The sequence below is a fragment of the Halalkalibacter alkaliphilus genome (genome assembly GCF_023555415.1).
Taxonomy (GTDB): domain Bacteria; phylum Bacillota; class Bacilli; order Bacillales; family Bacillaceae_D; genus Halalkalibacter; species Halalkalibacter alkaliphilus.
The window spans coordinates 57,672-169,275 of record NZ_JAKRYL010000010.1 but is presented as its reverse complement, the minus strand read 5'-3'; the positions used below and the strand labels follow the sequence as shown (position 1 = coordinate 169,275).

96 protein-coding genes are annotated in these 111,604 nt (G+C 37.1%); 15 read left to right on the top strand and 81 right to left on the bottom strand.

Annotated features, from left to right (window positions below):
- Positions 1-89 precede the first annotated feature (89 nt).
- Entirely contained in the window at positions 90-1,451 is a 1,362-nt protein-coding gene (locus MF646_RS11545) for an aldehyde dehydrogenase (RefSeq protein WP_250096648.1), read from the bottom strand.
- A 76-nt stretch (positions 1,452-1,527) separates the two neighbouring features.
- A complete protein-coding gene (rnhA, locus tag MF646_RS11540; RefSeq protein WP_250096647.1) occupies positions 1,528-2,148 on the bottom strand; it encodes a ribonuclease H in 621 nt (206 codons plus the stop codon).
- 88 nt (positions 2,149-2,236) lie between these two features.
- On the opposite strand from rnhA, the gene MF646_RS23285 reads away from it, so the two are divergent.
- Positions 2,237-2,371: a hypothetical protein gene (locus tag MF646_RS23285; RefSeq protein ID WP_275980291.1), complete on the top strand. Its 135-nt coding sequence runs from the start codon at positions 2,237-2,239 to the stop codon at positions 2,369-2,371.
- Between the two features lie 70 nt (positions 2,372-2,441).
- Positions 2,442-2,693 (top strand): hypothetical protein, encoded by a 252-nt coding sequence (locus MF646_RS11535; protein ID WP_250096646.1) that lies wholly within the window; start codon positions 2,442-2,444, stop codon positions 2,691-2,693.
- 61 nt (positions 2,694-2,754) lie between these two features.
- On the opposite strand, the gene MF646_RS11530 is transcribed toward MF646_RS11535, so the two are convergent.
- Positions 2,755-3,615, bottom strand: a complete 861-nt coding sequence (locus MF646_RS11530; protein ID WP_250096645.1) for a polysaccharide deacetylase family protein — start codon at positions 3,613-3,615, stop codon at positions 2,755-2,757.
- Positions 3,616-3,672: 57 nt separating this feature from the next.
- A complete protein-coding gene (locus tag MF646_RS11525; RefSeq protein WP_250096644.1) occupies positions 3,673-4,008 on the bottom strand; it encodes a hypothetical protein in 336 nt (111 codons plus the stop codon).
- A gap of 626 nt (positions 4,009-4,634) precedes the next feature.
- Here MF646_RS11525 and glcT point away from each other — a divergent pair.
- The 4 genes from glcT to mreBH all read left to right on the top strand — a co-directional run bounded on the left by glcT (position 4,635) and on the right by mreBH (position 9,210).
- Positions 4,635-5,468 (top strand): glucose PTS transporter transcription antiterminator GlcT, encoded by an 834-nt coding sequence (glcT, locus tag MF646_RS11520; protein WP_250096643.1) that lies wholly within the window; start codon positions 4,635-4,637, stop codon positions 5,466-5,468.
- A 177-nt stretch (positions 5,469-5,645) separates the two neighbouring features.
- Positions 5,646-7,676, top strand: coding sequence for a glucose-specific PTS transporter subunit IIBC (gene ptsG / locus MF646_RS11515; RefSeq protein ID WP_250096642.1), 2,031 nt, complete (start codon positions 5,646-5,648; stop codon positions 7,674-7,676).
- Positions 7,677-7,784: 108 nt separating this feature from the next.
- Entirely contained in the window at positions 7,785-7,919 is a 135-nt protein-coding gene (locus MF646_RS11510; protein ID WP_250096641.1) for a YflJ family protein, read from the top strand.
- A gap of 280 nt (positions 7,920-8,199) precedes the next feature.
- Positions 8,200-9,210, top strand: coding sequence for a rod-share determining protein MreBH (gene mreBH / locus MF646_RS11505; RefSeq protein WP_250096640.1), 1,011 nt, complete (start codon positions 8,200-8,202; stop codon positions 9,208-9,210).
- Positions 9,211-9,315: 105 nt separating this feature from the next.
- Here mreBH and MF646_RS11500 read toward each other — a convergent pair whose 3' ends face one another.
- The 32 genes from MF646_RS11500 to uraD form a co-directional block, all read right to left on the bottom strand.
- Positions 9,316-10,119 (bottom strand): carbon-nitrogen family hydrolase, encoded by an 804-nt coding sequence (locus MF646_RS11500; RefSeq protein WP_250096639.1) that lies wholly within the window; start codon positions 10,117-10,119, stop codon positions 9,316-9,318.
- A gap of 279 nt (positions 10,120-10,398) precedes the next feature.
- Positions 10,399-11,358 (bottom strand): calcium/sodium antiporter, encoded by a 960-nt coding sequence (locus MF646_RS11495; protein WP_250096638.1) that lies wholly within the window; start codon positions 11,356-11,358, stop codon positions 10,399-10,401.
- Between the two features lie 269 nt (positions 11,359-11,627).
- A complete protein-coding gene (locus MF646_RS11490) occupies positions 11,628-13,100 on the bottom strand; it encodes an amidase family protein (RefSeq protein WP_250096637.1) in 1,473 nt (490 codons plus the stop codon).
- A gap of 118 nt (positions 13,101-13,218) precedes the next feature.
- Positions 13,219-15,075: a PTS fructose transporter subunit IIABC gene (locus MF646_RS11485; RefSeq protein ID WP_250096636.1), complete on the bottom strand. Its 1,857-nt coding sequence runs from the start codon at positions 15,073-15,075 to the stop codon at positions 13,219-13,221.
- 14 nt (positions 15,076-15,089) lie between these two features.
- A complete protein-coding gene (gene pfkB / locus MF646_RS11480; RefSeq protein WP_250096635.1) occupies positions 15,090-16,004 on the bottom strand; it encodes a 1-phosphofructokinase in 915 nt (304 codons plus the stop codon).
- On the bottom strand, positions 16,001-16,756 hold the full coding sequence (locus tag MF646_RS11475) for a DeoR/GlpR family DNA-binding transcription regulator (RefSeq protein WP_250096634.1): 756 nt from the start codon (positions 16,754-16,756) through the stop codon (positions 16,001-16,003). The genes pfkB and MF646_RS11475 overlap by 4 nt, the downstream gene beginning before the upstream one ends.
- A gap of 220 nt (positions 16,757-16,976) precedes the next feature.
- A complete protein-coding gene (locus tag MF646_RS11470) occupies positions 16,977-18,887 on the bottom strand; it encodes an ABC-F family ATP-binding cassette domain-containing protein (RefSeq protein ID WP_250096633.1) in 1,911 nt (636 codons plus the stop codon).
- A gap of 280 nt (positions 18,888-19,167) precedes the next feature.
- A complete protein-coding gene (locus MF646_RS11465; RefSeq protein ID WP_250096654.1) occupies positions 19,168-20,226 on the bottom strand; it encodes a nitric oxide synthase oxygenase in 1,059 nt (352 codons plus the stop codon).
- A 166-nt stretch (positions 20,227-20,392) separates the two neighbouring features.
- Positions 20,393-20,869: a glutathione peroxidase gene (locus MF646_RS11460; RefSeq protein ID WP_250096632.1), complete on the bottom strand. Its 477-nt coding sequence runs from the start codon at positions 20,867-20,869 to the stop codon at positions 20,393-20,395.
- A 66-nt stretch (positions 20,870-20,935) separates the two neighbouring features.
- Positions 20,936-21,652, bottom strand: coding sequence for a trehalose operon repressor (gene treR / locus MF646_RS11455; protein WP_250096631.1), 717 nt, complete (start codon positions 21,650-21,652; stop codon positions 20,936-20,938).
- Between the two features lie 29 nt (positions 21,653-21,681).
- Complete coding sequence (treC, locus tag MF646_RS11450) at positions 21,682-23,358, bottom strand: alpha,alpha-phosphotrehalase (RefSeq protein WP_250096630.1); 1,677 nt, start codon at positions 23,356-23,358, stop codon at positions 21,682-21,684.
- Between the two features lie 6 nt (positions 23,359-23,364).
- Positions 23,365-23,547 (bottom strand): alpha-amylase family glycosyl hydrolase, encoded by a 183-nt coding sequence (locus tag MF646_RS11445; protein WP_250096629.1) that lies wholly within the window; start codon positions 23,545-23,547, stop codon positions 23,365-23,367.
- Positions 23,548-23,694: 147 nt separating this feature from the next.
- Complete coding sequence (treP, locus tag MF646_RS11440) at positions 23,695-25,110, bottom strand: PTS system trehalose-specific EIIBC component (RefSeq protein ID WP_250096628.1); 1,416 nt, start codon at positions 25,108-25,110, stop codon at positions 23,695-23,697.
- Positions 25,111-25,331: 221 nt separating this feature from the next.
- Entirely contained in the window at positions 25,332-26,645 is a 1,314-nt protein-coding gene (locus tag MF646_RS11435; RefSeq protein ID WP_250096627.1) for a polysaccharide biosynthesis protein, read from the bottom strand.
- Between the two features lie 165 nt (positions 26,646-26,810).
- Positions 26,811-28,112 (bottom strand): ATP-binding protein, encoded by a 1,302-nt coding sequence (locus MF646_RS11430; protein ID WP_250096626.1) that lies wholly within the window; start codon positions 28,110-28,112, stop codon positions 26,811-26,813.
- A 234-nt stretch (positions 28,113-28,346) separates the two neighbouring features.
- Positions 28,347-29,699, bottom strand: a complete 1,353-nt coding sequence (locus MF646_RS11425; protein ID WP_250096625.1) for an aspartate aminotransferase family protein — start codon at positions 29,697-29,699, stop codon at positions 28,347-28,349.
- Between the two features lie 250 nt (positions 29,700-29,949).
- Complete coding sequence (locus tag MF646_RS11420) at positions 29,950-30,957, bottom strand: Gfo/Idh/MocA family protein (RefSeq protein WP_250096624.1); 1,008 nt, start codon at positions 30,955-30,957, stop codon at positions 29,950-29,952.
- A 133-nt stretch (positions 30,958-31,090) separates the two neighbouring features.
- A complete protein-coding gene (locus tag MF646_RS11415; protein ID WP_250096623.1) occupies positions 31,091-31,624 on the bottom strand; it encodes a chromate transporter in 534 nt (177 codons plus the stop codon).
- Entirely contained in the window at positions 31,625-32,200 is a 576-nt protein-coding gene (locus MF646_RS11410) for a chromate transporter (protein WP_250096622.1), read from the bottom strand.
- A gap of 45 nt (positions 32,201-32,245) precedes the next feature.
- A complete protein-coding gene (ggt, locus tag MF646_RS11405; protein WP_250096621.1) occupies positions 32,246-33,895 on the bottom strand; it encodes a gamma-glutamyltransferase in 1,650 nt (549 codons plus the stop codon).
- A gap of 247 nt (positions 33,896-34,142) precedes the next feature.
- Positions 34,143-35,957, bottom strand: a complete 1,815-nt coding sequence (locus tag MF646_RS11400; protein WP_250096620.1) for an ABC transporter ATP-binding protein — start codon at positions 35,955-35,957, stop codon at positions 34,143-34,145.
- On the bottom strand, positions 35,950-37,674 hold the full coding sequence (locus tag MF646_RS11395) for an ABC transporter ATP-binding protein (protein WP_250096619.1): 1,725 nt from the start codon (positions 37,672-37,674) through the stop codon (positions 35,950-35,952). Before MF646_RS11395 ends, MF646_RS11400 begins: the two co-directional genes overlap by 8 nt.
- Positions 37,675-37,829: 155 nt before the next feature.
- Positions 37,830-39,005, bottom strand: coding sequence for an ATP-binding protein (locus MF646_RS11390; RefSeq protein WP_250096618.1), 1,176 nt, complete (start codon positions 39,003-39,005; stop codon positions 37,830-37,832).
- A 96-nt stretch (positions 39,006-39,101) separates the two neighbouring features.
- Positions 39,102-39,785, bottom strand: coding sequence for a Na-translocating system protein MpsC family protein (locus tag MF646_RS11385; protein ID WP_250096617.1), 684 nt, complete (start codon positions 39,783-39,785; stop codon positions 39,102-39,104).
- A 195-nt stretch (positions 39,786-39,980) separates the two neighbouring features.
- Positions 39,981-40,424 carry a hypothetical protein gene (locus tag MF646_RS11380; protein ID WP_250096616.1) on the bottom strand — a complete coding sequence of 148 codons (444 nt, stop codon included), beginning with the start codon at positions 40,422-40,424 and terminating at the stop codon, positions 39,981-39,983.
- 240 nt (positions 40,425-40,664) lie between these two features.
- Entirely contained in the window at positions 40,665-41,357 is a 693-nt protein-coding gene (locus MF646_RS11375) for a Na-translocating system protein MpsC family protein (RefSeq protein ID WP_250096615.1), read from the bottom strand.
- A gap of 320 nt (positions 41,358-41,677) precedes the next feature.
- A complete protein-coding gene (locus MF646_RS11370; RefSeq protein ID WP_250096614.1) occupies positions 41,678-42,538 on the bottom strand; it encodes a fumarylacetoacetate hydrolase family protein in 861 nt (286 codons plus the stop codon).
- A 27-nt stretch (positions 42,539-42,565) separates the two neighbouring features.
- Positions 42,566-43,741 carry an amidase gene (locus tag MF646_RS11365; RefSeq protein WP_250096613.1) on the bottom strand — a complete coding sequence of 392 codons (1,176 nt, stop codon included), beginning with the start codon at positions 43,739-43,741 and terminating at the stop codon, positions 42,566-42,568.
- Positions 43,742-43,757: 16 nt separating this feature from the next.
- Positions 43,758-45,002: a pyridoxal-phosphate-dependent aminotransferase family protein gene (locus MF646_RS11360; RefSeq protein WP_250096612.1), complete on the bottom strand. Its 1,245-nt coding sequence runs from the start codon at positions 45,000-45,002 to the stop codon at positions 43,758-43,760.
- Between the two features lie 27 nt (positions 45,003-45,029).
- A complete protein-coding gene (locus MF646_RS11355; protein ID WP_250096611.1) occupies positions 45,030-46,274 on the bottom strand; it encodes a Zn-dependent hydrolase in 1,245 nt (414 codons plus the stop codon).
- A 268-nt stretch (positions 46,275-46,542) separates the two neighbouring features.
- On the bottom strand, positions 46,543-47,559 hold the full coding sequence (locus MF646_RS11350) for an ABC transporter substrate-binding protein (protein ID WP_250096610.1): 1,017 nt from the start codon (positions 47,557-47,559) through the stop codon (positions 46,543-46,545).
- Between the two features lie 57 nt (positions 47,560-47,616).
- Positions 47,617-48,477 carry a 2-oxo-4-hydroxy-4-carboxy-5-ureidoimidazoline decarboxylase gene (uraD, locus tag MF646_RS23565; RefSeq protein WP_338035492.1) on the bottom strand — a complete coding sequence of 287 codons (861 nt, stop codon included), beginning with the start codon at positions 48,475-48,477 and terminating at the stop codon, positions 47,617-47,619.
- A gap of 499 nt (positions 48,478-48,976) precedes the next feature.
- On the opposite strand from uraD, the gene MF646_RS11335 reads away from it, so the two are divergent.
- The gene (locus MF646_RS11335; protein WP_250096609.1) at positions 48,977-50,650 is read left to right on the top strand and encodes a PucR family transcriptional regulator; all 1,674 of its coding nucleotides are present in this window, start codon (positions 48,977-48,979) and stop codon (positions 50,648-50,650) included.
- A 22-nt stretch (positions 50,651-50,672) separates the two neighbouring features.
- Here the strand turns inward: MF646_RS11335 and MF646_RS11330 are convergent, their stop codons facing one another.
- The 5 genes from MF646_RS11330 to MF646_RS11310 are packed head-to-tail and all read right to left on the bottom strand — an operon-like array spanning position 50,673 to position 56,119.
- Complete coding sequence (locus MF646_RS11330) at positions 50,673-51,296, bottom strand: nucleotidyltransferase family protein (RefSeq protein ID WP_250096608.1); 624 nt, start codon at positions 51,294-51,296, stop codon at positions 50,673-50,675.
- A gap of 35 nt (positions 51,297-51,331) precedes the next feature.
- Positions 51,332-52,414, bottom strand: coding sequence for an XdhC family protein (locus MF646_RS11325; RefSeq protein ID WP_250096607.1), 1,083 nt, complete (start codon positions 52,412-52,414; stop codon positions 51,332-51,334).
- Between the two features lie 21 nt (positions 52,415-52,435).
- The gene (locus tag MF646_RS11320; RefSeq protein WP_250096606.1) at positions 52,436-52,933 is read right to left on the bottom strand and encodes a (2Fe-2S)-binding protein; all 498 of its coding nucleotides are present in this window, start codon (positions 52,931-52,933) and stop codon (positions 52,436-52,438) included.
- A complete protein-coding gene (gene pucD / locus MF646_RS11315) occupies positions 52,930-55,227 on the bottom strand; it encodes a xanthine dehydrogenase subunit D (protein ID WP_250096605.1) in 2,298 nt (765 codons plus the stop codon). The genes MF646_RS11320 and pucD overlap by 4 nt, the downstream gene beginning before the upstream one ends.
- On the bottom strand, positions 55,211-56,119 hold the full coding sequence (locus MF646_RS11310) for an FAD binding domain-containing protein (RefSeq protein WP_250096604.1): 909 nt from the start codon (positions 56,117-56,119) through the stop codon (positions 55,211-55,213). Before MF646_RS11310 ends, pucD begins: the two co-directional genes overlap by 17 nt.
- A gap of 468 nt (positions 56,120-56,587) precedes the next feature.
- On the opposite strand from MF646_RS11310, the gene MF646_RS11305 reads away from it, so the two are divergent.
- Positions 56,588-57,901, top strand: coding sequence for a globin-coupled sensor protein (locus tag MF646_RS11305; protein ID WP_250096603.1), 1,314 nt, complete (start codon positions 56,588-56,590; stop codon positions 57,899-57,901).
- 57 nt (positions 57,902-57,958) lie between these two features.
- Here MF646_RS11305 and mutM read toward each other — a convergent pair whose 3' ends face one another.
- The 14 genes from mutM to MF646_RS11240 all read right to left on the bottom strand — a co-directional run bounded on the left by mutM (position 57,959) and on the right by MF646_RS11240 (position 72,197).
- On the bottom strand, positions 57,959-58,768 hold the full coding sequence (gene mutM, locus MF646_RS11300) for a bifunctional DNA-formamidopyrimidine glycosylase/DNA-(apurinic or apyrimidinic site) lyase (RefSeq protein WP_250096602.1): 810 nt from the start codon (positions 58,766-58,768) through the stop codon (positions 57,959-57,961).
- Positions 58,769-58,790: 22 nt separating this feature from the next.
- The gene (locus tag MF646_RS11295; RefSeq protein ID WP_250096601.1) at positions 58,791-59,780 is read right to left on the bottom strand and encodes a sodium-dependent bicarbonate transport family permease; all 990 of its coding nucleotides are present in this window, start codon (positions 59,778-59,780) and stop codon (positions 58,791-58,793) included.
- Positions 59,781-59,851: 71 nt separating this feature from the next.
- Positions 59,852-61,381 carry a spore germination protein gene (locus tag MF646_RS11290; protein WP_250096600.1) on the bottom strand — a complete coding sequence of 510 codons (1,530 nt, stop codon included), beginning with the start codon at positions 61,379-61,381 and terminating at the stop codon, positions 59,852-59,854.
- A gap of 9 nt (positions 61,382-61,390) precedes the next feature.
- Positions 61,391-62,602 carry a Ger(x)C family spore germination protein gene (locus MF646_RS11285; RefSeq protein ID WP_250096599.1) on the bottom strand — a complete coding sequence of 404 codons (1,212 nt, stop codon included), beginning with the start codon at positions 62,600-62,602 and terminating at the stop codon, positions 61,391-61,393.
- A complete protein-coding gene (locus MF646_RS11280) occupies positions 62,599-63,732 on the bottom strand; it encodes a GerAB/ArcD/ProY family transporter (protein ID WP_250096598.1) in 1,134 nt (377 codons plus the stop codon). Before MF646_RS11280 ends, MF646_RS11285 begins: the two co-directional genes overlap by 4 nt.
- Before the next feature lie 10 nt (positions 63,733-63,742).
- The gene (locus MF646_RS11275; protein WP_250096597.1) at positions 63,743-63,952 is read right to left on the bottom strand and encodes a hypothetical protein; all 210 of its coding nucleotides are present in this window, start codon (positions 63,950-63,952) and stop codon (positions 63,743-63,745) included.
- Positions 63,953-64,197: 245 nt separating this feature from the next.
- Positions 64,198-65,913, bottom strand: coding sequence for a thiol reductant ABC exporter subunit CydC (gene cydC, locus MF646_RS11270; RefSeq protein ID WP_250096596.1), 1,716 nt, complete (start codon positions 65,911-65,913; stop codon positions 64,198-64,200).
- Positions 65,910-67,628 (bottom strand): thiol reductant ABC exporter subunit CydD, encoded by a 1,719-nt coding sequence (cydD, locus tag MF646_RS11265; RefSeq protein ID WP_250096595.1) that lies wholly within the window; start codon positions 67,626-67,628, stop codon positions 65,910-65,912. Before cydD ends, cydC begins: the two co-directional genes overlap by 4 nt.
- A 3-nt stretch (positions 67,629-67,631) precedes the next feature.
- Positions 67,632-67,733 carry a cytochrome bd oxidase small subunit CydS family protein gene (cydS, locus tag MF646_RS23485; RefSeq protein ID WP_420842499.1) on the bottom strand — a complete coding sequence of 34 codons (102 nt, stop codon included), beginning with the start codon at positions 67,731-67,733 and terminating at the stop codon, positions 67,632-67,634.
- Between the two features lie 13 nt (positions 67,734-67,746).
- On the bottom strand, positions 67,747-68,760 hold the full coding sequence (locus MF646_RS11260; protein ID WP_250096594.1) for a cytochrome d ubiquinol oxidase subunit II: 1,014 nt from the start codon (positions 68,758-68,760) through the stop codon (positions 67,747-67,749).
- On the bottom strand, positions 68,757-70,097 hold the full coding sequence (locus MF646_RS11255) for a cytochrome ubiquinol oxidase subunit I (RefSeq protein WP_250096593.1): 1,341 nt from the start codon (positions 70,095-70,097) through the stop codon (positions 68,757-68,759). The genes MF646_RS11260 and MF646_RS11255 overlap by 4 nt, the downstream gene beginning before the upstream one ends.
- Before the next feature lie 180 nt (positions 70,098-70,277).
- On the bottom strand, positions 70,278-70,658 hold the full coding sequence (locus MF646_RS11250) for a hypothetical protein (protein WP_250096592.1): 381 nt from the start codon (positions 70,656-70,658) through the stop codon (positions 70,278-70,280).
- A 174-nt stretch (positions 70,659-70,832) separates the two neighbouring features.
- On the bottom strand, positions 70,833-71,567 hold the full coding sequence (truA, locus tag MF646_RS11245) for a tRNA pseudouridine(38-40) synthase TruA (protein WP_250096591.1): 735 nt from the start codon (positions 71,565-71,567) through the stop codon (positions 70,833-70,835).
- Positions 71,568-71,633: 66 nt separating this feature from the next.
- A complete protein-coding gene (locus MF646_RS11240) occupies positions 71,634-72,197 on the bottom strand; it encodes a glycerol-3-phosphate acyltransferase (RefSeq protein WP_250096590.1) in 564 nt (187 codons plus the stop codon).
- A gap of 472 nt (positions 72,198-72,669) precedes the next feature.
- On the opposite strand from MF646_RS11240, the gene MF646_RS11235 reads away from it, so the two are divergent.
- Positions 72,670-74,331, top strand: coding sequence for a glutamine--tRNA ligase/YqeY domain fusion protein (locus MF646_RS11235; RefSeq protein WP_250096589.1), 1,662 nt, complete (start codon positions 72,670-72,672; stop codon positions 74,329-74,331).
- A 97-nt stretch (positions 74,332-74,428) separates the two neighbouring features.
- Here MF646_RS11235 and arfA read toward each other — a convergent pair whose 3' ends face one another.
- The 10 genes from arfA to MF646_RS11185 all read right to left on the bottom strand — a co-directional run bounded on the left by arfA (position 74,429) and on the right by MF646_RS11185 (position 85,619).
- On the bottom strand, positions 74,429-75,925 hold the full coding sequence (gene arfA, locus MF646_RS11230; RefSeq protein ID WP_275980290.1) for an arabinosylfuranosidase ArfA: 1,497 nt from the start codon (positions 75,923-75,925) through the stop codon (positions 74,429-74,431).
- Positions 75,926-75,972: 47 nt separating this feature from the next.
- A complete protein-coding gene (locus MF646_RS11225) occupies positions 75,973-76,242 on the bottom strand; it encodes a hypothetical protein (protein ID WP_250096588.1) in 270 nt (89 codons plus the stop codon).
- 12 nt (positions 76,243-76,254) lie between these two features.
- On the bottom strand, positions 76,255-77,736 hold the full coding sequence (locus tag MF646_RS11220; protein ID WP_250096587.1) for an alpha-N-arabinofuranosidase: 1,482 nt from the start codon (positions 77,734-77,736) through the stop codon (positions 76,255-76,257).
- Between the two features lie 271 nt (positions 77,737-78,007).
- Positions 78,008-79,348, bottom strand: a complete 1,341-nt coding sequence (locus MF646_RS11215; RefSeq protein ID WP_250096586.1) for an ABC transporter substrate-binding protein — start codon at positions 79,346-79,348, stop codon at positions 78,008-78,010.
- Positions 79,349-79,482: 134 nt separating this feature from the next.
- On the bottom strand, positions 79,483-80,103 hold the full coding sequence (locus MF646_RS11210) for a YesL family protein (RefSeq protein ID WP_250096585.1): 621 nt from the start codon (positions 80,101-80,103) through the stop codon (positions 79,483-79,485).
- 25 nt (positions 80,104-80,128) lie between these two features.
- Complete coding sequence (locus tag MF646_RS11205) at positions 80,129-80,968, bottom strand: carbohydrate ABC transporter permease (RefSeq protein ID WP_250096584.1); 840 nt, start codon at positions 80,966-80,968, stop codon at positions 80,129-80,131.
- Positions 80,968-81,918 carry a carbohydrate ABC transporter permease gene (locus MF646_RS11200; RefSeq protein ID WP_250096583.1) on the bottom strand — a complete coding sequence of 317 codons (951 nt, stop codon included), beginning with the start codon at positions 81,916-81,918 and terminating at the stop codon, positions 80,968-80,970. The genes MF646_RS11205 and MF646_RS11200 overlap by 1 nt, the downstream gene beginning before the upstream one ends.
- Before the next feature lie 408 nt (positions 81,919-82,326).
- Complete coding sequence (locus MF646_RS11195; RefSeq protein ID WP_250096582.1) at positions 82,327-83,313, bottom strand: LacI family DNA-binding transcriptional regulator; 987 nt, start codon at positions 83,311-83,313, stop codon at positions 82,327-82,329.
- Between the two features lie 316 nt (positions 83,314-83,629).
- Entirely contained in the window at positions 83,630-83,854 is a 225-nt protein-coding gene (locus MF646_RS11190; protein WP_250096581.1) for a twin-arginine translocase TatA/TatE family subunit, read from the bottom strand.
- A gap of 19 nt (positions 83,855-83,873) precedes the next feature.
- Entirely contained in the window at positions 83,874-85,619 is a 1,746-nt protein-coding gene (locus MF646_RS11185) for a PhoX family protein (RefSeq protein ID WP_420842498.1), read from the bottom strand.
- 308 nt (positions 85,620-85,927) lie between these two features.
- Here MF646_RS11185 and MF646_RS11180 point away from each other — a divergent pair, with 308 nt between their 5' ends.
- Positions 85,928-86,086, top strand: a complete 159-nt coding sequence (locus tag MF646_RS11180; protein WP_250096580.1) for a twin-arginine translocase TatA/TatE family subunit — start codon at positions 85,928-85,930, stop codon at positions 86,084-86,086.
- Positions 86,087-86,836 carry a twin-arginine translocase subunit TatC gene (gene tatC, locus MF646_RS11175; RefSeq protein ID WP_250096579.1) on the top strand — a complete coding sequence of 250 codons (750 nt, stop codon included), beginning with the start codon at positions 86,087-86,089 and terminating at the stop codon, positions 86,834-86,836. It abuts the gene before it with no gap.
- A 376-nt stretch (positions 86,837-87,212) separates the two neighbouring features.
- Here the strand turns inward: tatC and MF646_RS11170 are convergent, their stop codons facing one another.
- The 5 genes from MF646_RS11170 to MF646_RS11150 form a co-directional block, all read right to left on the bottom strand.
- The gene (locus tag MF646_RS11170; RefSeq protein ID WP_250096578.1) at positions 87,213-87,923 is read right to left on the bottom strand and encodes a GDSL-type esterase/lipase family protein; all 711 of its coding nucleotides are present in this window, start codon (positions 87,921-87,923) and stop codon (positions 87,213-87,215) included.
- Positions 87,924-88,077: 154 nt separating this feature from the next.
- Positions 88,078-89,004: an alpha/beta hydrolase gene (locus tag MF646_RS11165; protein ID WP_250096577.1), complete on the bottom strand. Its 927-nt coding sequence runs from the start codon at positions 89,002-89,004 to the stop codon at positions 88,078-88,080.
- Positions 89,005-89,157: 153 nt separating this feature from the next.
- Positions 89,158-89,979, bottom strand: a complete 822-nt coding sequence (locus MF646_RS11160) for a carbohydrate ABC transporter permease (protein ID WP_250096576.1) — start codon at positions 89,977-89,979, stop codon at positions 89,158-89,160.
- Positions 89,979-90,920 carry a carbohydrate ABC transporter permease gene (locus tag MF646_RS11155; protein WP_250096575.1) on the bottom strand — a complete coding sequence of 314 codons (942 nt, stop codon included), beginning with the start codon at positions 90,918-90,920 and terminating at the stop codon, positions 89,979-89,981. Before MF646_RS11155 ends, MF646_RS11160 begins: the two co-directional genes overlap by 1 nt.
- Positions 90,921-91,001: 81 nt before the next feature.
- Positions 91,002-92,330: an extracellular solute-binding protein gene (locus MF646_RS11150; protein WP_250096574.1), complete on the bottom strand. Its 1,329-nt coding sequence runs from the start codon at positions 92,328-92,330 to the stop codon at positions 91,002-91,004.
- A 562-nt stretch (positions 92,331-92,892) separates the two neighbouring features.
- Between MF646_RS11150 and MF646_RS11145 the strand changes: the two genes are divergently transcribed.
- Positions 92,893-93,789, top strand: coding sequence for a 2-hydroxy-3-oxopropionate reductase (locus MF646_RS11145; RefSeq protein ID WP_250096573.1), 897 nt, complete (start codon positions 92,893-92,895; stop codon positions 93,787-93,789).
- A gap of 458 nt (positions 93,790-94,247) precedes the next feature.
- Here MF646_RS11145 and dhaL read toward each other — a convergent pair whose 3' ends face one another.
- The 3 genes from dhaL to MF646_RS11130 all read right to left on the bottom strand — a co-directional run bounded on the left by dhaL (position 94,248) and on the right by MF646_RS11130 (position 96,836).
- Positions 94,248-94,901 (bottom strand): dihydroxyacetone kinase subunit DhaL, encoded by a 654-nt coding sequence (dhaL, locus tag MF646_RS11140; RefSeq protein ID WP_250096572.1) that lies wholly within the window; start codon positions 94,899-94,901, stop codon positions 94,248-94,250.
- An 11-nt stretch (positions 94,902-94,912) separates the two neighbouring features.
- Positions 94,913-95,914 (bottom strand): dihydroxyacetone kinase subunit DhaK, encoded by a 1,002-nt coding sequence (locus tag MF646_RS11135; RefSeq protein ID WP_250096571.1) that lies wholly within the window; start codon positions 95,912-95,914, stop codon positions 94,913-94,915.
- Between the two features lie 94 nt (positions 95,915-96,008).
- Positions 96,009-96,836: a sugar phosphate isomerase/epimerase family protein gene (locus tag MF646_RS11130; protein WP_250096570.1), complete on the bottom strand. Its 828-nt coding sequence runs from the start codon at positions 96,834-96,836 to the stop codon at positions 96,009-96,011.
- Positions 96,837-97,111: 275 nt separating this feature from the next.
- Between MF646_RS11130 and MF646_RS11125 the strand changes: the two genes are divergently transcribed.
- Positions 97,112-97,891, top strand: coding sequence for a DeoR/GlpR family DNA-binding transcription regulator (locus tag MF646_RS11125; protein WP_250096569.1), 780 nt, complete (start codon positions 97,112-97,114; stop codon positions 97,889-97,891).
- A 239-nt stretch (positions 97,892-98,130) separates the two neighbouring features.
- Here MF646_RS11125 and rpiB read toward each other — a convergent pair whose 3' ends face one another.
- A complete protein-coding gene (gene rpiB, locus MF646_RS11120; protein ID WP_250096568.1) occupies positions 98,131-98,613 on the bottom strand; it encodes a ribose 5-phosphate isomerase B in 483 nt (160 codons plus the stop codon).
- A 545-nt stretch (positions 98,614-99,158) separates the two neighbouring features.
- Between rpiB and MF646_RS11115 the strand changes: the two genes are divergently transcribed.
- On the top strand, positions 99,159-100,733 hold the full coding sequence (locus tag MF646_RS11115) for a glycoside hydrolase family 43 protein (protein ID WP_250096567.1): 1,575 nt from the start codon (positions 99,159-99,161) through the stop codon (positions 100,731-100,733).
- Between the two features lie 109 nt (positions 100,734-100,842).
- Positions 100,843-102,375, top strand: coding sequence for an alpha-N-arabinofuranosidase (locus tag MF646_RS11110; RefSeq protein WP_250096566.1), 1,533 nt, complete (start codon positions 100,843-100,845; stop codon positions 102,373-102,375).
- Between the two features lie 244 nt (positions 102,376-102,619).
- Here MF646_RS11110 and MF646_RS11105 read toward each other — a convergent pair whose 3' ends face one another.
- From MF646_RS11105 to MF646_RS11075, 7 genes are all read right to left on the bottom strand, one after another.
- Positions 102,620-104,065, bottom strand: a complete 1,446-nt coding sequence (locus tag MF646_RS11105) for a PTS transporter subunit EIIC (RefSeq protein WP_250096565.1) — start codon at positions 104,063-104,065, stop codon at positions 102,620-102,622.
- Positions 104,058-105,755 carry a glycoside hydrolase family 13 protein gene (locus MF646_RS11100; protein ID WP_250096564.1) on the bottom strand — a complete coding sequence of 566 codons (1,698 nt, stop codon included), beginning with the start codon at positions 105,753-105,755 and terminating at the stop codon, positions 104,058-104,060. Before MF646_RS11100 ends, MF646_RS11105 begins: the two co-directional genes overlap by 8 nt.
- A gap of 433 nt (positions 105,756-106,188) precedes the next feature.
- Positions 106,189-107,181, bottom strand: coding sequence for a LacI family DNA-binding transcriptional regulator (locus tag MF646_RS11095; RefSeq protein ID WP_250096563.1), 993 nt, complete (start codon positions 107,179-107,181; stop codon positions 106,189-106,191).
- Between the two features lie 124 nt (positions 107,182-107,305).
- Positions 107,306-107,983, bottom strand: a complete 678-nt coding sequence (locus MF646_RS11090; RefSeq protein WP_250096562.1) for a YesL family protein — start codon at positions 107,981-107,983, stop codon at positions 107,306-107,308.
- A 25-nt stretch (positions 107,984-108,008) separates the two neighbouring features.
- Entirely contained in the window at positions 108,009-108,827 is an 819-nt protein-coding gene (locus MF646_RS11085) for a carbohydrate ABC transporter permease (protein ID WP_250096561.1), read from the bottom strand.
- On the bottom strand, positions 108,827-109,687 hold the full coding sequence (locus tag MF646_RS11080) for a carbohydrate ABC transporter permease (RefSeq protein ID WP_250096560.1): 861 nt from the start codon (positions 109,685-109,687) through the stop codon (positions 108,827-108,829). The genes MF646_RS11085 and MF646_RS11080 overlap by 1 nt, the downstream gene beginning before the upstream one ends.
- Positions 109,688-109,783: 96 nt before the next feature.
- Positions 109,784-111,088, bottom strand: coding sequence for an ABC transporter substrate-binding protein (locus MF646_RS11075; RefSeq protein ID WP_250096559.1), 1,305 nt, complete (start codon positions 111,086-111,088; stop codon positions 109,784-109,786).
- Positions 111,089-111,604: the final 516 nt, after the last annotated feature.

Sequence of the window (111,604 nt, the reverse complement as noted above, 5' to 3'; positions counted from 1 at the left end):
CCTATAAAACAGTAGTTCTATAGGGTTTGAATATTTTTATTTCTATTATATTCTTTTCTCATTTTGATTATCATCGTTGAAACGATGAATTAACGTAATAACTTTCTGAGTAACTTCATTGTTCTTTTATCTTGTTTATACCTAATTGGCAAGTCAAATCGACTCGATTGCTTCAAGACACTTTTCTTATTTGTAAAAGCAGAGAAACTTTCATAACCGTGGTATGCCCCCATTCCACTTTCTCCTTTTCCTCCAAAAGGTAAGTGCGGGGTAGCAAGGTGCATAATCGTATCATTTACACATCCGCCACCATATGAGAGCTGATGAATGAACTTATGCTGCACTCCTTGATCTTCTGCAAAAATGTAGAGAGCTAATGGTTCGGGCTTGTCACGAACGATAGCCATTGCTTCACTATCATCTTCATATGAAAAAATAGGTAAGATCGGTCCAAAAATCTCCTCCTGCATGATAGGGGCATCCCATTTTACATCGGTAAGCAGCGTTGGTGAAATCGTTAAACATTCCTCTTCACTGAATCCGCCTGCAACTATATCTCCGTCATCCAAAAAGGATAGCAATCGTTTAAAGTGACGTTCACTTACGATCCTTGGATATGTCCCCTCTTCATACTTAGTTATATATACATTCTCAATTTCATTTTTTAAATGAGAGAGAAACTCTTCTTGAATTTCTTTGTGTACAAGTGCATAGTCTGGAGCGACACATGTTTGACCCGCGTTAATAAATTTCCCCCAAGCAATTCGTTTTGCCGCTAATTTCAATTTCGCACTCTTATCAATAATAACTGGACTTTTCCCGCCTAATTCTAGGGTTACAGGTATTAGATTTCTTGAAGCTGCTTCCATTACCTTTTTCCCTACACCAACACTCCCTGTAAAAAATATATAGTTAAATCGCTTTGAAAGTAATGATTGACTGACACTAGCATCGCCTTCTACAACCGCAATATATTTCTCCGAAAAATGAGCTTTAACTAATTGTGAAATTAGTCTTGAAGTATATGGTGTTAACTCAGAAGGCTTGATTACAGAGCAATTCCCCCCTGCAATAGCACCTATCAGAGGAGCAAACGCTAACTGCAATGGGTAATTCCAAGGTGCGATAATGAGCGCTACTCCATGAGGCTCATGATACACATATCCCTTAGAACCAACGTGGGAAATAGCTGTCTTTACCCTTTTCGGCTTTGCCCACTTACGAAGGTGTCTCTGCACATATGTAATTTCTTGATAGAGTGGTCCAAGCTCTGTTAAGAAAGCCTCTTCTTTTGATTTATTTAAGTCCTTGTTCAAGGTATGAAGAAAATCCTCTTCGTACCGCCGGATCGCTTGCTTTAATATGTTTAATTGTTTCAGACGAAATGATACATCTCTTGTCTCGCCTTTATGAAAATACTCTAGTTGGTTTAACAATAATTTATCGTTCACAGACAAATTCTCCTAAATTATTCTAATAAAAAGCTCACTAAAAGTGGGATTAATAACAGCTACATTACACCCCTGCTTATTTCCGTCCATAATCAGCTTTAATTTCTCCCCATTTTTCCGTATGCCATTTTTTAATTTTGTTAGGATAGCTATTTGTTTGCAACCATCTTTCAGCACGGTCCATTAATGACCAAATATAGGCCGTCTTTTCATTCCGCTCTAATGTTGACTTAGCCTTTTTTTGCTTTACCCATTTAATGGCTGTCATTGAATCGGAATAAATCGTTTTAGAACTTCCTTGATCTTTTAGGTAAGCCAATCCGTGGACAATTGCTAAAAATTCTCCCATATTATTCGTGCCAATATGGATTTCATCATGAGAAAATAAGATTTCCCCCGTTTTCGTATCAACACCTTTGTATTCTACAATACCGGGATTGCCTCGACAGCCCACATCAACAGAAATGCTGTCCCATTCAACTTCCTCATTAATCTCCTTAGCCACTTTATCATTTGAACGGCTTTGGCTTTTTGGCCTCGATTCCCCGGATAGAGCAGCTTCGGCTTCTTCTTTAGTAGGAAACGATTTAAACCTTGCCCCTGTAAACCCTTTTACTTGGGCTTCACACTCAGCCCACGATGTAAAGATCCCTGTTTTTCTGCCTTTCCAAACAACATAAAACTTCTTTTTTGCCAATGTGACACCTACTCTTTGAATAGAATTTTGATCTAAAGAAATAGTAACAGTGAAACCAATTTTAGACAATGACAAGGAGGCTGTGCAAATGGATAAGCGAAACAGACAAAAGGGAAAGGCGTTAACAAACAATCAGACCCCTAAAGAAAACTTATTGAATGAAGATGTTGCAAGTGAAATGATTGATAATGGGACAAACCGTGCAAACAACAAAAAGAAATAAAATTCTTTTTTTATGAATAATTTCATTAAAATTCTCCAATAATGGTGCTAAAAAAGAGGTGTGACCTAGCGTGAATGTGACGATTAACCGCAAACGTTCAGTTAACGAGCCTGGGGACCTTATCAGTACAAAAAAAAATAAGCTATACGCCATTATTGAAGACCGTGGTGAGAAATATCCATTCCATCTCCTATGCCTTGAAACATTTAGGATTATAGAAAGTTATGACTCGCTTCCGACAAATCAAGAAATCGAAGAGGATATTGGAGACAAACTTGACGGGATTTATCAGCACACGGACTCACACATTACATTAAACTAAGAAGAGTTATCCCCCAAAATGAAGGTCACTTAAGACCGGGGATAACCCTTCTTTTTTAGCATTATTTCAACTTAGTATTAGCTAATGTAACAAACTCATATCCTTGTTCACGCAAGTCCATAACAGCCAATTGGACTCCCTTTGCAGTCCCACTTTCAGGTTGGTTCATATGAAGAAGTACAATCGATCCATTTGTAGCCTTCATCATCGCCTCGTGGACCTCACGAGCAGAGAAAGTCGCACCTGCATCACCTAAAATATCAAAATTAACAACTTGCAACCCTAAAGCATTTACAATTTCAACGGCTACTTCGTCATAAAATGCAGTACCCGAACGAAACAAAGTTGGAGCTTGTCCTGTTAATTGACGAATCGTTTCTTGGTTCCCTAATACCTCTTCTCTTACTTCCTCTGGGCTCTCAGTCCCCTTAATTCCCCAGGCTGAATTACCAGTTACTGAAAGAGGCACATGTGACGTTCCATGATTTTCAATTTGAAATAACGGATCGCGAGCTAGCTCTATAAACAATTCCTCGTGCTCTACTATCCAACGCTCATTAATAAATAATGTAGCAGGGATTTCTTCTTCCCTTAAAAAATCAATCAATGATGCATCATATCCATTCCCATAAGGGCCTCCACACGCATCAAACGTCAAAGCAATTACTTTCTCATCTGTATCTATACGGGTTTTCACACCTTTAACATTTTCTCCCCAGTGTAGCGGTTCACGCTCTTCGTATAGGCTCAAGTCGATCTTTGGCATACTATCCTCTATCGCTAACTCCTTTTCACCTTCTTTTTCCTCTATAATGCTTTTTTCTTTTTCTATTTTTTCACTCGATTCTTCGTTTGGACTCTGAATACCACACGCCTTTAAGCCTATAACAGCTAAAAGCAGGAAAACTTGAAACCACTTCATCACATACTTCCTTTCAAAAAAAATCCCCTAAGTATTTAACTCTTAGGGGGAAGATTACTATTCATTTTTCGTTGACTCTTTTTCCGGCTTTTCAGATTCTTCATACCAATCATCGAGAACTTTTGCATCTAGTACTCTGCCTTCAATAAAAGAAGATTGTTTATCTAAGAAAAGACTCTTCCATTCCATGTTCATATCTTCTGCAATTTTAACTACCGTTAGTAATTCCTGCCAAGCAACATAACGTTTGTACCAAAAAAACTGCGGTTGCTCCGTCATGTATGGATACAGATCATCAAATTCGGTATGCTTACAATCGACAGTACGTTCAAACTGTGTTTTAGCCTGTATAACTCGTTCTTCAAAATACGCATGAATTTCTTTCTCTTCCACCTGATATCCCTCCCGGTCTACTTTCTATCTAAATGACAGTCATAAACATAAAACAACAGCAACAGGTTATATAGTTTATAACCTATGCACTATCCCAAAAATAAAGAATAGAATTTCATAATTTATATTTTAATCATACCACGAGTGACGTTTTTACTAAACGAAAAATAGTTAGAAAATTATTGAAACAACAAAAAATAATTTTAATCCCGGTCTACATTTGTTGTTTGTAATTCTTCTTAAAGCAGTAACGGTAAGGTTTGAACATGTTTCCCTTCGCTGTTATCCAAAATTTTATCTACAACATTCAAGAAAGGTTCGTCGTAATCGTAATTTCTTTGGTTAATCTGCCCAACTATATTCTTCATATCTTCATATGTTAATTGACTCTTCACGGTTAGAAAGCTCCTTACGTTAATCATCTTTAATACTAGTTCATACAACGTGAAAAATCGACCGTTTTATGGGTAGAACCAAAAAAGGGAAAATTCGCTAATGACACAAAGAAAAATTCATTATGTAAGGGATCATTTCCATTGACGTTCTTTTTTTTTCTCGATATGATTGATGTGGGAAAGAGTATAAAGTTCGACAAAATTCTTATTTTGATGAAAGGAGGAAAATTAATGTTAACCGTCAAGAAAGTACTAAATAACAATGTTTTAGTTGCAGAACATCCTAGCTATGCAGAAGTTATTCTTATTGGAAAAGGGCTCGGCTTCGGAAAAAAGACAGGGGACCATGTTGCTGATGCGCAAGCTGAAAAGTTCTTTGTATTAAAAGAAGAAAAAGAACAAGAGCAATATAAGCAACTGCTTGATTATGTTGATGAAAATTTCATTGGACTAATGAATGATATTATCGAGATTGTTGAGGAAAGGTTTGCTGTTAACTTACATGAACACATCCATATTGCATTAACGGACCACCTTTTTTACGCAATTAAAAGGGTTAAACAAGGATTAGATGTAAAGAACCCGTTTCTCCCGGAAACTGAACTAGCTTATCCAAAAGAATTTTCCGTAGCTACAGAACTGGTTGATTATTTGAGCAGTCAATTAGACCTTGATATCCCTCCTGGAGAAATAGGATTCGTTGCCTTGCACATTCATAGTGCACTAACAAGACGTTCTCTAAAAGAAGTAAATCGTCACACACAGTTAATAAGTGAATTAGTCTCCGTAACTGAAGAAGCGTTAAAATTAAAAATCGATCGCAAAGATGTAAATTATTTAAGACTGGTCAGGCATCTTCACCATGCGATTGAGCGGATAAATAAAGGGCAATATTTTGATAATCAAGATTCATTAAAAAATGTGTTGCAAGCTGAATATCCTGTGTGCTACAATTTGTCATGGAAATTGATGAAAATTATGCAACAAACCTTAAAGAAAACGATTCCAGAAGCTGAAGCTGTGTATTTAACATTACACCTTCAAAGACTTTCTAAGCAATCATAATTAATAAATGCTATCATATTTCTTTTTACGTGTTACTGGTTATGCAGGCATGAGTGGAAGAGAAGTGATTACACGAATATCTAACGATACTGTGTAAGCACTTTGCCACTCATGTCTTTTTTTGTTGCATAAATTTCAAAATACTTTTTCAAACTAACTATACAAGGAGGAATCATTATGTTTAAAAATTCGTTTGGCGTTTTGCAACGTGTCGGTAAAGCTCTCATGTTACCAGTTGCTTTATTACCGGCAGCAGGTATTTTGCTTGCTTTTGGTAACGCTTTGCAAAATCCAGATTTAATAGCACGAATTCCTGCTCTGGAAACAGGCTGGGTTGTCATGCTTGCTAGTGTAATGGAAAATGCGGGTGATATTGTTTTTGCCAACCTCGCTCTTTTATTTGCAGTTGGGGTTGCCATCGGACTTTCGAACGGAGATGGTGTAGCCGGTCTAGCAGCTCTAATCGGTTACCTAATCATTAACGTTACGATGAGTGTAATAGGAGGCTATGGTGAGTGGTCACCAGAAATGATTGCTAATGATCCTGGTATTTCTAATGTTTTAGGGATTCCAACGCTACAAACTGGGGTTTTTGGCGGGATCATAGCTGGTTTGCTTGCCGCCTTTACGTATAAGAAATATTTCAATATTGAACTACCATCTTATTTAGGCTTCTTTGCTGGAAAACGTTTTGTACCTATCGCAACAGCGTTCTTTGGTTTGTTGGTCGGTATTGCTCTATACTTTGTATGGCCGACTATTCAAGTCGGATTAAATAATTTATCTTACTTAATGGTAGAAACAAATCAAACGGTATCAGCCTTTATTTTCGGGGTTATCGAACGTGCGTTAATTCCATTTGGTTTGCACCACATCTTTTACTCTCCATTCTGGTTTGAATTTGGACAATACACGAACGCAGCTGGAGATATTGTACGAGGTGACCAACGTATTTTCTTCGCACAACTTCGTGATGGTGCGGAATTAACAGCTGGTACATTTATGACTGGTAAGTTCCCATTTATGATGTTTGGACTGCCTGCTGCTGCATTAGCTATTTATCATTGTGCTCGTCCAGAACAAAAGAAACTTGTTGCAGGTATTATGGGTTCTGCTGCTTTAACTTCATTTTTAACTGGTATCACAGAGCCTATTGAATTCAGTTTCTTATTTGTTGCTCCAGTTTTATTTGCGATACATGCCGTATTTGCCGGTTTTTCTTTCATGATTATGCAAATGCTTGATGTTAAGATTGGTATGACTTTCTCCGGTGGGGTTATTGACTTCTTACTCTTTGGAGTTCTTCCGAATCGAACTGATTGGTGGCTTGTTATTCCAGTCGGTCTAGTATTCGCTGTGATTTACTACTTCGGTTTCCGTTTTGCGATTAAGAAGTTTAATTTAATGACTCCTGGTCGTGAAGAAATGGATGAAGATGATTCACCTTCAACTGGAAATACGTCTGAACTACCATATAATGTATTAAAAGCTTTAGGCGGAAAAGAAAACTTAACAAATTTAGATGCTTGTATTACTCGCCTTCGCGTTAGTGTAAACGATGTTGACAAAGTCGAAAAAGACACGTTGAAGAAACTAGGTGCTTCGGGCGTTATGACGATGGGTAACAACATTCAAGCAATTTTTGGTCCACGCTCTGACCAAATTAAATCACAAATGCAAGATATTATTAGCGGTCGAACACCTGCTCCAGTAGAAGAAACAGCACCAGCAACTGCAGCAGTAGCTGGTGACGTATCATTCATATCACCATTAGCAGGTAAAGTTCTACCAATTACAGAAGTTCCGGACCAAGTTTTCTCTGGTAAAATGATGGGCGACGGGTTTGCAATTGAACCAACAGAAGGTGTTGTTAAATCACCGGTAAACGGGAAAATCATTAACCTCTTCCCTACTAAACATGCTATCGGTATTTTGTCTGATGAAGGAAAAGAGATTTTAATCCATGTTGGACTTGATACAGTAAATCTTAAAGGCGAAGGTTTTGAAGCGCTAATTAAGCAAGATGATACTATCGAGCAAGGGCAAGAACTCCTTCGCTTTGATCTTGAGTTCATTAAAGAAAATGCAACATCTACAATTACACCTATTATCTTCACGAACTTAGCTGAAGGTGAATATGTAGAGATTAATAAAAAAGAACAAGTATCCTTGAACGAAAAAGATGTTGTTTCCATTAAGCAAAAGTAGAATGGAATGTCATACAAGTTCAATGCATAGGATGAAATAAACAACAAAAGCGAGGAAGCCACAGGCTTGCTCGTTTTTGTTTTGACTTTTTTGAAAGGATGGATGTACATGTATATCGGAAGTAAAGGTTGGTATGTGAAGAAATTAAAAGAAAAGGGAATACGCTATATAGAAGGCAGGAAAATTGAACGATACAAGACACATGTATTAGCAAACCTTTTACATGAATCACAGTCTAAGTAACAGCTACATTACGTGTCTGACAAATATAAAAATGATATCCTCTTTTATCTGTAATAATTATCTAGGTCAGACACCCCCAATTTCTTTTTACCTAGGAATATAGACACCTTCAGCAAATAAGTGGAAATCGTTTCCTGATTTTTGCGTTAAATCCCTTACTGCTTCCGTAAACTCTCACATTATTACATAGAAGATGAGCGATTCGACACTATTCTCGTTTCCTCATACCTGCTAAAATCAAGACTTACCTAGAAAAGATCTGATAAAAGTTGGTGAAATGATGTTTTCAAATATTGAAATAGGAATTGACTTAGGTACTGCTAACATCCTTGTATACAGCAAAGATAAAGGCATTATCTTAAATGAGCCATCAGTCGTTGCCCTTAATCTTGATACAAATGAAGTTCTAGCAGTCGGAACAGAAGCCAAAAACATGGTAGGTAAAACACCTGCAAATATCGTTGCCATTAGACCATTGAAAGATGGTGTCATTGCCGATTTTGATATGACAGCAAGCATGCTAAAGGCAATCATGAAGAAAACGAGCAAAGAGCTAGGAGGACTTACTCTTCGTAAACCGAATGTAGTCGTTTGTGCGCCATCTGGATCGACATCGGTTGAGCGTCGTGCCATCCTAGATGCAGTTCGAAGCTTCGGAGCAAAAAATGTCCATCTTATTGAGGAGCCATTAGCTGCCGCAATAGGTTCTGGCCTTCCCGTTGATGAGCCTATTGCAAATGTTGCTGTTGATATTGGTGGAGGAACAACAGAAGTAGCTATTATTTCATTTGGTGGTGTCGTTACATGTCACTCAGCACGAATTGGCGGAGATAAATTTGATGAAGCAATCATTCAGCATGTACGCAAGAAATATAATATCTTAATTGGTGAGCGAACGGCTGAGCAAATTAAGATGGAAATCGGCTACGCTCCTATTGCTCATGAAGAAATGACAATGGAAGTACGCGGACGCGACCTTGTACACGGTTTACCTAAAACAGTCACTTTAAACTCTACGGAAATTCAGCAAGCCCTTAATGAGTTGCTCCTACAATTGCTTGAATCCGTAAAAGCAACTCTCGAGGATTGTCCTCCTGAATTGAGTGGAGATATTGTTGATCAAGGAGTTATGCTTACAGGTGGCGGCGCCCTATTAAATGGTTTACAAGAATGGCTTGCTAGTGAGATTTCTGTTCCCGTTCACGTAGCCCCGAATCCACTTGAATCGGTAGCAATCGGGACAGGCCGTTCGTTAAAATTTATTGATAAACTACAAAAAATTTCAGTGTGACCAAAGAAAAGAGGGCACTGAAGCAATCAGCAATGTAGATTTTTCTCTAAAAAGAGGAGAAGGGCATCCCTTCTCCTCTTTTTTCATACTCTTTCTAATCAAGCGTTAATTTGCGTTATCTTCTACGTATAGTTTAGGAACTCTACTCGAAAATACTGGTACATCTTTGCGAATACGGCTAACTTCGTCCAATTTCAAACTAACACTTATTGTCTCTTCTCTCGTTGACGAAGCTTTATGAACAATATCCCCCCAAGGATTAATAACCATGGAATTTCCCGCGAATTCAACCTCATCATATGTACCCACTCGATTACAACTCACAACAAACAACTGATTTTCGATCGCTCTTGCTTGTTGGAGAACTTCCCAATGATTAGCTCTTGCCATAGGCCACTCCGCAACGACAAATACCACTTCCGCCCCTTGTAGCGCTAGTGAACGAACGAGCTCAGGAAAACGTAAGTCATAACAAATAATAATCCCCATCTTACGCCCTTCTAGCTCAAATACTTGTACTGAACTTCTTCCTCCTATTAAGTAAAGATGTTCATCTAACATCGGAACAAGATGGATCTTATCATATGTATAAATAATTTGGCCGTTTCGATTGAGTATATACGACCTGTTATAAATACCGTCATCCTCCTCCACTGCAATAGAGCCAGCAACAATATTTACGTTTAACTTACTAGCTAGGTCCTCTAGAAATAATTCTGTTACATCCTTATCGGGTTTAATTGTTACTTCCAATGTAGGCAGCGTATAAGCTGTCGTCCACATTTCAGGTAGGACAAGGATATCAGGCTGTTGTTCCTTACAAATCTGTTCTGCCCACATTTTTATTTTTTTTCGATTTTCAGAAGGGTTGCCTGGGACAATATCCATTTGATATGAAGCTATTTTCATACTACCTCTCCTCCCATTACTTTGTATGTATCTTTTATTATATCATTGGTTAAAAGAGAAACCGAAATAAGAATGGCTACTCCTCAACCAACGTTTTCATTTTAAAAGGCGTTCGCATACTTTAAAAGTTGTTTTTATGGGATACGTGTTCTCCTCATGTTCGTTCCATTGCGCTCCATTTCACTATGAGAAAAACGTTTCTTTACAGCAACAATCTTTACAAAAACAGCTTTAAAAAACAACAAAACCACCTTACCAATGGTTTTGTTGTTTATCTATTTAATTTCTAATAATAATATATATTAAATATATTATATAAAATATCGTTAAAGCCATCCCCTCGTATTTTTTCACTTTATAGTGTGTACGAGAGAAGATAAACAAAATAATTGTTAATACAAGCAAGACAAAAATATCAAAGAATAATTTATCATTCACTGGCAAAGGAGAGATTATAGATGCAACCCCAAGGACAAATAACACATTAAAGATGGAGCTTCCAACAATATTCCCTAAAGCAATCTCACTTTGCTGTTTCATTGCAGCAGTGATTGATGTAATTAGCTCTGGCAAAGAAGATCCTATAGCAACTATTGTTAGTCCTACTAACGTCTCACTCATCCCAAAACGTAAAGCAATATCCGTACTACTTTCTACAACCAAATATCCGCCTAATACAATAGCAGCCAACCCACCAATAGTAATAAGAATGCTCTTACCCCATCCTCCAGTTTGGTCAATGTTTTTGCTTTCACCAATTTCCTCTTCGCGGCTATTCCTGGCAGCTTCAATTACATAATACAAAAATATAGCAAAAAATAACAAGAAAATAATTCCATCACTTCGAGTAATAAAATTTTCATTTGTAAATTGGAGAGCTCTATCACTCATAACTACGAGTAATGCAACCGTAGCTAGAAAAGCAAACGGAATTTCTTTTTTTATTGTTGGTCTTTCGACAGCTAAAGGGAAAATAGCTGCCGTCACCCCAACAACTAAAGACATATTTAATAAATTACTACCAACAATGTTACCGATTGTGACATCCGCATTCCCTTCTAAAGCAGCTATGATACTAACTGTTGCTTCAGGGGCCCCTGTACCAAAGGCTACAATTGTTAACCCCACAATAAGAGGCGGAACACGAAACAATGCAGCAATATTAGACGAACCATCAATAAAGTAATCCGCCCCTTTAATTAGTAACCCAAAGCCTATTAAGAGTAAGAGATATACCATCTTATTATCACCCGTCCATTTTGTAATCTTTTTTACTTTACACAAATTGAAGGGATTTTAACCTTTTTCCACCAACAAAAAAAAAAACGACTCACATGGAGGACACCGAAACATTCAGCTTTTCAGTCCCTCGTCACATAGAGCCATTTTTCACCTAATCCTATTATGCTGCATCTGAAACTTTTCTCTGTCGTTATGCCAAGAACTGAGGATACTTTTTTGAAAGTAAAATTAATATGACAAGCATTAGTAACATCTCTGTTATTCTTCTAAAAGGTTGGATTTCTTCTGATATTTTCCAACTTTTCAAACGCTGCTGCAACTTCAATTAAAATATTCTCTGTAAATGCTTTTCCTGTAAACGTAATCCCTACCGGTTCCCCTTCTTCTGTGTAACCAGCTGGAACTGTAATAGATGGATAACCCGCTTTTGCTGGAATGGCAGCTCCAAGATTATTAGGAAAAACAATGATGTCAAGATCATCCTTGAGCAGCGCCGCGTCAATTCCATTTTCAGTGGAATGATAATGATCAAATAAAAGCGCATCTAAGTAGTCAGCCTCAGTTAATGTCCCGCTAGTCCTATCTGATTTTGTAAGCAAAGACTGGCCGTATTTCAGCCTCCGCTCTGCATCTTCTTGGTTAAAACGAATGACATCAGTAAGATTGTGTACTGGTTGCTGCGAGCTAACTCCTTGTAAATAAGCATTTAAGTTGGTCTTAAATTCATGCACCAACACTTCTATTGTCCAATTCTCTTGTGCTGATGGGATAACGACTTCATCAATAACTTCTGCTCCACCATTTTTTAAGGTTGCTATCGCATGATTAAGGATCACTTTTTTCTCATCACTTAATTGATTAAAAAAAGGCTCTCTCGCAACACCAATCCTTTTTCCTTCAAGCGAAGGAGAATCAAGAGCTTTCAATATTGCTTCTGCATAAAGAGTATTTCTTTTTGTTACAACATCATTCTCATCTTCCCCCATCATCGCTACTAAAACATAAACAGCATCCTTTACATGACGAGCCATTGGACCTGCTGTATCTTGAGTATGAGAGATTGGAATTATCCCATGTCGACTAATAAGACCTACCGTTGGTTTAATGCCAACAAGACTATTTTGACTCGATGGACTTAAGATTGACCCTGATGTCTCCGTACCAATTGCAACAGATGCCAGGTTTGCTGCTATAGCAGCACCAGAACCTGAGCTTGAACCACCAATATCAAACTTTCCTGGCCCATACGGGTTTAACACTTGCCCTCCTCGTGAGCTATAACCACTTGGCATATTTTCAGTTGACATAAAATATGCCCATTCCGACATATTCGTTTTCCCTAAAATAATAGCGCCCGCTTCACGAAGTTTTTTCACTAAGAATGCATCTTCATTTGCATAGTGCTCCGCTAGTGCCAATGAACCAGCACTCGTATGAAGTTTGTCTTTTGTATCTATATTATCTTTTAACAACACAGGAATTCCGTGAAGTGGTCCTCTCGTCTTTCCATTTGCACGTTCTAGATCTAATACGTCAGCTATATGAATAGCATCTGGATTCACTTCAATAACTGAATTTAAAGTAGGACCAGAACGATCAATGCGAGCAATTCGATCTAAATAAATTAAAACTAGTTCTTTTGCCGAAACCTCTTTACTCTCCATTTTCTTTTGTAATTCTTCAATGGTTGCATCTAATAAAAAGTTCTCTTCTATCTCTTTAAATTTTGGGTTGATCATTTAAAGACCTACTTTCGTAATAATATTATTTTATTATACTGAACTTTTTACAGCTCAAAAAGCAAGAACGATAAAAGGACAAAAAAAGGAGAGACTTATGTCTCCCCTCGATTCCTTATTAAACAGTCTTCTTCTTCCAAATTCCTAAAACTAATGCTGTTACAATAGCACCAGCAAGAATGGCCAATAAATACATAAACCAGCCACCAGACACAAGTCCAATTACAAAGATACCACCATGTGGAGCCGGCAAACCGATACCGAATAGTGCAGTTAGACCACCTGCCACTGCCGCACCTGCCACTGCTGCCGGAATGACACGACCTGGATCAGCTGCAGCAAACGGGATTGCTCCCTCTGTTATAAAGGATGCTCCTAAAATATAATTTGTCTTACCTGCTTCTTGCTCTTGCTTCGTAAACTTACGTTTAAAGAATGTTGTCGCTAACGCAATTCCAAGTGGTGGAACCATACCACCAGCCATTACAGCTGCATGGGGACCAAAGTTACCTGCATCAATCATCGCGATACCAAAAGTAAAGGCAGCTTTGTTAATTGGACCGCCCATATCAATTGCCATCATACCACCAAGAATGATTCCTAAGAGTACCATATTGGTAGTACCCATACCACCTAACCAGCCTTCAAGTCCACGGTTAATGGCACTTAGTGGTGTAACAAGAAGTAACATGATCATTCCTGTTAAGAAAATATTCAATACAGGATAGAACAAAATCGTCGTTATCCCGCTCAGTTGTTGTGGTAAACCAGCTAATAGTTTCTTTACAAGAAGGGCAATGTAACCACCTAAGAAACCTGCAATTAGTCCACCTAAGAAACCTGCATCTCCATTTACAGCAATTAAACCACCAACCATACCAGCAGCAAAACCTGGACGATCAGCAATACTCATCGCAATAAAGGCAGCAAGAACTGGAATCATTAGTGCAAAGGCTGTTCCTCCACCAATGTCCATTAACATTTGAGCAAACTCATTATTTAGGTCAATGTCAATTAAGAAGGAAAGCGCGATTAAAATACCTCCACCGACAACAAATGGGAGCATATTTGAAACACCATTCATAAGGTGTTTATAAAATCCGCCACCAGATTTTCCTTTTTCTTGATTTCCATCATTTCCACCAGAACCGCCTGCCCCTTTATAAACTGGAACATTCCCAGATTTAGCTTGATCGACAAGTTCTTTTGTACGACGAATTCCATCTGTTACTGGCACTTCAATAACCTTTTTGCCAGCGAAGCGATCCATTTCCACTTTTGTACTCGCTGCAACGATAATTGCTTGAGCATTTTCAATTTCCTCTGGCGTTAATTGATCTTTCACTCCACCAGAACCATTTGTTTCAACTTTAATAGTTAGTCCTTGTTTTTTCGCTTCATCTTTTAGAGCATCCGCCGCCATAAACGTATGAGCAATTCCTGTTGGACAACCTGTAACAGCTAACAGATCATACCCACCTTTTGCCGGGGTTTTTTCTGCTTCTTCTTTATCTAATTGCTCTTGTTCCTTTTTATCAATAGCAGCGACAACGTCAGCCTCTGTTTTTGCTTCTAATAAAGCCGTACGGAAAGCCTCATCCATTAAAAACGTAGACAACCGTGATAATGTCGCTAAATGCTCTTCATTTGCTCCAGCTGAAGCAGCAATCATAAAGAAAAGGTGAGTAGGCTGGCCATCAAGTGCTTCATAATCTAATCCGCTATCTGAGCGACCAAACGCAATCGATGGGGTTTTAACCGCATCACTTTTTGCATGAGGGATTGCAATTCCATCGCCAAGACCCGTTGTACTTTGTTCCTCCCTTTCAAGTATTGCTTTTTTGTATTCAGATGCATCATTTAATCTGCCAGCGTCATCTAGTTTTTTGACTAATTCATCTATCGCTGATGCCTTGTCGCTAGCTTTCATATTGAGAACAATTGTATCTCTTTTTAACAAATCTGAAATTCTCATCTACTCATCCCTTTCTATTCTAAAACTTTGATGTTAATTTCCAACATTAATGCCTCTACTTTTTCCCTTTCTGCAAATCCTTTAGAAAAAGCGGTCGCACTCCCTGTAGCAACTGCAAACTTAAATGAATCTTCTAGTGTCATATTTTCTGTTTTAGCCGCTAAAAAACCAGCAACAACGGAATCCCCCGCACCAACAGAGTTCTTTACTTCCCCTTTAGGGGTATTAGCGAAAAGAATTTGATCCTTTGTTCCTAAGACTGCTCCATCGCCTGCAAACGAAACCAAAACATATTCGATTCCTTTTCCAAGAAGTTCTCGGACATAAGGAATGGCTTCTTGTGGTTCATGTAGTTTTACCGAGAACAACTCTCCTAGCTCATGATGATTCGGTTTAATGAACGTTGGCTGAGCTTCAAGTACTTTTGTCATGGCTTCACCGCTTGAATCAATAAAAACCTCAGCGTTTCTCTCAATTACACTTTTACATAACACTTCGTAAATTTCACTAGGAATCATCGCCGGTACACTTCCTGCTAGAACGAGCGCATCGCCTTCATTTAAAACCGACAATTGTGTATGCAATTGCTCCAGATGTTCACTAGTAATTTCAGGTGATACACCGTTAATTTCTGATTCCTGTTCACTTTTGATCTTTATATTAATCCTTGTATCACCAGTAACTTGTATAAAGTTTGTCTTTATGTCTTCCTTTTCAACGACATCTTTTATATATGCACCTGTAAATCCACCTATAAATCCAAGTGCTTCACTTTGATGACCTAGTCTTTTTAAAACTCTTGAAACATTAATCCCTTTCCCCCCCGGGGCTTTATAGTCATAATTAGAACGGTTCACTGCACCAAGATTAACTTGTTCAAGTTCAACAAAATAATCAAGAGCAGGATTTAAAGTAACGGTATAAATCATAGGCTAACCACCTCTAACGTTGTCATTTTTCGTAAGTTGCATAAATATTCTTCATCTACATTTGTACTTGTTACTAGTATTGCTTCTTCAATATTACTAAATTTACTAAATGAAACTTCACCAAATTTTGAGTGATCTGCTAAGATATAACTTTGACGCGATCGTTTTATTGCACTCTCTTTAATGAACGCTTCTTCAGGGTCAGGCGTTGTATAACCATCTGGAATAGCTACTCCGTTCACGCCAATAAAAGCTTTATCAAATCTAAAAGACTCCAAGGTTCGAATGGCACTTCTACCAATAAAAGCCCTTGTCCCTGACTTCACATAACCACCAACAACATGTGTTTCTATGTTTAGATCAATTAGCAAGGGTATATTAGACAATCCATTAGTAACAACAACAACTTCTCTTCCTTCTAAAAAAGGAATCATTTCAACTGTACTTGTACCAGCATCAAGGAAGATGCAGTCTCCTTCGTCGACTAAAGAAGCAGCCTTTTCGGCAATCTTTTTCTTTTCTTGACTGTTTTTGATCGTTTTCTCTGCAACTGTCGGTTCTTCTAATTTCTTTTGAAGAAGTGTCGCCCCTCCGTGAATGCGCTTTAATTTATTTGCTTTTTCAAGATCGGTTAAATCTCTTCTAATTGTTGATTCCGATGCATTCGTCTCATCAACTAATTCTTGCATTTTCACTGTAACTCTTTCTTTTAATAAAGAAAGGATTATTTCATGTCGTTCAATTGTGAGCAAAACCCATCACCTCACCTACAAACATAGTATACACCCAAATTCAATCACTTTCAATCAATTTCGATCATTATTACGCAAAAAAGAAAGCGCTAACCATTTTTTAGGTTACCACTTTCGTTATTTATTATTGAAGTTTAAATGAATTTGTCAGAATGAAAAGGAACTTCTTCTAAAGATACGACTGAAAAAGGTACGGTTTTCACCTTTTTCAGTCGTCTTCTTATCCTTTCTTTTGGTTATTTTCAATTTCTTCAACTAACAAAGATAACTCTGCCCACCGCTCAATTGTTTCTTCCAACTCTTTTTCTAACGATTCTTTCTCCTTCATTTTTTCTGAAATAGCTCCATAATCACTACCTGCTTCAGTAATTGCATTTTCTATATTTTCAAGCTCCTCTTCAATTCCTGTAATTTTGTCTTCAATTTGATTCCATTCTTGCTGGTCTTTATAAGATAACTTTTTTCTTGGTTCTTTTTTAGAGTTATCTTGATAACGACTCTTTTCTTTTTCACTAGGCCTTACTTCTTCTAATTTGCTCTGCTTATCTGCTAAGTAATCAGTGTAATGACCTTGAAAACGTGAAACAACACCATTGCCTTCAAATACGAGTAAGTGATCTACAACACGGTCAAGAAAATAGCGGTCGTGAGAAACCGTGATGACAACACCAGGAAACTGATCTAAATAATCTTCAAGTACCGATAGTGTTTCCGTATCTAAATCATTTGTTGGTTCATCCAAAAACAATACATTTGGTTCCTTCATTAAAACTTTTAATAAATAAAGACGTCTTCGCTCCCCACCAGATAATCGGCGGATATACGTATATTGCATGGACCTTGGAAATAGGAAACGTTCTAGCATTTGTTCTGCTGTAATACTTGATCCTTCAACAGTATAGACGACCTCCGCTACTTCTTTGATATACTCTACGACACGTAAAGATCCATCGATTTCTTCATCCTCTTGTGTGTAATAACCTATTTTAACCGTTTCACCAGTAGTAATTGTTCCTTTATCCGGGGGAATGCGACCAGCTATCATATTCAATAATGTTGTTTTTCCACTTCCATTCGGACCTACAATCCCTAGTCGCTCTCCTTTAACAATTAAATAATTAAGAGAATCGATCAGCACTCTTTGATCGTATGTTTTTGAGATATCTTCAAGCTCAATAACTTGCTTTCCTAGTCTGTGTGAACCAATGGCAAAATCAAATTCTCCTCGTCCGGAGAACCCTTCCTCCTCTTGCAACAGTTCCACTCTTTGAATTCGGGCCTTTTGCTTCGTTGTTCTAGCCTTTGCACCACGCTTTAGCCATGCTAGCTCTCGCCTTAATATATTTGCTCTCTTTTGATCCCTTTGCGCTTCCTGTTGCTCTCTTTCCGCTTTCTTCTCTAGAAATGTTTCGTAATTTCCAACATATTTAAATAAACGCCCTTGGTCTAGTTCATACATATGATTTGTCACTCGATTTAAAAAATAGCGATCATGTGTAATAAGTATAATCGAACCTTTGTAAGTCGACAGAAACGTTTCTAACCACTCAATCGTTTCATGATCAAGGTGGTTGGTTGGTTCATCTAATAGTAACAAGTCAGCTGGTTGAATAAGAGCCTTCGCAATCGCAACACGTTTTTTTTGTCCGCCTGACAGCTGATCGATCTTTACTTGATAATCGTTAATGCCAAGCTTAGAAAGGACTGTTTTCGCGATTGTATTTGCTTCCCACGCATCAAGTTCATCCATTGTTTGCTGCCATTTCATAAATTGCTGCTGATAATGTTGACTTTCTGGATTCTTCTCAAATAACAACAAGCTTTGTTCGTATGCACGCATTGTTGACATAATTTTTGAATCTCCATAATAAATCTGTTCCATAACCGTAAGATCACCCTGTAACTCGGGCTGTTGCGGTAAATATTCAATCTGAAAATCATTCGCATGAATTTGTTCACCTTTATCCGCCGACTCGACACCAGCGATAATTTTTAAAAGAGTTGATTTTCCCGTTCCATTTACACCAATTAATCCAATCCGTTCTTTTTCTCCAATCGTAAATGAAAGATGATCAAATAGCGTTTTATCACCGTATGTCTTTGTTAACCCCTCAACCTGTAACATGCTCATTTTTTCCCGTCCTTTATCTCTATACTTATGAACTCTATTTTAACGTAACTTCCCCCAATTTTACATCTTCTTGTAACAGACTCAAAAATGAAAAAGTCCTTTTTAGCGGATTCGATGAAGCAGCAATGGCTTCACACGTTGCGCGCCTGCTATGAGAAAACCACTCATAGCAGGCTTTAAGACAAAGCAACGGTTCCGCTCATTGCTTAAAGGCCACTGAAAAAGGTCAAAACCGTACCTTTTTCAGTGGCCTACAAAAACAGACCTTTTGAGACACCCCCTAATACTTTTTGTCTTGATAAAAATAATTCGGCTTAACCACTTCATCGTGATAATCCTTATGAAAAATGTGCGTTGCAGCTGGAGATACAGGCGGGATAAGCCACGACCATGTTCCAGTTACCTTTCTATGTTTATCCGCTTCTCTATCTTCAAACTGCTTAAATTGTTTTGCAGCTGTATGATGGTCAACAATACTGACTCCCGCTTGCTTAAACGAATAAAGAACAGCTTCATTAAGTTCAATAAGCGCACGGTCCTTCCATAACGTAGAGTCTCGAGTTGTTTCAAGCCCCATCAGTTCAGCAACTTTTGGTAAAACATTATAACGGTTTTGATCAGCTAAATCTCTTGCCCCAATTTCTGTTCCCATATACCATCCATTAAAAGGAGCTGCTTCATATATAATTCCACCAACTTCAAGCTTCATATCTGAAATAAAAGGGACAGCATACCACTGTAATTGAAGATCTGAAAACTGAACAATGGTTGGATGCTTAATTTTGATATTTAAAATGCATTCATTGGGAATAGTAAAGACTTTTGGTTGGCTTTTTCCAATCTGAATCACTAAAGGCAATATATCATATGGAGTTTTTTCACCTTCCCATCCTAGAGACTCGCAAAATTTTGTGAATGCTACAGAATCAGGATCTCCCATAATCCCATCCTTCGTTTCATATCCAGCATAACGAATTAATTGGTGATTCCAAATACGAACATGCCCCGGCTTAAATACGGTTATAGTCGGAATCACTTTTCCCTGATTAGTCCCGTATTGAAGGTGAAAAAAGAGTGCATTGGCTATTTCCTCTGCTGTTTCAAGCTTCCGTTCATCTAGTACATGCATTGATTCCCAGAACAGACGGCCAATACAACGATTGCTGTTTCTCCATGCCATTCTCGCCCCATGAGCTAGTTCTTCATAGGTGTGGGTATATGTTCCGAATTCATTAATCTCCTTAAAGATTGATGCCATTCTTTCATTGTATTCGCGTTCATCTTTTCCTAACTCTTGATAACATTTCTTGATAAATATTTTTGCTTCTTCTTGTAATATACCGACCACCTCATTTACCGTCCGCTCTTCTTATTGTAGGCGAGAATTGCATTTTTACACAATTCATCTTACTGCAAAGAGGCCTGACTATTCGAGAAACAATTGATCATAAGATGAATGAATATAAAAAAAGACATGCCATTGTTACAACGACATGTCTGCTTTATCAGTCTAATAATTTCTGGATATCTTCTTCAATTTTTTCCGGGACAACCGTAGGACCATAACGTTCAACCACTTTACCACCTTTATCCACTAGAAATTTAGTGAAATTCCACTTAATTTCCGAGCTCAAAAATCCCTTTTTTTCGGTTTTTAAAAATTTATAGAGCGGATGAGCTGCATTACCTTTGACATTAATTTTCGCAAATAAAGGGAACGTGACTCCAAAGTTTAGCTCGCAAGTTTCTTCCATTTGTTCATCACTAACAGGTTCTTGATTTAAAAACTCATTTGATGGGAATCCTAACACAGCTAACCCTTGATTTTTGTACTTTTGATGTAACTTTTCTAGTCCTCGAAACTGAGGAGCAAGTCCACATTTTGTAGCTGTATTAACAATTAACAAAACATTTCCCTTATAAGATTCAAGACTTACCTCTTCTCCACTAGACTTCAATACTGAAAAGTCATGAACACTCATCAAACCCCTCCTCATTTACGATCATTATACCGTAAATGAAAATAACAAACGAAGACTCTGCTCTTATTATCGTGTTCTTCTGGCAAAATCAACAAAACGAAATTTATCCGGGCGGTGCCGTGATTCCGTATATTGAAACATCGTTGCATCATCGAGGTAAACATGACTCTTAACAACAACAATCGTATCATACTCTTTCAAATCAAGAAGTTCCTTGTCTTCTTCTGTAGGCCTTTCAACTGTTATCTCTTTTTTAGCAAAACTTATCGTTAGGCCAAGCACCTGTTCAATATATGCATATAATGACTTTTCACATATATTTATTGTCAGACCTGGAACTAGGGATGTAAGGAGATAATCTTTATCTAAAATAATTCGCTCTTTATCAATTTCCCGAACACGTTTCACATTCCAAACATTGGTCGCTTCCTTCATCTGAAATTGTTCTTGCATATCCGCAGTCATCAGCTGTTCTTCTAAGCCTACAACATCCGTTTTGGCGCGTTTGCCCATTTTATCAGCAAGTTCTCGAAAACTCACAAGTCCAGAGATCGGAAAGTTAATTTTCGTTACATCTAAAACAACTGAGCCCTTCCCTTGCATCTTCTGAATATACCCATGTTCAGACAACAACTTTAATGCCTTTCGAATTGTTTCTCGTGACGCTTTAAAGCTTTCAGCTAGCTCATTTTCCGACGGAAGAAGTTCGTTTGCTTTTAAATCTCCATTTTCGATATGTCCTACTAACTCATCATAGATCATTTGAAATTTACTTTTAGTCATCTATACCACCTGCGTATAGTGTATCATGTTTACTTTGTGTAATAAACGAGTGACTCATAAGGTTTTAATTGTAGTCTAGGTTTTAGTTGTTGCTTCTCTTCATAATTTGAAAGAAGAAGCTCACAACTTGAAATCAAGTCAACCCACTCTTCAGGTACTTCAAACGTACCTTCCTTCCCGTAGAAATTATTAATAACGAGAACTTTTTCATTTCCTTGGACACGCTCATAAACGAATAGCTGAGGATCTTCCTCTAATAATAATCGGTAGTTACCAACTGTTAAGATATCATAGTCTTTACGTAATTGAATCAGTTTTTTGTAATGATAGAAGATCGATGATTCATCTGCTACAGCACGTTCGGCGTTAATTTCTTTATAATTTGCCGCTACTGGAATCCACGGCGTTCCCGTAGTGAAACCTGCATTTACTTCATCATTCCATTGTACAGGTGTTCTAGAATTGTCACGGGATTTGCGTTTAATAATCTCCATGATTTCTTCTTCGTTTAACCCTTTTTCTTTCATAATACGATAATAGTTTAATGTTTCAACATCACGGTAATCCTCTATAGACTCAAAACCGGGATCTGTCATACCAAACTCTTCACCTTGATAAATATATGGCGTACCTTGCATAAGATGGATCGTTGTAGCTAACATTTTCGCTGATTCGTTATGGTACGTTGTGTCATTTCCATAACGTGTAACCACTCTTGGCTGGTCGTGGTTACACCAAAATAGTGCATTCCAGCCTCCACCTTTGTTCATTTCAACTTGCCATTTTGTTAAAATTTGTTTTAAAGCAAGAAAATCAAAATCTGCTATCGCCCATTTTTCACCGTTAGGATAATCTACTTTTAGATGGTGAAAATTAAAGGTCATGCTTAATTCTTTGCGCGCAGGATTTGAGTACTTTATACAATGTTCAATAGATGTCGATGACATTTCTCCAACTGTCATACTATCGTACTTTGATAGGACTTCGTTGTTCATTTCTTGGAGATACTCATGAACTCTTGGACCGTCTGTATAAAATTTTCTTCCATCCCCTGGGGCAACACTTCCATCATCATTTGGAAACGATTGGTCTTTTGAGATTAAGTTAATAACGTCTAGACGGAAACCATCAATCCCTTTTTCAAACCAAAAATGCATCATATCATACACATGCTTGCGCAATGTTTCATTTTCCCAATTAAGGTCTGCTTGCGTAACATCAAATAGGTGCAAGTAGTATTGGCCTGTCTTCTCATCATACTCCCAAGCATTCCCGCCAAATTTCGATTGCCAATTCGTAGGCTCTGCACCTTCTACGGGGTCCTTCCATATATAAAAATCACGATATGGATTATCTTTTGACTTCTGTGACTCCTTAAACCAGTTATGTTCAGTAGATGTATGGTTAACAACAAGATCCATGATTAACTTCATTCCACGTTGGTGTGTTTCCTTTAGAAGTCGATCAAAATCGTCCATATTTCCATATTCCTCATGGATCGAATAATAATCAGCTATATCATATCCGTTATCCTTCTGAGGAGAGGCATAGACAGGTGTAAGCCATAATACGTCTACCCCTAGATCCCTTAAATAATCTAGCTTTTCAATAATTCCTTGTAAATCACCAACACCATTCCCAGTCGTATCGTTGAAACTTTTCGGATAAATTTGATATACAACTGACTTTCTCCACCATTCGTTCATACTAGTTCACCTTCCTAATCCCTGTAATAAAACTCTTGCTTCATACGGTTGTAACGTTATACGATTGCTTGGTTGTTTAGCAGCTTTAATAATACCTTGAAGATCACCTATTCCATCTCCATTGCTATCCATAAAGCTTCTCGGGTAAATTTGATAAACTACACTTTCCTTCCACCAAGGTCTTTCCACCTTAGAAAACCACCGTCCCCACTTGTATATACAAGAAAAGCCTAATTGTTATTCTAATATAAAACAAGGGAGCGATCAATATAAGTTGCATGCTGCCTCCCTTATACTAATCGTTCCCCTTTTTCACTTAATCACGTAAACAAACGTTTAATTAATTTCTTTCTTTCGCGTCTTTGCAAAAATAAATGTTAGAACCAATGGTACGACTACAGCAATAACCATACCAATTGCAAATGCAAGCCACTGTCCCGCTTGAATTGAGAAGATACCTGGCAAACCACCAACTCCTATGGAAGGCGCTAAAACAGAGTTAAACGTAATCCACATGGCTGCAATTGCCGAACCGATAATAGCGCAAATAAATGGGAAACGGTATCGTAAGTTCACACCAAACATTGCTGGTTCTGTAATTCCTAAGTAAGCTGAGATTGAAGATGTTAATGAAAGACCTTTTACCTTTTCATCTTTTAACACAAAGTACATAGCAAGTGCTGCTGACCCTTGTGCAATGTTAGAAAGAGCTACAATAGGCCACAAGAACGTTGCACCAATACTTCCAATCAACTGAAGATCGACTGCTAAGAACGTATGGTGCATACCAGTAATAACAAGCGGAGCATAAATCCCACCGTACAAAAGACCACCTAATATTGCGAAATTATCAAAAATCCCTACAAATAATGCTGTTATTCCATTACCAATTGCAAATGTAACAGGACCAATTGCAATAAATGCGATAAACCCCGTGACTAGTAAAGCAACCGGAGCTACTACTAGCAGTTGAAAACCGTCTGGAATTCGCTTTTTAAGTGCAATTTCTATTTTAGCTAGAACGAATGCTGCCACCAGAATTGGTAGAACTTGACCTTGATAACCGACTTTAGCTACATCAAGTCCAAATAAGTTCCAGTAAGGGATTTCACCAGCTTCCTGTGCCGCCCCATATACCCAAGCATTAAGGAGATCAGGATGCACAAGCATTAAACCTAATACAATACCGAGCAATTCATTACCACCAAATCGTTTCACTGCCGACCAACCAATTAAACCTGGTAAAAACACAAAAGCAGTATTAGCAATTAAGTGAATAATGTCAGCAACATCAGCCCACTGTGGAAACATTGCAACAACGGATTGTTCTGCAAATATCCCTTCAGCAGTTAAAATATTATTAATACCCATTAACAAACCGGCAGTTACAATAGCAGGTAAGATTGGAATAAAAATATCAGCAAGCGTTTTCACTGCCCGTTGCAATGGATTTAAGTTTTTCTCCGCAGCCTTCTTCGTTTCTTCTTTTGAAGCTTCCGTAATTTCTGCAAGAGATACAAGCTCTTTATAAACTTTATCAACTGTCCCTTGCCCAATTACCACTTGGAATTGACCACTCGTAGAAAATGAACCTCTTACTACATCAATGTTCTCTAGAGCTTTTTTATCTACCTTTTCTTCATCTACTAAAGCAAGGCGCAAGCGTGTAACACAATGGGTTGCTGACGCTATATTATCCTTACCACCTAGAGCAGCGAGTATTTGTTTCGCTGATTCTATAAAATCACTCATTTTTTATTTCCCCTTCCCTTGCGAGCGTTTTCATAAGTGCTACATGTACAAACTAACCAATCTTGTATATACAAGATTTGATCACGTTTTCATTCTAACTTGTATATACATATTAGTCAATGTTTCATTTCTATTTTGTAAGATTTCCTTATGAAAATGATTTATTCGGGATAAAACAAAGAGAAGCGACGACCACTCCTTGTGGACATCGCTCCTTCATTTCATATTTTTTTCAAGAAAATATTTACCTCAATCTTTTTACATATTGTTACGTAATGTAAGAAGGTGAGTAAAATTGCTCCCATATTCATTCCTAGAATAATTCCATCCATTTGAAAGCTTGGGTTAGAGCCTAAAACATACATCATGACAAAAGAAAATACCGTCGAATAGAGCGCATGAACAAAAGCATCCTTCACGAGTCCAAGACCAATTAAATAGGCTTGCATAGGTATAACAAAGAAATGAAATAAAAAATATGGGACTAATAATTGTAAATAACGGATTGCTGGTGAATTCTCAAAAAAGAGACTAGTCAATGGTTCAGCAAAGAAATAAAAAACTGCCACAGCAGGTATTCCATATACTGCTGTTAATAACATTACCTTCCTTAATAGCGATCTCAGTCTTGCTGTATCTCCCTTTGAGTACGCCTCAGATACAGTTGGTATTAAAACAATCAACAACGAATGAGCAATAAAAGCCGGAAAAAAACCAATCGTAAAAGCTACCCCCGCCATCTTCCCATACTGTACCATTGCAAGTGAATCAACCATTCCCGCTCTTACCAATGTTTCTTTAATAAAAAAAGGTTTCACTGCAAAAGTGGCCGCATGGAAAATACGTAGCCCAGTTGTCGGTATTGACACTTCCAGCAAACTTTTCCGTACTTTACTGCCTGAGAGGTCCGCCCTCGGTTCTCTTTTCAATACTCTCATTTGAATAAGAAAGGCAATAAACAAGAAGCTTAGTACAAGGAACTCACTGGCAATTAACGTACATAACGCTACTAACAAAGCTACTTCCGAGTCAAATGAGGTGAACATAAATAGGATCATTAATAAAATGAGTTGTCCCGCACGCCTTAGGAAATTGGCAAATGCGATCTTCCCCATCTTTTGTGCTCCCATGAAGTATCCTCTTGCTACAGAGGAAAACGCAATGATCGGAATTAGGCAGAGAAACAACCAAGGAACAAGTGGATGATACCGTTCAAACACAGGAATAATCGGCAGGATCCATAACGCTAATAATGAAAACACAACCGTACACACTGTTGCAAATTTTAACGCATGCATCAACATACTACGATGAAAAATTACATTTTGCTCAGCTACAAACTTAGAAATAGAAATAGGAAGTTCAAGACTTGCTATAACTACAATAAACAGCACTGTCGGCAAGATCGACATGTATAATCCAAGGCCTTCCTCTCCTAATTCCCTTGCCAACACCATATTAATCAAAAACTCTATACATTCACCTAGAAAAGCAGCAACAATTAACAGTAACGCACTTTTGAAAAAGATATTCATTGTTTCTCTCCCCCACATCCTGTCCATAAATTTATATGAGACAAGTCACTAAAATATGGTTGAGAAAAGCAAGATTCGTTGGAAATAAAATAAAAAAACCAAGCTTGTATAATTAAGCCCGGCTAGAAAGTACTAATTATTTTTCATGAAAAGTGGAATTTCAAACTAATCATTCTTTATTGATAATGCTGCGACTTCTAAGGACGACTTCGTACTTTGATTCATCGGCATTACGATTGTCACTTTCGTACCAACATTAACACGGCTTTCGTATCTTAGCGTCCCCCCCATCTCTTCAATAATTCTAAATGAAACCATGGTCCCAAGCCCTGTCCCTTTTTCTTTCGTTGAGTAAAAGAGAGTACCAATGTTAGCCAGTTGTTCTTGGCTCATTCCTTTTCCGTTATCTTCAATAGTAATTCTTACAACGGTTTGGTCCTCTTCGACCTTTACAGTAACTTGACCTTTTTCAGGCGTTGCTTCAATCGCATTTTTAATTAAATTAATTAATACTTGTTTAAATTGATTTTTATCACTACTAATTAACGTGTTCATTGTGCCTTCAATATTTAACTCTACATTTTCTTTAAGAGAATAAGGGGTTAAGAAACTAATAATTTCATGTAAAATCTGATTCACTTCAATCACTTGAATATTTTTAAATTGTGGTTTTGCAAAATTTAAATAATCGCTAATAATTTGCTCTGCTCGATTCATTTCATGCAATGCAATATTAAAGTATTCTTTTTTCTGTCCTTGTTCTTCTTTTTGCATTAATTGGAGAAAACCTTTCACTACTGTCAGGGGATTCCGAACTTCGTGGGCGATCGAAGCAGCCAGCTCACTAATAGCATTTAATTTTACAGCTCTTTGCATCTCCTCTTGTATGCGCTTTCTTTCTGTCAATTGTTCCAATAATAAGGTTGCAAACCCTACTGAAATAACAAGTGCACCAATAAAGACAAGTATGTAATAAATAAAATGACCTAATTGTCTATTTAAGTCTCCACTTAAATTTAAATAAATTGCTAATAGCGTTAATTGAGTAAGCGCAGGCCAAAAAACTAACATAATAGAAAATCTGACTCTTTCCCACTTATGCACAATTTGTTGATAGCGATTGGTGAATAAATGAAACATAAGAGAAGAAACAATAATGACGCCAAGTCCAATAAAAAGATGCTCTCCACCAATAATTGTTCTTGTTAAGAGTGTCACTCCACAAATAGCCCAACCTGCTTTATGACCCCCATATAAAAACGCAAGCATTAATAAAACATAACGTAAGTCCCAATGTAATCCTTGTTCTTTAAACGAGAAAACGATACATAAAATAGCTGCTACCCCTAATAAAACAACTAAGACGAATTTTGACTGTTTATCTTTTCTGTTATTTAAAAAAAGAGTAACAACCAAGATTGGCATCAAAACGATTAAAAGGTGTAACAGGAGTTTTTCTGCAATCATGTAAAGGCTCCCACCTTTTTTCCACTCACAGTGGATTCAATAATGTTACACCAATATTCGACATTCTCTCTGTTAATCCTTCAAAAAATTAGAAATTTTGTAAGTAAATAATCTTACATTCCCTTAACTTTAAAGAGAAGTCTTACAAACATCGGATAAACAATAAAAAAAGCCCTACTGTAATAATTCTAGCAGGGCGGCCTTCAACTAACTTCAAATATATCTATGCTCCTTTTACAAATTAAGCTTTACTGACTCTACAATTGTCTTAACAAGTAGCTTAACTTCTTCTTCGTTAATTATGAGAGGAGGAGCAATTGTTAGTACATTATTAAATCCGGCAACTGTAGCACCATTTTTCCCAATAATAACACCTTTCTCTTTACAGCTAGCAATGACTTTATTTACTAGTTGAACATCAATTGGTTCTTTAGTCTCTTTATCGTTTACTAGCTCAATTCCAATAAGCAATCCTTTGCCTCGAACGTCACCTACATTCGGGTGTGGTAATAATTCTTTTATTAGTTCTTCTAACATTTCTGCACCAACGACTTTGGCTCTCGTATATAACCCTTCTTTTTCCATAATTTCTAAATTCTTTAGCGCTAGTGCACATGCTGCAGGATTCCCTCCAAATGTGTTGACATGCCTAAAATAATCATACTCTTCGGATCCTTTAAACGCATCGTAGACTTCTTTTTTAACAGCCGTAACGGATAATGGTAAATATGCACTTGTTATCCCTTTTGCCATCGTAATAATATCTGGTTTTACACCATAGTTCATAAACCCAAATGGCTCCCCTGTACGCCCAAAGCCACAGATTACCTCATCGACAATCAATAAGGCCCCTTTTTCCTGGCACACTTCCTGTACGGACGTCAGGTAATCTTCAGGTGGGAGAAGAATACCTCCTCCAGTAATAATTGGTTCCATAATAACAGCTGCAACTGTTTCTGCTAGCTCCCAAACCATCATTTGCTCAATCGCTTTTACTTCTTCTCTTTCTCTCCCTGTCTTAGTCGAATCAACTGGAGATCGGTACGTATCAGGAGGCGCAACGTGAAGAAATCCTGTAGTCATCGGTTCATATTTATACTTCCTTTGCGCTTGGCCAGTAGCCGCCATTGCCCCCATCGTGTTTCCATGATAGGAACGATATCTTGAAATGATTTTATAACGGTTAGAGTCGCCTTTTTGCTGGTGATATTGACGGGCAATTTTAAAGGCAACTTCATTCGCCTCTGACCCGCTATTGGAATAAAAGATAACATAATCTCCACCAAGCAATTCATTTAACTTCTCTGCTAACTCAATAGCAGGGCCATGACTATGTGTTAGCGGGAAATAAGCAAGTTGCTTCATTTGTTCATAGGCCGCCTCTGCTAACTCTTCTCTTCCATAACCAACATTTACACACCATAGTCCAGACATCGCATCCAAGAAGCGTTTCCCTCCTTTATCTGTTACCCATACTCCTTTTGCCTCTTTTGCAATTAGTGTGTTAGTGGGATTATATGGCTTCATGGCATGCCAAACATACGCTTCATCCTTCTGCTGATAACTAGTTAACTCTGATTTTGACATAATACCTCCTCCTAACCTCTTCTACATTTTTATTTAGTCGATCTAGATTTTAGACACAAATTTTGATATGTTCAATGCTTTGACTTTACTGATTCACAATGAAAAGGGGTGTCTCAAAAGGTCTGTATTTGGCCTTTTGAGACACCCCGAAGCAATGAGCGGAGTCGCTACATCTTTTAAAACCCTTGAGAGAAGCGAACGGAGCAATTGCCTCCTCTGTTCCGGACTTTTTGGATAACCCCATCAAACATTACACTATCATTAATTTATTTTGCTGTAACGACTTTTGACATGCCTCAAGAACTTTCATATTAGCGATTATTTGTTCAACACTATAGACTGGTTTATTCCCTGACAAAACACAATTCGAGAAATGTTCAATTTGAAGAGCATACTGATCACCTTTTACCCATTCTTCACGTGTTTCACCGTTCTGATCTGTAATCAATATTTGACCATTCCCTTCTTGTATATCAGGTCTAAAAGCGGCCGGCACGTCTATTTTCCCCTTCGTACCTATCACTGTATATTGATTTTCATAAGGTTGCTGAAAACTGCAAGAAAAACTAGCCGTAATCCCTTCTTCAAAAGACAATAAACCTGCTGTTGTAAGATCAACACCAAAGTTAGCTGGAATATCACCAGAAGCAAACACTTGCTTCGGCTCTTTATCTAGAATGAACCGACTGGCATGTATACAATAGCAACCAACATCGTAAAGACTCCCTCCACCTAATTCTGGGTTTAAACGTATATTCTGTGCTTCATTTTCTAAATTCATAGAATAAGAAAATGATGATCGCATAAGATTAACGTCACCAATAGCCCCACTCTCAATCAACTCCTTCACACGTTGGTGCTGAGGGTGAAATTGGTACATGAACGCTTCCATGAATAAAACATTGTTCCTCTTACATGCTTCAACCATATACTTAACCTCTTCAACTGTTATCGCTGCCGGCTTTTCACAAAGTACATGCTTCCCTTTCTCAGCCGCTTTCGTAACCCACGTTACATGAAGATTGTTTGGCAATGGGATATAGACTGCCTCAATTTCATCATCGTCTAATAACTCATCGTAGCTTCCATACTTCTTAGGAATGTCAAACAACGTCCCAAATTCCTCTGCCTTTTTTATATCACTGCTACTAGCAACGGCAATGACCTCCGCATTATTCGCTCTTTTTATAGCTGGGATAATGGCCTTCCTCGCAATACCTGCAGTACCTAAAATCCCCCATTTTATGGTTTTATTCATTTTCCTAACTCCCTTTTCACTAAAGTAACTGTCCCTATATTATTCAAGACAATACGAAAAAAACCTTTTTATGTAAATTAATGTCACTAAAAAATAGGAGAGGTCACAGCACCTCTCCCTAACAATGTCTAAATTAAAAACTTAAAAAGATAGCTCCATATCCTAAGCCACCAACGATGACAAAAGCAGGATGAACCTTCCATTTCTCTAATAGTAAGAATCCAGCAATTATTAAAAAGAGCGTATGCCAAATTCCCGCTCCAACGTATGAACTTTCCAAGAAGCGATACGTCAAAACCCCCAATAATATGGCAATAGTCGGACGTACAAGTGCTGTCATATTTTTAACTTTTGGAGAGTCTTTAAATTTATACAAAAGCCCTAAAAGAGCAATCATTAAAATTAATGATGGCGCAACCGTTGCGAAGACTCCAACAACAGCTCCAAACACTCCGCCAACCTCATACCCAATATAGCCAGCCATTTTTGTAGCGATTGGCCCTGGCAACGCATTACCTAAAGCCAGTACCTCACTAAATTCCTCGACGGTCATCCATTGATACTTCGCCACTACTTCATATTCAACTAACGGAATAGATGCTGGGCCACCACCATAACCGAGTATTCCTGGAATGAAAAAAGCTAGAAACAGCTCCCAATATATCATTTAATTCGCCCCTTTCTGCTTTTCTATTTCTTCATTTTTCTGCTTATTAGGCTTTAACAATGCATAAGCGAGTAAAAGGGCAATAACGATTCCTGGATGAACATGTACTAATTCGATTAATAAAAAACTAACCAAAAGAAGAGTAATGCTAATTTTCCAACCGAGACCCTGATTTGACTTTTTAAAGAAGTCCCAAGTGAGAACCGCCATCATCACTACAACAATCGGGATTACACCCCTTGTCATTCCAGCAACCCAAGGTTGATCTTTAAAAGTGGTCAATGTCGTTAATAATACGATCATCATCAAAATGGATGGTACTATTGATGAAAGCACTGCATTAATCATTCCTAATACTCCAGCAACACGATAACCAATATATCCAGCCATTTTCGTGTTAATTGGACCTGGTAACGTATTCCCTAAAGCTAATACATCACTAAACTCGTCATCGTTCATCCACTTAAACGTTGTAACTACTTCTTTATGTACAAGCGGAATTGCAGATGGACCACCACCGAATCCTAAAATACCTGATCTAAAAAATGCAATAAAAAGATTTATATGAGTTTTCAACTGACTCCCACCTTAAACAAAAAATATCTATCTCTGAGAATGATTTTAATAACCAAGAGCCAAACCATCCCCCCTTGGGTCTGCTCCACCTCGTTTTACGTTATGTTCATCTATAAGGATCGCACCTGCATGCCCCATAACATCAGTAAATTCCTCCACTACTTCTATATCATGCCCAAGACTTTCAAGAGCTTGAATGACTTCACTTGGCACTCTTGATTCAATTTTTAGGTTATTCGAACTAGCTCCCCATGTTCGACCATATAACCATCGCGGTGCTTCAATCGCTGCTTGAACATCAAATCGATAATCAAGAATTCTTGTAACCAATGCTGCTTGCGTTTGAGGCTGCCCCTCTCCTCCCATCGTTCCATAAACAAGATAAGGTGCGTTCTCTTTTAGAAGCATTGCTGGATTTAACGTATGGAATGTTCTTTTGTTAGGCTCTAATGAGTTCACATTGTTTTCATCTAATGAGAAAAAGCTTCCTCTATTTTGCAGAAGTATACCTGTTTGTTTTGGAATAATTCCAGAGCCAAAATCATGATAGATACTTTGAATAAATGAAACAGCATTTCCCTCTTTGTCGACGACCCCAAACCAAACTGTGTCTCCTTTTGGGTCTAACTTTTTTTCCATTTCTTTGGAGAAGTTGCTATTAATTTGGTGAGCAAGCTCCATCCCATGTGATTTTGATAACAAATCATCTAGAGGAATATCAACAAAATCAGGATCTGTTAACCATTGATCTCGATCTTTGAATGCTAGTTTCGTAGCTTCAATTAGCAAATGATAATATTCTTTTGATCCTTCTTCAATTGTGGAGAAGTCAAAGTTATTTAATATATTCAAAATCGATAATGATGCCATCCCTTGTGTATTTGGAGGCAAATTATACGCAGTATATCCTTTATAAGCAACGCTAATGGGATCGACCCAATTTGAACGGTGCTTTTTAAAGTCATTAAGGGTTAACAAACCACCATTTGCTTGCAGATCATCAACAATCTTCCTTGCAATCTCTCCCTCGTAAAACGCTTTGCTCCCTTCAGAAGCGATCAGTTCTAATGTGTTAGCCAAGTCTGGTTGTTTCAGTACTTCCCCTTTTTTATATAAAGATCCATCAGGTTTGAGGAATGTCTTTTTAAACTCATCAAATCGATGCAAGTACCTAAATTCGCTATCTTCTTCGTTTATGTTCACTTTCGTCCAGTGCTCTTGACTATGTGTGACTGCAAATCCATTCTTTGCATAAGAAATCGCCGCTCGTAGTAATTCTTTCCAAGAATATGTACAACTGAGGTGATCTTTAGCATAACGATAGGCTTCACCCCATCCAGCAACAGCACCCGGCACTGTATTTGCGGACAAATAACCACGAGAAGGTATTTTATTATATCCTTTTTCTTTATAAAAAGAGATTGATGCATTTTCCCCTGAACGCCCACTGCTATTAAGAGCTTTTACTTTGTTTGTTTTCGCATTGTAAATCAACCAAAAATTATCACCGCCAATGCTATTCATATGCGGATAAACGATGGAAATAGTTGATGCTGCTGCAATGGCTGCTTCAATTGCATTTCCTCCATTTTGCAGGACGTTCATTCCCGCTTGGGATGCTAAGTAGTGAGGGGTTGTAATCATTCCATTTGGTCCCATTGTCGTTGCTCGATAAGCTTGATCATTCTTGCTCATAATTTACCACCCTTCCTCTCCATTACCATTATAATATCTTTTGTAAATTATTTTAAGGACTTTTACGAACAAAAAGAAATTATTTTTTTGCTTTATTAAACAAAAAGGTCACTTTACTCAATTTCCAATTCCATTAGTTATTAAAAAGAGGTGTCTCATAAGGTCTGTTTTTGACCTTTTTGAGACACCCCCGTTTATTTTGATTAGTAGTTTTGTTTTTTGACTTCAGTTACGAAAATCTCTTTCTTTATGAGCGACTACACATATCATAATAATATCCCCTTTCAGAGATTAATTGATCATGTGATCCCTTTTCAAAGAGTTTCCCTTCTTTTAAAACAATAATCTGATTCGCTTCCTTAATCGTATTCAAGCGGTGGGCAATCACAAAACTCGTTTTCCCTTTCATTAGCCTTCGAAGAGCTTCTTGTATTTTAATTTCAGTAATGGTATCAATGCTACTTGTCGCTTCATCTAAGATTAACATCGATGGATTGGCAAGCATGACTCTCGCAATCGATAAAAGCTGTTTTTGCCCTTGACTAATTCCACTTCCATCTTGATCTAATACCGTTTCATATCCGTTTGATAAGGACGTAATAAATGAATGAGCATTTGCCTGCTTAGCTGCTTCTTCTACCTCCTCATCACTTGCATCAAGTCTACCATAACGAATGTTTTCTCTAATTGACCCTTGAAACAAGTGAGTATCTTGAAGAACAAAGCCAAGCTGCTGCCGCAAACTCCCAATTTTCACTTCAGTAATATCATGCCCATCGACTGTAATTGCTCCACTTACTGGCTCATAAAATTTGGAAAGTAAATTAATGATTGTCGTTTTACCTGCTCCCGTAGGACCGACTAAAGCAACGGTTTCACCCTCGTTCACCTTAAAGCTGACATTAGAAATGGTGTTTTGATCGTCCTCATAAGAAAAAGATACATTCTCAAACGATACGTCTCCTTTTATTTCAGACAATTCACGGGCATTGACTTTGTCTCTTTCTTCTTCCTCATCAATGACTTCAAACACTCTTTCTGCACCCGCTACGGCAGATAATAATGTATTAAACTGATTAGCAAGATCATTTAGCGGACGTGTAAATTGCCTGGAATACTCAGCGAATATCACAATGACCCCAATTGTAATTAAATTATTAAATGCTAGAATTCCGCCTATTCCGGCAATAAAAGCAAAGCTCATATTATTTAATACATTCATTAACTTTGGAATAAAGCCGGAATATGTTTGAGCCCAAAACCCCGCTCCCCTCAAGCGTTCACTTTTCCCTTTGAAAGCATGTACTACATATTCTTCCTTAGAAAAAGCTTTAACAATTCTCTGACCAGAAATAGTTTCTTCAATATATCCATTAACTTCTCCTAAGTGCTTTTGCTGCTCTTTGAAAAATAAGCTTGTTCTCCGCGTTATCCACTTCATCCCAAATACCATTAAGGGAACAACAACCAAAGTAATAACTGTTAATATAGGACTTAACCAAACCATCACAACAATAATTCCTATAAAGGTCAAAATACTTGAGATGATTTGAATGACAGAACTATTTAACGTTGTACTGACATTTTCTATATCATTTGTCAACCTACTCATCAGCTCACCATGTTGGCGTTTATCTAAATAGGAAATCGGCAGCTTTTGAAGACGAGTAAATAATTGCAACCTCATTGCATAAATCGTTTTTTGAGCTACTCCTATCATCCAAAAATTTTGTAACCATATACTAATTGAATAGAAAACATAAATAAGAAACAGGTAGATTAATAGTTGAAACAACCCATTTACATCATGACTTACTAAGAACTCATCGATAGCCATTCCAACGAGGAAAGGTCCTAACAAACTTAATGCTGAACTTAAAAAAATCATGAATATGACAAGAACGATATATTTTTTATGAACAGCAAGATAATTCCAAATTCGTTTAATTGTACTTTTCCAATTTTTCGGTTTTGTTTTTACTATTTTTCCTTCCGTTTTCGTATCAGAATCAGGTAAGGGAATCCTCTTATATCGGAAAGGTCTCGTCAGTTGATTAGACATTTAGTTCCTCCTCTCTCATCTGAGATTGAAGTATTCCCCTATAAAGCTCTGATTCTTTCTGTAATTGTTCATGATCTCCTTCGGCTATCAATTGACCTTCTTGTAGTAAAATAATATTATCAGCCTTCATGGCAGAGCTTATTTTTTGTGTAATCATTAACGTAGTGCATGAGTAGTTTTTCAATGCTTCTAGAAAACTAGCCTCCGTTTTCACATCTAAGGCACTCGTACAATCATCTAATAGTAATATTTTAGGCCTACGTACTAGCGCTCTAGCAATAGACAACCTCTGCTTCTGTCCGCCAGACAAATTCACACCTTTTTGTCCTATTTTCGTCTCATATTGATCTGGAAGTTTCTCAATTACATTATGGATTTGAGCGTGTTTACATGCTTCAACTATTTCTTCTAAAGTTGCCTCTTCATTCCCCCATTGGATATTCTCTCGTATCGTACCAGAGAATAAAAATACATCCTGAGGAACATAGCCAATTTGACGGCGCAACTGTTCAGGGTTGAAGTTCTTTATATCCAAATCATCTATTAGAATTCGCCCTTCGCATGCCTCATACATCTTCGGAATGAGTTGAAATAGCGTTGTTTTCCCAGATCCGGTTACACCTAAGATAGCTAACATCTTACCTTCATTTGCTTTAAAAGAGATATCATGTAACACTTTCCCTCTTGTATTAGGATACGAAAAGCCAACGTGTTCAAACTCAATTGAACCATTTATTCGTTTCCCAGAATACTCACCTGCGTTTCCTCGCTGTTCTTCTTCATGTGTTAACACTTCAGAAATCCGTTCAGCTGATGCACGTGCTCTCGAAAAGACTATAATAATCATTGAAAATACGGTTAGAGCTGAAGTGATACGAGTTGCATAGTTTACAATCGCAACAATTTCCCCTACTTGAGCTCCTCCTGAATTAACCTCAAATGTTCCAAACCATAGAATGGCCATAATGCCAACATTCATAAGAAACAACAATACTGGCATCGCAATTTCCATTAGCCTTAGTGCCGACATTGTTTTTTCCATCAATGCTTCATTGCTCTTTTTGAACCGATTATTCTCATGATCATGACGGACAAACACCTTCACTAGCCTCATTGCAGTTAGGTTTTCCCGCATGACATGGTTCACGCCATCTAATTTCGTTTGGACGCGCTTGAAAAGGGCTCCTCCTTTTTTCATCATCCAAATTAAAAACATCACAATAACCGGAATTGACACAGCTAGAATAAGAGCTAGCTTAACATTAATGAAAAACGCCATAATGGTACCACCGATAATTAACAAAGGAGCTCGCATCATGATCCGTAAACTCATGAAGATCGTATTTTGAATTTGTGTTACATCATTCGTCAGTCTTGTTATTAATGATGAAGTCTCAAACCTTTGCAGCTGAGAAAAGGTAAACTTTTGAATCTTACTATAAAGTCCTGAACGCAAATCAAATCCTGTACTTTGACTTACATGGGCCGCATAAAAGGAGTTAATAACTCCCGCTACAAAAGCAAGAAAAGACAAAGCCACCATAATGCTGCCCCAGCGTATTATTACAGCCAAGTCCTCTTGTAATATTCCATCGTCGATTATTTTAGCTAACAATAATGGGTGAAGCAGCTCCACAAAAAGTTCAATTAGCATTAAGAACAATGCTATGCTAATCGGAAGTTTATACGGCCTTAAAAAACCAAATACGTTGGACACACAAACATCCCCCATATACCTATTAATTTTCGCAATTCGAAATAACATAGTTAATTATAGCTTATTTTGTATAATTCTACTAATATTCAGTTGGAATTATTAGACGATTCAAAATACTATATTGTACAAATATATCTAATGCCCAAAAATGTCTATTATTGGACCGCCTTTATGCGGCTACAAGTAGGTAAGCTTATTTGGACTGTGGTTCCCTTTCCTTCTTCGCTCTCAAGACTTAAGCTACCGCCATGCTCTTCAATAATATGATTGCTTATCATTAATCCAAGTCCAGTTCCATTTTCCTTTGTTGTATAAAATTGTTTTCCAATGTTAGCTAACTTCTTTTTTGGAATTCCTTTTCCTTGATCAATAATAGCAATTTCAATGAAATCATGTTTTCGTGAAACGTTAATAGTAATGATTCCTTCATGCTTCATTGCTTCTATTGCATTCCTTAAAATATTGATAAAGACTTGCTTTAGTTTACTCTCGTCACACTTCACCATTTCCTTCTTTAGGGCCGTCTCCATTTGAAGTTTGATGTCAATATTGTAAATGATTGCTTGCGTTTTTGTTAAAGTAACGACCATCTCAATAATTTCAAAGAGGTTATGTTTTTTTATCGATAATTCCTTTGGTTTTCCTAAAAATAGTAACTCACTCACAATCAAATTTATACGCTCGATCTCAGATAGCATTATTTTCGTATACGGAGTAGATTTCGCCTCAGTACTATCTATTAATTGTAAAAATCCTTTTAAACTTGTAATTGGGTTTCGTATTTCATGGGCAATCCCTGCAGCCAGTTCACCTAATAAAGATAATTGTTCAAAATGCTGCAGTTTTGATTGATTTTCCTTTTGCTCACTTATGTCTCTAACTAGTAAGAAATATTCTTCACGTTGATGATTAGATAAAGGCTTTTGGAGCAGTTCTACATCAACCGTGTTTCCTCTTACATCAGTAAGTTTCCCTAATCTACTTTGACTTTCGTCTACTGGCTCTTTCCCTCCGCCATTAAAGACAATGTAGTTTGTGACGAGTTTTCCATTTAACTGAGCTGCTGTTGCTTCAAACATAGATAACCCAGCCCTATTTACATAATCAATTTTATCGTTTACAACAACGATAATAGGCATAGGAAGAAGCTCAATTATTGATTTTTCACTCTTATTCTTTTTTTCGATAATCTTTTGTACACAAAAAATAATGAACAATAATACACTACTGATGATTCCTACTAGCATGACAGGACTTCCAATTATCTGTGTAATGAACATTAAGAATGTACTAACAACCAGTATGATGATAATCCACGACTTATTTAACATATATCCTCCTTTTTAAATACAAAAAGACCTAACTCCCCAAAACGGTTGAAGTTAGGTCACGCGAGACTTTTTATTCCTCACATTTACCTTTTTATTTTATTGTAGAATAAACACCATAAGTGATTTATCTTTCTCAACATCCCAATCAATAAAGATATCACGGACAACTCGATTAAGAATTTCGTTAAATCTACTATAGCGATGGAAATACTCTTTTTCTAACTCATCCTTCGTTATAAGTAATTCATTTTTGTACCCTTTTGATATTAATGCTTTTTCAATCTGAATTAAAATACCTTCTCTTTTTACTAATAGTATTGTATCAGAAAGCGGGGTTATTTCAATTTCATCAGGCACTTTCTGAACGATTGCACTGATTCGACTAATTTCTTTTTCAAATTCCCCGATATTGTTCACTTGTGTAATGCTCTTTTTTTCAACCTCTTTCTCAAATACAAGGATTATGACCCCTGTATTATTAGGAAAGTTCCAGTCTTGATAGTACTCAATGACATCAACTTCCAAAGAAATTTGAACAACTCCCTTGAGTTCTTCTAACACGTGAGCAATGATGACTGACCTAGCAGTATCGACATCCTTTGACATGCCTTGTTGAAGAAGGACTTCTTCCATTGGTGAGATAAATCCTCGTATATGTAATAATAAGTACCGTTCTGAAAGTGTTCCTGAACAAAGCTCAGGACCTCGCCCAAATTTCTTTCTAAGTAATTTACTTGTATAACTACTAATATGGTTTAATTGCTCTTGAAAGTCTGTCATTATACTCCCTCTTTCAAAGGGAACAATAATCAATGCCGTTAAGACACCAACCAACTGCATTATACCACAACTTATCCAATCTTGGATAATTTATCTAGTGGTGATCAGCTATGTCCCCAAGCTTTAATGGCACTTTGAAATCGTATGAGTATATTATTGACTTTGACTTTCAGAATTAAACTTCTTGTGAAGGAATTATTTTACTACTTCGAGCAGTAAGCTCCTTCCGTATTCAATTAAATATTTCAATGTAGTAATATGCTCTTGTGTTACAGAGCATATAAAGGACTCTTGTGTCATCATTAATTGTAGCTTCGTAAATAACGTGTTTTGCACACCTATCATTTTAACAATTTTTGTTCCCATTTCAATAATGGTAGGTGCATCATCAAGACCCTCTACTAGTACGTTTAATAGTCTATTCATATTCACCTTTTTCTCTGTAATTATTTCATTTAAACAATAATCAGCGTCTCCGCTAAGGAACTTTCTATTAGCAATAATGATTTTTTCTATTTCGTCCACTATTTTTTGTAGTTCTAGCTTTTTTTCTTGTATTCTCTCGATAATTTGCACACTATACTTATGTTCATAAGTTGAGTAATCAGCGTTTTTTAACAAATCTTTTATATTCACCATTCTATTTACTCTCCTAATTCAAGTAATCCGAATTATCCATAAATAAAAAAGCCAAAACAGAGAATATGAGTATTCCATTTCTGCTTTGGCTTATGTAAGTTTTCATCTCATCATTTAGACCACTTTTATTAATTAAGTTATTTAACCATTATTTTATTACTAAAAAGAAGTGTTTATTCTAATTTACTATAAAATGACAATTCTTTTTAATTATACTTCATTATTGTAAGAATGTAAATTTCATTTCACATAAAAGACAATATAACTTTTATTTTCTTCGTAATCCCATGTAACGAAAAGCTGATTAATCTCTCGACCAAGAACTGGCTCAAATTCATAGCGAAATTCATTATAATTTTTCCGTATTTCCTGCCCTTGCTCTAATAATAAGTCATCATATCCATTCTCAAACAAAAGGTTTTCCGTTTTAATAAGAACTCCACTACATTCCATGACCTGTACAGCTGTTTCGGACAAAATCCATCTTACACCTGATGGTCTTTTATGTACTTTATCACTTACATATTTAATCTTTTCAATAAAGGAGTCTTCCAATGCATGGTTTGCAATAGGTTCAGCAAGTAGCGGTTCCGTTCCAACAAACATAATTAATCCTACATTTTTTTCGTAATCCCAATCAAAAAGCGATTTTTTAATTTCTATGTTTGTCACCCTAGTAATATCTGCTTTTACCTCTTCAATGATCGCTTTCACTAAAATTGATCGAAATTTCAAAGCAAGACTTAGCTCATTTTTATTACAAAGCACTTCCTCTGCGGGTGTAATAAAATGATGAACTTTCACAATGACAAGGTTATTCTTCACAACAATATTGCATTGCTCTGGACCTTTCCCTAATCGTCGTTTCATTATCTTACAAATAAAACTACTTAAATACGTTAAATCTCGTTGCTGATGACTATCTTTAAGCATTTTATAATCCTCCTTATCAAACAAAACTACCAAAAAAATACAAAAAAAGACCTAACCTTCACCAAGAGTGAAAAGTTAGGCCATGAATAAGACTTCTATACTATGTATATATTCTTTCATTTACCATTCAATATTCATTGTGTATTCTAAACTAAGTATTTAACCATTGTTCATTTCGGTGACCGCTGACAGCTAGACAGCAATCATCTAGAATACTAGCATACTCTTAAGGATAATTCAATCAGTTACTCTTACTTTTCACAAAACACCCTTCCACTAAAAAAAAGAGAAGGCTGACTCAAACCCTCTCTCCCTTATTCTTACACTTGTACAACTTTGTTACTTAATGATTCAAAACCTGAAATCTTGCATTCAACGACATCACCCTGACGAATCACCACAGCTCCAGGTGTACCGGTCATAATAATATCCCCAGGCAACAACGTTGTGACTTGGGACAAAAAGGAAACAATGTAAGCTGGTGAACAAATCATATTTTCCACTTTATTTTCGTGTACGATGCTACCATTTAACATTGTTGTAACTTGTAACGACTCTATGTTTTCCACTTCGTCCTTTGTTCGTAGCACTGGACCAAATCCAAAAAATGTATCAAAGCTTTTTGCCCTTTGGATAAACCGGGGGTTTTCCGCGTGAATGTCTGCAGCAGTTATATCTACTGCTGTTGTATAACCAACAATGACATCTTGAACATCTTTTTCAGGTACGTTTTTACATTTCTTTCCGATAATAATAGCTAGTTCCGCTTCTGCAGTTGTCCTTTTTGATTGAAGAGGAATTTCAATTGCATCGTTATCACCAATAATGCTAGTATCAGGCTTCATAAAAAAGACAGGATCGGACGTTTCTAATCCACCTAGCTCCGACCTTACCGTTACATAATTCATTCCTATTCCCCAAATTTTATGAGGACAACGATATAAAGGAGCATATATAACTTCCTGTTTAGAGAGGAATAGATCTTTCTTTATTCGATCTATACCTCCACTAGAATACCACTCTCTTACGTCACCAAGTTCACCTGACTCAATAAGTTTAAAAATAGAAAGAGACCAACTTTTCTGTTCTTGTTCATTAATGTCCTCTATTAAAACGATTCCCTCATCAGTTACAATGCCAGGAATTTCTTTGTTTCCTCTTTTTACTGTGGCAAGCTTCATGATCATCACCTATCATTATGTATTTGATTATGCAAATAGGCTTGTATTCTCATAAACCCATTGCAACAAGCGTCTATCCTGATTAGGGCCAGCAATAACTGAAAGGGCAATTGGCATTCCAACTTTCCCCTCAATCGGAATCGTCACTTGTGGAAAACCGGTTAGCCCAGCAATACACGATAGCTGCATTGTTTGTGAACGGCGCTCTTCAATCTCTTCACCTGACAAATTACACAGAGGAGCTTCCCCTGGTGTTGTTGGGATGATTAGTAATTGGTCTTCTCCTAACACTTCTAGCAGCTTTGTAGAAATAGTTTCTTTTAGCCTTAGATTTTCCGGCTTATCTTCTTCTCTTAATGTACTTGCCCAGTCAAATCTAGCAGCAATATCTGGACCAAAGCTCGGATTCACTTCATTGATCCATTTACCATGGTTTTTCCATATCTCTAATCCTTGAAGTGTTCTAAAGCAGCTTGCCCACTTTTGTAACCCCCCTTCTGCAATCGTTAGCCATTCTGATTGCAACTCATTTCCCAGTCTGTCTGTATACGTTTCTAAAACTTCCTTACTTTTCTCATCGGCCAATTCCCAAGCATCAGTCCCAAATAAAAGGCTTGCAAAAGGTTTGTCTAATAATCGATTTTCTTTAATTAAGGAACTGCCTACCTCGAGTAATAATTGTGGGTCAGATGTCATCCAGCCAACTGTGTCAAAGCTTTCAGCAAGAGGAATCACTCCATTAATCGGTACAAGCCCGTGAGTAGGACGGAATCCGTAAACTCCGCAATAGGCTGCTGGAATTCGAACAGAGCCACCTGTATCAGTCCCAATAGCAAAATCGACTACTCCCGATGAAGCAGCAACTGCTGAGCCACTAGATGACCCTCCAGGAATATGCCCCTCCGCTTTCGGATTTACTGGTGTACCATAGTGGTAATTTTCCCCATTTAAACTATACATCAACTCATCTGTAATAGTAGTACCCGTTAACGTAGCACCTGATTGTAACAAAAGTTCTATAGATACAGCATTCTTTTCTGCTGGGGTATGGGTTCGTAGCCAATCCGGATTCCCTGCACTTGAAGTGATTCCTTTAATATCAAATACGTCTTTCACAGCAAATGTACGACCTGAGAGGTTCCCTGTTTTCACTGGTTTTACTATGACATTTTCATCAACAAACGCATTATAGTGATCCTTCATACATACCTCCCTTTAATTACACACTCTCGATTCTTTCTTTGTTTTGGTAAACATCTAGCGCAGCTTGAACTCCTTCTCCAACATTCAGTTTCACTTTATGACGCATAAGCACCGCTTCTAGTGAGGCTAGTGTTAGTAAAACATTTCGCTGCTGGCAACTGTAACCCATCGTACCAATTCTCCAAATCTTTCCGTGTAATGGACCAAACGAACTTGCAATCTCAATGCCAAATTCATCTAAAAGCATTGATCTAACTGAATCACCATCAATACCTTCTGGGATGTTAACACACGTGACAGTCGGTAATTTATGATTATTGTCTCCAAAGAGAGACAGCCCCATCGCTTCAATTCCCCTGACCAATGCTCTTTCATTTAGACGGTGTCTTTTGAAACGTTGGTCTAAACCTTCTTCAAGAATTAAACGTAATCCTTCATATAACCCATATAACATTGTCGTTGCTTCTGTATGATGGTTTAGTCTTGCAGGACTCCAATAGTCTTGTAATTGACTTAGATCTAAGTAGTTACTACGGATCTTTCTATGATTGTTGGAGGCTTGTTTATCAGTTACAAGCCCTTTCTCGATTGACTTTCTCTCTAACAAGATGGCTTCAATTCGATCATTATACGTCAATGGTGCCATCCCTGCAGGAACAGATAAGCACTTCTGTGTACCTGTAATCAATCCATCAATTTTCCATTCATCCGTTTTCACTTCTGTTCCAGCCACTGTTGCAACAGCATCAACAATAAGCAATACATCCAATTCGCGACAAGCAAGGCCTATTTCCTCTAAAGGCTGCATTCTTCCCGTAGATGTGTCGCCATGAACCATTGCTACCACTTTTGGACGTACCTTTTTAATCTCAGAGATTATCTCCTCTGGGTCAAACACACTTCCCCAGTCACAATAAATAGCATGAATTTCCGCCCCGCAGCGCTCTGCAATTTCAGTTAATAAACCGCCAAATCGTCCAAAAGAAGGGATGAGAACTTTATCTCCTTCTTCTAGGACACTGCAAAGCATTGCTTCAATCCCTGCTCGTGATGTACCATCCACAGGAAATGCCCAATGATTTTCAGTTTGTAATACTTTCCGTAGTTGAATCATTGTTTCATTCATTAAAGATGTAAAACTTGGATCAAATTGCCCTAAAATAGATGAGGACATTGCCTGCAATACCCTTGGATCGACCTCTACTGGTCCGGGTGTCATAATTGTTCTAGCCGGAACTTGTAATCTATTAGATAGTTGCATATTTTCTTCCCCCATTATGTTCAACTATTATTTTGCTAATTTTATTAATGCCTGTAACAATACTTGTGTACCAATGGCACAATCTTCTTCATCTGTCCATTCCTTTGGATTATGACTGATTCCATCTTTCGAACGAACAAAAATCATGCCCATATCTGTCACTTTCGTCATCATTAGGGAATCATGCCCTGCTCCACATGGTAGTTTCATAGTCGGAATATTCATCTCGGCACATGATTCTTCAAGCATATCAACAATTGATTCAGAGCAAATCGCTGGATCGACTGCTTTTTTCATATCAATTTCTGCTATTATATCTCTTCTCTCGCAAATTTCCTTAATCGCCGTATTCACTTCATCAACCATTTTCGTACGTAATTCTTTGTCACCATGTCTTAAATCAATTGAAAATACAGCTCTTCCCGGAATAATATTCACTCCACCAGGCTCGACATGTGTTTTTCCTACCGTACCGACCCCTTGGTAAGTGGTTGAAATCCGTTCCACTTCAAGCATTACTTCTGCCATTGCGAGCGAGGCATCTTTTCTCATATTCATTGGTGTAGCACCTGCATGATCTGGGTGACCATTTAGGCTAACCTCTAACCAAACAGGTCCTTGAATCGTTGTAACAACACCAACTGCTAACTCGTGTTCTTCAAGTACTTTCCCTTGTTCAATATGCATTTCTAAGTATGCTTTTATTTCTTCAGGCTTTCGAATCGCTAGTTTATACTGAGTAGCATCAAAGCCAGCTTGCACAAGCGCCTCTGCATAAGTTATTCCATTTGCATCTTTTAACTTAAGTGTAGCTTCGTCTAAATAACCGGTCATCGCCTTACTGCCAATATAGCCAGTTCCAAACCTAGTCCCTTCTTCATCTGTAAAAGATACGACTTCAATAGAATGAGTGAGCTCTATCCCTGATTCCTTTATGGAGCGAACAGCTTCAATTCCTCCTAAAACCCCTAAAGCTCCATCAAACAAACCACCTTGATAAACAGTATCCACATGAGACCCAGTCATCACTACTGGCGCGTTCTTGTCCTTCCCTTCTAATTTCCCAATAATATTTCCAACAGGGTCCACTCGAACGTCTAAGCCTGACTCCTCCATTAACTGAATTACATATTTTCTTGCCTCTAAATCTTCTAAGCTAAGAGCCAGTCTTGTCACACCTTCTTCAGTGCCATTTGAACCAGCACCGATATTACCGAGTTCCTGAATCGTCTTCCATAACCGTTGTTGATTTATTTGATTTATAATAATCATCTAGAATCAATCCCTCCTTGTAAAATCCCAGCTTCTAATTGGTTTCATTGTAGAGAATGGAGGAGGGTTAGTCATTGTTCAATATATCTAAAAATATACTATTTTATTATTCAAACTAACTAACATTTTGATGTGTTTTCACATATGACAAAAAGATGAATTGGTATATGCCTCATTCGAAATGTTAGATATTCTCCCCTTCTATTTTTATAAGATCTAAAAAAGAAGGGTTCAAGAAGGTAATTCTACCTCCTTGAACCCCCTTAAATTAGTTAGACGGCAGATATTCAATTGTATAGATTTCATTTGCATCAAATTGAGTTTCTAGTAAACCTAATTCAAACAGTTGATCAATCAGCAACTGCCAACGTTCCTCCGACATATAACCAAAACCGTGTTCTTTAGCATCGCCACCATAGACAAAATCCTTTTGCGAATCCGTCTCAAATTTTAAGTCTTCTAGAGCAAGATCAGGATTTACTTCATGAATAACTTCATTGACTTCATAAGGGGATTCTTTATAGATATTCCACCCTTCTACAAAAGATGTAACAAAGTTTTGAACAGTCTCTTCATTATTCTCAATATAATCCTTCGAAGCAAATAACACGACATTATATGGATCAAAGCCCGATTCAGACACTAGGATCGTTTCAGTCTTAATCCCTTCCTTATCTAAGAAAAATGGTTCTGATGTGACAAAAGCCTGACTGACAGACTCAAGGTCCTCAATGAAGTTAACGTGTTGTCCGGTATAACCCATTTCAGTAACTCCACTTAAATCATATTTATTCGTTAAAAAATCCCAATATGGAATACCTGGTTGAATGTAAGCTGTTCTCCCATTCATATCTTCAAATTCAGTAATATCTTCACCTTCGTGGAACATTAAAGCAGCCGGACTATTTTGCATAGCTGTCGCTAATGTAACAAGTTCAATTCCTTCATTCCTGGCAATCACTATTTGATCTGCATGAGCTAATCCAAATTGTGCATTCCCTGATGCGACAATTTGAATTGAAGAAACTTGAGGACCGCCTGCTTCAATCTCAACATCTAAGTTATGTTCAGCAAATATACCTTCTTCTTGTGCAGCAAAAACACCACCATGTTGACTTTTCGGAAACCAGTTTAATACTAGTTTTACTGATTCAGTTGAGTCAGAACCTTCTCCATCCGCGCTTCCTCCGTCTGCTTCTTGACCTCCACAAGCCGCTAGAACTAAGAGAATGAGTGTAGTTACCATTACCAACTTTGCTTTGTACGCACTCTTCAAAATCGTCATTATTTAACCCCTCTCAAATTATATTTGTTTATAAAAACCTTTTCATAGTACAAGCTATTAACTACCTCTGTATGTACTATATCCACCTGGTGCGATCAGTAATGGAACGTGGTAATGTTCATTTTCTTTTGTTATAGAAAACTGAATTGGCACAATTTCTAAGAAGTAAGACTCCTGCTCTAGCTTGTTGGTACGATAATAATCACCGACCTTAAACTGGATCTGATAGGTTCCTTTCATCTCCTTTCCTTCTAAGAGTGGCTCAGATACTCTACCATCTAAGTTTGTACGAGATTGTCCGATTCTCACAAATTGATTGTCATTATTCCTTTTCCATAGCTCAATCGCAACATTTTGAGCAGGCTTTCCAGTACTTAGATCCAAGACATGTGTCGTAAGCTTGCCAATCTCCTTTTCTAAAATTAAATCCCACAATCTAAATTTAGCGATCTTACTTACTTGTTCAAGAGCTGTTTCAAATTCCTCTTCATAGCTATTATGAATTCGAGCTTTCATATTGCTTTTTATTGCTATCTTACTTTGACCTTTTACCGCCATAATAAAGGGGAATCCAAATTTATTAATATAATCTTTATTTAACATAGAAAACTCTTCAAATTCTTGTTCTGATAACTGACTGAGTCCGGCGTTTTCCTGTTCATCTCTAGAGGATTCAGAAATCTCTAACCTCGTACCTAAATCTGGGTGAGCCCTTAAAAGAGACAGTTTCAAAGCAGTAGCAGCGCCATACACTTCCTCAATCATATGATTGTACATTTGCTCGAGATTAACAAACGGATGGGCATTCCACGACTTTTCAGCAACCCAAGGTGAATGTTCAAACACAGCACCTACAATTTCAATAAATTCTGATTGATCCATTTTATTAACCTTTTCCATTGAGATTTTAATCTTCAACACCCGCTTTCCTATTTGTAACCTAGTTATGACACCACTTTGTTGTAGCCATATCATAAAACGTTAAAGCTTCTTAGTCATTGTTTACCTTAACTTAAAACATATAGTAGCTTTGTTCAAATAGCCTAATCAAAACGAAAAGAACAACAAAAATATCAAACAAAATCAATCACTACTTATTAAATAAAAGGTTTAAAAAAACTTGTATTTCGCCACTTTTTCAATATGACTGCCCAGTACTTCCGTAAATTCCCTTAGTCCATTCAGCATGTTAGAAAAAATGACTGTAAAAATCACTATAATCAATTAACTTTAAATCTTATTTACCTTACTTTCGGTGATTATTCACCCAACACTAATGAACTCCCACCCCTATTTTGTATGAAATAACTAACTTAGATATAATTTTAGTTAGAAAACCTAACGAAGAAGTTTCGGAACTACTGATTTTCTTGTACATTGTTCACAATGAAAGTTTTTTATGTGAGGAGGAACTACAATGAGGTTATTAGACATATTAAACTTGCCAACTTTTAAAGAAGCTGCGGTTGTAGCCGGAGAAGAAGGTTTAACAAAAAACGTTCAATCCGTCAACCTTATGGATGCTCCTGATATTATTGATTATTTAAACGATGAGCAGCTACTACTGACAACCGCCTACTCAATAAAGAATAACCCTAATGCACTAATAGAGTTAGTAACGCAAATGGCTAATCAAGGCTGCGCGGGACTCGGACTAAAGACAAAACGCTTCATTGATGAAATTCCTACTGAAGTAATTGATCAAGCCAATGCATTGAATTTCCCCATTATTGAAATTCCTCTTAATTACTCTTTGGGTGAAATGTTAAATGAGGCATTAGGATGCATATTAAAAGAGCGAACACATGAATTAAATTACGCACTTAATATCCATCGAGAATTTACCGATATCGTTGTGTCAGGGGGAGGGTTTTCTAATATCATCGAAAGTTTAGCAACAATTTTAAGCCTACCTGTTATTCTACTGAATTACAGACTAGACATTATGGCCTATTCACACGAGATTGATAAGGACGTCTTCTTTGATATTTATTGGCACATTCACGAAAAGATCCATCATGAGAATTTAGATACGTACAAAGTTTTAACCATTCCAAATGAAGAGGGAACTAACGAATTTACAGAGGTTTCAATTTACCCAATTAATACAACAAATCAACAAAAAGGGTATATCATTATTTTTGGTACAACATTATCAAATGAATCTTCTTTTACACTCGCTGTTGAACAAGCAGCCAATGTCATTTCCTTTGAATTTATGAAACTACATGCACTCGAACAACATTCGCGCAGGTTAAAGAATGAATTTTTTGCCGACTTAGTCGAAGGAGCTATCCCAAGTGAAGATGAAATCATTAATCGAGGAAAAACCTATCATTTAAATAAATCTTTACAGTACATTTGCATTACTTGTAAGATGGATGACGCTTCCGAACTCTACCAAAATTCTCACCCTTTACAAACAGAAAAAGAGATTAGCTTACGTAGAGATCGCATTTATGAGTTTTTTGAATCAGTATTAACGAAGAAATTTGAAAACTGTATTGTTTTTACAAAAGGAGATTTATTTACAACATTATTAGGCTTTGAATTCTATAATGACGATAGTGAAAAAAATGTATTAGAATCGATTACTGACTTACAATCTGATTTATATCAAGCGATTGACTCTTCTATGTCATTTGGAATTAGTAATTACACAGAAAATATTACAGATATCCCTACAGCTTTCCAAGAAGCAGTCGATGCACTTCGAGCTGGTTACCGTGAAAACAAAAAAAGGTTTATTAAAACGTATCGTATTAAAGAGCTAGCAGAAATCTTTAAAACAATACCATCTCAAAAGTTGAAGGAGTTTTATCGATCGACTTTACGAGAATTAGCTTATCCGAAAGATAAAGAAAAAGAAGATCTAGTCCAAACCCTTTCCGTCTTCTTAAATCACAATTGCCAAATTTCCGAGACCGCTAAGATTATGTTTATTCACCGGAACACAGTCATTTATCGAATTAAAAAATGTGAAGAAATACTAGGTCTTGAGATAAAAGGGTCTGATGAAACCCTCACTTTAAGAACGGCCTTATTTATTCGCTCCTTTTTCAATAATAAAATCGAGAAACAAGTACTATAATGGGTGTCTCAAAAGGTCAAAACTAGACCTTTTGAGACACCCATTGTAATGCTCTTTGATAATCTTCTAGAGTGTCAATATCAAAGAGGATACCCCTATCCTTTACAACGAAATTTACTTTTTCTACAAATTGTAACAGTCCTCTTCCTCCTGTATCACCTGTAAGTATGGAAAAATCAATGTTCTTAAAGTTTCCCCAATAAATAGGATGACCTGGCTTCTCATCATAGATAGGACGGATGACAAAAGGAGCAGATACCTCTCTTGCTCTTCTCCTCCCCTCTTCTAAAACGATAGAAACCGTTTCACTCTTAATAAAAGGCTGGTCCCCTAAAAAAAACATGACTGATTGAAACGGAGAATCAATATGGTCGATTGCTGTTACAAAAGATGTACTTTGGCCAAGTCTATAGTTAGGATTATAGACCCAACATACTCGTGTTGATGCACAGACAATACCCTCTTTGATTTCTTTGGCCTTATGCCCAAGAACAACAATAACTTTTTCAAACGAATGCTCTAAAACAAGTTCAAGGACGTGCTCCAACAATTTTTTATCCTTAATTTTTAATAGCTGTTTCGCAGTTCCCATTCGAGAAGAAGTTCCTGCCGCTAAAATAACAGCACATACTTTATGATCAACCACACCAAATCGCCCCTGATCTCTAACGAATAATCTCTTTAAAACTTGGTTTTCTTAGCTTTCATACGATGTTTATTCAACACCCGCTTTTTGTTTCTCACTTTAATTAGCTCACTGACTATACTAAGACTAATTTCTTCTGCACCCTCTGCATCAATATCTAATCCAATAGGCGAGTGTATCCATTCTGGCAATTGTATTGGATGCAGGAGTCGCTCCGTCCGTCTTCTAGGCCCTAAAATCCCTACATACTTTGGATGATGACTGCTAAAGAACGAGAGGATCGTTTTATCTCTAGCAAAGCTGTGAGTCATAATTAATACATAGCTATTTAATGGTAATGAATGGCTCGCTAAAAAGTGTTCAGGATGTGCTTGAATGCACCTGGCCGCGTCAGGAAAAAACTCAGGCCGACATCTACTTCCCCTTGGGTCTATAACAATTGGTAAGAAATCAAATTCAGCCGCTCTTTTCACAACGGGTTCAACATCAGGTCCTGCACCAAAAATATAAATTATATCCTTTGACTCGTGCAATTCAAATAAAAATTGTGTTTTTAACTCAAGGTTCATCTGATAGTCAAAAATACGCTCCTCTTGATAAAAAAGAATCGCATCTCTACTTAATAAACGTTCTATTTCTAAAGGAGTTTGGCCTAATTTCTTTCCTTCCTTAGTAAAAAAAAGCCGACTTCCTATTTTTTCTCCAGTAATCTCACGTACAGAAATGACATCTTCCCCCATTTCAAAAGCTTCAAAAACAGCCCCCCAAGAGCCTTCTCCATTTGTACCTATTCCGTTCCAATCGATTGGCTCTAATAACACCTTTACCTTACCGTTACATCCAGCCCCTTGTCCCCAGCCTAAATCATCCTCCGATTGTAAATCATACGTAATTGTTTCTGGTTTCTTCTTGGTAATTACACCATTAGCACGAATCCGTAAGTCTTCTTCAAGACAACCACCACTAATCAGCCCATATTGTATCCCATTTTCTAAAAAAAGCATTTTTGCTCCTTCATGACGATAGCTAGAACCCTCGACTTGGATAACAGTTGCTAATGCACAAGTTTGATTAGGATGTTGTTTAATAATTGTAAGATAATCATATAGTTCCTTCATTACAAACACCCACTTGTTTTATTATTTATCTGTTAATCTTCGTAACACTCTGTAAATACCTCCGTACCCTGTACATCGACAAAGGTTTCCTGATAATCCTTCTTTTAAGTCTTCCATTGTCGCTTTCGAACTTTCCTTTAATAAAGCTTTCAATGAAACTATCATTCCTGGAGTACAATAGCCACATTGAAATCCACCTTCTTCTAAAAAGGCTTGTTGAACAGGATCCATTCTATCTGTGCTAATACCTTCAATTGTCTGTATCTTCTTGCCTTCACACTGGTAAGCCATCGTTAAACATGAATTTTGTTGCTTTCCATCAACGAGAACCATACACGCACCACATCTACCAATCTCACAAGAAATCTTTGTCCCTGTTAAATCTAGATCTGTCCTGATAATATCTACCAAGCGACGAGAGGGATCAACTGGAATTTCTACTGACTCCCCATTTAGTTCAAAAGATAGTAAATACTCCGTTTCTTTCTCAACTCTAACCCGGCTCCCCTTTTGACTCATTTTGTTCCCTCCTCTACTCCCTCTTTCCGCCTGGTTAGAAAAGGTGTTTGTTGTAGCTGCTCCCGATTAACTGGTAGTTTGGTTACCCAAATACCTGTTGCCTCTTTTATTGCTGCAACAATAGCAGGAGCTAAAGCAACTGAACCAACCTCACCTACACCTCGAGGGCCATAAGAATCTCCATCGGGTAACTCTTCAATTGCATGAACATGCTGTTCTTCTGGTACGTCAAAGATTGTTGGAACTAAATACGTATCTAAGTTCTGCGTCACGTATTTACCATCATTCATTACAGCATCCTCCGATAGAGTAAACCCAAGTGCCATCACGCTACCGCCCTCAATCTGTCCTACATACCCCATAGGATTAATTACCGGTCCAGCCGCAACAGCGTGATCCATCCTAATTACTTTAACCGTTCCCGTTAGTAGATTTACTTCAACCTCCGCAATAACAGACGTACTCGTATAAAGATAGTGCCCGCCCATGAATGGATCCGGTGTAACAGGAAAGTGAAAATCAGTTGAACATTCTAGTTCAGCGACTCCATTTTTACCTAGTTCACTATAAGTAATGACTAGCTCTTCTTCTTCTTCATTAATTTTTGCCCAAATACCCCCTGGACCTGTTTTCAATGTTTCCACAGGGCACCCTGTTAATTCGTTCACCTTTGTAAACAAAGCTTCTAAAAAAGGACCTTTTAGACGGTTCAAAGCTTGCCAAACCATATTGGTAGTTCTCGAAGCTGTCGATGACCCACTTGGTGGAACAAGATCTGTATCTCCAATCACAATATTGAAATCATCCTTATTGCAACAAAAATGATCTTGTAACAAGATTTCCAATGTTCCTAATAAACCTTGCCCAAACTCCTCATGACCGAAAGCAACCTCAATCTTCCCTTCCTTATTTAATCGGATAAGTCCGCCTGCGTGATCAGGAATTCCGTATCCTAACCCTGAACCATGCATAGCTAATGCCGCTCCTATGCCGCGTTTTATCCAAGGCTTTGAAACATTCGATTGTGTCTTCTTTTTTTCAAAAAGAGGTGAGTGTTTAACAGCTTCCCAAACTTGTTCTGGTCCATTTGTCGGTACAACCCGCTGTCCCATTGGACCGAGATCATTCAGCTTTCTTAAGTTCCTTTTTCGTAATTCCCAAGGGTCTATCTTCAATTTCTCTGCCAATCGATCAAGCTGACCTTCTAGAGCAAAGATAACTTGATTTCCACCAAATCCACGAAACTCTCCCGATATTCCGTTATTCGTATAAACAGCCTTACCCTTTACATCTACATGAGGAATTTGATAAGGACCTACTGCATGTTCAGTAGCAAAGTTCAGAACAGGACCTCCTAATGTAGAGTAAGCCCCCGTATCAGAGAGAATTTGAACTTGATGGGCGAGTATTTCTCCATCTGCGTTCACTCCCGTTTTCATTGTGATTTCCATTGGGTGCCTTTTTAACCCAGCTTTTACAGATTCCCATCTTGAATAATGAATCTTAACTGGCTGATGACAATAAAGAGCGAGCAATGCCCCATACGGTTGTACATTCAATTCATCTTTTCCTCCAAATGATCCTCCTATAGGGCTTGAAATCACACGAATCTGCTCTTCCTCACAAGCTAATATTCTCGCAAGCTGCATTCTGTCTTTGTACCCATGTTGCGTTGGAGCGTAAACTGTTAACCTTCCCTCCTGACTTGGAACAAAAATACCACCCTCTGTTTCTAAGTACGTATGCATTTGCCTTGGAGTTATATAGGTCTCTTCAATCACATAAGTACATTGCTTTAACCCTTTATTTATGTCGCCTTTCTGATAGTCCGTTTGATGTAGAATATTGCCGTCTTTGTGCAATTTAGGAGCTGTAGGTTGAAGTGCATGTTCTGGAGTGTCTAATGTTTGAATTGGTTCATAATCAACTTTAATAAGGGATAAAGCCTTTTCTGCTATTTCTTCTGTCATCGCTGCTACAGCTGCGATGGCGTCTCCTTCAAAACGAACAAGGTCTTCACAAAATACTGGCTGATCTGGCGTACTGATTCCAAATCCATTTAAACCTGGAATATCACGGTGAGTTAATACAGCAATAACACCAGGATATTCAAGAGCGACAGATGTATCGATTGAAAGAATTCGTGCATGCGGAATTGTACTTCTTAACACTCTTCCATAGAGCATATCCGGAAACGTCATATCGGTTAAATACCGCAGTTTTCCTTTAACTTTCTCTTCTCCATCTGGTCTTACTTTCCACTTTTCACCACTCGACCTACGATCCAGCCACAATCGAAACACCTCCATTTCCATCCCATTGTTCAAACAATTCGCTAATAATAAGATTTGCAACCGTTGTTTTTTTGTAATCACTCGATGCAAAAGGATCTGATGTTGCATTAAATTCTTTCGTAATCACTGGAAAGATCGTTTTAAATAGATCCTCAGATCCCTCTGTATTCTGAAGTTCACTCTCCGTATGTGGGAGCCTAAATGGAATAGGACCACCACCAGCGGCTAATGAAACCTCTTGAAATGTCCCTTCACTGCTGATCTTTCCTTTACCGGCCACTGTGACAAGAGAAGCTGTAAACGTTTCTCGTCTTCCTACTTTTTGAAAAAAAGAAAAATCTTCGTTGGATCGTTCATCAATCTCTACGGAAATATCAACTAGAATACGTTGATCTCTTTTCATTTCGTTTGCCTGTAACCCAATCAACCACTCTTCCATTAGCTCCGTCTCCATCTCTTTCCCATTAAACCAACGCATCTTTGCATTGTGGATTAAAAATGCAGGTATGGTATCTCCCGCAGCCGTATAGATATTGCCACCAATTGTTGCTACATTTCGAATAGATGGAGCTGCAATGTTACGACAAGCTTTCACAAGAGGAGAAAGACACTTAATAAGAAGAGGATTTTTGATACAAGCTGCTAAATTCACCTGTGAACCAATGACAATTTCTCTTTTCCCCAAAAAAAGTATCTCTTTTACTTCTTTCATTTCATGTATTTGCTCTAAGCTGATCAAATTCGAAGGCATTTCCTTAAGATCTGCTTCCCACTGTGTCCTAAGCCACGTTCCTCCAGACACATAACAATACTCACTTGGTTTTAGATTAGTTTGAATCTCCCATGCGTCTTTCACATTGTTTGGTCTCCAGATTTTTTTAGTTTCAATCATGTCTAGACACCTCTTTCTATAATTAACAGGCAGCATACAGTTGTGTATCTATTTTGTATGATATTTCCATTATAAACAGCTAATTGGTTAGATTATTTCACGAGAAAAATTGAAACATAGCCCCCTTGAAACCACATTTAGTTTTCACTATTTGCACAGTTAAAATATTTTAAAATGGAAATATGTGAAAAAGAGTAGCGACCAAAGAACTACATATGTAATAATTAGGTATTACTATTAATGGTTACTAGTTAATCCTGCTTACATCATAGAAGTGAGGTTTTTACTATTGAGAGATTATAACGAAAAGTTTTCAAAGTACTCAAGAACTTCTAAAGAATTAATAGATATTAAATATGCTTTGGATAACGCCTCTACAAATAGGATTAAAGACCAATCCTCTACCAAATGAAATCATTGAACAATATTTAATAGATTATCAAAACAATTATGAAAGAAGTGAAGAACATGCTAAAACTCTTCTCAAGAAATAACAAAGATACTATGAATGGCAGCATTATGTCGAATATCGCTAATCAGACAAACAATGTATTTATAGATGTTTCAAAATCAAGTTCAATTCATAAACAAATAGAATTAATTGAGTTAAAAACGGAAGACCTTTTAATCATTCGTGCTTTTCAGCCTGTTATAAAAAACCATCTAGATGTAATCGTTCGTCGCTTTTATGAAAATCTTGCAAAAGAACCATCTTTAACCGACATCATCAGTCACAATAGTACAGTTGATCGTTTGAGGAATACCCTTTTCACTCATATTTTTGAAATGTTCAGCGGACAAATTAACGAGCATTTTATTAAAAAAAGAAATACGATCGCTCATGTTCATGTACGGATTGGTCTACAACCCAAATGGTATATGTGCGCTTTTCAAGACCTGTTGTTATCAATCCTTGATATTGTTGATCAATATACATATAGTAAAGAGGAATTTAAAAGGGCTTCATCTGCTGTTACAAAAATCTTAAATCTCGAACAACAGTTGGTTCTAGAAGCGTATGAGTTAGAGTCAGAACGAATTCGACAAGAAGCAGAGGACCAAAAAAATTTATTAAAAATAGAAGTAAGCAAAAATGCAGAGGAATTGGCTGCTGTAAGTGAGGAAACAAGCTCTTCCTTGCAAGATGTGTCTCATAAAACAGAAGAAATAACTAAACTAACAGCTTCAAGCTCTGATATCGCAATTCAAACCGAGGCAAAATCAAAAGATGGGAAACAACGTCTAATCAGTCTTGAACAAATTATGGTAGACACACATACAAACATGAAGAAAATCTCAAGTGAGATGGAACAATTGGTCATAACATCAAAGAAAATTGATCAAATTTCACAAATTGTTACATCAATTGCTGATCAGACAAATTTACTGGCTTTAAATGCTTCTATTGAAGCTGCACGTGCCGGTGAACAAGGAAAAGGATTTGCTGTTGTAGCTGGTGAAGTTCGAAAACTGGCTGAAAATACGAAAGCGACCGTTTCTGAAGTATCAAATTTAGTTAATGAGATCAATCGCTCTACAGCTACCATGTCTGAATCTATCATACAAAACAATAAATATATTGAAAGTGGAACAAATGAATCAAGCCAAACAAATCAATTTTTTGATGAAATCCTTACCTCAATGGAACAAATGAAAAAACAAAACATGATGATTGCAGGTGAAATGAAGAACTTAACAGAAATATTCTCGGAAATTAATCAAGCAGCAGAACATGTTGCTGCCTCTTCTGACAACTTAACAAACATCACAACATCTTTGTAAATCGTAAAACATGCTCATAACTTATCATTAGCTTTGAGCATGTTTTTGCTTATTCCATTACCTTTGACACCAATCACAGTAAAATGTCTTTCTAGAAGAGATTTCATCCTTAATAATGGACTTTCCACAACGTTTGCACGGTTGCCCTTCAAGGTCATAAACATAACAATGCTCATTATAACCTCCTGTCAATTGGTCTTCCTTACATACCGGAACATCCATATATCCACCAAATTGAATCCCTCTTTTTAATACCGCTTGGATGCTATGATAAAGTTTTATTTGATCCTCTTCTGTTAAATCGTTTGCTTGCCTTTTTGGCAGTAATTGAGCATGATAGCATATTTCGTCTGAGTAAAGGTTGCCAATACCTGCTATGAACTTTTGGTTTACTAATGATGTCTTCAATGCGCCTCTTTTCTTTTTCATTAGCTCTAGAAATGTTTCTAACGTAAAAGAAGGATCTATGGGCTCGGGCCCTAAATCGCTAAGCGTTTCTTCAAGCTGCTCAGCTGTAAGCAAATGCAAGTAACCAAGACGCAACCCAATAAAATACAACTTCTTCTCACCAAAGGAAAGGGTCACCTGTTTCGTTCGCTCTAAATCATCGCCCTTTCCTCCAACGTACATTAATCCACCAAGCATAAGATGCAGCAACAAGCTTTTTCCCGAATCAAGTTTGAATATAAGAAACTTCGCACGCCTTTCAATGGCAATTACAGTTTTGTTTTGTATCTCTCTTATAAACTGTTCTACAGGAATATTGATCGTTTTTTCCCTGGTTACTTCAACAGTCGTAACTGTTTGACCAGCCACCTGTTCACTTAGAAGGCGTTTGTATGTTTCCATTTCTGGCAACTCCGGCATATGATATCCCCTTTCTTCTGACTTAATATAAAAGTGTTGCAACCCAATAAAAATAAGGTATTCCAAAAACTAAATTAAATGGCAATGTTAAACCTAGCGCTGACCCTAAGTAAATACCGGAATTGGCCTCTGGAATCGCTTGTGCTATCGCTGCAGGTGCCGCGATATAGGAGGCGCTTCCTGTTAAGACCGCTAAAATGAAAGCTCCTCCCATTGATAGTCCAATCACTTGTCCTGTCAGAATCCCTATCGTCCCTCCAATAACCGGTAAAATAAATGCAAACAAAAAAGAGACAATTCTTATATTTTTCATTTGCTTAATACTTTGTGTAGCAATCATCCCCATATGTAATAAGAAAATACATAGAATACCATAAAATAGATCTCCAAATAGCGGTTTGATTAGCAGGAGTCCATCTTCATGAGCGACAAAACCAATAAAAATACCACCCAGAAGCAAGAAAATACTTTTTCCAAAGAAGGCTTCTTTTACGACATGTTTGATACTCGCATTCGGATTCGTTTCCTCTGTGCCTTGTCTTTGCAAATAGAGCTTGTACATTATAATAGCCAAAATAATAGCTGGGCCTTCCATAATAACTAAAATAGCTGACATATAAGCTTCATAGAAGATCCCCATCTTATCTAAAAAAGCTAACCCCGCAATAAATGTAACAGCACTAACTGAACCGTAATGTGCTGATACAGCCCATGACTCTAATACAGAGTAGGAAAAAAGTTTATGTACGAAAAAGTACGTAATATATAGCATGATAATACTTAATATCACCGCTGCAATAATGGTTGGAATCATTTCCATTAAAGAAACATGCCGTAGCTCTACGCCTCCTTTAATCCCAATTGTAAATAAGATAATCATTGTATACCCCGTATAAAACGCTGTTGGTACCTTTAAGTCAGAGTTAACAACAACAGCAATAATTCCAATGAGAAAAAATAAAATCATTGGTGACAACAAATTAGAATAGGCAATATCAAGCATTTGATCCATAAGAAACACCTCCATACAAGTTAATTAAACGTTTGTTTGACTTTATTAAATATTTATTCAAAATTCTTAAACTAGATGTCTTTTCTCTTCTCATCAAGCATACGTGGTTCTGAAGGGCGGTTTTTCATAAGGACAAGCGGTGCACGGATCATAAGATCTAACCATTCACCAAATTTATACGGTGCAAATGGAGACGTATAGTAACTCCCAAAGCTTCTCAATCCGACTAAATGAATATTTATTAAAATATAAACGATAACAATGCCAAACAATCCGAAAAGAGCTGAAGAAATCATCACACCAAAACGTAACAGTCGAAAAGTAATACTTACGTTGTAAGCTGGAATGGCAAAAGATGCGATCGCCGTAATAGCTACAACAATAACCATAACGGGACTTACAATCCCCGCACGTACAGCAGCATCTCCAATAACAAGCCCACCAACTATACCAATTGTTTGACCAATTGGACGTGGTAAGCGAATTCCCGCTTCTCTTAACAGTTCAAAAGTGATTTCCATTAAAAATGCCTCAATGAAACCAGGAAATGGCACACCTTCTCGAGTACCAGCGATGGACAAGGCCAAAACAGTTGGAATCATACCCTGATGATATGAAACCATCGCAATATATAGCCCAGGCAAAAACACAGCCATAAACGCTGCTAAATAGCGTAGTAACCGAATGAAACTACTAATATGCCAACGGTCGTAGTTATCCTCGGTTGCTTTCATTAAATCATTAAAGGTTATAGGGGCCATAAGTACAAATGGGGTTCCGTCTAATACAACAATGACTTTACCACTTGTTAACGCATTAATAGTTTTATCTGGTCTTTCCGTTCGTAATACTTGCGGGAATGGAGACAGAACATTATCTTCAATATATTGCTCAATAACCCCTGTCTCAGATATCATATCCATATCAAGACAAGAAAGTCGGTAACGCACCTCCTCTACTAGATCTTGATTAGTTATCCCCTTTATGTAAACAAGCGCAAAATCCGTTTTTGACCGGCGCCCAAGCTGACCAAATTGCACAGTCAGATTTGGGTCTCGTAATCGTCTACGTATTAACATGACATTTGTGTGAAGAACTTCATTAAAGCCATCACGTGGCCCGCGGACGATTACTTCACTTTCAGGTTCTTCAATCCCACGTTGATTAAACTGTCTCGTATCAAAAATAAGAAACTTTTCTACTCCATCAATGACAAGTAGTGTTTCTCCTGACATAAGAGACAAAATCGCTTCATCAAACGTATCCGTCTCAGCAACTTCAATATATGTGATGACTTCTGTCAAAACGTGTTCTACTAACTGCTCCGCGGTGAATTCTTTGTTCGTCTCAGCAAAATAAATGAGAGGTTTAATAATTCGATCCTCAATTCCTGAGTCAAAGACAAGACCATCTACAAAGAATAAACTGGCTTTTAAATGAGCTCCCACTTTAAAGTTTCGTTGAACGATATCATCACTTTCACCAACAATGTTATTGATCGATTCAACCATTGTAGCAATATCTTTAGAGACTTCAATCGTATATTCATCTGTCTCCCGTACTTTCTGTTCATTTAGCTTTTTTAAAAGCCTTCTATACATATCCTCACCTCATTCCTCTTCTAATTCCTCCGTTGTCATATGATGACGTATTTTCACCTTTGCTTCTACATTGATTTCCGTATTAGAAAATGCTCCTCCTTCACCGTCCCAATGACCTTTCACCTCTTGCCAATAAGAAAAGTTATTCGTTTTTACGTGTTCATGAAGCTGAAAAATATCAGTGAAAAATTCCTCTTGCATTTTTCCAATAATTTTATTTCCTTGTCGTTCAATTTCTTTCGCAACTTCTTCTTCAAGCTTTAAGATCGTCTCTTGAGAGTCAAGCTCGATGCCAGCAATCCAGTTTTCCACAAAAAAACCCTCTGACCTAATCTTTATATCAAAAATATCTTTTCCATTTTCCTTCTTATAATGAACCTCTGTTTCCGTGTAATCAGTTTCGTAGACAAAAGGTTTCTGCTCACGTCCATAATAAGCTTCTACTATCTCATTCTCCACAGTACCAGTTATCCAACTATACCCTTGAACGTCATACTCCCCCATCCAACCAACCATTTTATTTTCTTTTCCAAGAAAAACAGCCGCACCTGCTACTTTAAATTCTTCTCCATCCGTATTCACAATCCGCGGAATAATATAGCTTTGATCACTAATAATATTACTCATTAATTCACCGCTGTATTTTGGTGGGGGAATGCTATGTCCTCTCGGAGCATGTTCGCTAATCATTTCAATAGACATTGCCGGCATCATTTCTAAAGGTAGTTTCTTTTCTAGTATGTCAGATCCTTTTCCTTTTGAAATAAGAATAAGAATGTCCCTTCTCATTTCGTGGTCTCGAATAAACAAATCTAAAAGGTGTTCTATGATCCCTTCTCGAGCTAACTCCTCATTAATAATCAGCGTTTTTAAATGTTCATAATTCATCGTTCTACTTCTTCTAGTCGTAAAATTTCGGTTTGTCTTAAAGCTAGTCATTGCTGTTGTGCGAATATTAAAGAACGGTCCCTCTGAAGCACTCCCGCCTTCTTCTCCGCCTTCAATTTGTCCAGGAATGACGATTTGATTCGTCATTTGGAACATCCCCTTAGGTAGAGGTCTGCCCGTTTCCTCTTCATACGTTGCTCTAATTTCCTCATCATTCATGGGATCAAAAGCTGTTCCTATAACAAAGCTTATCTGTTCAATTTCCGTTAAATCCCAACATCCAGGTAAAATTAGTAGACAAATGAGAAGAAACGTTAATACTTTTCCATTCATTTTGCTATCTCCTTAGCTTGTTGTTGATTCTTGTTCTTTTTTGTTCTGATCCATACAGTCAGAAAACCAATAATCAGACTAAGTACAATAAGCAGCGCACCGGTATAACTCACTAGATCCCCTAATTTAAAGACTTCTTGGATAGAGTTCGGTATAAACGCAACGATATAAGCTAAAAAGGTGACAACACCAGGAATCCACATTCCCTTTTTCGTATTTAGTATTTCTTTTTTTATTACTTGAACAGCAAGAAGATGGATAATAGCCATTGTATTAAAAATTGCCATAATCCAAATGACAATCATTAATGGTTCAAACCGTTCAATCAACCCTTCAACAATCTCTACTTCTTTTGCTAAGGTAACAGTTGGGAATACTAATTTCTTTACAGAGTTAACAGACATGGCAGTGTAAGAAACGACTACAATTAAAAAATACAAGATCGTTACAAAAAGAATCCCCATATTTAGAGGTAATGCTCTTAAATTGCTTGATTTCATATAAGTAAGCCAAAAAAACAATAACTCAATCCCTAAAAACGAAAACAAAGTTGGCTCTAAAGCCGGTAGTAAAGGCAGAATTCCTAAGGGTAAAACAGGTCGGAGTTCAACGATATCCATATTCTCGATATTAAAAGCGATTAAGACAAGATAAATAAGAATGATAAAAGGAATAAACATTAGATTTAAATGAACAATGCCTTGAACCCCTTTTGTTACAGCATACGTTGTAGTTAGTAGAATAATGGCAAGTGTTATTTCCATTGGAGTTCGATCAAGCAAATACATTCGGACGACAACGGCAAGGATACGTGCTTCATAAGCTAAAAAGGGAATAAAGTAGAGGGCAAAAAGGATTGCTAAAAGCCTAGCAACCCATTTTCCAAACCCTCTTTCACCAATAAACTCTAGTAGAGTTTGGCCAGGAAAATGTTTTTGAAGACGAACAATCAGATAGACAAATACCATTACCAAGCTACCGCTAACTAGAACCGCAATCCACCCATCCCCGGTCTCCATTGTTTCAGCTAATGTTCGGGGTAAAGTTAACACCCCTATAGCCAATAACATAGAAATTAAAGTTAAAGACATTTCTAAAGGGGAAATGCGGTAATGATCTTGATTAATCATCTTTTCACCCCTAATTCTGTTTTGAGTTTTTGTTATTTTTTTGTAAGATCTGTTTTCTTTGTTGTTGATTTTCTTCCTTCATCCAAGGAAGCTTTAAAATTTCAGTTAACTTGCTGTATATATATTGAAAAGCCAAAATAAATACTAAGGTTCCCACGCCTACCCAAAGGATTATTCTTTGAGGTAAAAAGCCAAATACTCGATCTAATATCGCTTCCATATAATCACCCATATATAATAACTTTCTTGTTATCTTTCACCTAAATTGGATAAATTATGTTTACTTTTATAAGGTATTGGAGCATTGCAGTATTGCTAGATAAAAATTCATTCCCTGTCGTACATACTTTCTTTCAACTTTAATTAGAAAGAACTAGCACGAAGAAGAGGACCGGCATATTAGCCAGTCCTCTTTGAGTACTACACAATTCTTCTGTAAGATTTTAGTGATACAAGAGTGTCTAGTTACTGTAACACACTTTTCTCAATTTGCTTTAGCTTATAAAAATACCCTTTTTCCTTCATAAGCTTTGAAAAGCTCCCAACCTCAATAACCTTCCCTTGATCCATCACAATGATCTGATCCATCTTCTCTAGGCCAGCTAGTCGGTGACTGACTATGATAACTGTGTCATTTCTCGCTTGAGTAAATAGACGTTCATACAGACGTTGTTCCGTCCATGAATCTAAGGAAGAGGTAGGTTCATCAAGAAGCCATAAGTTACCACTCTTTGCAATGGCACGGGCCATTGCAAGTCTCTGCTTTTCACCGCCAGATAAATTTTGTCCTTTTTCCAACACGGGATCATCCAAATTCAAATAAGGTAATTGAACATCAACTAATAGTTGTTTCAGATCTTCGTCTGTCCAGTTCTGATCAGATAACAATAAATTGTCTCTAACCGTACCGTAAAAGAAATGACTTTCCTGAAGGACTACATTCACCTTTTCCCAAATTATTTCTTGCTCAAACTGACTAATAGGGACTCCATCAATCAATATTTCTCCCTCTGCATCAAATTGCTTTAAAATTAAGTTCAATAATGTTGACTTTCCCGACCCACTCGGTCCTACAATAGCCGTCTTTGATCCAGCAGGAAAACTTACTGTAACGTCTGTTAAGGTGCTACGCTGATCTTTTAAAAATGCAAAACTCACTTTTTTAAAATCAATGGACGGGGAAGCGTATAAACATTGATTATGCTGAGTAGACAGTGGCCTTTTTTGTTCAGTCTGATCGACAACGGAATACAACCTTTTAGCTGCTCTTTCACTTTCATCATAATGAATGGGAAACAACGCCATTGGTACCGATTGTTCAAACACAATGAAACTAATCATAATAAGCATTGCTAAAAATAGACCATCTAACTCTCCACCAGCAACTAAAAGTGCACCAATAGCTAGTACTGCCCAAGAGACAAGTAACGAAACAGCCATATTCATTGATTGATGGAAAATGGACTGGATACCTGCTTGTTCTTGCTCTTTAATATATCGATTCGAAGACGCAACAAGATGTTGCTCTTTTTCCTCTAGTTTTTGGTGAATTGTTAACTCTCGGAAGCCATAAAACCATTCAGCGACATCCGTTGATAACTGTGATCGTTCTTCGAGAATTCGACTGCTCACTTTTTTTTGTTTCTGAGCAAACCAAGCAGGCATAATAATCGCGGTTAAAATAAGACCAACAAGTAAACAAATGACAACTTGAAGCGAATAAAAAGAAACGAAAACAATCGTGCTTAAAAATACTAATACCATCACAATTGGAGGGTATAGGACACGAAGAAAAAAGTTCTGAAGACTTTCAACATCCCCTACAACTCGTGATAGCAAATCACCACTACGATATGTTTGGAACAAAGATGTTCCTATTCGCTCTAATTTATCATAGAAATACACACGTAGATCACTAAGCATCGTAAAAGTGGCCCTATGTGAGTAATAACGTTCTGCATAACGACTTAGGGCGCGTATAAAACTTCCAATTTTAACCACAGCCACCATCGCAATCAATACATACATTGGGGGCTCTAGAGCAGCTTGTGAGATTAAATACCCATTTGCCGCAAATAACCCAACTGCAGTAATACCTGCTAAAAATCCAAACAAAACAGATAATACAACGTCTTTCTTATCCTGAATCATATTTTTTACGATATGGGTAAGCTCACTCATCCCTGCTCCTCCTTCCCTTGCACACTAAACAATTGACGATAATACTCCGATGTTGCCAAGAGTTGGTCATGTGTCCCCTCTGCTAACAGCTCTCCTTTATCAAGCAACAAGATTTGATCAGCAAGCTTGATTGTCTGCACACGGTGCGCAACTGTTATAACTAGGGACGTCTTAGTCAGCCTCTGAATCGATTCATGAAGATATCGCTCTGTCTGTAAGTCTAGACCTGTCGTCGGTTCATCAAATAGAACAACTAATGGATTCTTTAAAAAGGCGCGAGCAAGAGCAATTCGCTGCTTCTCTCCCCCTGAAAGGCCTCTTCCACCTTCACCTATTGCTGTATCATACCCATCAGGCATGGACTGAACGAACTCTCTAAGTCCTGCTTGAACGGATGCTCTTTCGATTTCATCCTTCGTTGCCTGAACTCCTAAAGAAATGTTTTCTGAAATCGTTCCTGCAAACAAGTATGGATGCTGTGTAATATAACTAATATGCGAGAACCATTCCTGCCTTTTGTACTCAAACAAATGATGCTCGTTCAATACCACACCACCACTTTGTGGAGGCAGCAGTCCAGCAACCACATTTAATAACGTCGTCTTTCCCGCCCCGCTTCTCCCAACAATTGCCACTTGGCCAGTTGAAGGGAAATCACTTCTTATTCCTTTTAATCCAAAATCACTTGATTCATAGTCATACGTTACATTGTTCAGCTTGATTGAAAGTGGCTTCTCTACTGAACGCGTCCCCCACTCTGTTACGCTTTCTTTATTCTCCAATTCCTTTTCTATCTTTTCCGCAGCCCCTGTACTACTTCGCCCCGAATGAAAGGCACTTCCTAGTTCCTTAAGCAAATTAAAGAATTCAGGCACTAACAGCAAAATGAAAAAAGCTGTGAAAAAGTTGATTTGATTAAAAACAACAAGACGTAAACCAAGCTCTAGCGCAACAAGTCCAATACTTAACATTGAAATAAATTCAAGCATTAATGACGACGTAAACGCTACTTTTAAAATTCCCATCGTGGTATCACGAAAGTCGAGACTGCTTTTTCGAATGACTTCTTTGTAATGCTTTGATCGCCCAAATAGCTTTAAGCTTTCAAGACCTTGAATCGTATCAAGAAAGCGTCCAGAAAAAGCTTTAAGACTATCTAGCTTCTCTTCTGACTTTTTCTGCGTCATACTGCCGACAATAGCCATAAACAGCGGGATGAACGGTGCTGTCAGCAAAATAATGAGACCCGAGTAAATGTGCTGGGAAAACACCACGATTAAGATTAGAAGCGGGACAACTGTCGTTATGATCTTTTGCGGGACATACTTGCTAAAAAAACTGTCTAATTCATCAACCGCATCCAACATCACACTCATTTTTGATCCCGACTGTCCTTTTGTCGAAGCCATAACCGTACGGCTTCCATATGAATGCAACAGCCGCTCTCGGTATTTTTGCTTCACTCTCGCAGCCATCTCCACACCGATCTTGCCGCTTAAATAAGATAAAGATGCCCTAACAAGCAGGACACCTAATAAAACAAATAACAACGGTAGAATTTGATCAAACGTTTGTTTATTTAAAAACAGGTCATCAACAATGGAGACGATCAAGTACGCTTGTGATATTACAACGATACCAAGAGCTATCGCTATGACATACAATGCGTAATAGCGCCCTTTCTCAGCTAATGCTAGCTTTTGAAGTGACTTCATCAGTTAGTCCTCGTACTTCGTGCTTTTATTTGCTACGAAAAAGGAAATAACCATGGCCAGCACAGCTACAAGAAGCGGTGCGTAAAACAACAAAAAGTTGTGCATTTTTACTTCCTCCTTATTTGCCACTTTGAATATACGGCTTATTCATAATAAACAATTTAAACACTAGATAGAGCGACGGTATTAAAAGCATCAAACCTAAAATAAACACTGTGATGAGCGCATATGCCATCGTTTCGTTTGTAAAGCTATCATAGATCGTTAAGTGTGGATACAGTAAATACGGATACCTTGATACGCCGTAAGCATAAAAGGCTAACGCAAACTGAAGCACAACGAAAATAAATGACCAGCCGTAGTTTCTCGTTTTTAAGAGCCATAAACTGATCAAGAAACAAATAAACGACAAGGCAAAAAGCCACCAAAGTGATACGAGTCCTTCAAAGTGAGCTGGGTTATGCCATCTCATCTCAATAATAATCCCTAAAGCAGTCACAATCGTCGGGAAGCTCCAAATCCATGTGTACTTCTTAAAAAGCTTCAAAGCCTTTTTATCCTGAGCAACAGACGAATAGTAAGCTAAAAAACTAGCCGAAATAAATAGAACACTTACTAGACTGAGGACAACAATTGACCAAGCAAACGGGCTTGTAAATAATGCCACATAATCAAGTTCAATACGTCCAGAAGCTGTTTCACGGATGAATCCACCTTGTGAAACAATCAATGCTGTTGTGAGTGATGCCGGGATTAGGACACCGGTCACTCCGTACATAAGTGTGTAACCGACATGTCCTTTTGTCCCATATGTTCCAAATGCATAGTAACTTCCACGAAGGGCAAGCAAAATGATCGAAATGCTTATCGGAATTAATAGCACTGTACCGAAGTAATAAGCTGTCTGTGGGAAAAATCCTATCATCCCAACAAAGAAGAATACTAAGAATACATTCGTGATTTCCCAAACAGGCGATAAATATCGCTGGATGACAGTATTAACAATATGATGCTTCTTGGTAACGATCGTCGACGCATTAAAGAATCCAGCACCGAAATCAATCGATGCTACAATGACATAGCCAAATAGGAACAACCATAATACCGATATTCCTATCACCTCAATTGTCATTTCGCAACACTCCTTTGTTCATCTGCAAGCTTTTCTAATTCTCGCTCCACTGGATTCTTTTTAAACATCCGTGTTAACACAACAGCTGTACCAATCATTAGAATTATATAAAGAATCGCAAACGCAATAAACATTACCCATACATACGGAGAATCAGTTGCTCCTTCTGCCGTAGTCATAAATCCACGCATAATCCAAGGCTGACGCCCGACTTCTGTAAACCACCAGCCCGCCTCAATCGCAATCATCGCTAACGGACCAGATGCAACAAGAAGGATGCGGAATAAACGCGTCTTAATGACAGCCCATCCACGCGATAGAGCAAGCCAATAAAACAGTGACAACACAGTTAACCAAATTCCTATCGTCACCATAATATCAAAGAAATAGTGGACAACAAGTGGTGGATGATACTCTTCGGGAATATCATTTAACCCTGTAACGACTCCAAATGGGTTACTGTGGACAAGCATACTAAGAGCATAAGGTATTCGAATTGCATATTTCACTTCATTTGTTTCTGTTAAGACACCATATAAAACGAGAGGAGCCTCTCCCTCTGTTTCAAAATGCCATTCAGCAGCAGCTAGTTTTTCTGGTTGATATTCAGCTAAAAACTTCCCTGATAAATCACCAACAAGCGCTGTGGCAATTGAGAAGATAAGAGCAATTTTCATCGTTAGCGCAAGGGCTTTACGATGATATTCATGACGGTTTCCTTTCAACAAGTGATAAGCCGCAATGGACGCCAAGACAAACGCTGTTGTCATATAAGCAGATGTCAACACATGAGCCACTTTCGTTGGCATGGCTGGATTAAACATCGCAACAAGCGGTTGGATATTCGTTAATTGACCATCAACTAACGTGAACCCTTGTGGTGTATTCATAAAAGCATTTACTGACGTAATGAATAGTGCCGACATAGCCGACCCTAATACAACTGGAGCTAATAAATAAAAATGACGCTTCGGGTTTTTGAATCGGTCCCATGTATACAAATAAATCCCAAGAAAAATCGCTTCAAAGAAAAACGCGAACGTCTCCATAAATAGCGGAAGAGCGACAAGTTGTCCCGCAAACTCCATAAACCGCGGCCATAATAGAGCTAATTGCAAGGCAATCGCTGTACCTGTTACGACACCTACAGCAACAGTAATGACATAACCACGTGCCCAACGTTTTGCTAATAAAAGATAATGCTCATCCTGATTTTTTAATCCAAGCCAATGAGCAATTGTTATCATAATCGGAACACCGACACCGAGTGTGGCAAAAATAACATGTACAGACAATGTCAGCATCGTTAAATATCGACTAAATTCAACTGAATCCATTTCTCTCCTCCTCTTCTCTAATGTGAAGATATTGTTATTGTATAAGCAAAATGTATGTGAATTACATCACAAATTGAACGATTTCGTTACAGAAGAGTGATGAATTTTTGACAATTACACCCCGAACAACAGAAAACAACCTTAAGACCTGGATCTTAAGGTTGTTTTAACGGACTATTACTAGCTAGCTTGCCGAATACTCTTCTTTTCTTTTTTTATTCCGTATACTAATAGAATGATTCCAATAACAACTAAAATCGGTTCAATAATGTCAGCTTCTGGACCATGCGTCAATCGATGGAGTTCGAAAATCCAATGAATAACGACGATATCAAAACTAGCAAAAAATCCTGAGGCAGCTATTACACCATGAAAGAAAGAGGACGAAAATAATTTTGCACATACAATATAAAAGACAACTGTCACTCCCCCGGCAAATAGCAACGAACCGATTCGTTCTCCAGTTGTCGTAGCCGCAAAGCCAAAAGCATTCACATTGTCTGTATGAAAGAGCCAGTCTGTATATAATACGCCGATTAGAAAGCCTATTAACCTACTCATCTATGCTCTCCTTTACATTTTTCTACTACTAATATGTACGTAATTAATTTGTTTTATACTTATCGTCAGAAACTATGCTATTTTGAGAGATTTCTCAGACGTCCACAAAACAAAAACGGTGCGAAGCTAAAATCCTCCGCACCGTTTGCCTTTATTTCTCTTACATGTACGTAATTAAAACCCAATATTCTCCAAATACAACCCATTTGCATCAGCAAAGCCGGCTAAGCTTCGATCATTCGACTCTAACATCGTTTTTATCTCATCAGGCTGCACTTCACCTAATCCAACATGAATCAACGTTCCTACCATTTTTCTAACCATATTATACAGAAAGCCGTTTCCTCGAATTCTAATAGTAATGAATCCAGCGTCTTCCTCGATCACAATAGAATAAATATGTCGCACCATCGATTTTTTCTTCGACTTTGCATTAGAAAAAGCAGTGAAATCATGCTCACCGACAAAATAATCAGCTGCTTCTCTTACTTTTTCTACATCTAGCTTCTTTTCAACATGCAGACTATGCTTTCGCATAAAAGGATTCGGATAGCTCTCATTCCAAATTTTATACAAGTACGTTTTATCCTTTGCATTGTATCTAGCGTGAAAGCGGTCATGAACCGAACAAACGTCTGTAACACTAATATCCTGTGGTAAATAACGATTCAAGTAATTTTGGATTTCAGATTCTGCCATCTTTTCAATTAGCTTAACATTTGCTACTTGAGCAAGTGCATGTACACCTGCATCTGTTCTACTAGAACCAATAATTTCGATGTTTCTCCCTACCATTTCAGATAAGACATTTTCGATTTTCCCTTGTATCGTATTTTCCGTATTCCCAAGACGCTGCCAACCTTTATACCTAGCACCATCATATTGGATTGTTAATTTGTAATTATTCATTTGCTTTCTCCTTCATTTACCCGTAACGTTCCTATTCTATTGTCTCCCTTTTTCAAGCATCTATATTCACGCTTTACTCCCTCGGGCCCATTTAATGTTTTCATTATGTTTTAAAAGCATAAACAAGACAATTAGAAAAGCTGAGACAACTGCCATTTTTTCTTCATAACCTATATATTGGTATGGAACAACTAGAATCGCAGCAACTCCTGTTAATAAGATGTACTTTTTAAACGCTAATCCTAGTAACCACAGCACACCAATAATGAGTAAAGCAACCGGTTCTGTTGCTAAAAAGATCCCTAAGCTAGTAGCAATGCCCTTTCCACCCGTGAAATTTAAAAAGATAGATTTCAAATTTCCAATAATGACACACAATGCAATGACCATCGTTTGACCACCACTAAAAAATTGTGCAGCAAATGCAACCATTATGAAAGCTTTACTCACGTCACCAATTAAGACTAAGAAAGCCATTTTCTTGCCTAAATTTAAATAAACATTACTTGCACCTATATTTTTTGTACCTACTGCTTGAATGTCTATGCCTTTAAGTTTAGCTATTATTTTACCAGTTGGAATTGATCCAACAACGTAAGCGATCACACAGAACATTAGAAACAACATCATCCAAATACCTCTTTTCCAATATTCATTTCTACTATTCTAGTATAAACGATGTCGACGTTATCGGATATAACCTTTATAAAAGATGAAAGACTTGCCAATTAGCGTTATCAGTTCGTGAAGGTCTCTTTAACTACTGTTTATGTGCTGTCCCTTGGTTAAGGACATAAATTCTCCTACTATTATAGCTCTAATAAGAATCCGCTGAAAAAGTCCTTTTTAGCGGATTCGAGGAAACAGCAATGGCTTCACACGTTGCGCGCCTGCTATTTAGAAAACCACACATAGCAGGCTTTAAGACAAAGCAACTCATTGCTTAAAGGCCATTGAAAAAGGTCAAAACCGTACCTTTTTCAGTGGCCTCTCTAATAAACGATCGTTTGTTCAAACAATGACTTGTGATACAATATTGTCTATTACATGTGTATTATGGAAAAAATATAATACACAATACATACAAGAAAGGGTGAAATATGTGGAACATAATTCCTCTAATTTTATTAGAAATATTATAAAAGAAGACTTAGATTCAGGTAAGCGAAATCATGTAATTACTCGATTCCCTCCAGAACCAAATGGATACTTACATATCGGTCATGCCAAATCGATTGTTATTAACTTTGATTTAGCAGATGAATTTAACGGAAGAACAAACTTACGCTTTGATGATACGAACCCGTTGAAGGAAGACTCAGAGTATGTTCATGCAATTAAAGAGGATGTCCAATGGCTTGGTTATGATTGGGACGGGCTATTTTTTGCTTCGGATTATTTTCAAGAAATGTACGAAAGAGCAGTCCTTCTTATAAAGAAGGGAAAAGCCTATGTCGACGATTTATCGCCTGATGAAATCCGAGAATACCGTGGTACGTTAACAGAGCCAGGTAAGGATAGCCCTTATCGAGATCGTTCGATTGAGGAAAACTTAGAATTATTCGAACGTATGCGTAAAGGTGAGTTTGAAAACGGTGAGAAAGTATTACGAGCAAAAATTGATATGAGTTCTCCTAATATTAACCTACGCGATCCTGTTATTTACCGAATTTCTCACGCAGAACATCATAACACAGGAGACCAATGGTGCATTTATCCAATGTACGCATTTGCACATCCATTAGAGGACGCCATTGAGGATGTCACACATTCAATTTGTACAACTGAATTTGAAGACCAACGTCCACTTTATAACTGGATTGTAGAAGAATGTGAAATGCAGAGCACGCCACAACAAATTGAGTTCGGTCGTTTAAACATTACAAATGCTGTTATGAGTAAGCGTAAGTTAAAACAACTAGTCGATGAAGGGTTTGTTGATGGATGGGATGATCCGCGCATGCCAACAATCTCAGGTTTACGAAGAAGAGGATACACACCAGAAGCCATCCGTACGTTTGTACGTGAAACAGGTGTATCTAAAGGGTCTGGTCATGTAGACTCTCAAATGCTGGACTACTTTGTACGAGAAGATTTAAAAATGAAAGCACCTCGTACGATGGGAATCCTTCGTCCATTAAAAGTCGTGATTACAAACTACCCAGAGGGACAAGTAGAAATGCTTGATGCGGAAATTAACCCCGAGAATCCGGAAATGGGGACAAGACAAATTCCATTCTCAAGAGAGATTTATATTGAACGAGAAGATTTCATGGAAAATCCGCCAAAGAAATACTTTCGTCTCTTCCCTGGAAACGAGGTTCGCCTAAAACACGCTTACTTCATCAAGTGTGAAGATGTCATTAAAGATGAAGACGGCAATGTCGTAGAAATTCATTGTACGTATGATCCAGAGACGAAGAGCGGTACAGGGTTTACTGGTCGTAAAGTAAAAGGAACCTTACACTGGGTGGAAGCAACACAAGCAGTTCCAGCTGAATTTCGTTTATACGAGCCACTACTTTCCACTGATGACCCAGAAGAGTTAGAAGAAGAAACAGAAAAAACATTCCTAGATCAAGTTAATCCTAACTCTCTACAAGTATTAAAAGGATTTGTTGAACCAAACATGAATGATGTTTCTGCACAAGATAAGTTTCAATTTTTTAGACATGGTTACTTTAATGTCGATCCAAAAGATACAGCAAAAGATAACTTAGTGTTTAATTTAATTGTTTCGTTAAAGAGTTCGTTCAAACTATAGAAACTAAGGGGGTGCCAAAGGTCTAAAACAGACCTTTGGCACCCCCTTCTTCTAAATAATCACATATTATATCCAAGCCCTTATTTAAGTCTCGCTCTTACTTCGCCAAGCGGATCACATTCCATGAAAGCTTCGGTAGATTCGCTTCTAATTTACCACCATCCACTTTCGCATCTCCATTATTATGCGGAACAACATTTGTGCGATTATGCTGATTTGTCGCCTTAACCTCATCATGCTCAAGAATAATATGTTCAACCACTCGGTATCCTTCAAAACTTCTAACATCAGCATCAAGTGATAATACATCGGTTTGGTGTTTATTCACTGCAAAAATGGTGACCGTTTCACTTTCTTCATTATAAACAGATACTGTATCTAGATAAGGGACATCGGTAAAATCTTTACTATCATACTTAGGTGAAGATACCAGTGCATGTAATGCAACCCCTCTCCCAAATACAGATGCGTGCATGTATGGGTAGAAAATCGTTTGTGTCCAAGCCTGGCCACCATTTTCCGTCATGATCGGAGCGATGACATTAACAAGCTGAGCCAAACACGCAATTTTTACACGGTCAGCACGTTTGAGTAAGGAGATCAACATACTTCCAACTAGAAGCGCATCTTCAAACGTATAAATATCTTCAAGTTGCGGAGGTGCAACCGACCATGGCTCAATTTTCTTATCAGCTTCATTTGAATGGAACCAAACATTCCACTCATCGAATGATAGATTAATAGTTTTCTTACTTCGCTTTTTCGCTTTAATATAATCGGCAATTGAAATCACCGAATAAATAAACTGATCCATATCAAGAGATTGCGCTAGATAGTTTGCTAAATCTTCATCACGGTTCCCATAATACGTGTGCAATGAGATAAATTCAACGTGATCATACGTATGCTCAAGAACAGTCGCTTCCCATTCAGCAAATGTTGGCATTAGACGATTCGAGCTTCCGCAAGCGACCAATTCAATGGAAGGGTCAACCCATTTCATCGCTTTTGCCGTTTCGGCGGCAATACGACCATACTCATCAGCCGTGCGGTGACCAATCTGCCAAGGACCGTCCATTTCATTTCCTAAGCACCAGGTTTTAATTTTATGCGGCTCCTTATAACCATGCTTAATACGAAGGTCACTCCAGTATGAGCCGGACGTATGATTGCAATATTCAACTAAGTTACGCGCAGCATCAATCCCTCTTGTTCCAAGGTTTACGGCCATGTTTACTTCGGCATTAACCTTTTTTGCCCAATCCATAAATTCATTTGTTCCAATTTCATTGGTCTCTGTGGTTCTCCAAGCTAAATCTAAACGACGGGGCCGTTCTGCTACAGGACCTACTCCATCTTCCCAATTATACCCAGAGACAAAGTTCCCACCTGGGTAACGAACAAGCGGTACCTTTAATTGTTTAACAAGTTCGATTACATCTTGACGAAACCCTTGCTCATCCGCTTCTGGATGGTCTGGTTCATAAATCCCCCCGTACACGGCTCTCCCTAAATGTTCAATAAAAGATCCATATATTCGATCATCAATTTCACCAATTTTAAACTCTTTATCAAGAGTCATAGTCGCTTTCATTATTGTAATCTCTCCCTTCCTTTAAAAAGATTCATTTACCCTTACTTTTACCATTTAGCCGCACCAGGCATGGGGCAGCTTTTATTTTTTCGTTTGGCTTTATAGCTGATGAGTACTCCCGAATACTTACAGGTCGAACCATATTGCAAAGAGGTGCAATCGAGACATAACTGAACTCGCTTACTATACAATTCTTCATTAACAAACTCATCATCATCATGATCTTCAATACTCGAATCGGAATAATAGATAAGAGGTTCATCTGTAACGCTGACATTCCTTTGACATCCCTTGCAATCATTACTGTATTTCATCATCAACTGGTCTCCTTAATTCAATGCCAAGACAACTACAGACATAGGAGGCAGTATGATGTCTAATCCTTTACCGTCCAACGAAAATCCAGTAAATTCAACAGGTTTCACATTTTCACCATCTTCAAATGAATTATGAGCATCCATCTTATCAGCTGTTAAAATTCTGCCTGTAACATTGGATATTGCTAAACCACGAATGTCGATGGTCACTTCTGCTTCGTTTTGATGGTCGACATTGCAAATACTTACATGCACAGTTCCTTCGTCATTTTTGGAAGCGGTAAGGCTGACTTGTGGAATGGTTTCTCCATCAAATTCATAATTGTTTGCCTTCATATCAATCGCTACCTTTGTTGCATCATGATGTACTTTATACATTTCAAATACATGATAAGTAGGGGTGAAAATCATTTTCTCTCCCTCAGTTAATATCATAGATTGAAGAACATTCACTGTTTGAGCAATATTCGTCATTTGAACACGGTCACAGTGATCATGGAAAATATGAAAATGGAGACCGGCAACAAGTGCATCTCGAATGGTATTTTGTTGATACAAGAATCCAGGATTTGTACCAGGCTCTACATCAAACCATGTCCCCCACTCATCAATAATCATGCCGATCCGCTTTGTTGGATCATATTTATCCATAATAGTTCCATGCTTCCGAATTAACGTATCCATATGTAACGCTTTTTTCATCGTTACAAACCACTCACCTTCAGGGAATCCTGTTGCAGCCCCTTTCCCTGTCCAAAAATCACCAGGTACCGTATAATAATGAAGGCTTAATCCATCCATATAGCGCGCAGACTCTCGCATTAACACTTCTGTCCAATTATAATCATCAACATTAGCACCACCGGCAATCTTGTAAATCTTGTTTCCATCATAGTCGCGAACGTACGTCTGATAGCGACGATAGAGATCTGAATAGTATTCAGGACGCATATTCCCTCCACATCCCCAATTCTCATTCCCAACACCAAAATAAGTTAATTTCCATGGCTCTTCTTGACCATTCTCTCTTCGCCAATTTGCCATCGGTGACTCACCTTTGAATGTCATGTACTCTACCCACTCTGACATCTCTTGGACAGTCCCGCTTCCAACGTTTCCACATATATACGGCTCACATTCAAGCATTTCACAAAGCATCATAAATTCATGTGTACCAAAATGATTGTTTTCAACTACACCACCCCAATGAGTGTTTACCATCCGTTTCCGATTTTCCCTTTGTCCGACTCCATCTTTCCAATGATACTCATCAGCAAAGCATCCACCCGGCCAACGAAGAACTGGGATGTTAATGTTTTTTAATGCTTCAACCACATCGTTTCGAATTCCATTTGTATTAGGAATCGGTGAATCTTCGCCTACCCATATACCTTCATAAATACATCTGCCTAAATGTTCAGCAAAGTGCCCATATATATTTTTATTAATAATTCCCTGTTCAACATCTACATTTAAAATGGCCTGCTGTTTCATGGTACATTCACCTCATATTTTTTGGTTTTGTTTCTTTTTTCAAATTCCGTTTACGTACACGATAATAAATAAGTTCTGCAACTTTATAAACGTATTTTCGCTACATTTTATATCGTGTACATAAACGTCTAAGAAAATTGTTACCTAAGGACTATATATATTTTGCGCATCTCCCTTTATTATCATCACTCCTCATTTATCATTTTGTTAAACGAGGAGTGATGAAATTTCACACGGAACTTTGAGCAAAAGTTATTATCCGCATAAATGACTATTCTTGCATATTTGCTTCAATTGTCTCTTGAGCATCTCTCAACGCCTCTTCTGCAGTTTTCGTTTGTTGTCTTAGTACATCATTAAAAATGTTTGTACCAAACTCACTAGCTACACTAGGCGTGGATGGTGTAATATTTACTGAATTAATTTCATCACGAACATCTAATAATACATCAAAAATATTATCACCAAAGAATTGATAGAAGCTATTATCCTCCTTAAATACGTCATTATCCCATACATCCCAACGAGGAGGGTCAAATCCAAGGACAGTCCAAAGCTTTTCGTTGGCCTTTTCACTGAGCTTTGCATATGCTAAGAAATCTTTAGCAAGTTCTTCATTATCTGTTTGGTTTGTAACAACGGTACCCGTTCCCCCCATGCCAGCTGAACGGAATCCACCTTCTTCCCATGCAGGCAATGGATTTATAACCATTTTCCCTTTTAAATCAGGCATGTTATCAAGGAAACGTCCCATATACCAAATTGGCATTGCTAAAGAAGCTACATTTCCTTCATTCATATGTGCATAAAACTCTTCTGCATGTGGTTCTCCACCTGGCGTAAGCTCAGCAATTTCATGGACATGAATTAGATCATGTAGAAACTGTAACACTTCAATATTTTCTGGAGCGTCTAAAGTTAAATTTCCATTTTCATCAAACCAATCTGAACCACGTTGGCTGACCATTTGATACATAGGTAAGTAATCATCAGTATGAACGGTTGTCATGGCTTTACCTGTATTTTCCACCACTTGTTTACCAGCTTCAACATAGTCATCCCATGTTTGGATCGATTCGATGTCTACTCCTGCTTCATCCATAATTTCTTTATTATAGTACATCACAGATGCACCAACATGAGTAGGCATTCCGTAATATTGGCCATCTTTAGCATAGATATCGAAACGAGCCTCAATGAATTTATCTAGAAGTGGTTCCACATGGTCATTCATTGGTAATAGTTGTGGTACCCCTTGGAGGTAGTTAGGGAAACGAGAAATTTCAATATCTGCTATATCAGGTGCTCCTGAACCTGATTGCAATGCTAGTAATAGATTGTTGTGCATTTGATCAAATGGATAGGTTTCTGCAACAAGTTTAAGTGGTCTATCAGGGAATTCTTCATTCCATTCAATGGCTGCATCCTCAAATAAATCGACATGTTGACTAGCAAATGTCCAAAACGTGAGTTCTGTAGCACCTTCAATATCATCACCAACAACAGACGTCTCATCTGCATCACCTGACGAGGAAGAACTACCACCACAAGCTACTAACACAAGTGCCATAAAAACCCCAATAACTGTAAATAATAAACTATTCTTTGTCACCACAATCCCCCCTAAATTTTAATGTAATGGTAAAATTATGAAAGCACCTAGAAAATACTAATGAATATATCACCTCCCCAAAATTCAAAACTGCTGTAGACAATGATGTTTCGTCATCACTTTCATTTGCTAGTTTAAGAGGTTTGCTCATCTATTTTGACAAAAGTTTGCATAGAGAGCCACATGCATCCTATTGCAGCGAAGCTAACTGAAAAAAACGGGATCAATCCTGGAAAATCGAGTGACACATATATAACTGTAAAAACCATTACACCACTTGCCAGCGTGTAGTGAATCTTCGTCAATCCAATAATGATTGCATTGCGAATATACGAAAACCATGTTGTTTGATAGTGTGCCAATAGCGGGAAAACCCATATAACAACGATGATATAGAAAAATAAAATAAAGTAGAAAGCAAACGGAATAACAAATAACAGCTCTTCTCTTGAACGTTCTATTGCTAGATAGTTTAGATAAAGAATTCCCCCAATTACGGTTAAACACCATCCTATCAAATTAGACCGTATGAACTCTTCTTTGTAGATTTGCTTAAAGGTTTTCCAAAGATTTATATCCGTGTTTCCCATGATCAATTTTCTAGATAACCCTAATGCTGCTAATGTTGCTGGAAAGACCCCTCCTACAAATAAACCTAAGAGCGTGTAATAAAACCATAAGATATTAATTACAGCTAGTTGCACGATCCACCGAAGGATTCGATCAAGTGATGATACAATTTGAGCTCCATTCATATGCTGCCCACCTCTTTATTTGTGATTACCCTTTTACTCCCCCAACTGTGAGACCAGCTACAAAATACCGTTGGAAGAAAATAAACAAAATAACTATTGGAACAATCGTCATGACAGAACCAGCAAGTAAAATATCATAATTGTTACCATATGGTGTTAATAGTGTCGCTAAACCAATTGGTAGTGTAAACATATCATTGGATCGTAACACGACTAATGGCCACAAGAAGTTATTCCAACTGTTTAGCCCTTGTAATATTGCCATCGCTGCTAATGAAGGTCCCATAAGCGGAAGCATGATCCTAAAAAATATTCCATATTCAGTACAACCATCAATCCTTGCAGCATCCATTAGTTCTTTAGGAAGTCCTAATGCATATTGTCTAAAGAAAAAGACAGCAACTGGCGCAACTATCGCCGGTAGTATAACGGCTGTATAGGTATTTACCAAATTTAGCTTAATCATTAATTGAAAAAGAGGTAACATTAATATTTCAAACGGAATCATTAAAATGATTAAGACTAGTAAAAAGAAAAAGTTTCGACCTTTGAAGTCATATACCGCTAACGCATAACCTACCATAGAAGAAAATAGTAGAGATAAGACAACAATGACTAACGATATCCAAACACTATTCCAAAACCATCTCCAATAGATTTCAGCTTCAGTAAAAATAAAGATGAAATTATCCAGCGTTAACGTACTAGGATCAAAGATTAAGCTTATCCCATTTCTCATTAAGTCCGTTGATGGTCGAAATGAAGCAAGTGTTAAATTTAAAAGCGGAAATAAGGCAATAAATGCTACAACGGCAAATCCAATAGTAAGCAGCCATGTTAATAAAGGGTTATTCTTTTGCTTCATTACTCATCCCCCCTTTTAAAAGCTCCAGTTAGAAACAGTTGAGTCAAGCTAATGACAAAGATGATTAACATTAAGACAACACCAATCGCTGCACCAAATCCCATATCATTCTTTTGAATACCTTCCTGATATAGATAACCAACGATCGTTAAACCAATATTCCCTGGTGAACCGGATGTCCAGAATACGAAGCTTTCTTCAAACATTCTAAATCCACCAATAATCGAAATGGTAGCAACGAAAATAGTAACTGGTTTTAAAAATGGCAACGTAACATAAAAGAATTTCTGTAAGGCACGGGCACCATCAATTTCTGCAGCTTCATATAACTCTTTCGGTACATTTTGTAACGCAGCTAAAAAGTACAAGATGTTGATTCCCATCCAGCGCCAAGATGCAAGAACAACCATTAGAAACATCCCCGACCAAGCGTTGTATCTCCAATCAACAGATTCAAGTCCAATCCAATTTAAGATTTGGTTCGCTACCGCGGTATCACTTTCAGCAAACATTAGACGGAAAACCATACCCGCAACAATGACTGACGTTAATGCTGGTAGAAACAAAGCCGTCCTAAAAAGTATTCTGAATTTCACTACCTTCGAATTTAACAAGACAGCTAACAACATCGGCAATGAGACTAAAATTACAACTGTTAAAATCATATATACCGTAGTATTTTGTAATGCAGTGAAAAACGTTGGATTAATAATTCTCGTATAATTTCTTAACCCAATAAATGTAACTTCACCAGGCAACACTCTTTGAAAACTCATAATAATGGCTTGAATTGCTGGATATAACGACAATACTAAAAAAGAGAGAACAAATGGTGAAATCAAGACATACGGCACGACTTTTTGAGAGTTTAAGAATGTAAGTAAACCCCCATTCCTCCTGTTTTTCACTTGGGCGACTTCTGTTTTGCTATTCTTTCCAGTTTGTAACATAGGAACCCCCTCTATCTTTTTTATTTTTTGTTCAATACAAACACTAATGTATGTTGAACAATTTTGAATCCGCTTACAAATGATAGTTTGACATCAGCTCCAAGAAATATGGTGAGGCTTGCTTCTTTTTCGTGTACGTGCACGACATTAACCAAGGAAGTTCTTAATGGGAATCTCTCAAAACGTGTACGTACACGAAAAATAAATGATCTTTCTATGCTTTAGAAAATGCCTATACATTTTCTAAAGTATAAAAACTTTCGTGTACGTACACGAAATTATGTAACATTAACTATCATTTCTCTTCATCCATAAAAAAGGAAGAAATAAATAATTCTTAGTACTAAAATTATCGTAACACCCTTTTCAACGACCGTCAACTGCATTTTAAAATTTTCTGAAAATGCATTAAATAGATTCACCTTTAATAATTTCATAATCTAATAAAGGAGTAGATACAAAATCCCCATGCTCAATTTTGTTTACGATGCTTTCTATCGCCCTTCTGCCGATTTCTTCAATTGGGTATTTAACGGTCGTTAGTCGTGGCGTGACATACTCTAATATATCAATATCATCAAAACCCATTACCCCCACTTGCTCAGGAATATTGACACCTTGTTTCTTAAGATAATGCATTACCTTTAACGCATAGAGGTCAGTAGAACAGACAACAGCTACTTTTTCATTTTTGCTAAACGTTATGTTTTCTAACTCTTCAATATACTCAATATTCTTTATAATAAGTGGTTCAGATTGAATTCCACTTTTTTCTAATCCTTCATAAAATCCATTCAGCCTCTCTTCCTGCGTGTAAATATTTGATTTCCCTATATATGCAAGAGGGGGGCTAATATAAATAAACTTTTGGTATCCTTTACCTACTATATAATCAATGGCATCCTTCATAGCTTGACGTTCTCGAATCCCTATATATTCCCATTTTTCGGAAACATAATTGAAAATTGTAATTATAGGAATATCAAATTTGCTTAAATAAGATTCGAATTGCTCTCCCTTATTCACTGAAAACAGGATAACCCCATCAACTTTTCCCTTTAAATAATTAATACAATCGATTTCACTTTCCGGCTTTTTGTCTGATAAAGTAATATTAACAAAATAGCCTAATTCTCTAGCTTTCACCTCAATCGCATTTAATAATTGAGCAAAAGATCGATTATATAAATCAAACAAGATGACCCCGATCGTCATGGTTTTTCCCATCACAAGACTTCTTGCCGTATAATCAGGTTGGTAGTTCATCTCTTTTGCTACTTGTAGAATCTTTTTTTTCGTTTTCTCACTAATTCCTGTTCGGTTATTAAGTGCGCGATCGACCGTTCCAGCTGACACTCCGCAGATTGTAGCAATATCTTTAATGGTTACCTTCAATTTCTCTCCCTCCTAGTATTTAATAAATATGATTATTTTATATTGTATATCTCACCCTTTCGTTTGCACTCCTGTATTATATCTATTATTTTTAAATATACAACATTTCATAAAATAAAAAAACTAGCAGCTTATTATAATATACTTTAGAGAACCAGAGGGACAGGCCCACTGACCCATGTAGACGGTAAAGTATTTGAAGGGACGCGATCGCAAGACGGGTGAAGTGATGGAACCTTAACATATACGATAGAAGTATAAAAAAAGATGCAGACAAGTATCCCCTGTCTACACCTCCCTTATAGAATGATATTGCTTAAACTGCTTTGTTGTCTGATTGCTTTTCTACTGCCGTTAAATTAGACTTCTTTTCTTCTTTTTCTTCATCACCACTAGAAACAAGCTCTCTCGTTGCACTCTTAAACTCAGTCAAGGTACGGCCAAATGCACGACCGATCTCTGGCAGCTTGGATGGTCCAAATATGATCAGAGCAATGATAAGGACTAAAATTAAACCAGGAATTCCAATATTAGATAGCATAGTTGATGTTACCTCCTATTTATTTGCCTTTATTTCCATTAGACTTATTTCCTTTATCAAGGTTGTTCCCTTTGAATCCTTTAATTGCTACAACTGCCGGAAGTGGATCGACATCACCTTTACGTCTCGGCCAGTTTGTAGTCGGGTGCTGAACAGCTAAGAATAGTGCTTTTTCATCCGCAGTAAACCAAGGACCTGTCAATTCACAACCTTGAGGTCCAGAAGCGAATTGGAATGCCTCGCCTTCATTCTGACCATGAGTTGGAAGGACGAATAATCCGTTATTTCCATGCCATTCATAAACACCTTTTCCAATATTGCTCTCAGACATATCTGTTACAACCCAAAGGTTCGCATTACTGTCAAACGTTAAATTATCAGGAGCAGAGAATCCGCTTTGGCGTCCACCTGCAGCAAAAATTTCAAACATAAATTCCATTGATTCAAAATCATCTTCTTTTTCAAAAATACGTGTAATATGTCCATGAATGTTCCCATGTACTGCGTTGTTCGTATGAGCGATAAAAATTGAATTATCAAAAGGATTAATTTCTAAATCTTCCGGACGGTCTGTTGGTGTACCGCCAAGAATAATCGCTGCTTCATGTGTGTTTACCATCACATGGGCTTGTGTAGCGTTAGCAGGGAACATTTCTCTTAAGCTCTGAACAGTTTGGTCTCTCATTTTTAAAACACTTGGTACAGAGAAATTACTAGCATGTACTCTTTTTGCTACTTCGGCAGCATCTAATTTTACCCATCTACCTGCTCCTAAATTCGCTACATAAAGTGTGCCGTCTTCGAGTAATTTAGAGTTCGCTTTCCCTTTTGCAGGATCGAATTTGCCACTACTGATATATTTATAGACGCAAGCGTTTTGTTTATCATCACCCATATATACCGCAAAACGGCCACTCTTCGTAATTCCCATACATGTATTTTCATGATTGAAACGTCCAAGCGCAGTATGTTTACGAGGTTTGAACTTTTCATCGTTTTCATCAAATGGATCAACTTCGATCACCCAGCCATAATGTTCAGACGGCAAATTGGATCGTCTTGCTTGTGTTTCAAAGTTCTCTTCACAAGACAATAAAGTATTCCATAACGTCATCCCACCAGAGCAGTTCGCCCAAGTCCCAATTGCTTTTGTTGCGCCTCCAACCAAAGAGCTACCCTTAGCAGGTCCAACGATATCGAATTCAGTAAATCCATTAATACGTCGCGCATATTTAGAAGACGTATCCATCTTCCAAGTTCCTTTACTATCTTTAAATACCTCAATCACCGCTCCACCTTGGTGGTAACGTCTCTTTGTATCAATAGGAGTATTTTGCATAAAAGAAGGCATATATTGCTCTTTCATGTAATCATCATTGATATACTCCAGATTTACCCATAGTAAACCTCTTTCATTTGAGCCGTCGATTGGAAAAAAGACCGTAAAGTCACAGTTAAATCCAAAAGTATCTCCTTTTTCGTTAATGACATCCCCATATGCTGCTAATACATCATATGAGAAGCCGTCTGGAAGAACTAACTCATCCTCCATCGTAGGCATAATCGGTTTAAAGAAGGCATGTGGTTTTGCTTGCGGACTTAGTTTAAGATTATCGAACTCTCTAAGGTGATCAGCTGTATGGGCAGCGCTTGCTACGGGTGCTAAAGTACCTAAACCAGCTGATGCAGCAGCTAAAGCAGCTGTCCCAGTTCCTAAATAACCTAAAAATTTACGACGATTCATGTTCATATTTTTATTTTCCATTTTTTCATTCCCTCTCTACTATTAGTTATATAATTGCTCGTACAATTTGTATTTTAATAGCGAATTATTAATTACCCGTGAAGCATTTTTTAATTATGCATTAACATTTTGTTAATAATGTAAATATCTAGGTGATATTGTAAAAAAGGGAAACTAGTAAAATTTACATTTTCATAACAGTCTCTACATAAACCATTAACAATTCTCTGTTAAATTTTTATAGAGTATTGGTAGTTTTAGGGATTAGTTATTAGAGTCTCTCATAAAGGGATCAGAAAAGTATTATTAGTAGAATGGAGGTAGTTAATATGTTAGCCAATGTAGGAGTGTCTAGTTTAATTCTCGTAGTAATTATTGCTTTCATTATTTTTGGCTCTTCAAAGCTTCCTGAAATAGGAAAAGCCTTTGGAAGCACCCTAAAAGAATGTAAGAGTGCATCCTCTATAATGATGAAAGAAGGATTCTAAATGGAGAAAGAAGAATTGCATCTCATTGACCATTTAACAGAGTTAAGAAGTCGAATTATCGTAACGTCAGTCATTTTCCTTATGGCACTTATCTGTTCTTTTATTTTTGTAAAAGATATTTATCAATATCTAGTAAAAGATTTAGATGGAAAACTAGCTTTATTAGGCCCTGGTGATATTTTATGGATTTATATGATGTTAGCTGCTGTAGTTGCTATTGCCGTTACCATTCCAGTAGCTGCCTACCAAATATGGAAATTTATTAAACCAGCTTTAAAAAAGGAGGAACAACGAGCAACTGTAGTGTTTATTCCTGGGCTCTTTTTCTTATTTTTAGGTGGAATTTCCTTTGGGTACTTTGTCCTTTTCCCACTCGTCCTATCCTTCCTAATGAATATTGCTGGTGATCAATTTCAAACATTTTTTACGGCAGAACGATACTTTCAATTCATGCTTCACTTGACGCTGCCATTTGGCTTTTTATTTGAAATGCCTGCTGTAGTGATGTTTCTTACTAAACTAGGAATTGTTAACCCGCAAAAGCTTGTAAAAGGAAGGAAAATTGCCTATTTCATACTTATCGTCGTTTCTGTTTTGATCACACCTCCTGATTTTATATCAGATGTTCTAGTGATTATTCCATTATTAGTTTTATATGAAATTAGTGTTACTTTAAGTAAAATTGTTCACCGAAAAAGTAATAGTGTATCGCTAGAAGCGACTTCAGCTTCAAATTTGAAGGAGGGTTAATAATGCTTTCAGTTTGTCCTAAACACGTAAAGAATGGGTTAGACGTTCTTGACGTTCCACATGTTTATAAGTTGGAACCAAGTGAAGATCAGAAAAAAACTTGCAAATGCCAATTTTGTCGTCTAAAAGCCCATTATAAACTAGATAGCTATTCAACTTACCCCAATAAACAACAAGATAAACATTAGATAAATTGATTAATTAAAAGGCTGTTCCCGGTTATATTCAAACCATCGGAACAGCCCCTTTCTTTATTAGACCCCCCTTACTCCGCAATCTATAACCCTACTTTTATGAAAAAGACTGCATAAGGATTTTAAAAAAAATATGTTTTTTCAATCATTCAAAAGATTAATAATCTAGCCTATTTACTCACTTATATAGAAATTCCATGTTTGCTTAGTTCACTACGTAGAACATGAGCCATAATGTCATAGCCACATACATGTGGGTGAATCCCATCGTTTGCTAATTCCCGTTGAAGTGTTTTGCCACTTTCATCGATCATTGCAGTGTGATAATCAACATAAATAATGCCCTCTTCATCTGCCAAGTTCTTATAGGTTTGATTAATCGCAATGACTAATTCGTTACGTTTCTCTGTTTGTCTATTTGTTTCAATACAAGTTGGAAGTAAAGAACAAACAATTGGAATAATACCTACTTCCTTCGCTTCCGAAACTATTGCTTTTATATCCTCAAAAACTTCGTTGTGAATTTGTTCCGGCTCCTTTCTATTTTCTGGTTCCCACTCATCCAATGGCCAAGTGTTATTGATTCCAATCTGTATAACAACATACTTTGGATTTAATTGAACGACATCTGCAACGAATCTACGCCTGAGAAATTGTGTCATATCTCCACCAATCCCTCTATTTACAAGCCGACGGTTGTTCCCACCAAAATATGTTTCAATTTCCCACCTATCTGTTATGGAATCACCAATAAAGACAAAGTCGATAGATACTTTATGATGTATTAACACTTCATTTTGATAATCAAATACGTTACGTCTTGTATCTGCAGGAACAACACCGCCAAACACGCCTGGCTTAATCATATCTGGACGTTTTGTCTTACTTAACATAAAGCATCACCCTTTCCTATCACTTTTTTCACTTATATTTAGGGTTTAACTAAAGTTCCCCTAACTTCTTCTAACGTCCCCTATCCTCTACTTGATAACACTTCATACATTTTATCTAGCAGCAATCCAACAGAGATTTTGATTGAAAACTTAGTTATTTTGAAAACGCGTTCTTCAACGCAGTTACTGCCTGTTCAATTGCTATCTTCCCTTTGTCTATCACTTCTGGCATCGTGAAAAAGCCATGGATCATGCCACCATATCTGGTAACCTCTACTGGTACACCTGCTTCCTTCAGACGTTCTGCATAGGCTTCTCCTTCATCACGTAATGGGTCGTATTCTGCTGTGATTATCAATGTTGGCGGCAATCCACGTAAGTCATCAGCTTTCAGCGGTGAAGCATATGGACTGTTCCCCTCTTTCTCATTTGGAAGATAATGATTCCAGTACCAAATCATGCTATCCATAGTTAACATATATCCAGTTGCATTTTCACGATAGGAATTCGAATCATAGTCATAATTTGTGATGGGATAGATTAATAGTTGATAAGACAGTGATGGACCAGCTTTCTCTCTCGCCATCAATGCGATTACTGCAGCAAGATTCCCACCAGCACTGTCTCCACCTACTGCGACACGCTCAGGATCGACCTGAATCAATGAAGCATTGTCGACTATCCACTTAGTGGCAGAATAGCAATCACTGACCGCGGCTGGGAATTTATGTTCTGGCGCCAACCGGTAATCGACTGATATGACCACACAATTTGCGCCATTGGTTAAGAGACGGCATGAAACATCGGAAGAATTCAAATCCCCAAGTACCCATCCACCACCATGAAAATAAACTAATGCAGGAAAGGGGCCTCGACCATGTGGTGTGTAAATTCGAACCGGTATTTCACCTTCGGGTCCAGGAATCGTTCTATCCGCTACTTTTCCAACTTCAGGCCACCCTACCGACTGGCTCAATCCAGCTGTTTTCCTTGCCTCCTCGCAAGAAAGCTTACTTTTAGGTGGATTACCCGCCTTCTCTATTTGATCTAAAATAATTTTCACTTGTGGATCAAGTGTCATAATGACATACTCCCTCCCCATACAATCCAATAAAATCTATCCAGATTTGCGACTAATGTAGTTCTTTTTAGAAAAACAAAAGAAGGGATAATTGCTCAATTAAACTAAAATTGATTAATTATCCCCTTCTTATTGAATCTGTATTATAACCACTTATCCTTTTACAGATCCACCTGTTAACCCTTTTACAACTCGTTCTTGTGCAATGATAAATATGATGATTACCGGAACACTAGCTAACGTTAATGCAGCCATCAGACCTGGTACGTTAACAGAAAATTCTCCATAGAATTTCTGAAGTCCAATTGGTAACGGCATATTTTCTGGACTTGAAATTAAGATTAAAGCAAAGATAAATTCATTCCAGATATGTACAAAGTTATAGATAACTACTGTTGATATCGCAGGTACGATATTAGGAAATATTACATTCGAAAAGATTTTCCAATAACCTGCACCATCCATTTCTGCAGCTTCTTCAAGTTCAACTGGAATTTCTTTCATAAATTGAGTCATGATAAATATCGAAATCGGTAGAGCAAAAGCTACATACGGCCCTAATAAGGCAAATAATTTATCATAAAATCCAAGGTTATTCGACATAACAAATATCGGAATGAGAGTTGCGTGAATCGGTATCATCATCCCAACTAGAAAGATTACAAAAAGAGGGCGATTTAAACGAAACTTCATTCTACTTAATGGATAACTTGCAAGAGCAGAAATGAATACAACTAATACAACTGACGATACAGTAATGATAATACTATTTACAAAATAACCAATTAGACCCATTTCAAATACTGAAGCAAATTGATCTAATGTGAATGACTCTGGAATAATAGAGAATGGATTCACGAAAAATTCATTCATTGTCTTAAATGAAGTGGAAATCATATATAAGAATGGGTAACTAGTAAATAGAAGCAAGATTATTGCAATAACATAAAGTAGAATCTTTTTAACTAGTTTCATTATGCTCCACCTCTTTTCTTCCGTTGCGCATCAACATATAGAATAACAATTACACTTATTAGTGCAATGATGAACATTACCGCTGCAATTGCACTACCGTATCCCATATTAAAGTTAATAAATGTTTGTCTGTACATGAATGTTCCTAATATTTCCGTCGATCCTCCAGAACTTCCGCCAACCATTATATAGAATACGTCAAAGGTTTTAAGCGAACCTACTACAGCAAGAATAGCTGAACTTACAATCGTTGGCATTAAAGAAGGAAGTGTAATATAATAAAATTGTTGTAAACTATTTGCTCCATCAATATTTGCAGCCTCATACAAATCTTCTGGAATACCAACCATTGCCGCTTTAAATAAAATCATATAAAAAGGAGCAAATTGCCAAACCAACACAATCAATACAGCGATGATTGCAACATTATTAGACGCTAACCAGCTTACTGATTGGAAACCAAGTGCATTTAATGCCATATTAATTGGACCATTAACTGGATCATACATAAACACCCATAGTATCCCGATTGCTACTGCTGACATTAAATACGGTAAAAAGAATAAAACATTGAATAATCTTTTCCCTTTAATTTTACTTAGCAATATCAAAGCCATACCCAAACCTAATGGCACCTGGACAAAAATAGATACTAAAACAAGATACATATTGTTCCGTAACGCATACCAGAATGAAGGGTCTGCTAGTAATCGCTTGAAGTTATCAAGACCAATAAATACACTTTCTCCCATTCCATTCCAATCTAACAAACTGTATTGAAACGTTGTAATAATTGGATATATGATAAACACTAGATATATAATCAATGCAGGGAGAAGAAATAAAGATATTGCTACTGTTTTTTTATTTTTTTGTCTTTTCTTTTCTTCGTTTAATTTTGTCTGGATCACTTCTGAGGCTACACTGCTTTCAGTCGCCATCTTCATCCGCCTTCCTTTATGTCTATTAGATATAAAGGAGGTGAAGGCTAGTAACCCTACCTAGCTTTCACCATGCCTTCATTACTCAAGTACTTCTTGTGCTTTTCTTTCCATTGCTTCTGCAGCTTCTTCTGGTGTTACCGACTTGCCAAATAATTCATAGGTTGTATCCTTATGAAGTTCACCTAATTCTGGTGGTAGCGTTTGATCATAAGGGAATTGAATAGAGTTTGCATTATTGATCATATCTGTAAATACTTGTACAAACTCATCCTCTACTTCAACACCTTTAATCGCAACCGGAGTTCCTGATTTATTAAGGTAACCTTGAGCAGTTTCAACACTTGTCAACTCTTTAATAAGTTCTAGTGTAAGTTCTGGATGTTCAGTATCTTCACTGATTGACCAAACCGGCGATACCCCAGCAGCTATATTAGTCGGGTCTCCACTTCCAGATTCAATGGCAGGGAATCCAAAAACACCCATCTTTTCTTCGAATTCTGGAAATTCATCACGAACCTGATTTACGAATCCAGTTGTAATAAGCATCATCGCAGCACTACCTGTATACATTAATTGTCTACCTTGACCTGAATCATAAGGAACACCATTAAAACCAGGATTAAAAGCTTCTCTATCCACTAGGTCTTGAATGTATTCACCCGCTTGTACGTATGCCTCATTATCAAATCCACCGCCATTTCTACGGTATGCATCTTGGAAGACATTTTCTCCACCTAATCGGTCAGTTAAATACATTAAATAGAAAGCACCTGGCCATTTAGGTTGGTTTGCCAATGCAATCGGATACACATCATTTTCTTTTAATACATCGATAATGTTTAGCAAGTCGTCATAAGTCTCTGGAACTTCTAAACCATGCTCTGCAAAGATTTCTTTGTTGTAAAAGAACTGATAAGTTGCAATACCTAATGGTAAACCATATACTTTGTCATCATAAGTCGAGTTAGCAAGAGCCACATCAACAAAGCTATCATAGTCGATATCTTCATTCGTCAAATCCTTAACTTTGCCAGAATCGACAAACTCTTCTAACCAGCCTCCACCCCAACTAGTAAATACATCAGGAGCATTACCACCAGCCATAGAAACAACTACTCGTTGTTTATAATCATCATTTGGTATTAATAACTCATTTACTGTAACGTTTGGATTCTTCTCTTCGAAACGTGCTATTGCTTCTTGGTATACTTCTTGTCTTGCACCTGGATCAAAGTGCCAAAGGTTAATTTCTACTTGTTCTCCATCACCTTGACTTTGCTCGCTTTGGTCGCCTTGATTTCCTTGTTCTTCGGTAACAGATTCAATGCCGCCTTGTTGGCAGCCCGCTAATCCTAATACCACTACTGCCATGAAAAAACAGATTACTAACAATTGAAGCTTTTTCATTTTTCCACCCCTTAAATTGTTTTATTTATTTTAGAATATCAATGAGATTCTAAAACCTTATCCTATTTGCTGCTGTCAAAGAGAACTCACTAGAATAATAGATTTCCCTTTTTCACTGATAATAAAGCGTTTACAATGATACAAAAAAATTAAACTTCCGTTTTACTTACTCAGTGAACTTTACGTATTTTTTCATTTATTATCGAAAATTTCGATTCGAAAGAAATACGCTATGTACCCCCTTCCAAAAAGTTTGTCGATTCATTAAACTAACTATTGTTATCATATTGTCTCTTTCAAAAAAAGTCAATAGTAAAAAGCGCTATAATTGTTGATGTAAGCCGTATAACCCTGTTATTACAAGGAATTTTTTATAAAATCTATTTTTTTATTAATTGTCATATACAATCATTTTTTATCGTAACACTTTCAAAAACTACCGCATTCGAATTTAATTAAAGATATCACTCTATAAATCGGTGTACTTTTTTTTGTTTTTGTTATAAAATCAACAAATAAATAACAATAAAAAATAAACAATACTAGTTGGAGGTAATTAAAGATGAAAATTGGATTTATAGGATTAGGAATAATGGGGAAACCAATGGCTGGTCATCTAATTAAAAATGGATATCAAACATATTTATACGATCTGAACAAAGAAGCAGTTAATGAATTAGTAGAATTAGGTGGGAATGCATGCGCTTCTAACAAAGAAGTGGCTGAGAGTTGTGACGTTATCTTTACAATGCTACCTGCTGGAAAACATGTAAACCAAGTGTTGTTCTCTGATGAAGGCCTTGCTAAAAACGGAAAACCCAATACTTTAATTGTAGATATGAGCTCTATTTCACCTGAGGAGTCTAAGTCATTTGCTAACGGTTTACAAGAATACAATATGTCCTTTATTGATGCGCCTGTAAGTGGCGGAGAGCCTATGGCAATCGAAGGAAAACTATCTATTATGGCTGGAGGAAAAGAAGAAGATTATAACAAGGTATTACCATTATTCGAAACTATGGGATCAAACGTTGTTCACGTTGGAGGTGTCGGCACTGGGTCTGCTACGAAACTAGTAAATCAAATCATTGTGAGCATTAATCTCGCTGCATTATCAGAAGCGTCCGTATTTGCCAGTAAATCCGGAATTGATTTAAACAAGATGTACGAAGCTATTCATGGCGGATTAGCTGGAAGCGCTGTAATGGATGCTAAGATGCCAAAGATTATTGAAAGAGATTTCGAACCAGGTGGACGGATTGAAATTAATTACAAAGATTTAGGAAATGTACAATCATCAGCAAATGCTATTGGAGTGCCATTACCTGTTACTAACCTAGTAAAAGAAATTTTTAGCTCTGAAATAGCTAATGGTAATGCTATGATGGACCATTCCTATATCATTCGTTTTTTTGAAAGAATGGCTAATCACCAAACACCTAAAGGCGGAAAACACTAAATATTTATTAACCAAAGGATGCACTTATGTACCCTTGTATCTATACCGCACTTTTTGAGACCTTAATTGGTTTTTAGGTGCGGTATTTTATTTCACTAATAATTCGTTCCTGAAAATCAACGTTTAACAAAAGAGAGGGGAATGAGATAACGGGTTCATTTCAGGGAGAGAAAAAACAAATAATGATTCTTTTTAACAAACGGATAGCTTTTAGAATATGAAAAACGCTCAGATTTTCCCGAGCGTTTTTGTAGGTTTATTTGGCATTTACAAATTACTCTGTATTTAGCCAACCAATTAACAGTTTCTTGCCTAGAACTGAGGGCACTTGGATTGTCCACACTAAAGCAAAATTTATTGAAAGTTGCGTCCACATTAGGTATAAGCCAAAAAAACTTTAACAGAACACCAAAAGAGACTTCCCCATATTAGGGCAGCCTCATAAAGGATGCTTTTATCTACCCTTTTACAGATTGAGCTTTCACAACCTTAAGAAAGGTATCCAATATCATATAAGCAGAAGTAGCTCCTGGGTCCTGCGCACCCTTCGATCTCTCCCCTAGACGGCTTGAACGACCTATTTTAGAAACAAGATCTATAGTAGATTTCATACCTTCTTCACCAGCTAAGACCGCATCATTAAACGCAGATAGAAAATCCTGCGATTCAGCAAAGCTTGCCTCTAACGCTTTTCCTGCAGGGTCAATGGTATCAACGATAGTTTTGTCCCCCACTTGCGCTTTGCCGCGATCTTTAATACCATTTATAAACGCAAGCCAATACTCAGTAAGATCTGTATCATTGATTTCAGACTTACCTTTAACTACTTTTCCTCCATTTATAAACCCAGTTGCATATAAAGGCCCTACGGAAGAACCAACAGCATTTAGAAATGTCATACCCACAAGGGAACTAATTTTTCCTAAATCTGTCTCATCTGCTAGTTCATTGTTTAATTTTTCTTTAACTGCTTGCCAACCAATCGACATAGTAACTCCGTGGTCCCCATCCCCTAGTTTACGGTCAAGGTCGCACAAGTAATCTTTTTCAGTCTCCATCACTTCTACAACTAACTTAAAATAATCGAGAAAATCTTTTGATGTAAAATTCATCTTTATCCCCCTTATCTCTGAACAAACATAGGACAATCTACAGGATGATCGATCATCTTTTTCAATTCATCGTCTAACTTCGTAAGCGTTATAGAAGCTCCACCCATTTCAAGGGATGTAATATAATCACCTACATAAGAACGGTAAATATTGATTCCTTTTTCCTTAAGAACTTTCTCCACTCTTCTAAACATAATATACAGTTCCATTCGCGGCGTTGACCCTAGTCCATTAACAAGTACTACTACATCATCACCTTCGTTTATCTCAATATCACTAAGAATATGGTTCAAAAGTTCGTCCGCAACATTATCTGCAGTGTCGATTGGAGCTTTTCTAATGCCTGGTTCACCGTGATGGCCTAAACCAACTTCCATTTCATTTTCATCTAAAACAAAACTAGGTTTACCTGTTTGCGGTAATGAACAAGAACTTAACCCAACACCCATCGAACGTGTATTATCATTTGTTTTTCTAGCTACTCTTGCAACATCTTCTAATTTATAACCAAAGTCTGCTGCTGCGCCAGCTGTTTTATAAATGAAAAACTCCCCAGCAATTCCGCGTCGTTTTTCTTTTTCCTCTTTAGGAGCGGATGCTACATCATCAGAACCAATCACCATTTCCACTTGAATATCTTCCATAGCCGCCAAATCAGCAGCCATCCCGAAATTCATTACATCACCAGCATAATTTCCATAAAGGTAGACTACACCTGCTCCTTTGTCAATTGCTTTGGTTACTTCCAAAATAGGTGCTGGTGGTGGTGATGCAAAGATATTACCAACAGCAACACCATCGGCCATTCCTGCTCCGACATATCCCATGAAAGCTGGCTCATGACCTGAACCACCACCGATTAGAATTCCAACTTTACCTTCAGCAGTTTCTTTAGATGTAACTAATGAACGATCATTTTCTTCTAACCTCTTTACATAAGAAGAATGTGCTTTGACATAACCATCAATCATCTCTTCTACTACATGATCTGGATTATTTATTAGTTTCTTCAACCGTTTCACTCCTCTTTTATTAATCCTAGGTAGTTTAAGGCTTTTATTTTTTTAAATAGCAAGTTACTTAAATTCTAAAAACTTAGCACACTTATTATTTTACTATTTTTTCTGTAATAGGCTTTAAATTCTTTTCCACATAATCGCCAATTTCAGCAATAACCTGCCTAGTATTCGTTTGCGCTTCTGGCGTTTCTTCTTCAACCATAATCCATCCATCATATCCACCATCAACAAGAGTCTGTACACATCCCTTGAAGTCAATATCCCCTTCACCCATCTTCATCCATTCACAACTTGTAGTAGCATCTTTAAAGTGAACATGTTTAATAGCAGGTAAATATTCTTTAATGATTTCAACAGGGTCCATACCACCAAAAATAATATGACCAACATCTGGTGTATATCCCATATATTTCGTATCTAATCCATCAAGAAGTATTTCATAGTCTTCTTTAAATCTCCAATAAGATGTTTTATACGAGATTGGGTGAAGTGAAGTAATAATACCATTTTCATGAGCTCGTTTCCCTAGTTCATTTGCACCTTGGATAATTTCTTTTTGTCTTTGTACTAGATTATCACGGTTTGGACCGACTCTGGATGGAACATTCATTTTAGCACCTGGAAATTTCTTTAAGTAATTAATGTAGTAATCAGCTAATTCTCTTTCTTCAACCGATTCCTTACCACCTTCAAAATGGAATGGTAATGTTAAGGCCGCTAACTCTAATCCTCTCTTATCAAGCTCTTCTTTAAGACGTTCTGGAGAATCTTTATACCTACCTAATAGAGCGACTTGCATATCAAGTCCTTTAAAGCCGCCGTTATCGATATCATCCATAATTTGATCTAACATATCTTTTTCGATATCATAATCTAAAACCCAAGTAGACCCTTGACATCCAAATTTAATTGTCATATTTACATCCTCCTAAGTACGTTTTTGTCACGATTACAACGCTTCCAATTATGTATATTATGATTGCGGTTTCACAGTTTTATTTTATCATTTATTATCACTTTGTCAATAATATTTTCGAACGCAAAAACATTACACTATAATTTGAACGAAAATAATAAAAATTACGATGGATTTAAAAGGAAAAATAATTTGTTTTTCTAATAATGGTTGCTAATGACCTATAAATATCTTATATTAAATTTATATGTTAACTAATGAGGGTGTGAAAATAAATGAAAATGTTTGTTTCTGAAAGAAGAAGTAAAATAATGCACCTCTTACAGGATAAACAACGATTAACGGTAAAGGAACTAGCCTCAAAAATTGGAGTATCAGAGGCTACATTGCGATCGGACCTTAATCAAATGGAGGAAGAGGGATTATTAACAAGAACTCATGGCGGTGCTATACTAAATGAATTTACTACTAATGAAACAAGCTTCTCCGCACGGGCGAAAAGAAACCAAAAACAAAAAAGACTAATCGCAGAAAAAGCTTTAGATTTTGTCGTTGAAAAGCAATGTATCTTACTAGACGCAAGCTCCACCACTATAGAATTAGCCTACCTCTTAAAACAAAAAAACATTCGCTTAACAGTGATAACTAGCGGGGTTAAAGCAGCATTAGAATTGAATGAAAACCCTAATATTACAGTTATCTTAATTGGCGGCATGCTGACAAAAGGTTCTACCTCCCTTGAAGGTACCTTAGGAATAGATTTACTAGATCAGGTAAATATCGACTTAATGTTTACATCAGCGAATGGATTCACTCCTGAATCTGGATTAACTGATTTTAATTTATACGAAGTACAATTAAAGAGAGAATTAGTTAAAAAATCTAACGTTGTAATTGCTTTAATTGATCATTCAAAGATTGGGACTGTTTCGAGTGGGGTATTTGCCAAAACCGATCAAGTGAACACCATTATCACTGATAAGGAGGTTGAGGAGAGCATCACCAATGAACTCACCTCAAGAAATATCGAACTGATTAATGCTGCTTCCCTTTAATATGAATAAGTAGACTTTATTGCAAAAAAAACTCTATTACACATGAGTTTTTTCTTTCAGGTGCCGGGAAGGTCTTCCTTCCCCCTGTTAAGAGTTCCCCAGCGCATAAAATTCCAAGTGTTGCATTGAGCCAAAGCTGTTTTAAAATAAAAAATCAAGCTACCAATAATCAAAGAGTTTGAATTGGGAAGCTTGATTTTTTTCTCGTTTTCCGAATCATAACAAATCGAACTGCGCTATTAGCTACATTGGTTTCCTGACACTTCTTCCTTGATCTTATCAAAAAATTCTTTTTCTTTCTCAATAATTTTATTAACCTTGCGTTCCGAACCACCAGCCCATTGAGAATTCAAATAAGCTTCAACCACTTTTTTCCCAACTTCTACTCCTATGATTTGTGCACCCATTGTAATAATTTGAGCATTATTACTTAATTGCGCTCTTTCTGCCGAGTACGTGTCATGAGTAAGGGCTGCTCGAATGCCAGGATATTTACAAGCAGCAACAGCTACCCCAATACCCGTTCCACAAATCAATATTCCGCGTTCAACTTTTTTTTCACTGACAGCTTTAGCAACCTCAAATGCAACATCAGGATAATCAACCGCATTACAAGAGTGGCAACCAAAATCAACAACTTCGTGCCCGTACTCTTCTACAAAAACCTTAATTGCTTCTTTAAAATCAAACCCAATATGGTCACTCCCAATACCTATTTTCACTACACACTTCTCCTTTCTCTCCTCACGATCGTTTCCTTTTTTTACTTTCACACTATTATTCTATTATTCTTTTTTATTTTTATCAACATTTAATTTCATTTATTTGCTTTTTGATACAAATCAAAAATAAATGAACTGAAATATTTTGTTATTCACTATTCCTTACCTTATAACCAAATCCCGTTGCAAACAACGCTATAAATACGCCCTATATAGACTGTTACGCAACGCATTTGGCCCGTTATGAAACAAAGACTTAATTTAAATCAGTCTTTTTAATGTAGTACACACTTTCACGATGTAGTTTTCCATTTTCATTCTCCAACTATATTTTTTATTTTTTATCATAATTGTTATCGTTATATGGTTTTTTTTGTTTTTTTATTCAAATATTCTTGTTAATACTATATTTATAGCTTAATATAATAGTAAGTATATCCATTATACAAAGTGAAAGTAAAAACGTAATAAGCTCAATCAAAATGTAAACGCTGACAATCATTCCTATTGCTCTATGTATTTTAATAATGAAAGGATGACTTACTATGAAAAAAATTAAGAACCCAATACTCCCTGGCTTCCACCCCGATCCATCGATCTTAAGAGTAGAAGGTAATTATTATATCGCGGTATCAACATTTGAATGGTTTCCTGGAGTACAAATATATCATTCTAAAGATATGATAAACTGGAATTTACTTACATACCCACTCACGCGCAATTCTCAATTAAATATGATTGGAAATGTGAATTCCGGGGGCGTATGGGCTCCAGCTTTAAGCTATTCTGATGGACTCTTTTACTTAATCTATACAGATGTAAAAAGTAGAATGGGAGCATTTAAGGATACTCATAATTACTTGGTTACAGCCGAAAACATCGAAGGACCGTGGTCAGATCCAGTTTACCTTAATAGTAGCGGCTTCGATCCTTCGTTATTCCATGATGATAATGGAAAGAAATGGCTAGTTAATATGATTTGGGACTTCCGTAAAGGTACCAATTCATTTGCTGGTATCGCACTTCAAGAATATTCCCCTGAAGAACAAAAGCTTGTAGGACCAATTCGTAATATATTTAAGGGATCTGAATTAAAGTTGACGGAAGCTCCCCATCTTTACAAACGAAACGGCTATTATTATTTAGTTACAGCAGAAGGTGGCACATGGTACACACATGCTGTTACTGTTGCTCGTTCAGAATCATTGTTCGGTCCTTACGAAGTGGATCCTACTAACCCTATTCTTACATCAAATCAAGATGATTTGTCTCAACTACAAAAGGCTGGTCATGGAAGTTTTGTAGAAACTCAAAACGGTGAATGGTATATAGCCCATTTATGCGGACGTCCCGTTGTCGATAAAAAATGTATCTTAGGTCGAGAAACTGCGATTCAAAAATGTTATTGGACAGAAGACAATTGGATTAGAGTAGAGGGTGGAAATAACCCCAAATGGGAAGTGGAAGCACCTAATTTACCTGCTTATCCGTTTGAACAAGAAAGTACTTATGATGACTTTTCAGCAAACACCTTTAAAAAGTATTGGAACTCATTAAGAAGACCTTTTGCAGAGGATTGGGTATCATTATCAGAGAGAAAGGGATATTTGCGATTAAAAGGTGAAGAATCAATGAGCTCTTTCCATCATCAAAGTATAGTAGCTAGAAGACTTGAAAGCTTCGAGGCGGAAGTGGAAACAGCAATCGAATATTCCCCAACTAACTTCCAACAAATGGCAGGTCTTATTGCCTACTATGACACAGATGACTATGTCTACCTTCGTGTAACTTATCATGAGGAATTAGGTAAATGTTTAGGAATCATAGAATCAAAGCATGGAAAATATGATGAGTTGTTGGCAAAGGATATTTCCATTCCAGAAGCCTCCAATTGTAAATTGAAGGCTGTGATCAGTCAACAATGGCTGCAATTCTATTATTCTATTGATAATAATAATTGGAAAGAAGTAGGAAGTAAAATAGATATTAGTAACCTTTCTGATGATGATGCTGATTATATCCGGTTCACAGGTACATTCGTAGGACTTTGTGCGCAAGATTTAAGCGGCCAGAAGTTGCATGCGGATTTTGAGTATTTCAATTATCAAGAGAAAGAGTAACTTTCATCGTACTTGAGGGGGCTGGATGTGGTCTATACGTTAGACATTGAGCTCCAATTTAATAACAAGCATATTCTAGGCTCCCCAAAAAATAAAGGAGTGTGCGTAAATGACATCATTAATTAATATTGATAAAAAGAATAATAATCAAACTATCAGCCGACATATATACGGCCATTTTGCTGAACATTTAGGCAGATGTATATATGAGGGTATTTGGGTAGGAGAGGAGTCTCCGATTCCAAACACACGCGGGATTCGCAATGATGTAGTTGAAGCTCTAAAAAAAATAAACATCCCTAACTTACGATGGCCAGGTGGTTGTTTTGCAGATGAATATCATTGGAAAGATGGAATTGGACCTCGGGAGGATCGTCCAACAATTGTTAATACGAATTGGGGAAAAGTAACCGAAAATAATCATTTTGGTACCCATGAATTCATGGATTTATGCGAACAGTTAGAAACAGAGCCATACATTTGCGGAAATGTAGGTAGTGGTACCGTACAGGAAATGCAGGAATGGATTGAGTATTTAACATTTGATGGTGAGTCACCCATGACTAAATTACGTCGAAAAAATGGTCGTGACAAGCCGTGGAAGTTAAAATACTTTGGCATAGGCAACGAAAACTGGGGCTGTGGCGGAAAAATGCGTGTTGAATACTACGCAGATAAATATCGTAACTATCAAACATACGTCAAGGATTTATCAGGAAATGAAATCTATAAGATTGCTTGCGGTCCTCAAGAAGCTGATTATCACTGGATGGAAGTCATGATGAGAGAAGGAATGGATAGAACAGAGCCTGACAAAGATGCTATTATTGAAAATATTTGGGATTATCATCGCCCAGAAATGAACGGCATTAGCCTACACTACTACACACGTAATCGCGCTAACTATTCATCAGCTACAGATTTTGATGAAACATTATGGTTTGATTATATGAAAAGAACGATGAAAATTGAAGAAATTATTGAAAATCATACAGCGATTATGGATAAATATGATCCAAATAAAGAAGTCGGAGTAATTATTGATGAATGGGGAACATGGTTTAAAGTAGAGCCAGGAACGAATCCAGGTTTTTTATATCAGCAGAATACATTGCGTGACGCAATAATAGCGAGTATTAATTTAAATATTTTTAATAACCATTGTGATCGAGTGCATATGGCTAACATAGCCCAAGTAGTGAACGTTCTACAAGCCATGATTTTAACTGAGGGTGAAAAAATGATTCTTACTCCTTCCTATCATGTGTTTGAAATGTACAAGGTGCATCAAGACGCCACATTACTTCCTACAAATGTAAGCAGTCCATTTTATACGCATGAGGATGACCAATTACCAATGATTAATGTATCCGCTTCACAGGATCAATCTGGTCAAATAAATATATCCATTTGCAACATTCATCCAAATCAGTCGGATGAAATCATATTAAACCTAGAAGGAATAACGAAAGACTCCAAAGTAATTGGACGTGTACTAACCGCCGAGAAAATAAATGCACATAATACATTCGAAACCCCAAATAATGTTGAGCCAGCTAAATTTGATGATTTTAAACTGGCACAAAATAAACTAACCGTTAATATGCCATCTAAATCAGTGCTTGTATTACAAATCAAATAAAAACATATGACAAAAAGATACTCTAGTTCGCACTGATAACTAGAGTATCTTTTTATAATCCCTCCCGAAGATCATTTTAATAGCTTTCCTCTTCATTTTCATAGCGTTAATTTCGAAAAGTATAAAATTTTACGGTACTGTTTTAAAGGGGCCATCACTTCAGGAACTGCGCCATTATTAAGTGCTACAACAAATAAAAAGGGAGTCCACACATGAACTCCCCTTGTCAACTGTATATAGAAAATTAAACCGCATTCTTTACTTTTACATCTTCATCTTCCACCATAACTTCTTTCGGTACTGCAAATAAATAAGTAATAATAAATGCAGCAGCAAAAATGATTACGGATACAACAAGGTAAGCAAGTAGCTGACTCCAATCATAAATGTACATTAAAGGAGAAAGAACGACTGCTAAACCATATGAATTCGCTTGAACATTCAATAAAGAGAGAATGGCACCTCCTACAGCGGAACAAGCAATCATAACATAAAGCGGTTTCGTACTATACCTCATTACGACACCAAACAAGGCCGGTTCACTAACACCAAGCAATTGAGTCGCCGTCGCACTCGCTCCTGTAACCTTCACTGTGCTTTTCTTCGCTTTCACAGTAATCCCTAAACAAGTACCAGCATTCGCAAAACCATACATGGCACAAAGAGTAATTAAAGGGTTAAATCCAGTATTAGCAAGCATGGTAGTTTCAATCATAATAAATAAATGGTGCATTCCCGTCATAACCGCTAACGGGTAAATAAAGCCAATCATTAATCCGCCAATGCCAAGTGGAATATCGATCAGTTGCGTTACAACTGTTACTAATCCCGCTTCTACAAAATGTAATAATGGTCCTAAAATAAGTAACCCTGTAATCATCATAGATAGCAAAACAAAGAATGGAGTAAAGATTAAATCTAATGCATTCGGCATAACAGCACGTAATTTCCTCTCAAGTTTAGCCCCAAGAAACCCTACAACTAAAGCTGTTAACACACTACCTTGATACCCAACAATCGGTATGAAACCAAAAGCAATAATAGGTTCTACCCCACTATTAATGTCTGCGACTGCATATGCATTTGGCAGAGCAGGAGAAACTAGCATTAACCCCAGGACGAAACCAATGATAGGCATACCACCAAATTTCCTAAAGGCAGACCAACAGATTAAAGCTGGTAAAAAAGCAAATGCTGTATCTGTTAGGACAGCTGTTAGCGTTAATAGATATTCAGGAATATCGTCAATACTCATACCAACTAATCCTAAGAATGCATCACTAGTCAAAACACCTCTTAGACCAAGGAATAAACCCGTTGCCGCAATAATTGGGATGATCGGAATAAAGATATCAGCTAACGTTCGAACCGCCCTCCTGATTCCCTTTTCCTTATTATGAGAAGAGGATTCCTCTTTTGCTTGGTCATCCTCTTCATCAGGCCTGCCTCCTCTTAAAGCAGAATAGACTTTATTGACTGTTCCAGTACCTAAAATGACCTGATATTGACCTGCATTATAAAATACACCTTTTACTTCATCAATTTTTTCAATGGCCTCATCATCAATCTTTTTCCGATCTTTAACGGAGAATCGTAGTCTTGTTGCACAATGAACATACGATTCTATATTATCTTCACCGATGACTTGAATCAGTTCTTTCCCTATACGTTCGTATTTATTTTCACTCATCATAACCCGCTTCTTTCTTTTGGAGTATTAGTGCTTGGTAAGGTTTTAATGAACATTTTTGTTCAGATACGATCTCTTCTTTGTAATTATTTAAAAGAACATCATACTTGCTATGTTCTAATTCAACTGTTTGATCCTCAGACGAAAAGTTGAAATAGCAAACAACTTCTTCAGCCCCAAACTTTCGTTTATATGCCACAATCGTTGGATGATCCTCTAAAATAGGTTCAATCTCTCCATAAATTAAACACTCACTCGCCTCGCTCGACTGTCTAACTTGAATCATTTCTTTATAAAACTGCAAAATTGAATTCGGATCTTGCTCTTGTTGCTCGACATTAATCGTTTGGTAATTCTCATTCATCCCTAACCAAGGCTTAACTTCTGAAAATCCACCATATTCCTTATTGCTCCAGTGAAATGGCGTTCTTGAATTGTCACGACTTCGTAAGTTTATAAAATGAAGTGCTTCTTCTTCACTAAAGCCTTCTTTCATAGAACGATAATATTGATCAATGCTCGAGATATCATCAAACTCTTCAATACTTTTACGTTCAAAGTTCGTCATACCAATTTCTTGACCTTGATAGATAAATGGAGTCCCACGAAGATAGAAAAACATAGCTCCTAGCATGGACGCTGAATAGAAGTTTCGGTTCTCCTCTTCTTTTATATACTTGCTGATCGATCTGTTCTGATCATGATTTTCTAAAAAGTTTGCTCCCCAACCAGCTTTTTGAATTTCTTTTTGACTCGTGAAAATTAATTTCTTTAAATCTAGGACAGTCCAATCAATTCTTCTAAACCACTCACTTCCAGAAGCAACATCTAGGTCTGCATATCTAAAATCAAAAATCATTGAAAAGTAGCCGCTGTCTCCGATGTAATCTCCGTATTGTTCATATGGTACTCCAGGAGCTTCGCCAATCGTTACACAGTTATATTTCGAAAATGTCTCGTCATTTAACTCATGTAAAAATTCTTCAATTCCTGGCTGATTACGGGCCTTCTTTGTACATTTGACAAGTCCATCGACTCCATCAGCAGGAAGGTTATCATAGTTTTGATCTTTCTTAATAAACGTTATTGCATCTACTCTAAATCCAGCAATTCCTTTATCAAGCCAGTAATTCACCATTTTATATAGCTCTTCTCTAACTTCTTTGTTTTCCCAATTTAAATCAGGTTGTTTCACATCAAATGAATGGAAATAGTACTCATCTGTACCTTGCAAAGGCTCCCATACACTTCCACCAAAAACAGAGCGCCAGTTAGTAGGAGCTTGACCATTTTCGCCTGATTTTAAAATATAATAGTCTCTATACTTACTAGTCTTAGGATTCTGAATTAAATCTTGGAACCACGGATGTTCATCTGACGTATGATTTATAACAAGATCAAGGACAACCTTTATTCCTTTTTCTTTTGCCTTATCAATTAACTCATCCAGATCTTTCATTTCTCCAAACTCAGGGTTTAATTGATAATAATCTGAGATATCGTAACCGTTATCAGCCATAGGTGATTTGTAAATCGGACAAATCCATACCATCGTAATCCCCAAAGACTGTAAATAATCTAGTTTTTGCGTAATGCCTTTAATATCCCCTATCCCATCATTATTTGAATCATAGAAACTCTTCGGATAAATTTGATAGATTACTTCTTTTTGCCACCATTTCTTTTCCATGTTGTTTCCTCCATTAGATAAAGTTCTAGTTGTGGTATCGGTTCCATACAACTCCAAAAATAGGTGGAGTTAAAAATAGTTAATTAACCCAATGTTTTTTTGTAATACATTCATACAAACAGGCTAGATGAAACCACTAATAATTATATGGTATCGGTTCCATATACAAGTAAAAAAGTTTGTCTAGTTTCAACTAATAACTACACTGAAATAATTCACTTTTGATTATGGAACCGATTTCTGTTTTTATTATACTTTTGATTTTCAAACTCTGTCAACGCTTTCTATCGAATTTTCACATTCCATAATTATACAAACCACACAAACACTACTCCATAATACACTTTCACCGGAAATCTATCTTATTAAAATACAAAGTGAAACCATTCTAAAGTTTCACTTTGCTGTTATTTATTAAGGATCACCTTACAAATTATGTCGATTGTCGTACAATCAATTCTATTGGAAGATCGTAATTTCTTATCTCCATTTCTGGATTCTCCAACATTTCAATCATCACTTCTATTGATTTTTCCCCCATCAGATCAACTGGTTGGCGAATGGTCGTTAGTTTCGGATCTAGTATTTCCGCAATCGGTTGATCATCAAATCCAATAACAGCAAGATCGTTAGGAATTGTTAGACCTTTCTCTTTTGCTGCAATGACAATTCCACCTGCCACTTCATCACTCCCGGTAAAAATAGCAGTTGGCCGGTCTTCCATCTCTAGGATTTGCCTTAGCACGTGTTTACCATCTTCAATCGTATGTTGATCAATGAAAATCCATTTTGGGTTAATCTTAATACCTGCCTCACTTAGCGCTTTTTGAAACCCACGATTACGATCTTTCCCTTTTCCCTGCTCATCAAACAAGCCACCTGTACAGTATGCAATCTTTCGATGTCCACGCTCTATTAAATGATTCGCACCTATATACGCACCTTTTGCTTGATTCAATCGAATCATAGGAGCTATCTCTTGATTAACATAATCATTACATAACATTATTGGACCATATTCGATATATGACTCAATAACGTTCCAATCATTTTCAGTCGAAGTCATGATAATTCCATCAACTTGCTTTGTTTTTAATAGATTTAAAAAGGCTACTTCCTTTTCTTTATCTTCATAACTTTGGCCAATCAACACTTGATATCCCTTTTCGGACGCAGCTTGTTCAATAGAATTAATTAAATGCGCAAAAAAAGGATTCACAATTCTAGGTACAATCACACCTATCGTTGTAGTTAACTGCCCTCTTAGCCTTCTAGCGGAAGGGTTGGGTATATAACCAAGCTCTTTCATCGCCTTTAGTACTTGCTCTCTCTTTTTGTCCGAAACGTACGGATGGTTATTTATTACACGCGAAACCGTCGTTTTTGATAATCCTGATAATTTCGCAACATCAGATATATTAGCCACTTGTCGATCACTCCACTGTTTTTAGAACATGAAATCATTTTCATATAATTATTTTACTTTAATATTGAAACAGATTGCAATGGATAGTAGCTGTCATTATACATTGACCCTCCTAAAACTCCTATCATTTTTTCTCTATAAGCATTGAATACATCTTTAAAAATAACGATATTGATATAAACGAGATAATTGAAAAGCTAAAAAAAATGAGCAAAAACCTAAGTTGATTTACACTAACAAACAAGATAATTGCCGTTGTCATGATAATAATGAAACTTATTAACGGTTTAGCTACTGTAAAAAAGAGCGCTTTTCTTAGTACATCCGATACTCTTATGTCATAATGCACCATAACAGAAAAGGAATGGATCGTTATAACAAATAAGAATAATCCAATTCCAACAAAGACATACGTGACAAAGGGGGTAATATCACTAAAATAAAATATATCCCCGACTGGAACCCCCCATGCTGTTGTCAGGACAATTCCTATTTTTAAACTACTTTTATAATTCTCTCTGTAATAGTTCCAATAGTCTCTTATAACAGTATCCTGTTCTTTTTCCATCGCCCAATCTCGACTCACTGCAAAAAGCGCAGAAGTTGCAGGGAATACAACAAGAGGAGCAGTTACGGTTACGTATAAAACGATCAGTATCGAGAGATCATAGGATTTGAGCATGATCGTATTAAGCACAACAATCCAGACTGGAAACGTGAATGCGAGCCATAATAAATTCGCAACTGCAAATCGAGAGATCCACTCGCTGACCAGAAAGAAACCACTTATCAACTTTCCCATCACTTACTCCTCCTTGTTAATTACATTACTTCACTGCTCCTTCAGAAACACCTTTAATGATTTGTTTTTGAGCAAAGAAATAAAAGATAATGACAGGTATGATCGCGATTGTCAATCCTGCTAATGCCAAGTGCCACTGACGTGTATATTGGCCAAAGAACATAAACATTCTAAGCGGAATGGTTGATTCGGCATCACTTAAAATAAGAGATGGAAGTAAAAAGTCATTCCAAATCCAAATCACATTCAAGATCCCTACCGTAACGGAAATAGGCTTGAGCAAAGGAAAAATAACATGCCAGAATGTTTGAAACTTTGTAGCACCATCAATCGTCGCTGCCTCATCCAATGACTTAGAAATCCCAGTCATAGCACCGTGATATAGGAAGATAGCTAAGCTTGAACCAAATCCTAAATACATAAAAATTAATCCAAAGCGATTTAGCATATCCGCCTGACCAAATAATGAAATCAAAGGAATCATAACAGCTTGGAAAGGAATAAGCATAGCCGCTACAAAAATGAGTAGAATAACCCCACTTGTTTTACTCTTATTACGCGATAAAGCGTATCCAGCCATAGATGAAAAGAAGACAATAACAGCAATACTAATAACCGTTATAAATAGTGAGTTAAAGAAAGATTGAACAAATCTTAAATCAATAAAAGATTGAACAAAGTTATCAAATACCAATTCTGACGGTAATCCTAATACATCAGCAAACATATCACGTTTTGATTTAAATGCGTTTACAACCATTAAATAGAAAGGAGAAAGCCAAAGTAAACCTAATAAAAGACCCACAATTTGAAGCCAAAATAAATTTCCTTTTTTCCTCTTCATTATAAGTCCACCTCTCGTTTCTTATTGTAGTAGACTTGAGTGACAGCAATTGCTGCTACAATGATAAAAAAGATGATGGCCTTTGCCTGGCCATACGCCATTTGATTGCTGGTAAATGCTGTATTTACGATATTCATTGCTACCATTTCTGTTGAGTTAAATGGACCTCCATTAGTTAAAGATAAATTTTGGTCATAAATTTTAAAGGAGGTAGAAAGAGTTAGGAACATACTTATAGTAAAAGCCGGTGCCACTAAAGGGAACGTGACGTTACGAAAACGTTGGAACGCGTTCGCACCATCCACTTCAGCAGCCTCAAGTAACTCATTCGGTATACTTTGTAAATAAGCAATATAAATGATCATGATGTACCCACCCATTTGCCAACAAGTCAAAATAACAAGACCCCAAAAACCGGTACCTGGTGTTGATAACCAACCAGTTAACCCCGGTATGCCAAGAGAATGACCAATGTCTGCAAATACACTAATAAAAATAAACTGCCAAATAAAACCTAAGATTAACCCACCAATTAGGTTGGGCATAAAAAAGATTGTACGAAGGAGATTACTCGACTTGAATTTTCTAGTCACAAGTAAAGCTAACCCCAATCCAATCACATTAAGCATGATGACCGTTACAAATGAAAAACGAAATGTGAACCAAATAGAACTAGTAAAACGGGCATCTTGAAACAGTCTTATATAATGATCTAAGCCAACAAACTGGTTATAAGTCAGCCCATTCCAATCCGTGAAGGAATAATATAATCCAATAAGCAAAGGAATAATTACGACAAGGCTTAAGCTTACAATCACAGGCGTTAAAAATAGCCAAAAAGATACATCACGGTTCCTCATTCTATTACCTCCTCTAATATCAACGGGACATCACTCCCTTGATGTAAAAACAGCTAACAACTCATAATTGTTAGCTGTTTAGGTTTAAAAGTTCGACTATTCTCTCATGCTTTCCCATTCATTAACAGAATTATCTATAACTTGATCCCAAGAGATTTGTTCAGCAATATACTCTTGTATGTTAGCGCCTAAGATGTCTCCCCACGGATTCGGATACCCCATGAATACCCATCCAATTGTATTTCCTTCAGTCGTATACTCATAAATAGCTTGAGACAATGGATCTGCAATCTTAGTCTCATCAAAGCCTTCATACGCCGGAATAAAGTTTAATTGTGTTAAAACAGCCTCTTTCCCTATATCCGATGTATACAGCCAATCTAAGAAATCTTTAGAAGCTTGAACTACTTCAGGATCCTTGTTGTTATTAACAACCCAATAGTTCGGTACCCCAACCGGTAAATGTCCTTCATACCCTTCCATTGGAATTGGCAGAATTCCTATTCCATTTTGGGCAAAGTCAGGATCCATTTCATTTACGGATGGATAAATCCAGTTTCCTTGTTGGATCATCGCTACTCGCTCTAATGAGAAATATCTTTCCACTTGCTGTGAATAGTCAACACTCAAGACAGGTTGAACAGAATAATTGCTTTGAAGATCAACCATTCGTTGTAATTCATCATTTTTCTCAAATTCTAGTGACCCGCTTTCATAGGCTTGTAGCACATCATTATCAAATTCTGGAGCGATATACACATTTGCTAAATGATTTCCCGTTACCCATAATTCACTTCCCGCTAGTGCGAAAACAGCATCGATATCAAGCTCTTCTTTTTGCTCGTCGATCACCTGTACAGCTGCTTCTAGATCTTCAAAAGTAAGTATTTCTTCTGCATTAATGCCAGCTTCTTCAAAAATACGTTTGTTATAGATCAACCCGTAGCCCTCTAAGTTAAAAGGTAGACCAAATACGCCCTCTTCAGTTGTAATCCCATCTAATGTCCCTTCCAGCGCTAAAGAAGCAGCCTTTGTATCCGATACATCCGCCAAATACTGTTGATAATCAGCTAATTCAGAAGGTCCCGCAAGACTAAAAATTTCAGGTTCATCTCCTGCTGAGAACCTTGAACGTAAAGAAGTAAAATAATCAGAACCCCCACCTACTGCAGCAAAATTAATGCTGACATTTGGATTTTCTTCCTCATACTGACGAGCTAACTCTATAAACTGATCTCTAAACTCAACCTTCCCCTGAAAAATATCGATTGAAATCTGCTCTTCTCCAGCAGCAGTTTCCGGAGATTCTGTAGCTTCACTTTCTGTATCACCACCGCAACCTACTAATAAAGATCCCATTAACATTGAACCTAGACATAAAGATAGTAATTTCTTTTTCATAAACTCTCCTCCTTGGATACTTTAAATTCTTTAACATGGTATCGGTTTCAGTTAATAAACTGGTACACCCTCTTATTAAACAGAAACCATTTGAAATTTTCGTATGGTATCGGTTTCAAATAGTTTTATAAAAAATCGCTCTCTTAAGGAGAACAGAAAGGGTGTAACGCTTACAAAACAAATTATAGATGGTTTTGGTATCGGTTTCAATAGTTTTTTTAACTTATAACAAAAATATATTCCTCAATTGCAAGGATAATAAGGTCTTTTTTTAGTTTTTCTAAATTCTTGCATAGTTATTTAAAGCTTTAGGTATTATTTAATTCGATAAATTGGAAGCAACACAAACGGAACAGCTGACTGGAAAAAGCATTTGTATTTGTAATTTGGTATCGATTCCACAATTTATTTAATTGTATCAATATTTTTGTATTAGCGATTAGTCATTCTACAAAAGGCTCAAGTGATTTAGTAACCTAACTCGAGATATTCATTTGAACGAAAAACCTCTAAAAA

What these genes read in the sequence shown, in the direction of transcription:
- MF646_RS11290 (WP_250096600.1), bottom strand. Translation starts at nt 61,381, where the DNA reads ATGTATAGAAGGCTTTTAAAAAAGCTAAATGAACAGAAAGTACGGGAG.
- MF646_RS11415 (WP_250096623.1), bottom strand. Translation starts at nt 31,624, where the DNA reads ATGATATATTGGGAGCTGTTTCTAGCTTTTTTCATTCCAGGAATACTC.
- cydC (WP_250096596.1), bottom strand. Translation starts at nt 65,913, where the DNA reads ATGAGTGAGCTTACCCATATCGTAAAAAATATGATTCAGGATAAGAAA.
- truA (WP_250096591.1), bottom strand. Translation starts at nt 71,567, where the DNA reads ATGAATAATTACAAATTAACAATCCAATATGATGGTGCTAGGTATAAA.
- MF646_RS11160 (WP_250096576.1), bottom strand. Translation starts at nt 89,979, where the DNA reads ATGAAACTAGTTAAAAAGATTCTACTTTATGTTATTGCAATAATCTTG.
- MF646_RS11400 (WP_250096620.1), bottom strand. Translation starts at nt 35,957, where the DNA reads ATGTCTAATCAACTGACGAGACCTTTCCGATATAAGAGGATTCCCTTA.
- MF646_RS11435 (WP_250096627.1), bottom strand. Translation starts at nt 26,645, where the DNA reads ATGAATATCTTTTTCAAAAGTGCGTTACTGTTAATTGTTGCTGCTTTT.
- MF646_RS11165 (WP_250096577.1), bottom strand. Translation starts at nt 89,004, where the DNA reads ATGACACTTGATCCACAAGTGAAAATTATTTTAGATCAAATAGAGAAG.
- MF646_RS11295 (WP_250096601.1), bottom strand. Translation starts at nt 59,780, where the DNA reads ATGGATCAAATGCTTGATATTGCCTATTCTAATTTGTTGTCACCAATG.
- MF646_RS11275 (WP_250096597.1), bottom strand. Translation starts at nt 63,952, where the DNA reads ATGGAAGCGATATTAGATCGAGTATTTGGCTTTTTACCTCAAAGAATA.
- MF646_RS11500 (WP_250096639.1), bottom strand. Translation starts at nt 10,119, where the DNA reads ATGAAAATAGCTTCATATCAAATGGATATTGTCCCAGGCAACCCTTCT.
- MF646_RS11385 (WP_250096617.1), bottom strand. Translation starts at nt 39,785, where the DNA reads ATGACAGACTTTCAAGAGCAATTAAACCATATTAGTAGTTATACAAGT.
- MF646_RS11205 (WP_250096584.1), bottom strand. Translation starts at nt 80,968, where the DNA reads ATGAAGCAAAAGAATAACCCTTTATTAACATGGCTGCTTACTATTGGA.
- MF646_RS11420 (WP_250096624.1), bottom strand. Translation starts at nt 30,957, where the DNA reads ATGAATAAAACCATAAAATGGGGGATTTTAGGTACTGCAGGTATTGCG.
- MF646_RS11240 (WP_250096590.1), bottom strand. Translation starts at nt 72,197, where the DNA reads ATGATGTTGTTTCTAATGTTCTGTGTGATCGCTTACGTTGTTGGATCA.
- MF646_RS11305 (WP_250096603.1), top strand. Translation starts at nt 56,588, where the DNA reads ATGCTAAAACTCTTCTCAAGAAATAACAAAGATACTATGAATGGCAGC.
- MF646_RS11490 (WP_250096637.1), bottom strand. Translation starts at nt 13,100, where the DNA reads ATGATCAACCCAAAATTTAAAGAGATAGAAGAGAACTTTTTATTAGAT.
- MF646_RS11170 (WP_250096578.1), bottom strand. Translation starts at nt 87,923, where the DNA reads ATGTTAAGTAAGACAAAACGTCCAGATATGATTAAGCCAGGCGTGTTT.
- mutM (WP_250096602.1), bottom strand. Translation starts at nt 58,768, where the DNA reads ATGCCGGAGTTGCCAGAAATGGAAACATACAAACGCCTTCTAAGTGAA.
- MF646_RS11255 (WP_250096593.1), bottom strand. Translation starts at nt 70,097, where the DNA reads ATGGATTCAGTTGAATTTAGTCGATATTTAACGATGCTGACATTGTCT.
- MF646_RS11390 (WP_250096618.1), bottom strand. Translation starts at nt 39,005, where the DNA reads ATGTTAAATAAGTCGTGGATTATCATCATACTGGTTGTTAGTACATTC.
- MF646_RS11100 (WP_250096564.1), bottom strand. Translation starts at nt 105,755, where the DNA reads ATGGAAAAGAAATGGTGGCAAAAAGAAGTAATCTATCAAATTTATCCG.
- MF646_RS11180 (WP_250096580.1), top strand. Translation starts at nt 85,928, where the DNA reads ATGTTAGCCAATGTAGGAGTGTCTAGTTTAATTCTCGTAGTAATTATT.
- MF646_RS11370 (WP_250096614.1), bottom strand. Translation starts at nt 42,538, where the DNA reads ATGAAGCTTGCCACAGTAAAAAGAGGAAACAAAGAAATTCCTGGCATT.
- MF646_RS11470 (WP_250096633.1), bottom strand. Translation starts at nt 18,887, where the DNA reads ATGAGCATGTTACAGGTTGAGGGGTTAACAAAGACATACGGTGATAAA.
- MF646_RS11115 (WP_250096567.1), top strand. Translation starts at nt 99,159, where the DNA reads ATGAAAAAAATTAAGAACCCAATACTCCCTGGCTTCCACCCCGATCCA.
- MF646_RS11530 (WP_250096645.1), bottom strand. Translation starts at nt 3,615, where the DNA reads ATGAAGTGGTTTCAAGTTTTCCTGCTTTTAGCTGTTATAGGCTTAAAG.
- MF646_RS11310 (WP_250096604.1), bottom strand. Translation starts at nt 56,119, where the DNA reads ATGATTGAAACTAAAAAAATCTGGAGACCAAACAATGTGAAAGACGCA.
- MF646_RS11260 (WP_250096594.1), bottom strand. Translation starts at nt 68,760, where the DNA reads ATGACAATTGAGGTGATAGGAATATCGGTATTATGGTTGTTCCTATTT.
- cydD (WP_250096595.1), bottom strand. Translation starts at nt 67,628, where the DNA reads ATGAAGTCACTTCAAAAGCTAGCATTAGCTGAGAAAGGGCGCTATTAC.
- MF646_RS11220 (WP_250096587.1), bottom strand. Translation starts at nt 77,736, where the DNA reads ATGAAACAGCAGGCCATTTTAAATGTAGATGTTGAACAGGGAATTATT.
- MF646_RS11350 (WP_250096610.1), bottom strand. Translation starts at nt 47,559, where the DNA reads ATGACGATTTTGAAGAGTGCGTACAAAGCAAAGTTGGTAATGGTAACT.
- MF646_RS11495 (WP_250096638.1), bottom strand. Translation starts at nt 11,358, where the DNA reads ATGGTATATCTCTTACTCTTAATAGGCTTTGGGTTACTAATTAAAGGG.
- MF646_RS11085 (WP_250096561.1), bottom strand. Translation starts at nt 108,827, where the DNA reads ATGAAGAGGAAAAAAGGAAATTTATTTTGGCTTCAAATTGTGGGTCTT.
- arfA (WP_275980290.1), bottom strand. Translation starts at nt 75,925, where the DNA reads ATGAAAGCGACTATGACTCTTGATAAAGAGTTTAAAATTGGTGAAATT.
- ggt (WP_250096621.1), bottom strand. Translation starts at nt 33,895, where the DNA reads ATGAGCAAGAATGATCAAGCTTATCGAGCAACGACAATGGGACCAAAT.
- MF646_RS11380 (WP_250096616.1), bottom strand. Translation starts at nt 40,424, where the DNA reads ATGGTGAATATAAAAGATTTGTTAAAAAACGCTGATTACTCAACTTAT.
- MF646_RS11145 (WP_250096573.1), top strand. Translation starts at nt 92,893, where the DNA reads ATGAAAATTGGATTTATAGGATTAGGAATAATGGGGAAACCAATGGCT.
- mreBH (WP_250096640.1), top strand. Translation starts at nt 8,200, where the DNA reads ATGTTTTCAAATATTGAAATAGGAATTGACTTAGGTACTGCTAACATC.
- MF646_RS23285 (WP_275980291.1), top strand. Translation starts at nt 2,237, where the DNA reads ATGGATAAGCGAAACAGACAAAAGGGAAAGGCGTTAACAAACAATCAG.
- MF646_RS11510 (WP_250096641.1), top strand. Translation starts at nt 7,785, where the DNA reads ATGTATATCGGAAGTAAAGGTTGGTATGTGAAGAAATTAAAAGAAAAG.
- MF646_RS11125 (WP_250096569.1), top strand. Translation starts at nt 97,112, where the DNA reads ATGAAAATGTTTGTTTCTGAAAGAAGAAGTAAAATAATGCACCTCTTA.
- MF646_RS11250 (WP_250096592.1), bottom strand. Translation starts at nt 70,658, where the DNA reads ATGAGTAGGTTAATAGGCTTTCTAATCGGCGTATTATATACAGACTGG.
- MF646_RS11430 (WP_250096626.1), bottom strand. Translation starts at nt 28,112, where the DNA reads ATGATTGCAGAAAAACTCCTGTTACACCTTTTAATCGTTTTGATGCCA.
- dhaL (WP_250096572.1), bottom strand. Translation starts at nt 94,901, where the DNA reads ATGAATTTTACATCAAAAGATTTTCTCGATTATTTTAAGTTAGTTGTA.
- MF646_RS11210 (WP_250096585.1), bottom strand. Translation starts at nt 80,103, where the DNA reads ATGAATGGAGCTCAAATTGTATCATCACTTGATCGAATCCTTCGGTGG.
- MF646_RS11130 (WP_250096570.1), bottom strand. Translation starts at nt 96,836, where the DNA reads ATGACAATTAAATTTGGATGTCAAGGGTCTACTTGGGTTTTAGATTAT.
- MF646_RS11190 (WP_250096581.1), bottom strand. Translation starts at nt 83,854, where the DNA reads ATGCTATCTAATATTGGAATTCCTGGTTTAATTTTAGTCCTTATCATT.
- MF646_RS11360 (WP_250096612.1), bottom strand. Translation starts at nt 45,002, where the DNA reads ATGCAACTATCTAATAGATTACAAGTTCCGGCTAGAACAATTATGACA.
- MF646_RS11105 (WP_250096565.1), bottom strand. Translation starts at nt 104,065, where the DNA reads ATGAGTGAAAATAAATACGAACGTATAGGGAAAGAACTGATTCAAGTC.
- glcT (WP_250096643.1), top strand. Translation starts at nt 4,635, where the DNA reads ATGTTAACCGTCAAGAAAGTACTAAATAACAATGTTTTAGTTGCAGAA.
- treC (WP_250096630.1), bottom strand. Translation starts at nt 23,358, where the DNA reads ATGAACGAATGGTGGAGAAAGTCAGTTGTATATCAAATTTATCCGAAA.
- tatC (WP_250096579.1), top strand. Translation starts at nt 86,087, where the DNA reads ATGGAGAAAGAAGAATTGCATCTCATTGACCATTTAACAGAGTTAAGA.
- MF646_RS11280 (WP_250096598.1), bottom strand. Translation starts at nt 63,732, where the DNA reads ATGATTAATCAAGATCATTACCGCATTTCCCCTTTAGAAATGTCTTTA.
- MF646_RS11200 (WP_250096583.1), bottom strand. Translation starts at nt 81,918, where the DNA reads ATGTTACAAACTGGAAAGAATAGCAAAACAGAAGTCGCCCAAGTGAAA.
- cydS (WP_420842499.1), bottom strand. Translation starts at nt 67,733, where the DNA reads ATGCACAACTTTTTGTTGTTTTACGCACCGCTTCTTGTAGCTGTGCTG.
- MF646_RS11090 (WP_250096562.1), bottom strand. Translation starts at nt 107,983, where the DNA reads ATGGGAAAGTTGATAAGTGGTTTCTTTCTGGTCAGCGAGTGGATCTCT.
- MF646_RS11335 (WP_250096609.1), top strand. Translation starts at nt 48,977, where the DNA reads ATGAGGTTATTAGACATATTAAACTTGCCAACTTTTAAAGAAGCTGCG.
- MF646_RS11355 (WP_250096611.1), bottom strand. Translation starts at nt 46,274, where the DNA reads ATGATTATTATAAATCAAATAAATCAACAACGGTTATGGAAGACGATT.
- MF646_RS11185 (WP_420842498.1), bottom strand. Translation starts at nt 85,619, where the DNA reads ATGGAAAATAAAAATATGAACATGAATCGTCGTAAATTTTTAGGTTAT.
- treR (WP_250096631.1), bottom strand. Translation starts at nt 21,652, where the DNA reads ATGACTAAAAGTAAATTTCAAATGATCTATGATGAGTTAGTAGGACAT.
- MF646_RS11080 (WP_250096560.1), bottom strand. Translation starts at nt 109,687, where the DNA reads ATGAGGAACCGTGATGTATCTTTTTGGCTATTTTTAACGCCTGTGATT.
- MF646_RS11325 (WP_250096607.1), bottom strand. Translation starts at nt 52,414, where the DNA reads ATGAAGGAACTATATGATTATCTTACAATTATTAAACAACATCCTAAT.
- ptsG (WP_250096642.1), top strand. Translation starts at nt 5,646, where the DNA reads ATGTTTAAAAATTCGTTTGGCGTTTTGCAACGTGTCGGTAAAGCTCTC.
- treP (WP_250096628.1), bottom strand. Translation starts at nt 25,110, where the DNA reads ATGAGTGATTTTATAGAATCAGCGAAACAAATACTCGCTGCTCTAGGT.
- MF646_RS11425 (WP_250096625.1), bottom strand. Translation starts at nt 29,699, where the DNA reads ATGTCAAAATCAGAGTTAACTAGTTATCAGCAGAAGGATGAAGCGTAT.
- MF646_RS11320 (WP_250096606.1), bottom strand. Translation starts at nt 52,933, where the DNA reads ATGAGTCAAAAGGGGAGCCGGGTTAGAGTTGAGAAAGAAACGGAGTAT.
- MF646_RS11365 (WP_250096613.1), bottom strand. Translation starts at nt 43,741, where the DNA reads ATGAAGGATCACTATAATGCGTTTGTTGATGAAAATGTCATAGTAAAA.
- pfkB (WP_250096635.1), bottom strand. Translation starts at nt 16,004, where the DNA reads ATGATTTATACCGTTACTTTAAATCCTGCTCTTGATTATTTTGTTGAA.
- MF646_RS11460 (WP_250096632.1), bottom strand. Translation starts at nt 20,869, where the DNA reads ATGAGTGTTCATGACTTTTCAGTATTGAAGTCTAGTGGAGAAGAGGTA.
- MF646_RS11485 (WP_250096636.1), bottom strand. Translation starts at nt 15,075, where the DNA reads ATGAGAATTTCAGATTTGTTAAAAAGAGATACAATTGTTCTCAATATG.
- MF646_RS11375 (WP_250096615.1), bottom strand. Translation starts at nt 41,357, where the DNA reads ATGCTTAAAGATAGTCATCAGCAACGAGATTTAACGTATTTAAGTAGT.
- MF646_RS11150 (WP_250096574.1), bottom strand. Translation starts at nt 92,330, where the DNA reads ATGAAAAAGCTTCAATTGTTAGTAATCTGTTTTTTCATGGCAGTAGTG.
- MF646_RS11075 (WP_250096559.1), bottom strand. Translation starts at nt 111,088, where the DNA reads ATGAAAAAGAAATTACTATCTTTATGTCTAGGTTCAATGTTAATGGGA.
- MF646_RS11110 (WP_250096566.1), top strand. Translation starts at nt 100,843, where the DNA reads ATGACATCATTAATTAATATTGATAAAAAGAATAATAATCAAACTATC.
- MF646_RS11155 (WP_250096575.1), bottom strand. Translation starts at nt 90,920, where the DNA reads ATGGCGACTGAAAGCAGTGTAGCCTCAGAAGTGATCCAGACAAAATTA.
- MF646_RS11285 (WP_250096599.1), bottom strand. Translation starts at nt 62,602, where the DNA reads ATGAATGGAAAAGTATTAACGTTTCTTCTCATTTGTCTACTAATTTTA.
- MF646_RS11225 (WP_250096588.1), bottom strand. Translation starts at nt 76,242, where the DNA reads ATGATGAAATACAGTAATGATTGCAAGGGATGTCAAAGGAATGTCAGC.